72 protein-coding genes and 2 pseudogenes are annotated in these 96,923 nt (G+C 68.2%); 29 read left to right on the top strand and 45 right to left on the bottom strand.

Going from position 1 to position 96,923, the window contains the following annotated elements:
* The first annotated feature begins 54 nt into the window (after positions 1–54).
* The gene (locus ACWEV3_RS16265; protein ID WP_452614642.1) at positions 55–6,627 is read left to right on the top strand and encodes an amino acid adenylation domain-containing protein; all 6,573 of its coding nucleotides are present in this window, start codon (positions 55–57) and stop codon (positions 6,625–6,627) included.
* A gap of 9 nt (positions 6,628–6,636) precedes the next feature.
* On the opposite strand, the gene ACWEV3_RS16260 is transcribed toward ACWEV3_RS16265, so the two are convergent.
* Complete coding sequence (locus ACWEV3_RS16260; RefSeq protein ID WP_452614641.1) at positions 6,637–7,845, bottom strand: cytochrome P450; 1,209 nt, start codon at positions 7,843–7,845, stop codon at positions 6,637–6,639.
* Between the two features lie 731 nt (positions 7,846–8,576).
* Between ACWEV3_RS16260 and ACWEV3_RS16255 the strand changes: the two genes are divergently transcribed.
* Positions 8,577–8,756 (top strand): hypothetical protein, encoded by a 180-nt coding sequence (locus ACWEV3_RS16255; protein WP_452614640.1) that lies wholly within the window; start codon positions 8,577–8,579, stop codon positions 8,754–8,756.
* Positions 8,757–8,918: 162 nt separating this feature from the next.
* Positions 8,919–10,019: a carbon-nitrogen hydrolase family protein gene (locus tag ACWEV3_RS16250; protein ID WP_452614639.1), complete on the top strand. Its 1,101-nt coding sequence runs from the start codon at positions 8,919–8,921 to the stop codon at positions 10,017–10,019.
* A 128-nt stretch (positions 10,020–10,147) separates the two neighbouring features.
* Here ACWEV3_RS16250 and ACWEV3_RS16245 read toward each other — a convergent pair whose 3' ends face one another.
* The 3 genes and pseudogenes from ACWEV3_RS16245 to ACWEV3_RS16235 all read right to left on the bottom strand — a co-directional run.
* The gene (locus tag ACWEV3_RS16245) at positions 10,148–11,800 is read right to left on the bottom strand and encodes an APC family permease (RefSeq protein WP_452614638.1); all 1,653 of its coding nucleotides are present in this window, start codon (positions 11,798–11,800) and stop codon (positions 10,148–10,150) included.
* A 44-nt stretch (positions 11,801–11,844) separates the two neighbouring features.
* Complete coding sequence (locus ACWEV3_RS16240; protein ID WP_363897202.1) at positions 11,845–12,096, bottom strand: Lrp/AsnC ligand binding domain-containing protein; 252 nt, start codon at positions 12,094–12,096, stop codon at positions 11,845–11,847.
* A gap of 48 nt (positions 12,097–12,144) precedes the next feature.
* A pseudogene (locus ACWEV3_RS16235) lies at positions 12,145–12,276 on the bottom strand (AsnC family transcriptional regulator); the annotation flags it as partial.
* 112 nt (positions 12,277–12,388) lie between these two features.
* On the opposite strand from ACWEV3_RS16235, the gene ACWEV3_RS16230 reads away from it, so the two are divergent.
* A complete protein-coding gene (locus ACWEV3_RS16230; protein ID WP_452614637.1) occupies positions 12,389–15,304 on the top strand; it encodes an aminotransferase class III-fold pyridoxal phosphate-dependent enzyme in 2,916 nt (971 codons plus the stop codon).
* A gap of 283 nt (positions 15,305–15,587) precedes the next feature.
* Here ACWEV3_RS16230 and ACWEV3_RS16225 read toward each other — a convergent pair whose 3' ends face one another.
* The 15 genes from ACWEV3_RS16225 to ACWEV3_RS16155 all read right to left on the bottom strand — a co-directional run bounded on the left by ACWEV3_RS16225 (position 15,588) and on the right by ACWEV3_RS16155 (position 34,575).
* Complete coding sequence (locus ACWEV3_RS16225; RefSeq protein WP_452614636.1) at positions 15,588–17,774, bottom strand: MGH1-like glycoside hydrolase domain-containing protein; 2,187 nt, start codon at positions 17,772–17,774, stop codon at positions 15,588–15,590.
* Entirely contained in the window at positions 17,771–19,834 is a 2,064-nt protein-coding gene (locus tag ACWEV3_RS16220) for a beta-galactosidase (protein ID WP_452614635.1), read from the bottom strand. The genes ACWEV3_RS16225 and ACWEV3_RS16220 overlap by 4 nt, the downstream gene beginning before the upstream one ends.
* A gap of 2 nt (positions 19,835–19,836) precedes the next feature.
* On the bottom strand, positions 19,837–20,379 hold the full coding sequence (locus tag ACWEV3_RS16215; protein WP_452614634.1) for a carbohydrate ABC transporter permease: 543 nt from the start codon (positions 20,377–20,379) through the stop codon (positions 19,837–19,839).
* Positions 20,380–20,685: 306 nt separating this feature from the next.
* The gene (locus ACWEV3_RS16210; protein WP_452614633.1) at positions 20,686–21,615 is read right to left on the bottom strand and encodes a carbohydrate ABC transporter permease; all 930 of its coding nucleotides are present in this window, start codon (positions 21,613–21,615) and stop codon (positions 20,686–20,688) included.
* On the bottom strand, positions 21,608–22,963 hold the full coding sequence (locus ACWEV3_RS16205) for an ABC transporter substrate-binding protein (protein ID WP_452614632.1): 1,356 nt from the start codon (positions 22,961–22,963) through the stop codon (positions 21,608–21,610). Before ACWEV3_RS16205 ends, ACWEV3_RS16210 begins: the two co-directional genes overlap by 8 nt.
* A 155-nt stretch (positions 22,964–23,118) precedes the next feature.
* A complete protein-coding gene (locus ACWEV3_RS16200) occupies positions 23,119–23,313 on the bottom strand; it encodes an Lrp/AsnC ligand binding domain-containing protein (protein WP_452614649.1) in 195 nt (64 codons plus the stop codon).
* 502 nt (positions 23,314–23,815) lie between these two features.
* Complete coding sequence (locus tag ACWEV3_RS16195) at positions 23,816–26,002, bottom strand: SUKH-4 family immunity protein (RefSeq protein WP_452614631.1); 2,187 nt, start codon at positions 26,000–26,002, stop codon at positions 23,816–23,818.
* Positions 26,003–26,233: 231 nt separating this feature from the next.
* Positions 26,234–26,545: a hypothetical protein gene (locus ACWEV3_RS16190; RefSeq protein WP_452614630.1), complete on the bottom strand. Its 312-nt coding sequence runs from the start codon at positions 26,543–26,545 to the stop codon at positions 26,234–26,236.
* Between the two features lie 221 nt (positions 26,546–26,766).
* A complete protein-coding gene (locus ACWEV3_RS16185; RefSeq protein ID WP_452614629.1) occupies positions 26,767–28,866 on the bottom strand; it encodes an NACHT domain-containing protein in 2,100 nt (699 codons plus the stop codon).
* Between the two features lie 376 nt (positions 28,867–29,242).
* Positions 29,243–29,749 carry a Fur family transcriptional regulator gene (locus ACWEV3_RS16180; protein WP_452614628.1) on the bottom strand — a complete coding sequence of 169 codons (507 nt, stop codon included), beginning with the start codon at positions 29,747–29,749 and terminating at the stop codon, positions 29,243–29,245.
* Positions 29,750–29,880: 131 nt separating this feature from the next.
* Complete coding sequence (locus ACWEV3_RS16175; RefSeq protein ID WP_452614627.1) at positions 29,881–30,927, bottom strand: WD40 repeat domain-containing protein; 1,047 nt, start codon at positions 30,925–30,927, stop codon at positions 29,881–29,883.
* Complete coding sequence (locus ACWEV3_RS16170; protein WP_452614626.1) at positions 30,924–31,934, bottom strand: CobW family GTP-binding protein; 1,011 nt, start codon at positions 31,932–31,934, stop codon at positions 30,924–30,926. Before ACWEV3_RS16170 ends, ACWEV3_RS16175 begins: the two co-directional genes overlap by 4 nt.
* Positions 31,931–32,236: a hypothetical protein gene (locus ACWEV3_RS16165; protein ID WP_452614625.1), complete on the bottom strand. Its 306-nt coding sequence runs from the start codon at positions 32,234–32,236 to the stop codon at positions 31,931–31,933. The genes ACWEV3_RS16170 and ACWEV3_RS16165 overlap by 4 nt, the downstream gene beginning before the upstream one ends.
* Before the next feature lie 298 nt (positions 32,237–32,534).
* Positions 32,535–33,269: a class I SAM-dependent methyltransferase gene (locus ACWEV3_RS16160; protein WP_452614624.1), complete on the bottom strand. Its 735-nt coding sequence runs from the start codon at positions 33,267–33,269 to the stop codon at positions 32,535–32,537.
* Between the two features lie 211 nt (positions 33,270–33,480).
* A complete protein-coding gene (locus ACWEV3_RS16155) occupies positions 33,481–34,575 on the bottom strand; it encodes a saccharopine dehydrogenase NADP-binding domain-containing protein (protein ID WP_452614623.1) in 1,095 nt (364 codons plus the stop codon).
* A gap of 71 nt (positions 34,576–34,646) precedes the next feature.
* Between ACWEV3_RS16155 and ACWEV3_RS16150 the strand changes: the two genes are divergently transcribed.
* A complete protein-coding gene (locus ACWEV3_RS16150) occupies positions 34,647–35,567 on the top strand; it encodes an NAD(P)/FAD-dependent oxidoreductase (RefSeq protein ID WP_452614622.1) in 921 nt (306 codons plus the stop codon).
* Between the two features lie 57 nt (positions 35,568–35,624).
* Here ACWEV3_RS16150 and ACWEV3_RS16145 read toward each other — a convergent pair whose 3' ends face one another.
* From ACWEV3_RS16145 to ACWEV3_RS16105, 9 genes are all read right to left on the bottom strand, one after another.
* Positions 35,625–37,571 carry a condensation domain-containing protein gene (locus ACWEV3_RS16145; RefSeq protein ID WP_452614621.1) on the bottom strand — a complete coding sequence of 649 codons (1,947 nt, stop codon included), beginning with the start codon at positions 37,569–37,571 and terminating at the stop codon, positions 35,625–35,627.
* On the bottom strand, positions 37,568–38,710 hold the full coding sequence (locus ACWEV3_RS16140) for a class I SAM-dependent methyltransferase (RefSeq protein ID WP_452614620.1): 1,143 nt from the start codon (positions 38,708–38,710) through the stop codon (positions 37,568–37,570). The genes ACWEV3_RS16145 and ACWEV3_RS16140 overlap by 4 nt, the downstream gene beginning before the upstream one ends.
* Positions 38,700–40,040, bottom strand: a complete 1,341-nt coding sequence (locus ACWEV3_RS16135; RefSeq protein ID WP_452614619.1) for a class I SAM-dependent methyltransferase — start codon at positions 40,038–40,040, stop codon at positions 38,700–38,702. Before ACWEV3_RS16135 ends, ACWEV3_RS16140 begins: the two co-directional genes overlap by 11 nt.
* A complete protein-coding gene (locus ACWEV3_RS16130; protein ID WP_452614618.1) occupies positions 40,030–41,412 on the bottom strand; it encodes an ABC transporter ATP-binding protein in 1,383 nt (460 codons plus the stop codon). The genes ACWEV3_RS16135 and ACWEV3_RS16130 overlap by 11 nt, the downstream gene beginning before the upstream one ends.
* Positions 41,409–42,188 (bottom strand): ABC transporter permease, encoded by a 780-nt coding sequence (locus ACWEV3_RS16125; protein ID WP_452614617.1) that lies wholly within the window; start codon positions 42,186–42,188, stop codon positions 41,409–41,411. Before ACWEV3_RS16125 ends, ACWEV3_RS16130 begins: the two co-directional genes overlap by 4 nt.
* On the bottom strand, positions 42,185–43,102 hold the full coding sequence (locus ACWEV3_RS16120; RefSeq protein ID WP_452614616.1) for an ABC transporter permease: 918 nt from the start codon (positions 43,100–43,102) through the stop codon (positions 42,185–42,187). The genes ACWEV3_RS16125 and ACWEV3_RS16120 overlap by 4 nt, the downstream gene beginning before the upstream one ends.
* Positions 43,099–44,604 carry an ABC transporter substrate-binding protein gene (locus ACWEV3_RS16115; protein WP_452614615.1) on the bottom strand — a complete coding sequence of 502 codons (1,506 nt, stop codon included), beginning with the start codon at positions 44,602–44,604 and terminating at the stop codon, positions 43,099–43,101. Before ACWEV3_RS16115 ends, ACWEV3_RS16120 begins: the two co-directional genes overlap by 4 nt.
* 75 nt (positions 44,605–44,679) lie before the next feature.
* Positions 44,680–51,105 carry an SDR family NAD(P)-dependent oxidoreductase gene (locus ACWEV3_RS16110; protein ID WP_452614614.1) on the bottom strand — a complete coding sequence of 2,142 codons (6,426 nt, stop codon included), beginning with the start codon at positions 51,103–51,105 and terminating at the stop codon, positions 44,680–44,682.
* Positions 51,102–54,953, bottom strand: a complete 3,852-nt coding sequence (locus ACWEV3_RS16105; protein WP_452614613.1) for a non-ribosomal peptide synthetase — start codon at positions 54,951–54,953, stop codon at positions 51,102–51,104. Before ACWEV3_RS16105 ends, ACWEV3_RS16110 begins: the two co-directional genes overlap by 4 nt.
* A gap of 175 nt (positions 54,954–55,128) precedes the next feature.
* On the opposite strand from ACWEV3_RS16105, the gene ACWEV3_RS16100 reads away from it, so the two are divergent.
* From ACWEV3_RS16100 to ACWEV3_RS16085, 4 genes are all read left to right on the top strand, one after another.
* Positions 55,129–55,884 carry a thioesterase II family protein gene (locus tag ACWEV3_RS16100; protein WP_452614612.1) on the top strand — a complete coding sequence of 252 codons (756 nt, stop codon included), beginning with the start codon at positions 55,129–55,131 and terminating at the stop codon, positions 55,882–55,884.
* 131 nt (positions 55,885–56,015) lie between these two features.
* Positions 56,016–56,315, top strand: a complete 300-nt coding sequence (locus ACWEV3_RS16095; RefSeq protein WP_452614611.1) for a hypothetical protein — start codon at positions 56,016–56,018, stop codon at positions 56,313–56,315.
* Positions 56,316–56,592: 277 nt separating this feature from the next.
* Entirely contained in the window at positions 56,593–57,219 is a 627-nt protein-coding gene (locus ACWEV3_RS16090; protein WP_452614610.1) for an ISL3 family transposase, read from the top strand.
* A gap of 96 nt (positions 57,220–57,315) precedes the next feature.
* Positions 57,316–57,756 carry a hypothetical protein gene (locus ACWEV3_RS16085; protein ID WP_452614609.1) on the top strand — a complete coding sequence of 147 codons (441 nt, stop codon included), beginning with the start codon at positions 57,316–57,318 and terminating at the stop codon, positions 57,754–57,756.
* A gap of 342 nt (positions 57,757–58,098) precedes the next feature.
* Here ACWEV3_RS16085 and zwf read toward each other — a convergent pair whose 3' ends face one another.
* Positions 58,099–59,541, bottom strand: coding sequence for a glucose-6-phosphate dehydrogenase (zwf, locus tag ACWEV3_RS16080; RefSeq protein WP_452614608.1), 1,443 nt, complete (start codon positions 59,539–59,541; stop codon positions 58,099–58,101).
* A gap of 20 nt (positions 59,542–59,561) precedes the next feature.
* Between zwf and ACWEV3_RS16075 the strand changes: the two genes are divergently transcribed.
* Positions 59,562–59,948, top strand: coding sequence for a hypothetical protein (locus tag ACWEV3_RS16075; RefSeq protein WP_452614607.1), 387 nt, complete (start codon positions 59,562–59,564; stop codon positions 59,946–59,948).
* Here the strand turns inward: ACWEV3_RS16075 and tal are convergent.
* Positions 59,939–61,024, bottom strand: a complete 1,086-nt coding sequence (tal, locus tag ACWEV3_RS16070; RefSeq protein ID WP_452614606.1) for a transaldolase — start codon at positions 61,022–61,024, stop codon at positions 59,939–59,941. The genes ACWEV3_RS16075 and tal overlap by 10 nt on opposite strands.
* 11 nt (positions 61,025–61,035) lie before the next feature.
* On the bottom strand, positions 61,036–63,084 hold the full coding sequence (gene tkt, locus ACWEV3_RS16065) for a transketolase (protein ID WP_452614605.1): 2,049 nt from the start codon (positions 63,082–63,084) through the stop codon (positions 61,036–61,038).
* A gap of 366 nt (positions 63,085–63,450) precedes the next feature.
* On the opposite strand from tkt, the gene ACWEV3_RS16060 reads away from it, so the two are divergent.
* From ACWEV3_RS16060 to ACWEV3_RS16050, 3 genes are read left to right on the top strand one after another with little or no spacing between them, the layout of a single operon-like run.
* Complete coding sequence (locus ACWEV3_RS16060; RefSeq protein ID WP_452614604.1) at positions 63,451–63,669, top strand: ferredoxin; 219 nt, start codon at positions 63,451–63,453, stop codon at positions 63,667–63,669.
* Positions 63,670–63,671: 2 nt separating this feature from the next.
* A complete protein-coding gene (locus tag ACWEV3_RS16055; RefSeq protein WP_452614603.1) occupies positions 63,672–65,069 on the top strand; it encodes an NAD(P)/FAD-dependent oxidoreductase in 1,398 nt (465 codons plus the stop codon).
* A gap of 46 nt (positions 65,070–65,115) precedes the next feature.
* On the top strand, positions 65,116–66,378 hold the full coding sequence (locus tag ACWEV3_RS16050) for a cytochrome P450 (RefSeq protein WP_452614602.1): 1,263 nt from the start codon (positions 65,116–65,118) through the stop codon (positions 66,376–66,378).
* On the opposite strand, the gene ACWEV3_RS16045 is transcribed toward ACWEV3_RS16050, so the two are convergent.
* Both ACWEV3_RS16045 and ACWEV3_RS16040 read right to left on the bottom strand, forming a co-directional pair.
* Positions 66,368–66,715 carry a three-helix bundle dimerization domain-containing protein gene (locus tag ACWEV3_RS16045; protein ID WP_452614601.1) on the bottom strand — a complete coding sequence of 116 codons (348 nt, stop codon included), beginning with the start codon at positions 66,713–66,715 and terminating at the stop codon, positions 66,368–66,370. The two genes, ACWEV3_RS16050 and ACWEV3_RS16045, sit on opposite strands and share 11 nt — an antisense overlap.
* A gap of 281 nt (positions 66,716–66,996) precedes the next feature.
* Positions 66,997–67,299 carry an NAD(P)H-binding protein gene (locus tag ACWEV3_RS16040; protein WP_452614600.1) on the bottom strand — a complete coding sequence of 101 codons (303 nt, stop codon included), beginning with the start codon at positions 67,297–67,299 and terminating at the stop codon, positions 66,997–66,999.
* Positions 67,300–68,016: 717 nt separating this feature from the next.
* On the opposite strand from ACWEV3_RS16040, the gene ACWEV3_RS16035 reads away from it, so the two are divergent.
* A complete protein-coding gene (locus ACWEV3_RS16035; protein WP_452614599.1) occupies positions 68,017–69,075 on the top strand; it encodes a zinc-dependent alcohol dehydrogenase family protein in 1,059 nt (352 codons plus the stop codon).
* A gap of 252 nt (positions 69,076–69,327) precedes the next feature.
* Here ACWEV3_RS16035 and ACWEV3_RS16030 read toward each other — a convergent pair whose 3' ends face one another.
* The 7 genes from ACWEV3_RS16030 to ACWEV3_RS16000 form a co-directional block, all read right to left on the bottom strand.
* Positions 69,328–69,498, bottom strand: a complete 171-nt coding sequence (locus tag ACWEV3_RS16030; RefSeq protein WP_452614598.1) for a hypothetical protein — start codon at positions 69,496–69,498, stop codon at positions 69,328–69,330.
* A gap of 462 nt (positions 69,499–69,960) precedes the next feature.
* The gene (locus ACWEV3_RS16025; protein WP_452614597.1) at positions 69,961–70,953 is read right to left on the bottom strand and encodes an AI-2E family transporter; all 993 of its coding nucleotides are present in this window, start codon (positions 70,951–70,953) and stop codon (positions 69,961–69,963) included.
* A gap of 419 nt (positions 70,954–71,372) precedes the next feature.
* Positions 71,373–71,591, bottom strand: coding sequence for an alpha/beta fold hydrolase (locus ACWEV3_RS16020; RefSeq protein ID WP_452614596.1), 219 nt, complete (start codon positions 71,589–71,591; stop codon positions 71,373–71,375).
* Positions 71,592–71,858: 267 nt separating this feature from the next.
* Positions 71,859–72,089 (bottom strand): hypothetical protein, encoded by a 231-nt coding sequence (locus ACWEV3_RS16015; protein WP_452614595.1) that lies wholly within the window; start codon positions 72,087–72,089, stop codon positions 71,859–71,861.
* Between the two features lie 470 nt (positions 72,090–72,559).
* Positions 72,560–73,294, bottom strand: coding sequence for an SDR family oxidoreductase (locus tag ACWEV3_RS16010; protein WP_452614594.1), 735 nt, complete (start codon positions 73,292–73,294; stop codon positions 72,560–72,562).
* A 78-nt stretch (positions 73,295–73,372) separates the two neighbouring features.
* Complete coding sequence (locus ACWEV3_RS16005) at positions 73,373–73,810, bottom strand: cupin domain-containing protein (RefSeq protein WP_452614593.1); 438 nt, start codon at positions 73,808–73,810, stop codon at positions 73,373–73,375.
* Positions 73,811–74,025: 215 nt separating this feature from the next.
* Positions 74,026–74,850: an alpha/beta fold hydrolase gene (locus ACWEV3_RS16000; protein ID WP_452614592.1), complete on the bottom strand. Its 825-nt coding sequence runs from the start codon at positions 74,848–74,850 to the stop codon at positions 74,026–74,028.
* 367 nt (positions 74,851–75,217) lie between these two features.
* Here ACWEV3_RS16000 and ACWEV3_RS15995 point away from each other — a divergent pair, with 367 nt between their 5' ends.
* From ACWEV3_RS15995 to ACWEV3_RS15955, 9 genes are all read left to right on the top strand, one after another.
* Positions 75,218–76,093 (top strand): alpha/beta fold hydrolase, encoded by an 876-nt coding sequence (locus ACWEV3_RS15995; RefSeq protein ID WP_452614591.1) that lies wholly within the window; start codon positions 75,218–75,220, stop codon positions 76,091–76,093.
* 296 nt (positions 76,094–76,389) lie between these two features.
* Entirely contained in the window at positions 76,390–77,001 is a 612-nt protein-coding gene (locus ACWEV3_RS15990; protein ID WP_452614590.1) for a 2Fe-2S iron-sulfur cluster-binding protein, read from the top strand.
* Positions 76,998–77,981: an FAD binding domain-containing protein gene (locus ACWEV3_RS15985; protein ID WP_452614589.1), complete on the top strand. Its 984-nt coding sequence runs from the start codon at positions 76,998–77,000 to the stop codon at positions 77,979–77,981. The genes ACWEV3_RS15990 and ACWEV3_RS15985 overlap by 4 nt, the downstream gene beginning before the upstream one ends.
* A 10-nt stretch (positions 77,982–77,991) precedes the next feature.
* Positions 77,992–80,220 carry a molybdopterin cofactor-binding domain-containing protein gene (locus tag ACWEV3_RS15980; protein ID WP_452614588.1) on the top strand — a complete coding sequence of 743 codons (2,229 nt, stop codon included), beginning with the start codon at positions 77,992–77,994 and terminating at the stop codon, positions 80,218–80,220.
* Between the two features lie 131 nt (positions 80,221–80,351).
* Positions 80,352–81,437: a hypothetical protein gene (locus ACWEV3_RS15975; RefSeq protein ID WP_452614587.1), complete on the top strand. Its 1,086-nt coding sequence runs from the start codon at positions 80,352–80,354 to the stop codon at positions 81,435–81,437.
* A 139-nt stretch (positions 81,438–81,576) separates the two neighbouring features.
* Entirely contained in the window at positions 81,577–83,598 is a 2,022-nt protein-coding gene (locus ACWEV3_RS15970) for a LamG domain-containing protein (RefSeq protein ID WP_452614586.1), read from the top strand.
* Positions 83,490–83,816, top strand: a complete 327-nt coding sequence (locus ACWEV3_RS15965) for a LamG-like jellyroll fold domain-containing protein (protein ID WP_452614648.1) — start codon at positions 83,490–83,492, stop codon at positions 83,814–83,816. The genes ACWEV3_RS15970 and ACWEV3_RS15965 overlap by 109 nt, the downstream gene beginning before the upstream one ends.
* 143 nt (positions 83,817–83,959) lie before the next feature.
* Complete coding sequence (locus ACWEV3_RS15960) at positions 83,960–85,429, top strand: hypothetical protein (RefSeq protein ID WP_452614585.1); 1,470 nt, start codon at positions 83,960–83,962, stop codon at positions 85,427–85,429.
* A gap of 204 nt (positions 85,430–85,633) precedes the next feature.
* Entirely contained in the window at positions 85,634–85,936 is a 303-nt protein-coding gene (locus ACWEV3_RS15955; protein WP_452614584.1) for a hypothetical protein, read from the top strand.
* Between the two features lie 45 nt (positions 85,937–85,981).
* Here the strand turns inward: ACWEV3_RS15955 and ACWEV3_RS15950 are convergent, their stop codons facing one another.
* The 4 genes from ACWEV3_RS15950 to moaA form a co-directional block, all read right to left on the bottom strand.
* Positions 85,982–86,278, bottom strand: a complete 297-nt coding sequence (locus tag ACWEV3_RS15950; protein WP_452614583.1) for a DUF1330 domain-containing protein — start codon at positions 86,276–86,278, stop codon at positions 85,982–85,984.
* Positions 86,229–86,843: a hypothetical protein gene (locus tag ACWEV3_RS15945; RefSeq protein WP_452614582.1), complete on the bottom strand. Its 615-nt coding sequence runs from the start codon at positions 86,841–86,843 to the stop codon at positions 86,229–86,231. Before ACWEV3_RS15945 ends, ACWEV3_RS15950 begins: the two co-directional genes overlap by 50 nt.
* Before the next feature lie 81 nt (positions 86,844–86,924).
* Complete coding sequence (locus ACWEV3_RS15940) at positions 86,925–87,236, bottom strand: hypothetical protein (RefSeq protein ID WP_452614581.1); 312 nt, start codon at positions 87,234–87,236, stop codon at positions 86,925–86,927.
* Positions 87,237–87,882: 646 nt separating this feature from the next.
* Entirely contained in the window at positions 87,883–88,911 is a 1,029-nt protein-coding gene (gene moaA / locus ACWEV3_RS15935; protein WP_452614580.1) for a GTP 3',8-cyclase MoaA, read from the bottom strand.
* A gap of 133 nt (positions 88,912–89,044) precedes the next feature.
* On the opposite strand from moaA, the gene ACWEV3_RS15930 reads away from it, so the two are divergent.
* The 6 genes and pseudogenes from ACWEV3_RS15930 (at position 89,045) to ACWEV3_RS15905 (ending at position 94,534) form a co-directional block, all read left to right on the top strand.
* Positions 89,045–89,296: an Nramp family divalent metal transporter gene (locus ACWEV3_RS15930; protein ID WP_452614647.1), complete on the top strand. Its 252-nt coding sequence runs from the start codon at positions 89,045–89,047 to the stop codon at positions 89,294–89,296.
* Positions 89,188–90,306 (top strand): annotated as a pseudogene (locus ACWEV3_RS15925) (pyridoxal-phosphate dependent enzyme). Before ACWEV3_RS15930 ends, ACWEV3_RS15925 begins: the two are co-directional and overlap by 109 nt.
* Positions 90,296–91,705: an ABC transporter substrate-binding protein gene (locus tag ACWEV3_RS15920; protein WP_452614579.1), complete on the top strand. Its 1,410-nt coding sequence runs from the start codon at positions 90,296–90,298 to the stop codon at positions 91,703–91,705. Before ACWEV3_RS15925 ends, ACWEV3_RS15920 begins: the two are co-directional and overlap by 11 nt.
* Positions 91,706–91,708: 3 nt before the next feature.
* Positions 91,709–92,749, top strand: coding sequence for an ABC transporter ATP-binding protein (locus ACWEV3_RS15915; protein ID WP_452614578.1), 1,041 nt, complete (start codon positions 91,709–91,711; stop codon positions 92,747–92,749).
* Position 92,750: 1 nt separating this feature from the next.
* Positions 92,751–93,659 (top strand): carbohydrate ABC transporter permease, encoded by a 909-nt coding sequence (locus ACWEV3_RS15910; RefSeq protein WP_452614577.1) that lies wholly within the window; start codon positions 92,751–92,753, stop codon positions 93,657–93,659.
* Entirely contained in the window at positions 93,659–94,534 is an 876-nt protein-coding gene (locus ACWEV3_RS15905; protein ID WP_452614576.1) for a carbohydrate ABC transporter permease, read from the top strand. The genes ACWEV3_RS15910 and ACWEV3_RS15905 overlap by 1 nt, the downstream gene beginning before the upstream one ends.
* 528 nt (positions 94,535–95,062) lie before the next feature.
* Here ACWEV3_RS15905 and ACWEV3_RS15900 read toward each other — a convergent pair.
* On the bottom strand, positions 95,063–96,016 hold the full coding sequence (locus ACWEV3_RS15900) for a manganese catalase family protein (RefSeq protein WP_452614575.1): 954 nt from the start codon (positions 96,014–96,016) through the stop codon (positions 95,063–95,065).
* Between the last annotated feature and the right edge of the window lie 907 nt (positions 96,017–96,923).

Below are 96,923 nucleotides of genomic sequence, written 5' to 3'. Positions count from 1 at the left end.
TACACGTTGTGGCAGCGGGATCTTCTGGGGGATGAGGATGATCCGGAAAGCCTTGTGTCCCAGCAGCTCGGTTATTGGCGGCGGGAATTGGCCGGCGCTCCGGAACAACTCCAACTACCCACCGACCGACCGCATCCGACGGTTGCATCGCACCGTGGCGAGACATTGGTCGTCGAATGGTCAGCAGATCTCCACGCCCGATTGCTCCACGTGGCGAGGGCCTGCGACGCAAGCTTGTTCATGGTGCTGCACGCCGGATTGGCCGCACTGCTGACCAGGCTCAACGTCGGCGAGGACGTGGTGATCGGCTCCGTCGTCGCAGGCCGTACCGACGAGGCGTTGGACGATCTCGTCGGATTCTTCGTCAACACCCTCGTGCTCCGGGTGGACACCTCCGGCGATCCCACCTTCCGCGAACTCGTCCGCCGCGTCCGCGACACCGACCTGGCGGCGTACGAGAACCAGGACGTCCCCTTCGAGCATCTCGTCGACGTGCTCAAGCCGACCAGGACCTTGACCCACCACCCGCTGTTCCAGGTGATGCTCACGCAGCAGAACGCGCCGCGCACCGAGTTGAGCCTCCCCGGCGCGCGCGGTCGACTGATGCCGGTGAATGTCGGCGCGGCCCGGGTGGATTTGCTCATCAGCGTCGACGAAGGCGTGCACTTCGAAAGCAGCCGGACGGGTCTCGCGCTGACGGTCGAGTACAACACCGACATCTTCGACCGGTCCACTGTGGAGTCCCTGCTGTCCCGGTTCCGCAGGCAGCTGGAGACCGCGGTCGACGAGCTCGATCGGAGCATCGGCAGCTTCGACGTGGTGGATGCCGCCGAACGGCGCCGACTGTTGACCTCGTGGAACGACGCGGCGACCCCACTGCCGTCGTCGCTGGTGCTGCCGGACCTGTTCGAGCAGCAGGTGGCGCGAACGCCGGACGCGGTGGCGCTGGTGTTCGAAGGTGCGGAGTTGACCTATCGGGACCTGAATGCGCGCTCGAACCAGCTCGCCCGGCACCTGGTCGAGCTGGGCGTGGGACCTGAACAGGTGGTGGGGCTGGCCATACCCCGCTCGGTGGAGATGGTGGTCGCGGTCCTCGCCGTGTTGAAGGCCGGTGGCGCCTACCTGCCGATCGACCCGGCATATCCGGCCAGTCGGATCGAGTTCATGCTCGCCGACGCCCGGCCTGCGGTGGTGGTGACGTCCTCGGCGGTGCGCGCCGCGCTGCCGAGGACCGACGCGACTTGCCTGCTGGTCGACGACCTGGTGGGCCAGGGGTATTCGATGGAGAACGTCGCGGACTCCGAGCGGCTGGCGCCGCTGCTGCCGCTGCACCCCGCCTACGTGATCTACACGTCCGGTTCGACAGGCGTGCCGAAGGGAGTCGTCGGCCTGCACGCGGGTCTTGCGAACCGCTGGCAGTGGTTCAGCGAGCGGTATCCGCAGTGGCGGTCGTCAACGGTCCTCGCTCGGAGCTCGCTGAGTTTCCTGGACAGCGCCACCGAACTGCTCGGCACGATGTTGCACGGGGGCAAGGTCGTGCTGGCCGGGGACGACGTCCTGCGGGATCCCAGCGGCCTGGTGCGCCTGATCGCGGAGCACGAGGTCGAGCGGGTGACGGTGGTGCCGAGCTTGCTGCGGGTGCTGCTGGACGACGCCTACTCCAGGTCGTTGGCGTCCGTCCGATGCTGGGTGACCAGCGGTGAAGCCCTGCCCCGCGCTCTCGTCGAGCGCCATAGGGAAGTCCTGCCGGATTCGCTGCTGCTCAACCTGTACGGCTCCTCCGAGGCCAGCGCGGACAGCTTGTTCTGGGAAGCCGGGGGCGGCCCGGTCCGGGTCGGCCGCCCGGTCGCGAACACCCGGGTCTACGTGCTGGATGGCCGCATGCGGCTGGTGCCGCCGGGTGTGGTGGGGGAGTTGTACGTCGCGGGTGTGGGCTTGGCGCGGGGGTATGGGGGTCGTGCGGGGTTGACCGCTGGCCGGTTCGTGGCGGATCCGTTCGGCCCGGTCGGGTCTCGGATGTTCCGGACGGGGGACTTGGTTCGGTGGAACCGCGAGGGCGAGTTGGAGTATCTGGGGCGTGCAGACGATCAGGTGAAGGTGCGGGGCTTTCGGATCGAACTCGGCGAGATCGAGAACAGGCTCATCGAGCACGTGGGGATCGCCGAAGCCGCGGTGGTGGTGCGGGAGGACAAGCCGGGTGACAGGCGGCTGGTCGCGTACGTCGTGCCCAGTTCGGGCGATGGGCCGGACGTCGGCCAGGTTCGGGATTTCGTCCGCGCGAAGCTGCCGGAGTTCATGGTCCCGGCCGCTGTGGTCGCGTTGGTCCGGTTGCCGATGACGGCGAGCGGAAAGCTGGACCGGAAATCACTGCCGAAACCGGACTTCGCGAAATCCGCCGCGGGGCGCGGCCCGCGGACACCGCTCGAAGCGGAACTGTGCGGGCTGTTCGGCCAGGTGCTCGACGTCGCAACGGTCGGGGTGGACGACAACTTCTTCGACCTGGGCGGCGACAGCATCTCCTCCGTACAACTGGTCAGCCGGGCCAAGGCGGCCGGGATACCGATGACCGTGCAAGACGTGTTCCAGCACAAATCCGTGGCCGCGTTGGCTCGGGCAGCCGCGCCGCAGGATCCGTCGGTGCCCCCGGCAGCGGAACCGCAACCGCTCCTGGTCGACCTGACCGCGGACGAGATCGCCCGGGTGCAGGCCGAGTACTCGCAGCCCGGCGAGCGCGGGGCAGCCCAGATCCTGCCGGTCACACCGCTGCAGGAAGGGTTGCTCTTCCACGCGCTGTACGACGAGCACAACTCCGACGACTACGTGGTCCAGCTGTCCCTGGAACTGGCCGGGTCGTTGGATCCCGAGGCATTGCGCAATGCCGCGGCAGCACTGCTGCGGCGCCACCCGAATCTCCGCGCCGCCTTCTGGTGCGACGATGTCGAACGCCCGGTCCAGGTCGTGCCTGGTTCCGTGGCGTTGCCCTGGCAGGAAATCGACCTCCGGCACCTCGCTGCCGACGAGCGGCGGGCCGAGTCGGCGCGGCTCCTGGATGCGGAGCGGTCGCACCGGTTCGACCCGGCCGCGCCCCCGCTCCTGCGGTTCACGCTGATCCGCCTCGGCGAGCAGTCCCACCTCCTGGCGCTCACCAACCACCACCTCCTGCTGGACGGCTGGTCGATGCCCGTGCTGTTGCGCGATCTGTTCCACCTCTACGAGCACGGCGAAGAGGACGGGCTGCCGCCGGCCACCCCGTACCGGGATTTCCTGGCGTGGCAAGCCGCGCAGGACAGACCGGCGGCGGCGGCCGCGTGGCGGCAGATGCTGCGCGGACTGGAGGCGCCGACCCGCATCGCGCCGACCGCGGAGGTCGTCCGAGCGCAGCCGCGACGTCACCAGGTCACGTTCGAACTGCCGCCGGAGCTGACCGAATCGATGACGGTCCTCGCACGGCGCCGCGGCTGGACGCTCAACACGTTCGTCCGCGGCGCGTGGGCACTGCTGTTGGGGCAGTTGACCGGCAGCGACGACGTGGTCTTCGGTGCCACCGTCGCCGGACGGCCACCGGAGTTGCCGGGCATCGAGGGCATGGTCGGCCTGTTCGTCAACACCCTGCCGGTCCGCGTCCGCATCAACGCGGGCGAATCCGTTTCCGCGCTGCTCTCCAGGGTGCAGGAAGACCAGCTGCGGATGACGCAGCACGAGCACCTGGGACTCAGCGACATCCACCGGCTGACCGGACACAGTGGACTCTTCGACAGCCTGGTCCTGTTCGAGAACTTCCCGGTCGATCCGGCCATGCTCGACCCGGTGGGTGGGTTGCGGGTTGCTGACGCGCACAGCCACACCACCACGCACTACCCGCTCAGCCTCGTCGTGCAGGGGCGGCGGCGCTTGGAACTGCGCTTGGACTACCGGTCGGACGTCTTCGACCGGCCGGCGATCGAGGTCTTGCTGGACCGGCTCCACGCGCTGTTGCGGATGGTGGCCGACGACCCGGACCGGAACGTTGCGGACATCGATGCGGTCACCGCGGCCGAAAGGGAACGGTTGTTGGTCGAGTGCAACGCCACCGAGGCGGACCTGCAACCGGAGTCGTCGGTGTTCGCGTTGTTCGAGGCCCAGGCCGGCAAGTCCGCGAGCGCCGAGGCGGTCGTGTCCGGCATGGCGAGGCTGACCTACGCGGAGTTGAACTCGCGCGCGAATCGGCTCGCCCGCCACCTCATCGGCCTGGGCGCGGGCCCGGAGCGCGTGGTCGCCCTGGCGATGCCGCGCTCGGCGGAGATGGTGGTCGCCCTGCTGGCCGTGCTGAAGACCGGTGGCGCCTACCTGCCGATCGACCCGGCCCATCCTGGGGAACGCATCCGGCACGTGCTCGACAACGCCGACCCGGCGATCGTGTTGACCACCGCTGACACGGCCCGACGACTGCCCGGGGTGTCCCGACCGCTGGTCGTGCTGGATGACGGCGAGGTACGGGACTCGCTCTACCGGCTACCGGCAACGGACCTCACCGACGCGGACCGCCCGGCTGCCCCACATCCGCTGCACCCCGCGTACGTCATCTACACGTCCGGGTCCAGCGGGAAGCCCAAGGGCGTGGTCGTCCCCGAGCTGGCCCTGCGGAACCTGCTGCTCGGCATGGGCGAGGCGTTGCGGCTCGACGAGTCGGACCGCTGGCTCGCGGTCACAACGCTCGCGTTCGACATCGCCGCCCTGGAACTGCTCGGCCCGCTCCTGGCCGGCGCCACCGTCGTGGTCGCCGACGACGGGACGGTTCGCGATCCGGCGCTGCTGACCACCCTGATCGAGCAGGAAGAAGTGTCGATCGTGCAGGCCACGCCCTCGTTGTGGCAGGGACTGATCGGTTTCTGCGGCGCGAATTTCGAGAACCTCACGATGTTGTCCGGTGGCGAGCCACTGCCCGCCGAGCTCGTCGCCGAAATGCATGCGACCGGCGGTCGAGTCGTGAACGTCTACGGCCCGACGGAGACGACCATCTGGTCGACGTTGGCCTGGTGCGATGACACGCGACCGCCATCGATCGGTGGCCCGATCGCCAACACGCGGGTGTACGTGCTGGATCGCTGGTTGCGGCCGACCCCGCCGGGCGTGGTCGGGGAGCTTTACGTGGGCGGCACGGGATTGGCGCGCGGTTACTGGGCCCGCCCGGGACTCACCGCGGAACGGTTCGTGGCGAACCCCTTCGCCAAGCCGGGAGATCCGGTGGGCAGCCGGATGTACCGGACCGGGGACCTCGTGCGGTGGAACCATGACGGCGAACTGGAGTACATGGGGCGGGCTGACGACCAGGTGAAGGTGCGGGGTTTCCGCATCGAGCCCGGCGAGATCGAGAACACCCTTGCCGCGCATCCCGGAATCGCCCGGGCCGCAGTGGTCGTCCGCGAGGATCGGCCGGGCGACAAACGACTGGTGGCGTTCGTGGTGCCCGCCGCGGGGGCCCAGGTCGACGGTGACGAGGTCCGGCGGTTCGCGCGCGAGTTCTTGCCGGAGTACATGGTGCCGGCCGCAGTGGTGGCGTTGGAGGAGATGCCGGTCACGGCGAACGGCAAGTTGGACCGCAAAGCGCTGCCGGCACCCACGTTCACCGGCGGTGGCCGGTCGAGGCCGCCGCGCACCCGCACCGAAGTGCTCCTGTGCGACCTGTTCGCCCAAGTACTGGGCGTCGAGCGCGTCGGCGTCGACGACAATTTCTTCGACCTGGGCGGGCATTCCTTGCTCGCCACCCGGCTGGTCTCCCGCATCCGCAAGGACTTCGACGTGACTTTGGGAGTGGGGGCGCTCTTCGAGGCGCCGACAGCGGCGGACCTGAGCCGCCGCCTGGATTCGGGAGACATCGGTAGCGGCCTGGACGTTCTCCTGCCGCTGCGCACGACCGGCAGCCGCCGGCCGCTGTTCTGCGTCCACCCGGCCGGCGGGATCAGCTGGCCGTACGCCGGGCTGCTTCCGCACCTCGACCCCGAACAACCGGTGTACGGCCTGCAAGCCCGGGATCTGACCGAAGATCTTTCCGGTCCAATCGGCGTCGAGGAAATGGCGTCCGATTACCTGGCGCACATCCGAGCCGTGCAGCCGACTGGACCGTACCGGTTGCTCGGCTGGTCGTTCGGCGGCATCATCGCGCACGCCGTCGCCACGATGATCCAGGACGAAGGCGGCGAGGTCGAACTGCTCGTGTTGGTCGATTCGTTCCCGGCGCCGACCGACCAGCGAGAACTGCCGCCACCCGCGGCGGACCGCGATGTCCGCGACATGTTCATCGACGTCATCGGCGCGGACGCCGGCGAATCGGCCGCGTTCGTCCTCGACGAACAGATCCTCGACCGCCTTTGCCGGAGCCACGCGCGGCACGAGCGAGCCCTCGGGCAGTACCGTCCCGGCCGGTTCCACGGTGACCTGTTGTTGTTCACCGCCGTCGGCGAAGGGGCAGGCGGTGCGCCCGAGCCGTGGCGTGCTCGGCAAGCGTGGATCCCGTGCGTCAACGGTCAGATCGAGGTTCACGAGATCGGCAGCGAACACGACTATCTGATGAAACCCGAGGCGCTGTCCCAAATCGGGCCGGTCGTGGCGAGTCGACTCGATGGGTTGTCCGGCAAGAGGCCGACCTGATCGACCTGATCACCAAGTGATCGGCAGCTTGTTGATCCCCTGGATCGTGGTCGCAGCCCGCACCGGCAACTCCCGTACGTCGTCGACGGCGAGCGACAGCGTGGGCAGCCGCTCCAGCAGGACGGACAGCGCGATCTCCAGCTCCGCCCGCGCCAGGTTCTGGCCGAGGCACTGGTGCACGCCGAAGCCGAACGCGACGTGATGCCGCGCTTCCCGCCGGATGTCGAAGGCGTCCGGGTCGGCGAAGACGTGCGGATCCCGGTTGGCCAGCGCGTTCGGCACGATCACACCGTCGCCGGCCCTGATCAGCCGGCCGTCGACCTCGATGTCGGCGACGGCGACTCGCACACCGCCGAGGTCCGCGACCGAGAGGTAGCGCAGCAGCTCCTCCACCGCGGACGGCATCGCGCTCGGATCGGACCGCAGGATGGCGAGCTGCTCGGGGTGCTCCAGCAGTGTGAGGACGCTCAGCGAGATCATCGACGCCGTGGTCTCGTGTCCGGCGACCAGCAGGAACTCGGCCATCGTCACGACGGCTTCGCGGTCCAGCTCGCCCCTGGCGAGGCGCTCGGTGACCAGCCGGCTGATCAGGCCGGGGCCCGGGTCGCGTTGCTGTGCGGTGACCAGCCGGTCGAGGTACTCGACCATTTCGCCGCGCGCGGCGGCGATGTCCTCCGGGTCGGCGCTTTCCGCCATGCGCTGGCCGACGTCCCGGAAGAAGTCGTGGTCGTCGAACGGCACGCCGAGCACCTCGCAGATGACCATCGACGGCACTGGCAGGGCGAACGTCGGCACCAGGTCGGCCGGCGGTCCGGCGGCGACCAGGTCGTCGGCGAATCGACGCGCGATCCGCTCCAGGGCAGGGCGCAATTCGCGGACTCGCTTCACGGTGAATTCCTTGAGCACCATCCGGCGGTACACGCCGTGCTCCGGCGGGTCCATCGCCACGAGCGGCAGCCGAGGTTGTTGCTCGCGAACCGCTTCGAAGCGGGCGGATAGGAGCGGAAAGCCCGGATGGGTCCGGTCGGCGGAAAGGCGGTGGTCGGCCAGCAGCCGGCGGGCCGTGTCGTAACGCGTGACGACCCACGCCATCGCGCCGTCGTACTGCTCGACCCGGCACAGCGGGCCGCGCTGCTGAAATTCGCGGTACGTGCTCGGCGGCTGGTAGGGGCAGGTGCGCGCTTCGGGGAAGGTGGATGCGGAATCGGCTTCGGTCACTGTTTTCTCCAGCGATCTCCGGAATCGGAAATGGTCTGTCGAATGCGGGGACTTGGCACCTTTCCGGTGGTCGATGTGAATGGAAATGCGACGGGGTCGGGGCTTCGCACGGAGTTTCCGAAACCCGTGTCGGTTGCGGGAGGGGGTGAGCCACTCGGGTGAGGCAGGCTTGTCCCACGCCCGCCGCAGTCCGCGATCAGGGACCGGGCTGTCGGATTTGGTGCGGGTGGCGGACCAGCGGTCGGGACCATCCTCGGCAGCGTCTACTTAGGACTACCAAATCCGCGCGGATCTCTTTCCCGCGGCTGGGCGGGTGATGGCCAGTCAGCCGGGTCACTGTGCCTTCGGTGATCGGCAGCGGCCCGCAGTGGTCGCCTCGGGCCGCACGTCGGGTCAGCCGTGGGCCCGCGAGTGTCGTCGGCATCCGCCCGAGCTGTCGGACACTCGTAGGACCCTGGTGCAGAATGTAGGTAGATCGCGATCTTGGGCACAAGCCTTGGACAGCAAGTTGCCACCGCTACGAGTGTCGCCGAACGGCGCTCCGGAGGGGTGGCAGTAACCTGCCACTCCGTCACCCCCACTGTCGACCTGGTCTGCGATGAGGTGATCTCAGTGGAACGAGGGCTGAGGTCTTGAGGTGGTGTGCGCTGGGGGTTTGACGAGAGTGGGCGTGGGGTCCTGGTAGAAGAGGTCTCACCACAAGATCGTCTTCCGCAGATCCAGGACCCCACGTGATCACCTATCGTGCCACGCTCACCGACGAACTCGCCCACTGCCTCAGCCGCCTGCTGACCGAGGAGCGCCGACGTCGTGGAACCCCCGTGGCCGACGGGCTTCGACTGGAGACCGCTGAGGGGATCAAGATCGTCAAGAAGGGCTCGCGCAGTAGAAGGGTCCGCAACGTCGGCTGAGCAGCTAGGGGCGAGGAACCCACCACTCTGCATTCTGCCCCCAGCTCATACATATGTCCATAATGGACAGTGAATTGCGTTTAGGTCAGATATTGCGTATTCGGATAATAGGTGTTCGTATTAACTTGCTCGCAGTTCATCGCATATGCCGAGGAGGTTTCCGTGACGCGCTCTGAGGGCACCGCCCGCACGGTGGCGGCGGTGCACGCCGCGCCCGTGTTCATGAACACCGAAGCGACCATCGACAAGGTGATCGGTTTCGTTGAACAAGCGGGCCGAGACGGTGTCGAGTTGCTCGTCTTCCCGGAGACCTTTGTCCCTGGATACCCGTACTGGATCGAGTGTTACCCGCCGCTGCAGCAGGTCGCCGCCAACGTCCAGTACACCGATGCCTCTGTTGAGGTTCCAGGGCCTGAGATCGAGCGCGTTCAGGCGGCGTGCGCGAGGGCCGGTGTCGAGGTGGTTCTGGGCATCAGCGAGCGGCTCCGTGGTACCCGGACCTGCTTCAACTCGCAGGTCTTCATCGACGCGGACGGGAGCCTGCTGGGTGTCCATCGCAAGCTCCAGCCCACCTATGCCGAACGCATCGTGTGGGCTCAGGGCGGGGGCGCGACGCTATCGGTGTTCGACTCTCGCTCCGGCCGCATCGGCGGCCTGTCCTGCTGGGAGCACACGATGAATCTGGCCCGTCAGGCCTTGCTGGAACAGGAGCAGCAGATCCACGCCGCGGCGTGGCCGGCCCTATCGACGATGGCCGGGTTCGAAACCGTCGCGGATGCGCAGATCGAGGCCATGATGAAGACCCATGCGCTCACCGCGCAGGTATTCGTCGTCTGTGCAGCCAACCCGGTCGACGAGACCTGTCTCGCCTGGATGCGCGACAACCTCGGCGAGCAGACCTTCGTAACAGCCGGGGGCGGCTGGTCTGCGGTCATTCACCCCTTCAACTCCTTCCTCGGCGGACCGCATACGGGCTCGGACGAAAAGCTGGTCACCGCCACGATCGACTTCGCCGATGTCGGGGTTGTGAAGGCCTGGGTCGACGGGAAGGGGCACTACGCGCGGCCTGAGGTCCTGCGGCTGGGGGTCGACCGCAAACCGCTCTGGCACGACGAGCGTGAGGCCGAGCCGGATCGGGCGCGTGCCTACGTGCGCAACACTTCGTTGGCGATGCAGGAAGTCCCCGTGGCGCTGCCGCAGGGTGCGGCGCGCCCGGCGCCGCAGGAGCGGGATGCCTCTGCGGAGCGGGAGTTGAATCCGTAGGCGTCCTATTGGCGATGGTGTCCCGGCGCGGCGGTCGCTGGGCGAGCCACTCCAACGAACCGGAATGGTCGCCGAACCGAGCGTGCGCGACTGCGCGTTTCCTGGCGGTCGCGCACGCGCCGACTGCGTCAGGAGTCGTCGCCTGCGATGTTCGCGACGGTGTTCTCGAAGCTGGGGCGGGTGATCATCGCATAGCCGTAGATGGCTGCGCTGAACACCGCCATGATCACGGTGCCGGAGACCATGCCGATGGGACCGTTGCCGCCGGGCAGCAGGGCGTCCGGGTCGGCGCCGAACTCGCCGAAGTAGCTGATGATCGCCATGCCCGCGATCCACAGCATGCACCATGACCCGGCGCGCAGGTCCAGCGCCGGGAGTTTGCGCCGGGCGAACCGCCGGTAGCCGATCAGGAAGATGTAGCCGAGCGCGATCGCCAGGAAGAGCTTCTCGTTGATCTGCCACCCGGTCCAGAACACGATCAGGTTCGCCGACAGGAAGGCCAGGTAGGCGATGGTGTCGCCGCCGGGCAGCCGGAACGGTCGCGGCTGGTCCGGCAGGGTTCGCCGCAGCGCGCCGTAGACCACAGGGCCGAACGCGAAGGTGAGCACCGTCGCCGAGGTGATGAATCCGATGATCTTCTGCCAGCCGGGGAAGGGCAGGAAGAACACGCAGCCGAAGACGAAGGTGAACACCGCGGCCAACCACGGCACACCGCGCCGGTTGAGCTTGGTCAGCGCCAGCGGTGCGTTGCCGTTCTGGGCGTTGGCGTAGGCGATTCGGGTGGTCACCGCGGTGTAGATCAGCCCGGTGTCGCCGGGGGAGACGATCGCGTCCACGTAGAGGGTGATCGCCAGCCAGGTCGCGCCGAGCAGGGTTGCCAACCCGGCTAGCGGGCCTGCGACATCGGTGAAGGTGACCTCGGACCACCCGGCGCCGAGCAGTTCGCTGGGCAGTCCGGTGATGAACGCGATCTGCAGCAGCACGTATAGCAGGGCGGTGACCACGATGGAGCCGATCACCGCGAACGGCACGTTGCGCTGCGGGTTCGCGGACTCGCCGGCGAATTCGACGCCCTGCCGGAAGCCGAGGTAGGCGAACACGATGCCGCCCGCGGGCAGCGCGGTGAACACCGCGGCGCCGCCGTTGGGGAACATCCCGCCGTGCGCGACCAGGTTGTCCGGGTTGAACGACAGCGCGAAGAACGTGCCGATCACCACCACGATGACCAGCAGCTTCCACCAGACCAGCAGGTCGTTGAACCGCACGAAGGCCTTCACCCCGAGCACGTTGATGACGCTGAACACCGCCATCAGCGCGATCGCGACGAGCAGCCCGGACGGGGTCGCGACCAGTACGCCGTCCTCGGAGGTCATCAGCCACGGCAGGTAGGGCTTGGCGTACTGGATCACCGCGAGGACCTCGCTCGGCGCGGACGCCGCGCAGGCCACCCACATCACCCAGCCGGCGAAGAAGCCCGCGAAGGAACCGAATCCGTACTGCGGGAACCGGATGACCCCACCGGTCACCGGGAACATCACGGACAGTTCGGCGAAGGTGAGGCCGATCAGCGCCACCATGACCGCACCGATGATCCAGGAGAAGATCGCACCGGGACCGGCGATTTGCGCCGCGCTCAGCGCGCCGAACAGCCAACCCGAGCCGATGATCGATCCAACGCCGGTGAACAGCAGGCTCCGGCGCCCGATGTCCCGGCGCAGCCCGGTGTCCATCCTGACGGTGGTGCTGCGACCACCTGGTGTGGTCGGTGAAGGTGCTGCCATGCCGTGCCTCCCTGCAGGTTCGGTGGGACGCGCGGGACGCGGGGTCAGCCCCGGCTGACCAGTTCGGTGAGCAGGATCTGGGTCCTGGTGTGCACGACTGCCTTCGTCCGCTGCAGCCGCAGGATGATCTGTTCGAGGTGATCGGAGTCCCGTGCGTGGATCAGCGCCAGGGCGTCGGCACTGCCCGCCGTGGTCCACGCCCGCACGATCTCCTCCTGCTCGGTGAGCAGTGCGGTCAGCGCCTCGCGGGTGGTCCCGGCGGCGGCGAAGACGCCGATCAGGGCTTGCAGTCCCAATCCGAGCCTTCGCTGATCGAGTTGAACTGTGTACCCGCGGATCACACCCGACGCTTCGAGCCGCGCCATGCGACGTTTGACAGAGGATGCGGCGAGCCCGGAAACCTCGGCAAGACGTTCCAGCGAGGTTCGGGCATTTCGGCCGAGTTCGCGCAAGATTCTTCGATCTACGTCGTCCATGTCCGGGATTCTTGCATTTCCGGGGGAGGTTGCGGTCGTTTCATCGACATCGGTTCGGGCGCGGCTTAGCTTCCGGCGTATGGAGATTCGCCGGAGGACCTCATCGGCCGAGATGCTTTCCGCAGTTGCCGCGGACCTGTTCGGGGTGGCTGCGGAAGTCACGCCGCTGCCAGGAGAGCGCCACGCCAACGCGCGGCTGGACGTAGGCGGCAGACCGCGCTACCTGCTGAAGGTCTACTCGGCGGACACCGGGGAATCCGATCTCGCGCTGCAGAACGCTTTGCTGGTATGGCTTTCCGATGCTGGCACGACGACTCTGGCGGCGTCCGGCACCGCCGTGGTGGACGGGAAATCCCGGACCGCGCACCTGCTCGACTGGGTGGACGGCCGCGAGTGGTCCCAAGCCGGTCCGCCGGAACCGGCGCGGTTCGCGGCCTTGGGTGCGGCGGTCGCGCGGCTGGACCGGGCGCTGGTGGGCTTCGAACACTCCGAGCTGGATCGGGCTTACCGGTGGAACCCGTTGCAGGCGAAGGAACTCCTGGCGATGCTGTCGCTGGTCGACGAGACCGATCGGCCGTTCGTGGCCGCGGCGCTGCAGCGGTTCGGCGAACTCTTGCCGGATCTGCTGGAGCTCCCGCAGCAGGCGATCCACAACGATGCCAACGAGAACAACGTGATCGTCGCGGACGACGGGTCGATCGCTGGGATCATCGACTTGGGCGATGTCGTGCGCGCACCGCGTGTCTGCGGGCTGGCGGTCGCAGTGGCATACGCGCAGCTGGGAGTGCCGGACCCGGTATCCGCAGCGTGCCAGGTGGTTTCCGGCTACCACCAGGAATCGCCGCTGACCGCGGCCGAACTCCGGTTGCTGCCCGAGCTGGTCGACGCCCGGCTCGCGATGAGCATCACCAACGCCGCCGAACAGCGCGCCGCCGACCCGGACAACCGGTACCTGTCGATCAGCCAGCCCGCGATCCGCGCGCTGATCTCGGACCTGGCCGCGGAGCCCCGACCGCTGCTGGCCGCGCGATACCGCGATGCCTGCGGCTACCGCGCGGTCGCGGCCGAGCGAAACGTCGTGACCTGGTTGCGGTCCGCCGCCTGCGATCCGGCGCCGATGCTGCGCACGGATCTGAGCACGGCTGACGTGCACCGCATCGACTGGACGGCGCGGGGACCAGCGGAATTGCAGATGCAGCACGGTGCGGATCGGGTTGCAGCGGCCATCGACGCGCAGGTCCGGGCCACCGGCAGCGCCATCGCGCTCGGCCGGTACCGGGAGGACCGCCTCGTGTACCGCTCCGAGGCGTTCGCGGGGCAGCGCGGCCGGCGCAGCGTGCACATGGCGATCGATGTGTTCACCGCCGCCGACGAGCCGGTGTTCGCGCCGCTGGACGGCGTGGTCACCGCGGTGGACTACCGTCCGGCGGACTGCGACTACGGCGGCGTGCTGCTGCTCGAACACCGCTGCGGGGACGGTACGCCGTTCTGGCTGCTGGTGGGGCATCTCAGCGAGGCGAGCACGACCGAGCTACGGCCCGGGGACGCCGTCCGGCGGGGCGAGCGGATCGGCTGGACTGGTTCGGCGCCGGAGAACGGCGGCTGGCCACCGCACATCCACGTGCAGTTGTTCACGACCCTGCTGGGTCGCTCGACCGATCTGCCCGGCGCGGTGCGCCCGGACGAGGTCGACGTGTGGGAGAGCATCTCGCCGAACCCGAACCTGATCCTGCGCGCGCCGGAGCCCACCGCGGTCGATCCAGTCCGCTCCGCGGCGGACATCGCGGCTCGTCGTCGGACGAACCTGTCCACCGCGTTGTCGCTGAGCTACGCTGAGCCGCTGCACATCGTGGCCGGTGAAGGTGCCGAGCTGATCGATGCGGACGGGCGGCGCTACCTGGATCTGGTCAACAACGTTTGCCACGTGGGGCACTGCCACCCGCGGGTGGTCGAAGCGCTGTCCGCGCAGGCGGCGGTGCTCAACACCAACACCCGGTACCTGCACGCCGGGATCACCGAGTTCGCCCGGCGGCTGGCGGCCACCTTCCCGGATCCGCTGAACGTTGTGCTGCTCACCAACTCCGGCAGCGAGGCCAACGACCTGGCGCTGCGGCTGGCGCGCACCGCCACCAGGCGGGAGCACGCGTTGGTGCTGGACTGGGCCTACCACGGCAACCTGAGCTCGTTGATCGAGATCAGCCCGTACAAGTTCAACCGCGCCGGTGGCACCGGGCCGGGGGAGCGGGTGCGGATCTGCCCGGTTCCCGACCCGTACCGGGGCGAGTTCGGCGGAGATGGCCCGCGGTACGCGGCGGAGGTCGCGGCGCAGTGCGCGGAGCTGCCGCCCGCCGCGTTCATCCACGAGTCGATGCCCGGGTGCGCCGGGCAGCTGGAGCTCGCCGATGGTTACCTCGAAGCCGCCTACGCGGCCGTTCGGGAGGCAGGTGGTCTGTGCATCGCGGACGAGGTGCAGTGCGGGTTCGGCCGGGTCGGCACGCACATGTGGGCGTTCGAAGCGCACGGCGTGGTGCCGGACGTCGTCACGCTCGGCAAGCCGATCGGCAACGGCCATCCGATCGGCGCGGTCGTGACGACACCGCAGGTGGCGCGGCGATTCGTGACCGGCATGGAGTACTTCAACACGTTCGCGGGCAATCCCGTTTCCTGCGCGGTGGGCCTGGCGGTGCTGGATGCAGTGGAGGACGAGCGGTTAATGGCGAACGCGGCGACCGTCGGCGCGCACTTCAAGGACAGGCTGTCGGCCTTGGCGGCGCACCACGAGGTAATCGGGGACGTGCGCGGGCGCGGGCTGTTCCTCGGCGTCGATCTGGTTTCCGACCGACGGCGCAAGGAACCGGACGCCGCGGCGGCGCGGCGGGTCGTGGAGGAGGCCAAGCGGGAGGGCGTGCTGCTGTCCACCGACGGGCCCGCGGACAACGTCCTGAAGATCAAACCGCCTGTGGTGTTGACCGTGGACCAAGCAGATCGCGCGGTGGCTGTGCTCGACCGCGCGTTCCGGGAGCGGTGAAACCCCGGTGCCACTTGGGCTGATCAAGACGCGCCAACTCCCCAGTAATCCAACTTGGACACTTCCCGACCCGCCAGGAATCCGATTCGGACATCCCGTTGGCGCATCGGCGGCCTGCCCGTCGCGGCCGTTGCCCAACCCCGTGGTCGTCCCATTCAACACCTCCGTGATCGTGGTGTTGAATAGGACGACCAGTTGAATCCGCCTTTGGGTGCTGTGAACAACGGGATTCAGGTTGTCTATATTGGACAGTTGATAACAGGTGCGTTCCCGCTGGGGGCGGCTACCGCGGCGTCGACTTCGCCAGCACCAGCAGCACCGACGCCGACCAGCTGAAGTTGCTGGAGTTCAGCCGGGTGCCGTTGAGCGGGTCGTAGTTCTCCCCGATCGGCGCGTTGCCGAGGAGCCCGTCGGCCCGCCGGACCAGCGCGGTCGCGGCCCGCGTCGCGTCCGGTCGGTAGCCGTAGTCGGTCAGCCCGCTGATGGCGAAGTACGTCTGGTCCAGCCAGTTCGGTCCGCGCCAGTAGGCGGTCTGGTCGAACCCGGGTGCGGACACCGAGACCGTCGGGAACGGCAGGTAGGTGCCGAACGCGTGCGGGTCGACCAGCGCCCGCCGCACGCCGGCCGCCTGCGGCGGTGACGCCACGCCCGCCCACAGCGGTATCGCCCCCTCGATGCCCATGCCGCGCTCCGCCAGTGGCCGCTTCGTTGCGGCGTCCACGTCGTAGTAGTAGCCGCTGGCCGGGTCGAAGGCGTGCTCGCGCAGCCAGGCCGCGACGCGTTCGGACTGCGCGCCGAACCGCAGCGCGTCCGCCGGCCTGCCCAGCGCGGCCGCGATCCGGGCCAGGTACCGCTTGTCGGCGGCGAGGTAGGCGTTGAGGTCGACGGACTCCTGGTCCAACGAGTACCCGATCACCCGGCCGGCCGGATCGGTGTTGGCCAGCACCCCGGAGCGGTCGAACCGGGGCGCGTTGTCCATCCCGCTCTCCCACGCGGCGGCCTGCCGGATGTCGGCGGGCGTGGCGTTCTGCGGGTCCGGAGTGGCCCCGTACTCGGCGATGCCGTTGTGGTCGTGATCGCGGGTGCGGTACCACCAGTCGTGGAAGGCCACGAGCTTCGGGTACATGTCGGCCAGGAAGCGCAGGTCGCCGTTGCGCTGGAATACCTCCCAGACGGCCCACCCCGCCAGCGGCGGTTTGCTGTTGCGCTCGTTCCAGTTCCCGCCGCCCTGCGCGGGATCGTTGTAGAAGACGCAGTCCGGGACCATGCCGGCGTCCTGCGGGTGCGCCGAGTCCGCGGTGAGCTGGTGGTCGAAGGCCGATCGGATGGTGGACTCGGCCAGCGCCGGGTCGAACTGGGCGGCCCCGACCGCCGTCTTCCACGAGTCCCAGGCCCAGAAACCGCCGGCGAACCACTTGTAGGTCAGCGACGGCGTGATCCCGTCCGAGACCAGTTTCCCCGCCGGGCTGCGCCAGTTGGTGACGAGCGTTTGCACGCTCTTCACCGCCAGCCCGGCGTGCTCGGCAGGCATCCCGGACAGCGCCGAGCCGAGGTAGCGCTGCCAGCGCTGCCGGGTCTCATCGGCGGCCCGGTGCGGCTGGTGCAGCGCCCGGTCGATCATCGGTTCCTGGGCGGTCCGCTCCTCGGCGGTGAAGGTGTAGGTCTCGGTCCAGGCCAGGTCGCGGATGCCGCCGGCGGGCAGGGACAGCGGGGTGCGCAGCTCGGTCGTGTAGGAGCTGCCGGTGACGGTGGTGGTCACCGGCTCGGCGTGGCGCACCTCGAATCGTTCCTCGCCGCCGGTCAGGAAGTTCCAGGTGTCCCGGACCCGGGCGAAGTCGACCGCGACCCCGCTGCCGGTCGCGGCCAGCGCGAGCGCGTCGCGCACCGTGGCCCTGGCGGGGGTGAGCAGGCTGCCGTCCCAGCCGACCTCCAGCCGGCGCGGGCGGTCGCTCCCCATCCGGGCTTGCACCAGCGCGGTGCGGTTGCCGGTGAACTGCAGCCGGAGCGTCAGGTGCACGCCGTCGACGTCGTAGCTCTGCTCCAACGCGCCGGGGTAGGACACCAGCTGGGGGTGCGGGTCGGCGCCGAGGTCGATTGGCCGGCCGGTGTCCGCGTCGCGCAGCCGGATGCGGGTGAACTCGCTGCTCAGGTACCAGGGGTATTCCTGGGCGAGGTACAGCGGACCGGTGAACCCGCCGGCGAGTCGGCGGTCGCCCGGGGTGGGCAGGCCGTAGCCGTGCCAGGCACCGGCGTCGGAGAAGGCGTTCAGCGGGTTGAACTCGGGTGGTTCGGCGCTGGTGGGGGTGCCGTGCAGGTCCAGCACGTCCGGCCAGGCGCTCGGTTCGGCCGAGGGCGGAGACGGCGGCCCGCCCCGGGCGACCGCGGTAGACGTAGCGACGTCGACAGGCACCAGTCCGGTGCCGAGCAGCACCGCACCGGCCACGCAGGCCAATCTCCGGACGACGCTCATATCCGCCCCTCTCCCGTCCCGGTGCCTGGTCGGTCGACCGCACCATCCGTCCGCAGTGGACGGCGCAGCACCGCCGCGCCTCGGGCGGGCAGCTCGATCTCGGTTCCGGACGGCCGCCCGGTCAGCAGGTCCACCCCGGCCGGGAACAGCTGTCCGACCGCCACCGGCTCGACGTTGTGATTGAGCAGGAACAGGTATTCGGCGTCGGTGCCGATTCGGCGGACCGCCTCCACCCCGCTCGGCGTCTCCCCGTGGGTGACGCCGGCAGCGCCGAGGCAGTCAGCGAGAAGGGTGTCCAGCCCGCCGGAGTTCAGGCCGCAGCCGACGTACCAGGCGGTCCCGTCGCCCCGGTGGTTCCGGGTGATCGCGGGTACGCCGGCCAGCTCGCCGTCGGCGTACCGGGCGACCGGGACCGCAGTGCTCACTTCGACCCACTCCGCCCAGGTCGTGGCGTGCCGGTAGCGGTCCGGGTCGGCGTCGTCGTCGGCCGCCAGCCGGGCGACCGCCCTGTCGGCCAGCGGCCACCACTCGTCGACGGCCACCCCGAGCAGGTCGCCGAGCGGTCCGGGCGCCCCGCCGCGGTGCACCCGGTCGTCCCGGTCCACCACGCCGCTGAACGGCCCCACCACGAGGTGCCCGCCGCCGTCGACGTACCGGGCCAGCCAATGCGCGGTGTCCGGCTCGCACAGGTACAGGTTCGGCGCCAGCACCAGCCGCACCCCGGTCAGGTCCGCACCGGGCGGCACGAACCGCACCGGCAGGTTCCGCGCGTACAGCGGCTCGTACCAGGCGCGCACGATGTCCAGCCACCGCATCCGGCTGCTGGGGTGCTCGTCCAGTTCCAGCGCCCACCAGTTGTGCCAGTCCAGCACCACCGCCACCTCGGCCGGCACCCTGCTGTCGGCCACCTCGGCGAGCCGTCGCAGGTCCGCCCCGAGCCGAGTCGTGCGGGCCCAGCCCTGGCTCGCCGTCCCGCGGTGCGGCAGGAGGGCGCTGTGGAACTTCTCCGCGCCCGCGACGGACGCCCGCCACTGGAAGAACAGCACGCCGTCCGAGCCCCGGGCCACCGTTTGCAGGCTCCACAACCGCGACAGGTCGGCGGACTTCGGCACGTTGACCGGCCGCCAGCTGACCGCGGACGCCGCGTGCTCCATCAGCAGCCAGGGGGCGCCGTGCCGCAGCGAGCGCATCAGGTCGTAGTTCATCGCCGCGTGGACGTGCGCTTGCGGGTCGGCCGGATCGGGGTAGGCGTCGTCGGAGACCACGTCCTCCTCGGCGGCCATCGCCCAGTAGTCGAGGCTGCGGAACATGCTCATGAAGTTCGTCGTCACCGGAACCGCCCCGGAGTACCGGTCCAGCACGGACTTCTCCGCCCGGTAGCACTCCAGCAGCGCGTCCGAGCTGAACCGCTGCCAGTCCAGCTGCTGGGTCGGATTCCTCGGGCCGGGCGCGGTGCGCGGCGGCTCGATGTGCGACCAGTCGGAGTAGTGCTGGCTCCAGAAGGCCGTGCCCCACGCCGCGTTCAACGCGTCCACGGTGCGGTACCGGCGGCGCAGCCAGGACCGGAAGTCCGCGGCGGAGACCGGGCAGAAGCACTCGGTCACGTGGTCGCCGTACTCGTTGTGGATGTGCCACATCGCCACCGCGGGATGGTCGTGGTAGCGCTCCGCCAGCCGCTCGACGAGGCGTGCGGCGGCCTGGCGGAACACCGGTGAGCTCGGGCAGTAGTGCTGGCGGCTGCCGAACTCCAGGCGGACGCCGTCCGCGGTCACCGGCAGCACCTCCGGGTAGCGGCGGACCAGCCACGCCGGGGGAGACGCGGTCGCGGTCGCCAGGTCGACCGCGATGCCGTGCTCGTGCAGCACGTCCAGCAGCCGGTCCAGCCAGTCGAAGGCGTAGGACCCCTCGGCCGGTTCCAGCCGGGACCAGCCGAACACGCCGACGGTCACCAGGTTGACGCCGGCCTGGCGCATCAGCGCGGCGTCCTCCGCCCACATCTCCTCCGGCCATTGCTCGGCGTTGTAGTCGCCGCCGAACAGCAGCCCGGGAACCCTCGTCATGCTCACTGCTTCACCGCCCCACCGAGAAGTCCGGACACGAACTGCCGCTGGAACGCCACGAACACGACGACGAGCGGCAGCGTGGCCAGGAAGGAACCGAGCATCAGCCCGGCGTAGTCCACGCGGGTCAGCCCGATCATGGTGTTCAGCGCGACCGGGATCGTCCGCTTGTCCGGTGTCTGCAACACCAGCAGCGGCCAGATGAAGGCGTTCCACTGGGTCATGAAGGTGTAGATGGCCAGGGCGCCCAGCTGCGGTCGGGACACCGGCAGCACGATCCGGTAGAAGATGCGCAGGTCGCCGGCGCCGTCCAGGCGGGCGGACTCGATCAGCTCGTCCGGGAAGTCCACGAAGGACTGCCGCATCAGGAAGATGCCGAACGCGTTGGCCAGGAACGGCAGGATGGCCGCCTGGTAGCTGTTGATCCAGCCGACGCTGGCCATCATCTGGAACAGCGGGACGAGCAGCACCTGGGCCGGGATCATGATGGTGACCAGCAGGACGCCGAGCAGGATCCGACGCCCGCGGAAGCGGTACTTGGCCAAGGCCGTACCCGCACAGCGCGCTCACCGCGGAACTGCCGATGGTGTAGATCGTCGCTATCAGCACGCTGTTTACCAGGGCCTGCCCGAAATCGGCCTCGTCCTGCAACGCGCGCAGGTTGGCCATGATCTGGTCGCTGGGCAGGAACGGCGGCGGCGACTCGAACAGCTCCGCGGTGGTGTGCGTGGCGGCCACCGCCATCCAGTAGAACGGGAAGATGCTGACCACCGCACCCACCGCCAGCAGCGCGTAGAGCCCGGCCCTGACCAGCAGCCGACCCGGTGTCCGTCGTTCTGCCGTTCCGGTCACTACGACCTCCTCCCCAGCACGGCGAACTGGACCGCCGACAGCACGCCGATGAGCACCACTAGCAACCAGGCGATCGCGGCCGCGTAGCCGAAGTCGAGTTGCTGGAAGCCGACCCGGTAGAGGTAGAGCACCGGGGTCAGCGTCGCGTTGTCCGGGCCGCCCTTGGTGAGCACGAAGTTCTCGTCGAACAGCTGGAGCGTGCCGATGGTCGAGGTGACCGTGCAGAACAAGATCACCGGTTTTAGCTGGGGTAGCACCACGCGGAGGAAAGTGGTCGCGGCGCCGGCCCCGTCGATCGAGGCGGCCTCGTACTGCTCCCGGGGCACCGCCTGCAGGCCGGCGAGCAGGATCACCACGTTGTACCCGGTCCAGCGCCAGGTGACCGAACCGATCACGGCCACCTTCGCCCACACCGGATCGTTCAGCCAATCCACCGGTGGCAGGTGCAGCCAGCCGAGCAACTGGTTGACCACGCCGCCGTCGGTGGTCAGCAGGACGCGGAACACCACGGCGTAGGCGACCAGCGTGGTCACCGCGGGCAGGAAGAACACCACCCGCCACGAGGTGCGGAACCGCAGCCAGGACTGGTTGAGCACCTGCGCGAGCACCAGGGCCAGCCCGATCATCACCGGCACCTGCACCAGCAGGATCAACCCGGCGTTGGCCAGCGCGGTGCCCACCTGCGGATCGGAGAGCAGCCGCCGGTACTGGGCGAGTCCCACCCAGCTGGTCTGGCCGTCGCGCCGGCCCAGGAAGCTCTGCAGCAGGCTGGCCAGCAGCGGATAGGCGAAGAACAGGGCGAACAACGCCACCGCGGGGGCGGTGAACACCCAGCCGAACCCCGGCCGTCCCGCCCGGAACCGGCCGAGCGCGCGCCGGTGCTCCTCGGTCCTCGCGGGCTTGGTCGGCACCGCGACCTCGCTAGTCATTGGCGAGCTCCCTACCGGTCGCGTCGGCGATCTGCCGCGCGGTGTCGCGCAGGGCCTGCGCCGGGTCCTTCCCGTTCAGCAGGACGCCGGCGACCATGTTGTTCACCAGGTCGCTGGCCCGGCTGGAATCCGTGGTGTAGACGAACGGCGGCGCGTGCCCGACCATGTCGGCGAACAGCCGGTAGACCGGCTGGTCCCCGAAGTACGGTTGGGGTTCGTCGAAGAACGGGTCGGACAGCGCGGGCAGGTAGGACGGGAACAACCCCTGCTGCCGCATCATCTCGACCGCGTTGCTCCTGCTGGCCAGGGCGAAGTGGACGAACGCCCAGGCCGCGGTCGAGTTCGCGGCCTGGCTGGGGATCGCCAGCGTCGATCCGCCGCTGTTGGACGTGGTGGGGCCGCCGAGGTCGAAGGCCGGCAGCGGGAGGACGCCGAACTTCCCGGCCAGCTCGGGCATCTCGGAGGTGAGGGTGCCGGTCCACCAGACCGCGGTCGGCGCGGTGGCCGCCGTCCCGGACTTGGTCGCCGACACCAGTCCGTCCCAGCCCTTCTCGTTGTCGATCAGGTCGGCGTCCTGCATGTCCTTGAGCAGCCGCAGCGCCCGCAGCGCCTGCGGGCTGTCCAGCGCCACCCGGCCGTCCGGGGTGAAGTACGAGGCGCCCTGCTGTTGCAGCAGCAGCGGGAACATGCTGGATTCGTTGGTGATGTCATCGATGAGCAGCTTCTTGCCGGTGGTCGCCTTGATCTTCTTCCCAGCGTCGAGCAGCTGTTGCCAGGTGGTCAGCGAGGCCGGGTCGACACCTGCCGCGGCGAGGTGGTCCCGGCGGTAGAACAGCCCGACCGGCCCGGAGTCCCAGGGCAGGCTGTAGAGGTGGTCGTGGCCGTCGGTCGACGCCTGCCACTTGGTCGGGTCGAAGTCCTGCTGCTCGCCGTTCGCGGCCGGGGCCAGGTCGACGAACCCGTGCGGGAAGTTCCCGGTGTAGCCGGCCATGTGGTCGGTGCCGACGGTCACCACGTCCGGGAGCCCGGAGCCGGACTGCAACCCGACGGAGATCTTGTCGTAGGCGTTGTCGTATCCGATGTCCACAATGGTCACCGAGACCTTCGGGTACTTCTTCTGGAACTCCGGCACCAGCGCCTGCAACCCCTCGGCGGCGACGTCCCAGGACCACACGGTGACATTCCCGGAAACCGAGTCGGGGGCGTCGACGACGCCGACGAGCTGTTGTCCGTTGCTGGCCAGCGGGGCCGTGTCGGCACCGCCGATGGCACATCCGCCGACCAGGCTCAGGGCCGCTAGCAGTGCGACTGCCTGCCACGGTCGCGAGCGGCGTTTGGTTGTCCGCATGTCCCTCTCCTGTCCCGCGAGGACGGGCGTGCCTGGGCACGACAACCTCCGCTACCGGGTTCTGAGCGTGCCGAGGTTCGGCGCAGGGTGATCGAGCGCGGGGCCGGATGCGGCCCTGCACGTCGTGGGTGCCGGTCGGGGCGTACGCCGACGCGTTACCCGCTGCCGACCAGTTCGCTGAGCAGGATCTGGGGCGGGGTGTGCGCGATGGCCGGGATGCGTTGCAGCCGAAGGATGATCTCCTCCAGGTGGCCGGTGTCCCGCGCGTGGATCGGGGTGAGTGCATCGGCGCTGCCAGTGGTGGTCCATGCCCGCACGATTTCCTCCTGCGCAGTCGGCGAATCGGTCACCTCGTCACCGGAGGTGCCTGGCACCGCCAAGACTCCGGGCAGGGCCAGAGACCCGGCCCAACGCCCGTCGATCGATCTGTTGGGTGTGCCCACGGATCACTCCCGACACCTCGAGCCGCGCGATGCGACGTTTGACAGAGGATGCGGCGACACCGGAAACGTGCGCAAGGAGTTCGAACCAGGTCAGGGTGCAAGCACGCAATTCTTGCAAGATTCCGCGATCAATCGCTTCCACGTGCCGGAAACTTGCACGAGGCGCGTCGGCCGTACGCGATCTTCGATGTTTGCCGTACCGGCGACGGGGAAGGAGTGGGGACGGATGCTCCGCCATTCGATCGTCGCATCATGTCCGAAGGCGGGTAGCTACTCACCTGGTGTGAGCGTGGGTGGTAGCCATGCGCCGGTGGTGAAGAGTTGGTATCGGCGCCCGCGGGTGCGCAGGCCGGCGGTTGCAGCCTGCCTCTCCGGCTGATGCGCCGAAACCGGTGTGGCACTTGTTGTGTCAGTCGTTGTGGAGCACGTACGACCAGGCGGGCTGGTCACCGCCTGTCTCGTCGACTTCGACCAGTGCTCTCAGGACCCAATAGGTGATCTGCTCTCGCTCGGAGCTGGCCGGGGGCAGAATGCTCCGCGTACGCAGCCCGATGACGTACAGAGCGACCATGGTGAGGAAATCCACGAGGCTGTGCGCGGCGGGAAGGCCGGCGAGGCGATCCTGGCCCGGCTCCGCGGGAACGCGCAGGACATGTCCGGTGGGGCCGTCGATGACGAGCTTGCCGCCCATCCACTTGCCGATCTGGAAGAAGGGCCCGCTTTCGGCGACGGGCTCGATTCCCCCGGGCCAGGAGGGCAGCTCGTCGAGAATTCCGATCTCCCAGCTGCCGAAGGGGAAAAGCCCCATGGCCCCCTCCATCATGTACGGCAGACCGAAATCGAGGAGGAGTTCGCGCGTCGCCGCGTGGGTGAGCCGATCCGGAAGGTCCTCGACCTCGATGGGATAGAGCGCGTCCTCGCCGAACAGAGCGATGAGGTCCTCGTGGCCCGGCGCCGGCGAGTCGATCGGACTGCACGGGCCCGCGTCCGCGTAGTCCCAGCTCAGGGGTCGCTGCGAGGCGCCGAAGTCGGAGATGTTCACGCCGTCCGCGGGCTTGATGACGATCAGTCCCAAGTCTCCTGCGAAGACGACGACCTCCCCCACGGCCAGCGGCTCGCAGGGCAGCATGAAAGCGCGCTTGCTTCGTCGGGGCGACGACGAGGCGAACAGTTCTTGGACACGAGAAGGCGCGACGGAGCCGCTCCCGGGGGACGCGGGCCAGGTGAGGTCTGCACGATGCTCCGCCGGAATCTCGTCGTGTTCCCAAGGGTGGGTGACACGCTCTCCCGTCTCCACGTCCCAGATCGAGACGAACGGCTGCTGTGCACCGTCCACCGTCCGCTGCTGCAAACCGGCGATGGCGGGTCGCCCCTGCCAGCGCACCTCCGCCAGGGCGGCAAATCTCCCGGCCCGCAGGTAGCGCACGTGATAGCCACCCGGCGGCCGCCAATGGGCCCACTTGACCTGCCAGGGCAGTGCCACACCAGACGTGGCGACAGCGGACGCGAATTCGAGATCGTCGCGCGAAAGCGCCATCAAGTGCAGCCACGAAGCCCACTCTGCCTGATGCCGCGGTGTGACTCCCCACCCCCACAGATGAATCGCGTCGGCGGCAGCCGTGTTTCCGGAGATGATGAAGCTGATGCTTCGTGCCGCGTCCATGAGTGCCGTTTGCGGCAGATTGGCGATGACGCGTCCGTCCCGAAGAACTTCGTCGAACGTTCCTGCCTGTACGGCGTGCATGGCGAGCCCAGTGGCCGCGTACCGGCCGACGGCACCGCCTTCGGCCCACCCCTCGGGGTGGCGAAAATCCGAAGCCGAGCTCATCAGCCAACCAGCCAACTGCTCATGGACGCTGGAGAGTTCGGCAGATTCGAACTCCTGGCACAAGGTCTCGGCCAGGCCCTCGTCCACAAAGGAAACCCCGAGAGGTCCCAGCCGAAGAATTTCGGGCCTTTCCCTCGCGAATTCAGCGAGTTCGTCCTCGGATGCCGCTTCATCGGTCAGCGCGGTGACAAGTCGGGCCCAGACGGGGACGGGTGCGAAGCGGGGCTCGGCCAGTGCCAACGCCCGCACGGCAACGGACTCCTTTACCGCCGGCGGATGCTCGACGGCTGCCGCGGACAGCCGAAACACCGCTGTGGGATAAACGTGGGCCGGCAACAACTCGGGAACCACGTGGACCACCACGCCCAACTCGCCACGCGCCAGCCGCGGAAGGGTCGAGGTCGCCAACCGCTCGGCCTCGTACGACCGCCGTGTCGGCCCGGCGCGGTGGGCGTTGACGACCAGCAGCAACCGCTCCTCGGGCCACGAGCCGAGCGCGAAACGCCAGTCGTCCCGCTCGTCCGCGGACAGATCGACGCCGAGTGCCGCAAGGGCCTGCTGCATGACCTGCTCGGCGGTGAGGCCGGTGGCGTCGACGAGAACACTCCCCGGTACGTCCTCGTGCACCCGCTGCATGACGCCCCCGGCATCGACACCGACCGGGGCGACGACGTAGGCGGTGCTGCCGCCCCGTCCACCGGCACGCCACCATGCGCCCACGCGACCGGGCACTCCTTCCGCGGGAATGCCCACCGATGCCACTGTCACGTCGCTCCTCGTCGCCGCCGCTGCCGAACTCGATCACAGTAGTGGGCCAGCGCGCTCGGCCTGTGCGGGGAAGTTGGCAGGGGGTTCGGCCTACGCGGGGAGTTCGCCGACCCAGCCGCCGATGCTCAGCAGGCTGGGCGTTCTCGGCCCTTCTGATCTCTCAACTCTGTTGTTCCGCAGTGCTGTATCGGACATCCGGTCCAAAGCCTTCCAGCCCTCAGGTGGGCCGTCTCAGCCATTGGGCCGGCGCAGGCTGCGGTACAGCTCGATCGCGGAGTCCGGCGGAAAGTTGGGAACATGGGTGACGGCTCCGTCGCTTTTGGAGATCACCATGTGACTGCCACCCAACGGCACCTGAGTGCCGGGCGGCGGCGGGGGCATGACGGCGTGGACGAGGAAGCCGATGTCGAATTCAGCCACGTGCAACGGCGCCGGGTTTCCTTCCAGATCCAGCACTTCGAATCGGGTGCGAGCGGCAGCCAACGCCTCCTCAGCAGTGGCGGGGATGGGCTGCACCGGTTCCGGCGCGCCGGAATGCGACATGGACTCTCTCCTATCGGTGAAGGGACGAACAGTCCACCCTAGTGCCGTTGTCGTGGATGGGAAACGTCAACGCCCTGGTGCGGGAGACCAGGAGGCTTCCCGCAGGCCTGGTGCCGGTGCTGTTCAGCCTCGGCGACTGGAAACCCGACTCGACCGATCTCCACCAGCTCACCTCCCTGCCGTTGGTCGACCTGGATGAGTGGTGCTACGTGGCGGGGCGTCTATCTGTTGACGGGCTCGGCTCGGTAGCGGGTGGCGAGGTGGTCTCGGAGCCGGGCATGGCGGAATTGGTAGACGGCCCCCGCCCGGCGAAGGACGCCCCGTTGGTAGGCGTCTTCGAGGAAGCGCTTCGGGCGCCAGGGCAAGCGTCCGGTCAGCGGAAGCCAGAGGCACGCGAACAGCAGCCAGTTCCCCCACGCCGAGAACATCAGACGGGCCCCTCCGACGACAAGTCCGAGTGCGAGTCCAATCGTGAGACCAGCCGTGAGTTCCACCGACCCGCCAAAAATCCCGATCACGGAGGCAGTCCCGAACAAGATCCCGAACATGAGCACCGACGTAGTCGTTCGTACCAGCGTGACCGTTCGATCACGGGTCAAGAGCGTCCATGGATCGGTGGCATGCGGGTCGTGATCGTCTCCGAGGGCGAACACACCGACGCCCACGAGCCCGTACACCAGCCCGGTCACGAATCCGACCACGAGCACGTCCACGAGGTCGTGCGTGAATTCGGCTGTGAGCCCGGAGCTGAGCAAGTAGACCCCGGTAGGGAACCAAACCACGAGCGTGACCGCGAGCCCGAGCGCGAGTCCTTTGTTGAACTCGGACCATGATTTCTTGAGGTATGCCCGCGGAGGACGCCTTTCGTAGCTTCGCTTCCGCAAGGACAGGCGGAGACATTCGGGTGCTCGTCTGGTGTATCCGCGGGTGAATCCCACTTCTTTGATGAGCCCGATGGCGAGCCCGATCAGGAGCGTCCTCACAAACCCCACCAGGAACCCCATGAGGAGGTACGCGAACTCGCCCGGGTGCGCCCCGAAGGCCACGGCAGTGAAGCCGAATCCGCCCAGGATCCCGCAGGCGGCTGTGGTGATGAGGGTACGGGTGTGGCGGTGGAGGGTGGCGGGGAGTTGCCACCAGGTGAGTTCGTGGGTGCTGCGTCGTGTGAGGTGTGTGGCGAGGTAGCCCAGCCAGTGACGGGCATCCTCGGGTGCGTGGTTTGCGCGGCGTGTTCTGTGGTCGCGGCGGTCGTAGAGGGTCTTGAGGTAGATGTCCAGGAGGTGTTCTTCGAGGTCTTCGCTGGTGGGAAACCGGGAGGTGTCGAGAAGCTCGCGGGGATCGCGGTCCAGGGCGTCGTTGTAGGTGGTGCGGGCGAGCGTGACCATCAGCGGCGTGCGCAGCACCGGGGTGAGGTTCTGGCTCGCGGCCTCCTGGGGTGCGGTTTCGAGGTGCTTGAAGACCTCGTCCCATTGGTGGGCGCGGGTTTTGCTGGCGCTCTTGCGCAGGTAGTGGTGGGCTTGCGTGAGGGTGAGGTCGTCGAGTTCGATGGCCGCGGCGCGGCCGACGGCCTTGACCGTGCGGGCGGCTTGAGCGTATTGCTCGGGTCGGCTGGTGAGGACCAGTGGCCAGTCGACGTTGTTGATCTCGCGGATCGCGGCGCGGTGGTGCTGGTCGGGGATCTCATCGAATCCGTCCAGGACCGGCAGGAGCAACTCAGCGTCGACGAGGTCCTCGGCTCCGCTTCCGCCGGTGGTGGGGTTGCGGTCTTCGAGGAACGGGAAGTCGCGGAGGAGTTGCTGGACCAGCCAGGCCCGCAGTCGGGTCGAGGTGGGGTTCCAGTCGCTGAGGCTGAACAACACCGGCACCGGAGCGGTCACGCTGGTGTTGTCGGTCAGGTCGAGGATGAGGTGGTGCGCGAGCACGGTTTTGCCTGCGCCTGCGCGGCCCAGGATGACCAGTCGTTGTGAGCTGATGGCCTGGTAGGTGTCCCGGATGGCGGTGGAGTCCTCCAGTCGCACCGGTTTGTCGCGTCCCGGGGTGCCGTGGATGTTCTCCCAGTGGTCGAGCAGGTCGTCGTCGGCGGTGTGCCATTGCACCGACAGTGCGTCAGGACCGCGGATTCCCCAGCGCTCCACTTCCTCCGCGCTGAGCTTGCGCACCTGGGTGAGAAGATTCCGAACCAGCTTCGTCCGGGTCTCGTCCAAGCCCAGATGAGCATCGGATTTCGACAGCATCACGACATCGCCGTTCACATCGCCGCTGACCTGGAAAACGGTCCTGGCCGCGCCGTGATTCTCGTTGTGGATCTTCCCGCTCGGCACGCCGTGCAGTCTGCCGCACGCAGACCGCAACCAAGACCAAAACCACCAAGAACCACCGCGTGGACGATCAGCAACCTGGCCCGGTTCACTGACCGAACGCTGGCTACCTGACGATCAGGCGTCGGGATCAGAGAAAGCATCGCCATGCAGCCCTACGATCTGTCGATTACCGGTTCGGGTGCCGGCCGAAGGTGAAGGCAGCGTCCTGGTGCGTTCGTGCTCCCCGGCTCGTGTGGGATGCACTCGGAGTCCGGGAGCGATCGGAGATGTCGAAGCTCTGCGAACACGGGGCCATAACCAGTGGCACGCGTGTACGCGCGGTGGCTTCACCGTCACGACAGCGTTTCGTGAGTGATCGTGGAGCTCAGTCGGCGCGTCAGGCTGAGCTCGAAGTGGGGGTTGGTGGCCCATCGAGCTGAGCGGGGGTGCCTTGGAGGGGTGCAGCACTCTTGGTGGTGTTGGGATGGATTCCGGTGTGCTGGGGTGTCGAGCATGTCCCGCACCGTCCTGAAACTTCTAGGACGAGGAACGCATCGGTGAAGCCGTGTTCGTTTGCGACGGTGATGGCCCAGTCGTGGACGAACGTCACGGATACGGGGACTCGTCGCTGGCAGTCACGGCACACCAGGCGGTAGGTCTGGCCTTCGGCGGCTGTGCAGAAGAGTTGGGCGCCGTTCGCGCTGTGGACGACCTCGGCGTGACCGGAGGCAACCAACGCATGTAATGCCCTGTACACGGTCGCCAGCCCGATGTCCACTCCGTTCGTGCGCAAGCTGAAGTGGAGTTGCTGCGCGCTGACAGAGCTTCGAGACTCTGCCAGCGCGTGGAAGACGGCTCGCCGGTTGTGGGGCCAAAGGCTGGTCTCGTCCTGTGAGGTGGTCATGATTGCTGCTCCTCGCGTTCACCGGGCCCTATTGGGTGCGCCTGCTCCTTTTCGTCAAGTGGGTGATGGGGTGAGCGCAAATCTCGTGCGCTCACCCCATTGCCGTCTTCGGAGCTGAGGTCCGTCGCGGATCAGGTGATGGTCAGGGCATCGATGCGGCCGGATCGGCGGCCGATGTAGACGGCCGGGCCGGCGGCGCCGTGGCCGGTGGTGATCGCGGTGACAGGGTCGTCGTCGCGGACGCCGCCGGCTGGGCGGATTTCGTCTCCCGGCTTGGTGGTTCCGGTGATCCGCCAGACCAGGACGTTACCGTCTTGGTCGCCGCTGATCAGCGTTTCGCGGCGGCCGGGCACCCAGGCGAAGGCGGTCACGGCGGCTTGGTGGCCGGTGAGGACCACCCCGGCACGGCCGGTGGGGCCGCGCCCGGAGAAGTCCCAGCAGGTGAGGACCTCCGCGGATTCGCAGGCCATCCAGCGGCCGCCGTCCTCGAAGGCCAGGTGCGAGACGGTGGCGGGGAATCCGGACATCTGGAAGTCCGATGCGTCGTCGACCTTCCAGCCGTGCAGGGTCGCGTCCTGGCTGCCGCCGACGACCCAGCGGCCGTTCGGCGCCGCGGTCAAACCCGAAATGGCGCCCGGTGCGTCCAGGGTGTTGGTGATCCGGTCGGTGCCGGGTTCGAAGATCGTCACGCCCTGGTATGCCGATGCGGCGACGCGCAGGTTCCCGCGTGGCCACAGCACGTTGGTCACGGTGCTCGACAGCGGCGCTGAACTCCAGCGGGGCGCGCCGTCGCGGTCGAGCACCCGCACGTGTCTGCCGTCGGCGACCGCCAGGCGCTGGGATTTCTTGTCCCACGCGGCAGAGGCCGACCACCCGGCGCCGTCGCTGCGCAGCAGTTCGCCGTCGGTTGCGCTCCACAGCCGTCGGCTGCCGACTCCGAGCGCGGCGATCCGCGTTCCGTCCGGGCTCGCTGTGATGGCCAGCAACGCGTCGTCGAGATCCCGTTCGTGGCGTGTCGAGCCATCCGGGTCGATCACCCGGATGGCGCCTTCGGATCCGCCGGCGACCACGGCATCCGGGTTGCCGGTCCCGCCCGGCAGGACATCGAGGCCGACGACGGGTTCGCCCAGGCCGGTTTGCCAGCGGGGTTTCAGCGAGCTCTTCTGGAGGGGCGTCATGCCGTGGCCTCCGCGGTGGCCGGTTCCAGGCAGGCGTGGAACTCCCGTTCCAGCTGGGCGCGGTCGAGGTTGCGGCCGATGAACACCATCCGGTTGCGGCGCGCTTCGCCGTCGCGCCAGGGCGCGCCGAGGTCGCCGTCGTGGAGCATGTGCACGCCCTGGAAGACGTAGCGCTGGTCCGATCCGGCGAGGTTGAGGATTCCCTTGCTGCGGAACAGATCCGTGCCGCGCTCGCCGAGCAGGACGCCCAGCCACTCGTTGAGCTTCTCGACGTTGACCGCGCCGTCGGCCTCGATGCCCACGCTGGTCACCGTCAGGTCGTGCTGGTGGTCGGAGTCCTGGAGGAACTCGGGTTCGTCGGCGAGGATCTTGTCCAGGTCGAACGCGTGAACCCCCAGCACTTCGTCGAGGTCCACGTCGCCGTGCTCGGCGGGCAGGATGCGCACCCCGGCGTTGATGCGGTTGATGCGCCGCCGGACCTCCGCGATCTCGTCCTCGTCGACCAGGTCGGTCTTGTTCAGCACCACGCGGTCGGCGAAGGCGAGTTGTTCGACCGCCTCGTTCTCGGCGCCTTCGGGCTTCTCGTCGTCGAGGTGCTGGATGATGTGCTTGGCGTCGACGACGGTCACGATCGCGTCCAGGCGCAGCTGGGCGCGCAGGGTGTCGTCGACGAAGAAGGTCTGCGCGACCGGGGCGGGGTCGGCGAGTCCGGTCGTCTCGATGAGGATGGCGTCGAAGCGGTCCTTGCGTTTGAGCAGCGCGCCGAGGATGCGGATCAGGTCGCCGCGGACGGTGCAGCAGATGCAGCCGTTGTTCATCTCGAAGACTTCTTCTTCGGCGTCCAGCACCAGGCCGTCGTCGATGCCGATCTCACCGAACTCGTTCTCGATCACGGCGATCCGCATGCCGTGGTGCTCGGTGAGGATCCGGTTGAGCAGGGTGGTCTTGCCGGAGCCGAGGAAGCCGGTCAGCACGGTGACCGGCACCCGGTCATCGGTCTTGTTCATCGCGGCGTGTTCTCCCCGTCGGGGTTGCTGGTCAGCGTCTGACGGATGGTGGCGTCATCCACTTCGGACAGTGGTGCGTGGATCGTCCAGCGGTGGCTGTCGCCCTCGCTCAGAACGGCGATCTTGGTCTCGACGGGCGGGCAGCCGGGTTCGGCGCAGGCGAGTTCCTGGACCGTTACCGCCGCTTCCCGGTCGAGGCCGAGGGCGGTGCGCACCAGTTCTGCGATCTCGCCCGCGCGATCGGCGCGAGCGGGGTCGGGCCGGTTCGACCGGCCGAGTAGTCGGTTCAGCGCTTCGTTCATCGCACCTCGCAGGTCTCTTCTCGGCTTCGACTTAAATGATAACGACAATCATTTTCGTTAAGTTCCCGGGGTGCGCCACGGGGGTCGCGCTTTTGCGGAGGAGGAGTTCGACGGCGTTCAGGCGCGGTCATTCCACGACCACTCGGACAACGAGCACTTCTGGTACGACTTCCACGCCGTCGACTCCGTGGCCGATCAGGTTGCGGTCGGCTGCGGCCGGCGAAAGCCCAGGAATGCGCCGCCAACGCGGCGCGGTTCCACAACGGGGACCGGGGTGGGGTCCCATCTGCCCCGGTCATCAAGCCCGTACCCGGCCGATGGCGAACATGCCGAGCTCCGCCGGATCCAGGCGCTGCAGCCGCAGACCTTGTTGCGCGAGCTCGTCGCGCAGCAGCGGCTCGCTGACCAGATGCCAGGCGTAGCTCAGCTTGCGCTCGTCGACGACTTGCTCGTCCTGGTAGGTGCGATACGTCATGTGCCAGGTCAGCATCTCCTCCCCGGCGGGTTCTGCCCGCGCCCGGCACTCGTAGCGCCGGCGTCCGATGCGCCCGGATGCCGCCACCGCCTCCGGGACCTCGACCGGCTCGGTCGGGGGTTGGAGGTTGAGCACCGCCCGTCCGCCCGGTGCGAGGCGTTCGGCCAGCAGTCGCCAGATCTTCAGGCGTTCGGGTGGGGTGAAGTGGCCGATGACGTTCATCGCGACCACCAGGCTCAGCTGGCCGGGTAGGTCGGCGTCCAGGAAGCCCTCCGGCAACACCGTCACCCGCTCGCGCAGCGAGTCGTGCGCGTTCACCCTGGCCAACAGTGCCGAGCGCAGGCCGGAGGAGGGTTCCACGGCGAAGATCTCGGCGTCCGGCAGTGCTTCTGCGAGCACCAGGGTTCCGCTGCCGCTGCCTGCTCCGACGTCCACGACCGGGCCGGAGGTGGGATCGGTCGACCTGGCCGCTGCAGCCAGTGCGGGGCCGAGGGCATTCCAGAAGGGGCTGATCAGGATGTCGATGAACTCTGCCGACTCGGCGTACTGATCGATCATGGGACTCCTCAACTCACGTGTCGTGAGGCGGACGGGTTCCGGACCTTTGGTGTGTGGTCGGTTCTGGCGTGCTTGGCGCTGGAGACCGGGCGTCCAGCGCAGTCGGTCGCCAGCAGTGGTAGCTCGCTGTGGTTCGAGCAGTCGTCGCATGCGACGACGGTGAAGCCCGTTTGGGGCCGCTCTCGGTGCCGCCTCGCCCTTTCGCGTTCAATCATTCCTTCGGGGTTGCGGTCTGGCTGTCGGCGCTGCCATTCGGGTTCTGGATGGAAAGCGACTGGACGAGGGGGTCGAGGCGGAGCGCTTCGGCGATGTCGGCGGGATCCAGCACGCCGTCCGCGAAGTGCACTCCTGGGCTGATCTTCTCCCGGAGGACGGCGTCGGCGGTCAACGCCGCGACCACGCCGCTGAGCTGGTACGGGTCGCGAGTGCGCAACGTCAGCGACGGTGGCGCTCCGGTGTTGTTCGGGATGCGGGCGGTGAGCACGTAGTACGGGTCGCGCTCGTGCAGGTCCGATTTCGCCGCCTGAGTCAGCAGCTCGATGTAGTCGTCCCGGAACTCGGGGTCGTCTGCCCATGCCATCGCCAAGGTCATCGGAATGGCCTCGGAGGCGTAGGCCGTGTAGAAGCGCAGTTCGTCGAGGCTGAGATCCGCTGCTAGTCGGGCGCTTTCGGTTGGCAGGAACGGCATTGCGTCGACGGGCTCGGGGAAGCCGGTCGGCTGGACCGAGCGCTGCGGGGTCAGGCTTCGCGCGACTACGGCCCCATCTCGCCATCGGGCCAGCGATTCCCCGAAGTCGGGGCCCTGGGCGAGGAGGATGTCCGCGGCCGATGCCGGTGTCATGCGCACGGCGCCGCCGACATGGATGTCCAGTCGATCTCCAGCGCTGGCGATGAGTCGAGGGAGCAGTCCGGTCAGGCCTGGCATCACTCCTGCGGAGAAGACCGCTGCGTGGTCGCCGAACGTCGGGCCGAGCGCGCGGAGGGCGGGGATGTCTCCGGCGACGTCGACGTAGTGCGCGCTCGCGTTCAGTGCCGCCCGGGCCACGGTGTCGAGGATGCGGTACGACGGGCCGGCGCAGTTCAGGACGAGGTGCGTACCGGAGCAGAACCCCTGGAGGCTATCCGGTTCATCGATGTCTACATAGGACGTTTCGATTCCCGGTAGGTCGCCGAGCAGTGCCGTGCCTCGCGACGGATTGCGCCCGCCGACGCGGATCCGGTTGTAGCCGTGCGCGATGAGTCGGCGGACCGCTGTGGTGCCGACTTCGCCGTAGCCGCCGAGCACGGCGATGAGTCGATCGGCCATCGTGCCCCTTCCGTAGACTGCTCATTGCAACGATAATCGTTTCCATTAGTTTCGGGCTAGAGGGAGCAACCGTGTTCGATGTGATCGTGATCGGCGGTGGGCCGGCGGGGCTCAGCGCCGCGCTCGTGCTGGGGCGGCAGCGCCGCCGGGTGCTGATCGCCGATGGCGGCCAGGTGCGCAACGCGCCTGCGGACGAGATGCACATGTACCTGAGCAGGGACGGGTTCTCGCCGCACGAGCTGCTGTCGCTGGGGCGCGCCGAGCTGGCCGCCTACTCCGGTGTCGAGGTGCGGGCTGCGCAGGTCGCCTCGGTTTCCGGCGGCATCGACGACTTCACCGTCGAATTCGCCGACGGAAGCCGGGAACGTGCGCGGCGTCTGATCCTGGCGACCGGGCAGGTGGACGAGCCCTACGACATCCCGGGCGTGCCGGAGCGCTTCGGCCGCAGCATCTTCCACTGCCCCTTCTGCCACGGTTGGGAGGCCACCGGGAAAACCCTGGCGGTGCTCGGCCGCGACGTCCCGCAGGTGATGCTGGGCCTGTACTTGGCCGATCGCTACAGCGACGACGTGGTCGTGGTGACCCATGGAGCGCACGAGTTGCCGGACGAGGTGATCGCCAAGCTCGCGGCGCGCGGTGTCGAGGTGCGCACCGAGCCGCTGGCGAAGGTGACCGGTGAACTCGACGCGCTCCAGCTGCACTTCGCCGACGGATCGGTGCTGGAGCGGCAGGCCATGTTCCACCGTGCGCCGACCCGGCAGCGCGCACCGTTCGCCGCGGATCTCGGTTGCGCGATCCTGGAGGACGGCTGCGTTCAGGTCGATGAGCTGCAGGCGACCACGGTTCCAGGTGTGTTCGCGGCCGGAGATATGGCCCGCGTTCCTGCGGTTCCGGACGCGCTGACCCTGGTCAGCCAAGCCGCTGCGGACGGTGTTCGAGCGGCCGTTTGGCTGGAGCAGGGCCTTTTCCGCGCCATTCTGGCAGACTCCTGACGTCGTGAGTGCGCAAGCGGGCGGCACCCGCTTGCGCACTCACGACCGCCGGTCCCGTCAGCGTTCGGGTGAGGCCAGCGCGGCGAGCCCGGAGATCGTCGGGGCTTCGAGGAAGTCCCGGACCGCTACCGCGATTCCCTTGTCCCGGGCGAGTTTTCCGAGGACCCGGACCGCGAGCAGGGAATCGCCGCCGAGGGCGAAGAAGTCGGCCGCGCGGTCGACCTCGCTGATGGCCAGCATTTCCTCCCACACCTCGGCGATGGTGCGTTCCAGGTCGGTTCGCGGTGCACCACCTTCTTCGGTTCGGTCCTGGCGTGCATACCGGCCGACGCGCAGCTCCTCGGATTCCGGTGCGTCCGCCGCCGCGGGGAGCGCCACGGGGTCGTTCCAGCTGCCGGGCTCGGCGAGCGTGCGGGCGATGCCGGTCAGCTCGCGGAACATCGCGTCCACGGCGACGGCATCGAAGAGCTCGTCGACCAGGGAGAACACCAGGTACATCTCGTCGCGCAGCTCGAACATCCGCACTTCCAGCGCGACCTGCGGGGTGCGCAGCTGCTGGTGGTGGTCGGCCATGTCGATGCGGCCCAGCGGGCCGGCGGTGTCGGGCACGCGTTCGCCCATGGCCGCGTCCATCCCGAGCGTGCTCTGGAAGACGATGGGCGCGACGGGGCGGTGCGTGCCGCGGCGGCGCCCCAGTTCGCGGGATACCTCGACGCCGCTGATCAGGTTGTGCGCCGCCGATTCGCTGAACCGGCGCTGGTTGTCGGCGGCCAGTTCGGCGAAGGTGGCGTCTTCGGCCAGCTCCACCGGGATCAGCATCGTCGAGGCGAACGCGCCGACGATCCGGTGCACGTCGGGGTGCAGCGGCAAGCGGTTGAGCTGCAACGAGTTCAGCAGCATGCGGCGGTGGCCGGCCTGGCGGGCCAGCACGATCGCGTAGGCGGTGAACATCGCCGCCGACGGCGTCACCCCGTGCGCGGTGCACTGCTGGCGGAACGCCGCCCAGGTTTCGGCATCCACGGTGGTCTGGCGGGTGCCCATCAGCTCGGGCCGCACTTCGCGCGGATCGGAGACCAGCGGCAGGGCGGGCGGCAGTGGGAACTCGTCGAGGCGGTCGAACCACCAGTCGCGGTCGGCTTCCCAGGCGTCGGTGTCGGGCAGCGTGGCTACCGAGGTGACGTAGTCGCCGTAGTCGACTTCCAGCGGGGGCAGCATCGCGTTCCAGTCGGCCACCAGGGCGAACAGGTCGCGGTAGAAGACGTTCGACGACCAGCCGTCGATGATCAGCAGGCTGACCGCGTTGTGCAGGCGGGCGCGGTCGCCGGGCAGCAGCGTCAGCCGCATCGTCATACCGGGGCCGTGCGCGGGGTCGGGGCCGTTGGTGCTCATCTGCGATCGGATGGCGGCCACCGTGGTGTTGGCTTCGTCTTCGGATGCGTCGCGGAGATCGATCACGTCGACGGTGGGTACGGCGTCGGGGTCGTCGGCGGGCAGGATGCGCTGCCGGCCGTCGGGAAGGACGCGGGCGCGCAGCGTGGGTTGGTGCTGCACGAGTCGGCGCAGCGCGTCCTGGAGGGCTTCGGGAGCCTCGTCGGGGTCGACGTCGGTGAGGCCGATGTCGACGTAGTGGTGCGCCGATTCGTAGGACAGCTCCCAGCCGTCCTGCTGCCCGACGAAGTAGCCCTGCTGCAACGGCAGCAGCGGGAACGGCGCGCTCGGGTCGGGGCGCCGGGTCACCTCCACTGGCAGCGCCCGGCCGCTGGACGCTCCGGCGCTGCGGCGGGCCACCAGGTCGGCCAGTTCGGCGAGGGTGATCTCCACCCGGACGTCGGAGAGGGCGAGCGCCACGCCGAGCTTGCGGCGGACCAGGGCGGACATTCGCACGGCGAGCACCGAGTCGCCGCCGAGGTTGAGGAAGCTCGAATCCGCAGGGATCTCGTCCAGGCCGAGCAGTTCGGACCAGATCTCGGTCAGCACGGTGCTGGTGTCGGGTTCGATGGTCATGGTCGCTCCAGTTCGTCGGTTCGGGCGGCGAAGATGTGCTGGCCGAGGGCGGCGAGCGGATGGTTCGGGTAGGGCAGGTCGAGCAGCGGGGCGAAACCGGCAGCGGTCAGCTCGGCCAGCCACTCGTCGCGGGTCAGGAAGATGCGGTCGGTACCGGCCCGGATGTCGGTGGCGCCGGGGTGCGGCTCGCCCTCGCGCGGCGACATCAGGAACTGCATGGATGTCATGGCCTGGTAGTGCTCCCGGCACGACTCGATGATCACGAGCAGCCCACCGGGCACGAGCAGGTCCTGCAACCGTGCCAGCGCGTGTCCGATGTGGACCGAGTTGTGCAGGACGTTCGCGGCCAGCATGACATCGGCAGACCCCGGCTGTGCGGCGGCGGGGGCGTTGATGTCGAGGATGCCGTAGCGGAGCCGGTCGCCGAATCTCCGCCGCCCGGCGTCCAGGAAGAACTGGGATACGTCGGTGAACAGGTAGTCCACGGCGTGGCCCGTGAGCGCGGGCACCACGGCGGCGGTGGTCCCGCCGACTCCGGCTCCGAGCTCCAGCACGCGGAGCGGGTCGCGGGCGCGGCGGCATTCCGCGCGCAGCAGTTCGACCGCTGCCGCGTTGAGGTAGCGGTTGATGACGTTGTCCCGGTAGGCGCCTTCGGCTGTTGCGAGTTCCCCGTCGGGGAACAGGAGCGTCTGCACGGCAACCTCGTCCCGGAGCAGGCGGGGGAGTTGCTCCATCGCGGTCCGGAAGAACTGGGCCATCTCCGCGGGATACCCCAGGGAATTTGCGGCTTGGTCCGCGAGCGCGGCGGCGTCGGCGGCTTCGGAACGCGGCACGGTGCGCAGATCGTGCACGAACCCCGTGGTCTCGTCGCGTTGCAGCAGGCCCTCGTCGTGCAGAGCGGTGAGCCAGCGACGGAGGATCCAGCGATGTCGCGGTGCGACGCGCAGCCGGTCGGCGATCTGGTCCCAGCGGTGGCGGACACCGGGGCGGAACAGGCCGTTGCGGCCGAGGGTGCGGGCCATGCCGAGCAGGGCGGTGTGGTCGAGCTGCCGCATGAAGCCGGGCAGAGCGGCCGTGTCGACCTCGTGGATCGCGGCCGCGGCGGATCGTGCGACCTGGTCCGGAACTTCAGCGGCCATCTCGACCTCCCGGCTCGACCGAGATCGGCACCGGCGGGTGGCCTCCACGTCGCAGTTCGCGCCGGGCGACCTCGGTCAGCCGTCGGCGGACGAATCCGTTCAGCGGCTCGTGCGCCGCACCTGGGCCTGCGATTTCCCGCACCGGCCGGGTCGCCAACGCGGCGGGGACGATGACTTCCAGCAGCAGCGGGTCGGTGGGGTCCAAGCAGATGACGGCGTCCAGGTCGCCGATGGAGTGGTGCAGTTCGGCGGCGGTGGCACCCGAATCCGGGGTGAGCAGCCGGTTGGGGATCTCCGCGACTCGCACCGGCGAACCGTCGAGTCGGGCGCGCAGGGCGCCGATCCGATCGTGGGAGGGGAGGTCCGGCCAGCAGAGCACGGTGGGTGCCGCGGCCGGGGTGGTGGGCTCGACGTGGAGCACCGCGTCGAAGCGGTAGCGGGTCAGTTCGGTGTCGGCGTGCATGGTCTTGGCGAAGGTGGCGATTGTGACCTCGCGGCGCGTCTCGGCGGCAAGCGCCGCCAGCAGCGCCGGGTTGAAGAGCAGTTCCTCGTCGCGGTCCGCCCGCTCGCGCAGCTCCGCCTCGCTGGCTGCGGCGTCGAGCCAGCGGTGGTGTTCGCGCAGCAGGTCGGCGTGGCGGACATCGCCGATGATCACGGTCCCACCGGGTGCGACCACGTCGATCGCGTCGTGCACGACCGCACGGAGGTATTCCACGTTGGGGAAGCACTGCGTCACGGAGTTCAGCAGTACGCAGTCCGGCCGGGCACGGCGAAATGAGGCCGCGATGGCATCGCGTACCCGAGGGCTGCTTGCCTCGTGCGCCGCGGCCTGCAGGAACACGGCGTTGTCGGGCGCTGATGCGGACAGCTTGGCGATGGCGTCGGCGGCGACATCGGTGCCGAGGTAGGCGTCGATGTGCGGATGCAGGCGGTGCATGAGCATGCCTGTGCCGCAACCGAGCTCGAGCACCCGGCGGGGCTTGTTGCGCAGGACGAGTTCGACGGTGTGGCGCAGCCAGTCCTCCATGTGCTCCACGGAGAAGGGCTCGCCGGTGTCCGATGCCCGCCAGCCGGACAGGTCCAGGTCGTCGGCATGCCGGCCTGACGCCTGGGTGTAGGTCCAGTCGTAGACCTCGCTCCACTGGTCGAGGTGTTCGGTGAGCAGGGCACCTGGCGTCGGCCGGACGGCTAGCGCCGCACGGGCGGGCATGAGCCGCACCATCCCGCCGTCGACTTCGGCCGCGGCGATCCACGGGTGGGCGCTGAGGTGCTCGGCCGCCTGCCACAGCGAGGCTGCGTCGTCGGTGAGCCTGGGGTCATCACCGGGCACGGGATTCCTCCGATCTGTCGGTACTTTCGGGGAGCAGGTCGCGCCGGTGCAGCCGGAGTGTGCGGTCGGCCCGGTCGGCGATCGTCCGGTCGTGCGTGACCAGCAGGACGGCGAGGCCACCGGAACGCAGCCGGTCGAGGAGATCGAGCACGTCGTGGGCCGTAGCTTCGTCGAGTGCGGAGGTGATCTCGTCGGCCAGCAGCACGTCGGGCTCGGCGGCGAGCGCTCGCGCGAGGGAGACGCGTTGGCGTTGCCCTCCGGAAAGCTCACGGGGAAGCCGTTTCGCGGCGCCGTCGAGTCCCACCATGCGCAGGAGTTCGTCGGCGCGCTCCCGCGCCGCAGCGGGAGGAACACCGAGCAGCACCTGTGTGGTGCGGGCGATTGCGTTGCCGACGCGGTGCGCGGGGTTGAGGGTGCTCGCGGGGTCTTGGGCGACGAACTGCACGGCGCGCAGTTGCGAGTGAGTCCGGTGCTCGACCTTGGCCGGGAGAGAGCCGCTCCGCCACCGCAGTTCACCCGCATCGGCTTCGTGCAAACCGGCGAACGTCCGCAGCATCGAGCTCTTCCCACAACCGGACGGACCCAGTACGGCGACCAGTTCGTGCTCGCGGAGTTCGACGGAGCCGTCCTGGAGCAACGGCGTGCCGCCCTGCGAGATCGCTAGGCCCGATGCCGAGAACACCGCAGCGGCCGGTGTCAGGTTCGTCCGCTTCGGGGCGGTAGTCCTCGCGTGCCCGAGTGACACGACGCGATCGCTCACCGTCGCCACGAAGTCCCGGTCGTGGGAGACGAGCAGCGTCACCGAACGCCCGTCGCCGCGCCGTTTCGAGATCGCCCGCACGACCAGTTCGAGGGCTTCGGGATCCAGCCCGGTAGTCGGTTCGTCGAGCACCAACAAGGCCGGATCGCCCGCCAGCGCGCGGGCGAGCGCGACGCGTTGCGCCTGGCCGCCGGAGAGCTGGCGCGGGCGCCGCCGCCACAGCTCGGCGCTGTCGAGCCCGAGGTCGTCGAGCGTGCGCCGGGCCACCTGCACGTCGGGTGCGCCTTCGGCGACCAGTGAATGCACGCGCTGCAAGGGGTTCAGCGCCGCAGCAGGATCTTGACCGACGATCCGCGCAGTCCGGTGGCGCCAGCGCCGGGCGGCCCGCCCAGGCGGAATCGTCCCCCCGGCCCAGCGCACCGCGCCGTCGATCCGGCGCAACTGGGGCGGCAGAGCATCCAGCAATGCGCGCAGGAAGGTGGATTTCCCACTGCCCGACGGCCCGGTCACTGCGACGACCTCCCCGGCGGCAGCACGCAGCGAGATGTTCGAGATCACGGCGCGTCCCCGCCGGTCGAGCACGGTCATGCCGTCGATTTCCAGACCGCTCACGTCGGCCTCCTGCCGAGCATCGACGCCGCGCCCGCGACGCCCGCCGTGAGCACGGCCAGGGCGACGGCAGGGGCGATCACGCCCGCCGGGTTGAGGCCGGAGCCTGGCAGGTTCTCGCGGATCATCGAGGCCCAGTCGGCGGCCGGTGGCTGGGCACCGAAGCCGAGCAGGTTCAACGCGGCCGCGATCTGCACCGCGACCACGAACCGCATGCCCACATCGGCCCCGATCAGGCCGGCCATCGAGGGCAGGACCTCGCGGACCAGCAGCACCGCGCCGCGTTCTCCGCGGCAGCGAGCCGTCTCGACGTATCCGGAGTTGCGGGCCAGCCGGGTGGCGTCCTGGACCACTCGCAGGGTCAGCGGAGCGCCGCCGCAGATGGTCGCGGCCACCACCGCAGCGTCGCCGGGCAGCGAAACGGCCAGCACCAGGGCGACGAGCAGCAGCGGCATCGCCAGCAGCACGTCGGCGAGCGCGGTCAGCAGCCGGGACCGCAGGCCATCGGTCCAGCCGGCGAGCAGACCTCCGGCCGTACCGAGCGATGTGGCCATCAGCGCGGCGAGCAGGGAGGTCAGGACGAGGTGGCGGCCTCCCGCCAACACCCGGGACAGCACGTCCCGGCCGAGTCCGTCGGTGCCCAGCAAGGCCGTTCCGTCCGGGGAGGTGTGCGGAGAGCCGATGATCTCGGTCGGGAGGTGGGGCGCGAACAGCCCGCCCAGGACGGCCGCGCCCACGGCGGCGACGGCAAGGCTGCAGGCCGTGGTCGTGCGCTTCATGCGGTGCCACCCCGCACCACGTCGGCTAGCCACAGTCCGGCGAGCACGACCGCCGCGCTGAGCAACGCCACGGCCTGCACCGTCGGCACGTCCCGGTTGGCGACCGAGCTGACGAGCAGCTCGCCGAGGCCGTTGTAGCCGAACACCGTCTCGACCACCGTGGTGGCCGCGATCAAACCGCCGCAGATGACGGCGAGCACGCGCAGCAGCGGTGCGATCAAGAGCGGGAGGACGTGCCGGACCGCGACGCGCCAGCGCGGCACCCCGCGCAGGACGGCGTCCTCGACGTGCGGGAGCCGCCGCACGTCGGCCACGGCTCCGGCGAGCAGGCCTGCGCCGAAGGCCGCTGCGGGGAGAGCCAGCGACAGCGTTGGTAGCACGAGCAGTTCGGGGCGCTGCCACGGCGACTGCCCGATGGGGAGCAGTGACACTCTCGGAAGCCAGTGCAGGAGACCGGAGAGCAGGGCGACCAGTGCCCCGGCGACCACGACCTGCGGGACAGCGGCGGCAGCGGCGATCACGCTGCTGGCCGGAGAACCCAGGCGGGCCGAGCCGGCCACCCATGCCGCCAGCAGCATCAGCGGTACGGCGATGAGCAGGGCGGCGGCGGTGAGCGCGAGTGTCGCGGGCAGTCGTTCCGCGACCAGGACAGAGACCGGCCGGTCGTTGATCAGCGACCGGCCGGCATCACCGTGCAGGAAACCGCTGAGCCAGCGGCCGAAGCGCTGCCAGGCCGGGTCGTCGAGCCCGGCCTGCTCGCGCAGCAGGTTCAGCTCGGCCTCGCCGGCCCGGCCGCGGGTCCTGGCCTGCACCGCGTCGCCGGGCAGAAGCTCGGTCGCGGCGAAGACCAGCACCGCGACCGTGAACAGCACCAGCGCGCTGCGCGCGGTCGAGCGGATCAACACCGGGATCACGCGGCGTTGACCCAGACCTGGTCGATGAACAACCGCTGGAACCCCGGCCCGGTGGGCAATCCCGCCACCTGCGGCCGTGCCAGGTCGAGCCCGTCACCGGCGCCCCACACCAGGTAGCCGCCTTCGTCGCGGACCTGCTGCTGCAACCGGCCGAGTTGGGCGCTGCGCGCGGCCTCGTCCGCGGTCGCCAGCGCCGCATCGAAGCCGAGGTCCCAGTCGGGCCGGTGCCATGCGGTCTCGTTCGTGGGCGCGGTCGACAGCAGTGCCACGCGCGCGACGTCGAGGAACGGGATCCCGCCGAGGTAGCTGACGTAGAAGTCGGCCTGCGAGTAGACCTGGGTCCAGTACGTGTCCTGCGGTTCCACCTGCACGCGGATCCGGATGCCGACGGCCTGGAGCTGGTCGGCGAGCAGCGTCGCGGTGGTGTCCATGCCCGGGTAGGCGGTGGTGGTGCGCAGCGTGAGATCCAGGCCGCCTGCGTGTCCCGCTTCGGCGAGCAGCTGTCGCGCTCGGTCGAGGTCGCGCTGGCGCTGCGGTGGTGCCGGTGCGGTCGGGTCGGCGGGGGTGAGCAGGTCGTTGCCGACCACGCCTTGGCCGAGGAAGACGGTGTCCACCAGTTGCTTTCGATCCACTGCGAGCTTGATCGCTTCGCGGACTCGGGGATCGTCGAACGGTGCCCGGTCCATCCGCATCACCACCGGATACACCGTGACCGCGGGCCGGTGCACGACCTGAAGACCGTCCTGTTCGAACTGCCTCGCGGCCGCCGGGTTCACGCTGCCGGCGACGTCGGCCTGCCCGGCGGCGACCGCGTCGGCCCTTGCCTGCGGATCGGCAATCGCGCGGATCTCGATGCGCCGCAACGGCGGGCGCGGCCCCCACCACCGGTCGTTGCGTTCCAGCACGGCGCTGGCGGCATCGCCGCCGACCATCCGGAACGGGCCGGACCCCACCACCGGGTTGCTGAAGTCGGTGCTGCCCTCGGGCACGACGAAGGTCGCCGACTCCAGCGCCCTGCCGACCTCGGCGAAAGGCTTGCGCGTCACCAGATTCAGGGTGTGGTCATCGACCGCGGTGGACGCCGCGAGGTCGAACATGGCCATCCGGCCGTAGTTCTCGGCGGCCTTGTCCTGCATCCGACGCAGCGAGAACAGCACGTCCGCCGCCCGCACGGGTCGCCCGTCGGCGAAGGACGCATCCGGCCGCAGCGCGAGCGTCCAGCGGGTCTGCGTCGGGTCCGGCGTCCAGGAGGTGGCCAGTCGGGGCTGGGTGTCGCCGTCGGTACCAGGCACGGTGAGCACGTCGTAGAGCAGCGCGAAGCGCATGGCGTCGGACTCGTTGCCGAGGCCGCCGTGCGGGTCGTTGCTGGCGGCGGCGGGAGCGCCGACTGCCGCGTAGCGGAGTGTGTCGGTGCTCGTGCCTGGCGTGCTGCTGGCGGCGCAGCCGGTGGCTACCAGGGCGGCTGCCAGGGCTGCGCTGAGGACGAACTGTCGTCGTTGCATCGAGGTCCTTCGTCGGTTCAGGCCCGTGCGCTTCCCAGGCGGTCATGGCCGCCCGGGAAGCGCACGGGTGGTGGATCAGTGATCCAGCGCCGTTTTCAGCGCTTCGTTGATGGCCGCGGCGACCTGCGTGATCGCGGGTGGTTGCAGCAGCGAGTAGTGGTGGGCGTCGACGCCGACCACGTCCAGCGGTCCGGCCAGGTGACGGCCCCAACCCAGGTCCGCCAGACCGGGTGGGGTGTCATCGACACCCATGCCCACACCGGAGTTGCGCGGTGCCGGGCGATCGGCGCGGACCAGCAATGTTCTGGTGTTCTCGTCGTCGAGCGGACCGGGTTCGTGGTCGGCCAGCGCCCGCAGGTGCCGGGCGAAGACCGCGATCCGCCGCCGGGATCTGTCGCGGCGGCCGAGCAGCCGTGCGGATCGCAGCCTTTGGTCGATCTCGTCCCAGCGCCGGTCGGGCGGGAGCTGTCGGACCGCCTCGATGACTGCCGAGGTGTTCAGGTCGGGTCCTGCGTCGAGGTCGGTGCCGACGAACCCCTCCAGCGCACCGAGGAAACGCCAGACGATGGCCAGTTCCACCTCGTCCGGATCGCCGTCGATGTGCGTGATGTAGCTCGGATCGTTGGAGTCGAGCAGCACCAGCAACTCGGTCCGCTCACCGAGAGCGCGGAGCTGGCGGGCCATTTCCTGCGCGAGGTCACCGCCCATGGACCAGCCGCCGAGCAGGTACGGGCCGTGTTCCTGCGATCGGCGGACCACGTCGAGGAAGCGCGCGGCCATCCCAGGGATGTCGGTGGCGCCGCGGCCGTCGACCAGTTCCGGATCGGTCAGCGCGACGACGTCCACACGGTCGTCGAGCTGCCGGGCCAGCTCGGCGTAGCAGACGACGTCACCGCCTGATGGATGCATCAGGTACAACGTGTGCTGCCCACCGCTTGGCCGGACCGGCAACGCGATGTCCTCGTCGGCGACGTCTGAGCTGTCCCATGTGGACGGATCGGTGGCGAGGCGTTTGACACGTTGGACGTAGTCGGCGAATGCCCGGTCGAGCTGATCCGGCGGCAGGACAGGTTCCAGGGCATCCCACTGCAGCAACAGTCGCCCGCCCTGCTCCAGCGCTTGGTGGTCCAGCAGCGTCTGCGGGGTCTGGCTTAGCGCGGCGACCTGCGTGCCGACCCATTCGGGATCGTGTTCCGCGCCGATGACGTCTTCGAGGCCCAGCGCGCTGGTGAACACCACTGGCACCGAGACCCGGTGGCCGCGCCGCGACGACTGCTCGGCCAGCACTTCGAGACCGGAGAAGTCCCGGTGGTCCAGGTCCGCGAACAGCACGCCCTGCGCGGCCCGGGCCCGTTCCAGGAACGAGGCGGGCGGGGAGTGGTCCACCGCGTGCAGCACGAGTGAGGTGAAGTCACCGACCACATCGGACACCTGAGGGTGGATGTCAGGGCGGTCGAACAGCGTCAACATGATCGCGAACCGATCGCTGCCCGACCAGGCCGCGAGCGTCTCGGCGTAGGCGGCGAGCAGCACGGCCGTGGGCGTCACCCGCCGTCGAGCAGCTGTGGCCTGCAATGCGGCCCAGGCGTCGGGATCCAGTGCCGCGGCCCGCCGGACGAATCGCGTCGGCGCGTCGGGTTCGCGCACGGGCAGCGCGGGCCCGCCCGGCAGCGAGTCGAGCTTGTCGCGCCAGTAGGCGGCTGCCTGCTCACCGCGCTCGGTGCGGCGGCGTTGCTCCAGCGCCGCCACACACGCGGCGAAGTCGATCCCGATGTCCGGCAACGGCTGGCCCGGTGCCAGGTAGAAGTGCCGCAGCTCGCGGTCGATGATCCACCAGCTCGCCGCGTCGCAGATCAGCACGTCAACGCCGATGAACAACCGAACTCGACCACCGGGCAGCCGCGCGGCCTGGATCTGCACCAGCGGCCACCGATCAGTCGGCCCAGGTTGCCGGCTGATGCGCTCCCGCAGCCGCTCCAGCCGCTCCGCACGCCGCTCCTCCGGCAACGACGTCAGGTCGTGCACCCGGATGCGGTAGGCGGGCACGTCGTCGAGCACCTTCGCCCGCCCCTGCGGGGTGATGATGGTCCGCAGCATGGGGTGGCGGGCCAACACCTGGTGCCACGCCCGTTCGTACCTGTCGATGGCGAGGTTTTCGCAGTCGTACTCCAGGTAGAAGTGGCAGGGCACGTCGCCCCACTCGTAGCCGCCATCGCGGCCGACCCAGTAGGCGTGCTGCACCCGCGTCAGCGGGAACGTCCCGTCCGAAGCCACGGCCGAAGCTGCCGGGGCGCGTTCGGGCGGTGCGGGTTCGGCTGCGGTAATGCGGGCCGCGAGCGCGGCGACGGTCGGCTGGGCCAGCAAGTCGCGCAGCCGCAGATCGACGCCGAAGCGCTCCCGCACCGCGGCCAGCATCCGCGTCGCGAGCAAGGAATGCCCGCCGAGCAGGAAGAAGTCCGCGTCGGCCGAGGTCACGGGCGAGCCGAACAACTCGCTCCACAGCTCGGCGACGACCCGTTCGGCGGGATCCGCCAAGCTCCCCGGCGCCTCGGCGCGATCGAGGAAAGCGGCCTGCGCCATGCGGTCGGCCAGCCCGGTGGCAGCGATCGCGACTACCGGTGGCGTGGTGCCGTGGAGGATCCGGTCCAGCGCCGCCATTCCGGTCTCGGCGTCCAACGCGTGGTCCAGCACGACGGTGCGGTCGCTGCCCAGCGGGCCGACCCGCCACCCATCCCACACCGCGCTGACCCAACGGGTCGAGTCGTCGCGGGCGGACATCGCCAGGGCGTTGAGGAAGCCGTTGGCCGCTGCGTACGCGCCCATGCCGATGCCGCCGACCAACGTGGTCACCGACGACATCAACAACACCGTGCGGGGCCGCAGCCGGGGCGGGAGCTCGTCGATCGCCGAGCGCAGCGCGAGCGCGCCGCCCGCCTTGGCGGTGATGTGCGCGGCGACGAGTTCGGCGGTGGTCTCCCGCAGCGGGGTCGCGTCGGTGGTCGAGGCGACGCCCGCTGCATGGATCACGACATCGAGGCGCCCCTGCTGAGACAGCTCGCGCAGAAGTGCTGTCGTGCCGGCGACATCTGCCGCATCGAGCTCGCGAACCTCCACTTCGGCGCCGGTTTCGGTGAGCCGTCGGATGGCTTGGAGCCGTTGTTCGGCCGTGCTGCCGGGCTCGGGGTGGGCCGGCAGGCCGGTGCGTGAGGTGATGACGACGCGGTACCCGTTACGGGCGAGGTGCTGGGCGATGGTCAGCCCGACATCACCCAGCCCGCCGGTGATCAGCGCGAGACCGCCGGATGGTGGTGTGCTCCCGGCCTTGGGGCGCCACGGAACGATCGTCCGCTGCCACCGGGAGTCGCCGCGCACCGCGATTTCCCAGCCCGAAGACCGTTCCGCCGTGCTGAGGTCGGCGATCTCCGCCACGACGGCTGCGGCATCATCCGAGCCGGCCGGGAGATCGATCGTCCGCCACCGCAAGCCGCGCAGCTCCTGCCCCAGGATTCGGGGGAGCACTCGCAGCGCACTGTGGGCGGTGCCGGGTAGGTCTCGGCTGTGCTCGCCACCTCTGGTGATCTGGAGCAGCAGTGGTGGGGACGGTTCCAGGTCGGCGAGAGTGCGGGACAGTTCGGCGTGGCGGAGGATTCCGGTCGTGATGTCCTCGCTGTCGCTGGCGAACAGGAGCACACCGGCGACCGGTTCGGAGCCGGTCGGCTCGCCGGGGGAAACGCAGCGCGCACCGTGCGCCGTCAACTCCCGCTGGACGGCAGCGGCTAAAGCGTCGTCGGGGTGGGCGGCAACAATCCAGCGCCCAGGCAACGAGGTTGGTCGATCCAGCGGCAGGAGTTGTTGCCAGCGCGGGATTTGCAGCGGCTCGGCGGCATCGGGCTCGTCTTCGGCGCGGACCTGCCGGGGCTGCGGAGGCTCGATCCACAACCGCCGCCGCTGGAAGGCGTAACCCGGCGCGGCGATGCGGCGACGCGGTTGGACGTGCTGAGCGGCGAAGTCGATGTCGCGCCCGTGCGCCCACAGTTGGCCGACGGCATCGCGGACGGAGACCGCTTCGTCGGGTTCCTCCGCGGTGAACGTCGTCAACACGGTGTGCAGTGCGGGAAGTCCGTTGCTCCGGGCGAGGCCGACGAGCGCGCTGCCCGGTCCGACCTGCACCACGACGGCCGGGGCGTCGCCGTCGACGGCAGTGCGCAACGCATCGGAGAACCGCACGGTGTCCCGAAGCTGACGCACCCAATGCTCGGCCGTGCTCAACTCCGCGTCCACGTGAGTGCCGGTGACGGTCGTGACCATCGGCACCGACAGCGACCGCGGTTGCAAGGCATTCGCAGCCGCCCGGAGCGCGGGAATCGCGGGCTCGACCAGCCGTGAGTGCAACGCGGCATCGACCCGGAGCAACGCGGACCGCTTGTCGTCGCCCAGGCTGGCGGCGAGTGCTTCGACGGCGCGTCGTGGTCCGGAAACAACGCATGAATCGGGTGCGTTGACCGCCGCGAGGTCGACGTCGGGGTGGTTCGCGAGCAGCCTGGCCACATCGGTTTCCGGGAGCTGAATGGCGAGCATGCTCCCGCCGCCGGCGGCACGGGATGCCCCGGTGCACCGGACCGCGACGAGCCGCGCAGCATCCGGCAGCGAGAGCCCACCGGCCACCACAGCGGCGGTGTACTCACCGAGGCTGTGACCGAGCACGACGTCCGGGCGCACGTTCCAGGAGTCCAGCAGCCGAGCGGCCGCCAACGACACCGCGAACAACGCGGGAAGGCCGTAGGCGGCGTCGCGGACGCGTTGCTCCGCGGCCTCGCCGATCACGGCCTCGCGAATGTCGGTTCCCAGCAAGGGGCGCAGCAGTTCAGCGCATTCGTCGACGCAGTCCCGGAACACCGGCTCCTCCGCGTAGAGCCGCGAACCCATGCCCGGGTACTGGTTTCCGGCGCCGGGGAAGGAGAACACCACGCGCGGTGGCGTGGAAAGGGCCTGGACGGCGGTTCCGCTCGGCGAAGCGGCCGCGATGTGCCCAGCGCGCACGGCGGTGGCCACGCGGTAGGGGAGTGCCGGCCGCCCGGATTGCAGGGTGTGGGCGAGGTCCGCCACATCCGCGAGCTCGGCTTCGGCGATGGCCGTTGCGGTCTGCTCGGCCGCTACGCGGCTGTGTGCGGACGCAGTCAGGATCTGCGGCCGGGAATCCGATTGCGCCGCGGGGCGGCTCGGCGCAGGGCCCAGCACGACGTGGCAGTTCGTGCCGCCGATGCCGAACGAGCTGACCCCGGCCAATCCCGGCCCCTGCCACTGCTTGGTCTCGGTGACGACCTCGAACGGCGAACCATCCAACCGCAGCAGGTCGTTGAGCGGTTCGGCGTGCAGCGACGCGGGCAGAACCCCGTGCTGGACCGCCAACGTCGTCTTGATGAACGAGGCGATTCCCGCAGCGGTGTTGGCGTGCCCGATGTTGCTCTTCACCGACCCCAGCCCGCACCAGGCCGGGCCTGAGTCGCCGAAGATCCGCCGCAACGCGGCGGTTTCGACCGGATCGCCCAGCCGCGTGGCGGTTCCGTGAGCCTCGACGTAGCCCACCTGCCGGGGATCGATACCGGCGATCGCCTGCGCCTCGGCGATCACCCGCGCCTGCCCGCGCAACGACGGCGCGGTGAATCCGGCCTTGTCGGCACCGTCGTTGTTGACCGCGGAGCCGTGCAGAACCGCCAGCAGCGGATCACCGTCGGCCAGTGCGTCTTCCAGCCGTCGCAGCACGACAGCCCCGACCCCTTGCGAGTAGACGATGCCGCTGCCTTCGGCGGAGAAGGGACGCACTGTGCCATCAGCGGAATAGATCCCCTCGGCCACGTGCAGATACCCGTGCCCTTGCGGGACGATCAGCGACACGCCGCCCGCGACGGCGGTATCGCATTCCTCGTTGAGCAGCGACTGCGCGGCGGTGTGCACCGCGACCAGCGACGTCGAGCACGTCGTGTTCACCGCGATGGCCGGACCGGTCAAGTTCAGCCGGTAGGCCACCTGCAGCGGCAGGTAGTCGGCGTGTGTGGCCATCGCGGTTTGCAGGCTGCCCACCGGATCCGCGCCGCCACCGGTCGGGCTCCACCGGTCGGCGAGGTTGCTGGCCAGGTAGGAACTGTGCGCGGCCCCGGCGAAAACCCCGACCGAGCCGGCACCCAGCCCGCAGCCGTGCCCGGCCTGCTCCAGCGCCTGCCAGGCCGTTTCCAGGAAGAGCCGCTGCTGGGGGTCGAGCAGGGCGGCCTCGGCATCGGTGAGGCCGAACGGCTCGGGGTCGAACAGGTCCTGCCCGTCGATCAGCCCGCCGACGGGCACGTAGTCCGGGCGGTTGCGCAGTCGCGACGGAACTCCTCGGGCCGCCAGCTCCGCTTCGGTGAAGCGGGTGAGCCCTTCGCGGCCGGCGACGAGCATGTCCCAGAACGCTGCGGCATCCGGTGCTCCGGGGAAGCGGCAGGCCAGGCCCGTGACGGCGATCATCGGGCCAACTCCGCGGCGTGCGCGCGGGCGGCGCGGCGGCCCGCAGCAGGCGAGGCGGACCGAGCGGGGGCCGGTTCCGTTCGCTGTGCGATCACCGCGGCCAGGTCGCGGACCGTGGGATTGGCCAGGAAGTCGACCACCGTGAGGTCCGGGTCGAGTTCCGCGCTGAGCCGGCGTTGGGCTTGCACCAGGGTGAGCGACGTGGCACCCAGCTGGAAGAACTGCGTTGTGGTGTCCACTTCGGACTTCAAGAGGTCGCCGAACACCTTCTGGATGGCCGCCTCGATCTCCGCCACCTGCTTCGACGGTGGTGCCGGAGGTGGCGGTGTGGCGGCCGTGGCAGTCGGCGACGGGTTCACCGCCGGGGGTGCGGCGGAACCCGCGTCGCGGCTGAAGGTGAGCTCGATGAGGGCCCCGTCCCGCAACCGCTCGGTCGTGCGCAGGCCGGCGGCCGCGGCGGCCGACAGCAGCTGCTTGCCGCCTTCCCCTGCCGCGGACAGCGCCTCCGCCAGTGACAACGTGCCTGGGGAGAAGGTGATCGCGACATCGAGGCCGCGGGCGGTAGCGTCGTTGAGCGCCGCGTCGAACCCGAACGCGACACCCCGTTCGACGGGCCGGTCGGCTTCGAGCTCGGGCCGCGGATCGGCCACAGCAGGAGCCTCGGCGGGCGCATCAGCGGCATCGTTCGCGGCGGCTCGTCGGTACGGGTTCTCCAACGCCTTGTAATCGATCTTCCCATTGGCCGTGACCGGGAATTCATCCATCGTGACGAAACGGGTGGGCACCATGTACTCCGGAACGTTCTCGCGCAAGCGCCGGCGCATGTCCTCGTCGGTCATCTCGGCGTCGGCGTGCCGGACGACGTAAGCCACCAGACGGGGCCGGTCGTCGGGGCCCGGCACCGACAGCGCCACCGATTTGCGGATCCCGGGCAGCCGGTCCAGCACGGATTCGACTTCGCCGAGTTCGATGCGATGTCCCCGGATCTTGACCTGCCGGTCCAGCCGTCCGAGGAACTCGATCGTCCCGTCGTGACGCCAGCGCCCCATGTCCCCGGTGCGGTAGAGCCGCAGGCCCAGCTGAGGGTGGGTGATGAACCGCTCCGCGGTCTGCTTCGGATCCCCGACGTAGCCGCGCGCAAGGCCACCGCCGCCGATGTGCAGTTCACCGGGCTCGCCGACCGGCTGCGGGCGGCCGTGCTCGTCGAGGATGTGGAACAGCTGCCCCCGCAGCGCGCGGCCGTAGGGAATGCTGCGCCACCCGGGCTCCACGTCGCCGATGGGATGGCAGATCGACCAGATCGACGCCTCTGTCGCGCCACCGAGGCTGACGATCTGCGCGTTCGGGGCGAGCGCGCGCACCCGGTCCGGCAGCGTGACCGGGATCCAGTCCGCGGACAGGAACACCAACCGCAGCGGCGCGAACGCTTCCCGGGCCAGCTCGGGGTCGACCTCGGCGTACTCCACCAGCATTTCCATCAACGCCGGAGCGGTGTTCCACAACGTCACCCGGTGCTGGCGCATCAGCTCCAGCCAATGGCCCGGGTCGCGCTGCCGCTCGGCGTCGGGAACCACCAGAGCCCCGCCGACCCCGAGCACGGCGAAGATGTCGTGCACGGACAGGTCGAAGCTGAACGCCGACAGCGCCAGCATCCGGTCCTCAGCGCCGATCGGGAAGCGGTCGACGAGGTCGTCGATCGTGGTGCGAGCGGCCCGGTGCTCGATCGCGACGCCCTTGGGGCGTCCGGTCGAACCGGACGTGAAGATGACGTATGCCAGGTCGTCTGGTTCCGGCCGCCGCAGCGCCGGCGCTTTCGCTGCTTCATCGAGGAGCGCGCCGTTTTCCGGTAAGCGATGCACCGTGACGTCTTCGGGCCATTCCACCAGTGCGTCGGGGCCTACCACGGCGTGCCGGATGCCGGCCTGGGCGCAGGCGGAGGCGATGCGGTTCGCCGGCCACGACGGCTCGACCGGCACATAGCCCGCACCGGTGGCGCATACCCCGAGGATCGTGGTGATCTGCGCCGCGCTTTTCTCGACCGCGACCGCGACGAGATCGCCCGGACCGACACCGGCTGCCGCTAGAACAGCAGCCGTCTGCGCGGCGTTCGACGAAATTTCCTTGTGGCTGAACGAATTCTCGGCATCCAGGAGAGCCGGCTCGTCCGGACATCGTTCGGCGGCCGCTCGCAGCGGATCGTCGAGCAGCGAGCCGACCGGGCCGAACGGTGCGCACTCCAGCTTTTCGGGCGGCAGGAACGACGGGTCCCAGCCGAGAGTGGTGTCGGTCCAGACAGCGGGACCCTGGGCGAGCCGGCGCAGCAGGCGGGTGTGGGCGTCGAGCATGCCGCTGACGAAGCCTTCGGGGAAGGCACCGTCGACGGAGTCCCAACACAGTTTCAGGGCGCCGCTTTCGGCGTAGACGATGTGGTCCAGCAACACCTGCGGGGTCTGCGAAATGCCGAAGACCTCTGCGCCGAGCCACCCGGCCGGGTCTCCTTCCCCATCGGACAGTCCCAGCCCGCTGGTGAAGACCACAGGGTACTTCGGTGTCGTCGTGGGCTCCCCGGCGGAGTGCTGCGCCTCCATACCGGACACCGACCGGTGGTCCAGGTCGGCCCAGAACTGCCGGTTCGCGCGCGTCGCGTAATCGGCGAAACCCCTCCACTGCGCGGGATCCAGCTGGGGCATCGTGACGAGCACGGTCGAGGTGAAGTCGCCGACCAGCGACTTCAGTTCGGGGTCGTCGGGCCGGTCGAACAGCGTGGTGTTCAGGCAGAACGGCTCGGTGGCGCCCCAGCGAGCCAGGGTGAGCCCGAATGCCGCGAGCAGCACCCCGGTCGGGCTGAGACCGTGATCGGCCGCACTCGCGCGCAGCGCCTCCCATTCCGCCGGCGCCAACGTCGTCGACGCCCTGCTGAACCGGTGGTTGCGCACCTGGTCGACGTCGCACGTCAACGGCAAGACCGGGCCGGGCGGAAGTGACGGGACACGCTCGGCCCAGTAAGCGCGATCGCGCTCCCGGCGCCGCTGCTCGTCAGGGTCGGACTCCCGCTTGCGGACCACATCGGCGAAAGTCGTGCGCGGTGTGGGCAGCTCTGCCGACGGATCCTCGACCAACGTGCCCCACTCGGCCAGCAGCTGCATCCACCCGGCCAGGTCCAGCGCGAGCACGTCGATCCCCATGCACAGCCGCGTCCGGCCATCGGGCAGCAGGATCGCCTGGATGTCGAACAACGGCCAGCGGTCGGCCGGGCGCACTTGGTGCGACCAGGCGTGCCGCAACTCGGCGGCGGTGCGTTCGGCGGCCGCAGGGTCGACGCCCCGCAGATCGGTGATCGGAATCTCGTAGCGCGGCACCGAGTCCAGCACGCGCTGCCGGGCGTCTTCGCCCACGACCATGCGCAGCATCGGATGCCGCCGAACCAGCACGTTCCACGCCGAGCTCAGGCGGTCCAGATCGGATTCCGGGTCTGCGGCCGGAATCCGGTCGTACTCCCGGTAGAAGAACGTCGCCACCCCGCCCAGCGGGAACGCCGAGTCGCGGCCGACCCAGTAGGCCGACTGAATCGGGGTGAGCGGGAACGACCCGGTGGCCTCGCCGGGCTCGACCACGCCGTCGGCGATCGAGCGAACCGTTGCCGTGCCGAGGAAAGCGGTGAGCGGGAGATCGAGATCGAGCTCCTCGCGAAGGCGGCGGCGCAGCCGCACCGCGGTGAACGACTCCAGGCCCAGCTCGACGAGGGGCGTGTCGGTCTCGATCGTGCTGGTTGGCACGTCCATCACCTCGGCGAGGGCCGCGGCAACGGCATCGAGGTCGACCGACTGTCCCGTCGGGGTCGCGCTCATGGTCCTCCTTCGGAGATCAGGCGAGGTCGGTTTCTGATCACAGAGCGTCAGCGCACTAGACAAGAAAACGACAATCGTTTTCAATTATGCTCCGAACGATCGCGACCGTGTCAAGGGAGAACACGTACGGTGACAGTCGGTGACGCCAAGTCGATCAACCAAGAGAGGATGACCTGTGCTGCAGCATTCGGATTCGGCGCTGCGCTGCTACGACCCGAGACCTGAAGCGCGGGTAAGGCTGTTCTGCATGCCGCACGCCGGCGGCACGGCGAGCTTCTTCCGGTCGTGGTCGTCATCGCTGCCGCCGGAGGTCGAGGTCTGCGCGATCCAGTACCCGGGGAGGGAGGACCGCTGGAACGTGCCGGCCTGCGGTGCGATGCCAGAGCTGGTCGAGGACGTCGTCGCCGGTATCCGCGACCGGCTCGACCGCCCGTTCGTCCTATTCGGACACAGCTTGGGAGCCGCCGTCGCCTACGAGACGGCGCAGGCTTTGCGTTGCGAGCTAGGGCGGGAAGCAAGCCATCTCGTGGTCTCGGCGAAAGAGCCCCCGCACCACCACCGCGCCGACGACTTCCACCAGCGCTCGGACGACGAGCTGTGCACCGAGCTCGCCAGGCTCATGCCCGATCGCGCAGACGTCCTGGCGTCCCCAGAGGTGCGAAGCCTCCTCCTGCCGGCGGTCCGCGCGGACTACCAGGTGAACGAGACCTACCGGCCGGTGGACTCGCCTCCCCTGCTCGACTGCCCGATCACAGCGCTGTGCGCCGCCGACGACACCGAGACCACCGTGGCGGAGGTGCAGGGCTGGCGTCAGCTCACCCAGGGGCGGTGCAACGTCGTGGTCCTCCCAGGTGATCACTTCTACCTCGTGCCGCATCGCAACGCAGTCCTGGCGACGATCCACCACGCTGTCTCAGCTCTCCTGAGCTAGGCCTGCTGTGCCTCCCAGTTGATCGTGCTCGGTCGCCAGGGCGCGGTGCCGGTCGCATGCCCGTATGCGCATTGCCAGATCCGAGATTAGGCTTTTCGGGTCATGAGAAGCCTGAAGCGAGCGAGAGGTCGATGGTGACGATGGCGCATCAAGAGCACCCCACGCACGAGCACGCTCACGGCGAGGGCTGCGGGCACGTGGTGGTTCCCCACGGTGACCACGTCGATTACGTGCACGATGGGCACCTGCACCGGGTGCACGACGATCACTATGACGAATGCGAGCCGGGCGAGCACGTCGTGCACGATGGTCACGAGCACGCCCACGGTGAAGGCTGCGGCCACGTCGCCGTTCCCCACGGTGACCACGTCGACTACATCCATGACGGACACCGCCACGCCGTCCACGACGACCACTACGACGAGCACTGAGCCCGCCGGGAAGTCGGTCGACTCCATGTCGGGCGGGACGCCAGCGCCGGTGTAGAACTTGTCGTCCGGCCTGCTGCAGGACCAGGTGGATGGCGATCCGCGGCGAGCTGGACGTCGGGCGCAACAAGGCTTCATGCATCTCGAGCTGCGGAGCAACCACGCGACACCCGTTTTCCCGGGTAGATCGCGAGGGTTTCGCAGGCATCGTTCAGGCCCGCCTGCTCGGCGACGTTGCCCGTCGCGGTTGACTCAGCGCCTGGCGGCCGCGGTCAGCCGGATGACGTTGTTGCGCATGGTTCGTGCCTTGCCCGACCCGGAACGAGGGACTCCCCGGGTGCTGGGTGTGGACGACTTCGCCCTGCGTCGTGGGCACCACTACGGGACGATCCTGATCGACGTCGAGTCCCGTCGCCCGGTCGAGGTGCTGAGCGATCGGACTGCCGAGACGCTGACCGCGTGGTTACAACCCCATCCGGGTGTGGAGATCGTCTGCCGGGACCGCGCTGGCGCCTATGCCGAGGGCGCCAGCGAAGGCGCACCGGACGCGCTGCAGGTGGCCGATCGCTGGCACGTGTGGAACAACCTTGCCGGCGCGGTGGAGCGCACGGTCGCCCGACACCAGGAATGCTTGAGTGCAGCGGTGGACACTGGCCCCGATGCCGATGCCGATGCCGATGCCGATGCCGATGCCGATGCCGATGCCGATGCCGATGCCGATGCCGATGCCGATGCCGATGCCGATACCGATGCCGATGCCGAGCACGACGATCACGTCCCGGCTCCGGTAACGGCTGTCCAGCCACAAGACAGGCCGGATCGGATCGCGAATCGAACGCGGGAACGCTACGCCGCAATCTATGCCTTGCTCGCCGAAGGCGTAGGCATCAGGGCAATCTGTGCCTGACTCGGGCTTGCGCGGGGGACCGTTCGCCGTTTCGCCCGCGCTGATGCGGTGGAGGAGTTGCTGACTCGCAACGGAACTGGGCGACGACCGAGTCTGTTGGAGGAGTTCAAGCCCTACCTGCACCAGCGCTTCAACGACGGGTGCACCAATGCCGCTGCCCTGTTCGCTGAGATCAAGGCACTCGGCTACCGCGGTGGTCAGAAGATCGTGCGTGAGTACCTGCGTCCGTTCCGCGCTGCCGGCCGCGTTCCCGAACCGTCCCCTCGGCCGCCCTCGGTGCGGCGGGTTGTGGGTTGGATCATGAGCGATCCGGAGAACATGGAATCCGAAGACCAAGGCCGGCTCGACGCGATTCTCGCCGCCAGCCCACCACTTTCCGCGCTGGCTGGTCATGGCCGGGCTTTCGCCGCCATGATGTGCGGCCTCCGCGGCCACGAGCTGGAGGGATGGCCGCCGTTGACGTCGACGATCAACCCGGCTTGCACTCCTTCGTCGTGGGTCTGCGACGCGACCAGGACGCCGTCACCGCGGGGCTGATCCTGCCCTACAACAGCGGCCCGGTGGAAGGGCACGTCAACCGGATAATATCGGACCGCGTCCATGCTGGCGGTCCCCACGGCGCCTGCCAGGAGACCGCCCACGACTGCCGTGAACGGTGTAACCGGATGCTTTCGCATGTACGTACCCGGATCCAGTCTCTGTGCTTCTGGGGCTCATCAATGATCGATTGCTTGATGGCTTTCACTGTGCTGTCAAGTTCGGCTTGGCCGTACCTCGCCAGCCCGCCGGGCGCGCCCCGGCCCGCCGCCCGTTTCCTGTGTATGGCCAGGCGTTGGGGCCCACCGGTCTGGTCCCCGAGCAGTGAGCGCCGGGCCGAATCTATTGCCGCACGGCGTCGCCGGCGTCCTCTAGGTACCACTGGTTCGGTGCGATCAGTTCGCTGATGGCCGGTTCGGGACCCCATGAACCGGGGTCGTACCCCTGTAGCGGCGGCGGATTCTCGAGCAACGGAGTCGACGCCTCCCAGATGTGCTCGATGCCATCTGCCCGGGTGAACAGCGACTGGTCGCTCAGCATGGCATCCAGAATCAACCGCTCGTAGCCTTCGAGCCCGTGTTCCTGGCAGAAGGAGTCGGCGTAGCGGAAGGTCATTGCTTCTGGTGCGAGTCGCATGGTGGGGCCGGGCTCTTTCGCCAGGAAGCAGGCGGCAATCCACCCGGGATCCCCGAAGTCGATCACAATCTTGTTGCCTCGGCTCCTGTCCTCTTGAGGGAGATCGATGGGGAACATCCGCAGGGGCGGCTCGCGCAGACCGAGGGTGATCACCTGGCGGTGCTGGGCGAGATTCTTGCCGGAGCGCAAGTAGAACGGCACACCGGCCCAGCGCCAGTTGTCCACCTCCAGCCGCAACGCGGTGAAGGTCTCGGTCTGCGAATCGGGGGCGACCCCCAGTTCGTCGTGGTAGCCGTTGTACTGGCCGCGCACGACGTGCCTGGGTTCGATGGGGCGCAGCGCTGCGAAGACCTTGTCCTTCTCGTCGCGCAACGGCTGGGCGGCGAGTGAGACAGGCGGTTCCATCGCCACGATGCCCAGCACCTGGATCAGGTGCGTGACGATCATGTCCCGGAAAGCTCCAGTGCTCTCGTAGAAGTGGGCGCGGCCCTCGAGACCGAGCGTTTCGGGCACATCGATCTGCACATGGCTCATGTGGTCCCGGTTCCAGACGGGTTCGAACATGCCGTTGGCGAAGCGGAGGGCGAGGATGTTGTCCACCGACTCCTTGCCGAGGAAGTGATCAATGCGGAAGACCTGGGATTCGTCGAAGACGGCGTTGATCGTCTCGTTGAGTGCTCTTGCCGAGGCGAGATCCGTGCCGAAGGGCTTCTCCACGATCACTTTTGAGTTCTCCGCCAGGCCAGTGTCGCCGAGCATCCCGATGACGGATCCGAACGCGGCGGGCGGAATGGCCAGATGGAAGAGTCTGCCTGGCTGCCCGCCGAGGGAGTCCTCGGCTTCCCGCACGGCCGCGAGCAGTTGGCCGGCATCCGGGTCGTATGCGGCGAAGGACAGCGAGTCCGCGAAGGATTCCCACGCTGGCCCGGACGGCTCGCAGCGTCCGAAGGTGGCGACCGCATCGTGCGCGTGTTCGCGGAACGCTTCGTCGGTCAGCGCGGAGTGCGCCCGACCCGCGCCCACAATGCGGTAGCCGTCCGGCAGGAGGCCGGCCCAGGCGAGGTGGAACAGCCCGGGGAGCAGTTTGCGCTTGGCGAGGTCGCCGGTGGCGCCGAAGAGCACGATCACGTGGTTGTCCGGGCGTTTCACGGCTGGCTCCCCTTCTCGGCGTGTCCGCCGAACTCACTTCGCATGGCGGACAGCAACTTGTCGGCGAACTCGCTCCGGCCGCGGGACTGGAACCGCTCGTTGAGCGCCGCGGTGATTACGGCGGCCGGTACGCCTTCATCGATCGCCGCCAGTACGGTCCACCGCCCTTCGCCGGAGTCCGAGACGCGCCCGGGGGCAGGGCATCGGTCGAGACCGCGACGCGCTGGGAGGTCCGCCGAGACGTTGATGTGCTCGCCTCGGGCCGGATCTTGAGCGAACAGCTCACGCAGATGGACGGTTCCGATCTCGGCGTGGTGTTGTTCGAGTGCCTTCCACGACGGCTGTTGCCGGAGGGGCGTGATGGACATCTGTCGGCCCTCGGATCGGTCGGTTCGGATCAAGGGTAGGGGCGGACAAGGGCGTCCCGCTGTGCGGAGATGCAGGCCAGGAGGTCGTTCCAGGACGCGACGAAGGACGCCGCGCCGTCGCTCTGGAGCTTCGCGGCGAGCGCTGCGACATCCACGCCTGCTTCGGCGAACCGCGCCAGCATCGCGTCGCAGCCGTTGCCGTCGACGGGCATGGGCTCGCCCACCTCGCCGTGATCGTAGAAGGCCTTGAGCGTCTCGTCGGGCATCGTGTTGACCGTGAACGGGGCGGCGAGTCCGTGGACGTACAGCGTGTCCGACGCGTCGGGGTCCTTGGTCCGGGTACTCGCCCACAGCAGTCGCTGCATGCGTGCACCGGCGTTCTCCAGGCGTTGTACCCGGTCCGAGTCCATCAGGGCGCGGTACGTCCGGTACGTGTCCTGTCCGACCGCGAGGCCGAGCCGGTCCCGCAGCTCTTCCGGTACTTCGCTGCTGACAGCCGCATCCCAGCGGGACATGAAGACGGAAGCCACCGAGCCCACGGCGGGATCGAGTCCCCGTTCCGCCCGTCGCTCGACGCCGGTCAGGTACGCGTCGGCGGCAGCCCGGTAGTGGTCGGCGGAGAACAGCAAGGTGACGTTCACCGGTATGCCCGAGGCGATGCACTCGGTGATGGCCGGGAGACCTTGGGTGGTACCGGGAATCTTGATGAACAGGTTGCTCCGGCCGGCTCGCGCGTGCAGCGCCTTCACCGCTTCGATGGTCCGTGCCGTGTCGTACGCCAGGAGGGGCGAGACCTCCAGGGACACCCAGCCGTCGACACCGTCCGTTCTCTCGTGAACGGACAGGAAGAGATCCGCGGCTCGCCTGAGGTCCTCGATGGCCAGCTCGAAGAAGAGCTCTTCATCCGGCTGTCCCGACGCCGATTTGGCGCGGATGGCCGCGTTGTACGAGCCGGAGGAGATGGCCTTGTCGAAGATCGAGGGGTTCGACGTCAGACCGGTGACCGCGTAGTCGTCGATGTAGTGCTGGAGCCGGCCGGAGTCGAGCATGTCGCGGGTGATGTTGTCGAGCCACAGGCTCTGCCCGAGCTCGTGCAGGGTCTGAGTCGCTTTCACGTCATCGCCTCCTAGGTCCGAGCCACCAGTTCGCGTGCCACCTGCGAAACGCGCTCGGGGGTGAATCCGAACTTCGTGAGCAGCTGTTTGAGGGGTGCGGAGGCGCCGAAGGTGTGCATGCCGATGATGGCCCCGCCGGCGCCGACGTACCGGTCCCAGCCGAGCGTCGAGGCCCCTTCCACCGCGACCCTCGCCGTCACCGTGGGCGGCAGCACCTGAGCGCGGTATTCCCGCGGCTGGCGGTCGAACAACTCCCAGCACGGCATGCTCACCACCCGGGATGCGATGCCCTCGTCGGTGAGCTCGTCGTGCGCTGCCAAGGCGAGCGGCACTTCGGAGCCGGTGGCGAGCAGGATCACCTCTGGTTCGCCCGAGGGCGCGTCCGCCAGCACGTAGGCACCCCGCGCGACACCGCTGGCCGCCCCGAGCCGACTGCGATCGAGGGTGGGAAGGGCCTGCCGGGAGAGGATCAGCGCTGCGGGCTCCCGGCGGAGCGCGGCGACCACTCGCCAGGTTTCGACGACCTCGTTCGCGTCGGCGGGGCGGAAGACGAGTAGCCCGGGTGTTGCGCGCAGCCCGGCGAGCTGCTCGACGGGCTGGTGAGTGGGGCCGTCCTCGCCGACGCCGATGGAGTCGTGGGTGAAGATGTGGACGGTGGGGATCTCCATCAACGCGGAGAGGCGGATGGCGGCCTTGGCGTAGTCGGAGAAGATCAGGAATCCGGACCAGTACGGGCGGAGCTTCGCCAGCGCCATTCCATTGGCGACGGCCGCGGCCCCGTGCTCCCGGACGCCGAGGTGCAGGTTGCGGCCGAACCGGTCGTCGGGCTGGAAATCGCCCGCTCCGCCGAACGTGAGCCGGGTCTTGGTCGACGGTGCCAGGTCGGCGGACCCGCCGAGGACCCAGGGGATCGCCTCGGCCACGGCGTTCAGCACCTGGCCGGACGAATCGCGCGTCGCCAAGCCCTTCGGGTCGGCCGGGAAGGTGGGCAGCGCGGCGTCCCAGCCGTCCGGGAGTTCCCGGCGCTGGATCCGTTCCAGCTCCTCGGCGAGGTCGGGATGTGCTCTGTGGTACGCGTCGAACGTCTTCTTCCAGGCCGTGCGCAACTTGGCGCCCCGCGCCCCGATGCCCTGGGCGAACCAGTCGGGCACACCGTCGGGGATGTGGAAGTCCGCGTCCGGTGGAATTCCGAGGACGTGCTTGGTGGCTCTGACGCCCTCCGGCCCGAACGGCGCTCCGTGTGCTTCCGGTGAGTCCTCGACCGGCGAGCCGTAGCCGATGTGACTGTGCACCAGGACCAGGGTCGGACGCCCGGTCTCGGCCCGGAAGGTGTGGAAGGCGCGGCCGATCTGACCGAGGTCGTTGGCATCGGCCACGGTGGTCACGTTCCAGCCGTGGGCAAGGAAGCGGGCGGCGACGTCCTCGGTGAAGGTGATGTCGGTGTGGCCCTCGATGGTGACCCTGTTGGAGTCGTAGATCCAGCACAGGTTGGACAGCTGCAGGTGCCCGGCCAGCGAAGCCGCCTCGGAGGAGATGCCCTCCATCATGCAGCCGTCGCCGGCGAGCGCGTAGACGTCGAAGTCGAAGAGCGTGAAGTCCTCGCGGTTGTACCTCGCCGCCAGCCACTGCCCGGCGATCGCCATCCCGACGGAGGTGGCCACTCCCTGGCCGAGCGGGCCGGTGGTCGCCTCGACGCCGCTCGTCCACCGGTATTCGGGGTGACCGGGGCAGTGCGAATCGAGCTGCCGGAACGACTTCAGGTCGTCGAGGGCCACCGCAGGGCGGCCCAGCACCTCGTAGTCGGGATCGACCGCGCGCACACCCGTCAGGTGCAGCAACGACCAGAGCAGGGCGGAGGCGTGGCCCTCGGAGAGCACGAAGCGGTCGCGGTTGGGCCAGATGGGATCGGCGGGATCGAAGCGCAAGAACCGCTGCCACAGCGCGTACGCGACAGGCGCCATGCCCATGGGAGTTCCGGGGTGACCGGAATCCGCCTGCTGGATCGCATCCATGCACAGACCGCGAATCGTGTTCACCGACAGCGTGTCCAGATCGGTCATCGCTAAGCCACCTTCGCGCTGCGGCCGTTCGGCGATCCCGGCCGAGAAGGAGCGGAGCCGCCGCCAGGTCACCGGTTCGGAAGGAACCGCCTCGGCAAGCCAGATTCCCGGATGTCAGGCCGAGCGCGGGCCACCTCTCGAACGAGCGTAGGACTGCCCGCACCCCGCGCTCAACTTTTCAGCTATACGTCCGAATTGTTGGACGGGTTGTGGCTTTAGGCCCTTTCGATCAATTGCCGAACCATCAATCTTGGCATGGAACCGAGTTCCCGCCGGAACGAATCAGCGCGGGCGCCGAGTGCAGCCTCGGGCGGGCGGTGGTGGGCTATCAAGCTGGAGGCCCGCGCGGACGGAAGGAGCCTGCCTATGCGAATCGTCGTGGACCTGAACCGGTGCCAGGCGTACGCGCAGTGCGTGTTCCTCGCTCACGAGACCTTCAGGTTGGCCGGTGAGGAGGCGCTCACCTACGAGCCGAACCCCGATGACGCCCGACGCCTGCAGGTGCAGCGAGCCGCGGCAGCCTGCCCGGTGCAAGCGATCGTGCTGGACCACTCGGACGGTGCGGAGCGGGGCGTGAGGTCATGACCATGGCGGCACCGATCGCGGAGTTGGTGCGCGACTACAAGGCCAACGCCCGGATCGTCATCGTCGGCGCCTCGCTGGCGGGCCTGCGGGCCGCTGAAACCCTCCGTGCGGAAGGCTTCACCGGGCGGTTGACGATCATCGGGGACGAGCCGCACGAGCCCTACGACCGTCCCCCGTTGTCCAAGCAGGTGCTCAAAGGCTGGGTGCCGGCCGACCACACCGCGCTGCCCCGCCTGCGGCACCTGGACGCGGACTGGCGGCTCGGAGTGGCCGCCACCGCGTTGGACCGGACTACCAAGCACGTGCGCCTGGCCAACGGCGACCAGGTCGCGTACGACCGGGTGCTGATCGCCACGGGCACTCGCGCGCGGCAGTGGCCCAACCCGACCGAGGCCGCCCTGGAGGACGTGTTCGCGCTGCGCACACGCGATGACGCCGCGCAGCTGCAGCAGGCGCTGGCCGCGCGGCCGTCGCGGGTCTTGGTCATCGGCGCCGGGTTCATCGGCTCGGAGGTGGCCTCCGTCTGCCGGGAACTCGATCTTCCGGTGACCGTCGCCGAGCGCGGCCCGGCGCCGCTGGTCGGTCCGCTCGGCGGAGTGATCGGCGAGATCGCCGCGGAGCTGCAGCGCGACCACGGCGTGGACCTGCGCTGCGGTGTGGGCGTGTCGTCGCTGGAAGGCGACACGAGTGGACACGTGCGACGCGCTCAGCTCTCCGACGGCGCCACCGTCGAGGCCGACGTGGTGCTGGCCGCGCTGGGGTCGATCCGCAACGTGGAGTGGCTGGAGGGCTCTGGGCTGGCGGCCGGCTTCTGGGGCGTCGGCTGCGACGCCGGCGGTCGCGCCTTCGACATCAACGGCGTGGTGACCGACAGCGTCTTCGTGGCCGGGGACGTGGCACGCGCACCCCACGTGCTCTACGAGTACGAGTTCCTCGCCATGGAGCACTGGGACAACGCCGTCCTGGGCGCCGAGGTCACGGCCCACAACATGGTGAACCTCGAACCCCACTACTACCCGCACCTGCTGCTGCCCGGCTTCTGGTCCGGTCAGTTCGGCGTCAACATCAAGTCCGTTGGCGTCCCGCCCTTCGGCGACGAGATCGCCTTCGTCCAGGGTTCGGTCAAGGAACGCCGCTTCGCCGCCGCCTACGGTCACCGGGGACGCATCGTCGCCGCTGTCGCCTTCAACCAGGGCAAATGGCTGCCGTACTACGCGGGACTGATCGAGCGGTCGGCTCCGTTCCCGCCCCCGCCACCGGGCTGGGATCAACCCGACGACCTCAAGCCGATTCCCGCTGAATTCCCGGAACACGGCGTCCCGACGGCGATACCCGACGTCGTCCTGACCGGACACGACCCGAGCGAGCGCAGAGCCGAGTTCCGCCCGCGGCGCCGCTGACGCGCTCTCGGGACCACGCGGGCGAAAGAAGAAAGAGAACAGCACCATGAGCGAGGAAACCCCTTGGCAGCAGGTCCTCCGCTACGAAAACCGCGCCGATCCGTACCCGTTCTACGCCGAGCTCCGCAAGACCCCGGTAGCGCGGCAGCCGAACGGCACCTACGTCGTCAGCACCTACCGGGAGGTCGTCTCGCTGCTGCACGACAACCGGGTCAGCTCGGATCCCGCGAAGCGTCCCGGGACGGCTCCGGGAGCGGACCCGGGGGAGCCGGGAACCGAAACGATCACCGCGGCCGATCTGGAGCCGAGCATCATCACCTCCGACCCGCCCGAGCACGATCGAAACCGCTGCACGATGCTGCGACACTTCTACGGCCCGCCCGATTCGCCGCACCAGATCTCCGACCTGGACCCCGAGATCCGCCGCATCGTCGCCGGCCTCCTGGACGGCATGGAGGGCAAGACCCGGATCGACGTCGTCGAAGATTTCGCCTACCCGCTGCCGGTGACCGTGATCTGCGAGGTCCTGGGCGTGCCGCTGGAAGACGAACCGCGCTTCCACGCCTGGATCCGCACTGCCCTGGAGAGCTTCGACCTCGGTCCGGAACCCACCGCCGAAGAGATCCAGCACGAGGCAGCGGATGGTCGCCGGGCCGTGCAGGAGTTCGGGGAGTACATCACCGAACTGCTCGACCGGTACGCCGAACAGCCCGGCCCGGGCATGCTCTCGGCGATGGTGCGCGACGACGGCGCGGAGCATCGCATGTCCAAGGGCACGCTCGTCGCCAATGCCGTGCTGCTGCTCTTCGCCGGGCATGAGACCACGGTCAACCTGATCGCTCACAGCGTGCTTACCCTGCTGCGGCACCCCGACGCGCTCGAGGAACTGCGCCGCCGGCCCGAGCTGATCGTGCCCGGGGTCGAGGAACTGCTGCGCTTCGAGTCCTCGGTCCAGTTCTGGCACACCCGCTCCGCACTCGACGACATCGAGATCGCGGGCACCACGATCCCGAAGGGCGCGCCGATCTTCCTGGTGTACGGCTCGGCGAACCGCGACCCGCAACGGTTCACCGATCCCGACGAGCTCGACCTCGAACGCCCCGACAACCAGCACCTCGGTTACAGCCAGGGCATCCACTTCTGCTTCGGCGCACCGCTCGCGCGACTGGAGGTCCAAGCCGCGGTTGGGGAGTTCGTCCGCCGCGTGCAGAACCCGCGGCTCGTCGAGGACCCACCGCCATACCGACGCAACCAGATCTTCCGCGGCCCGCGACACGTCCTGGTCGACATCGACGGAATCACCGACTGACCCAGCTCGCGTAGAAGCATCGCTGTGCGGGCCATCTCGCGGGGGTAAACTTGGCGGGCGGCTGGATGGAGTGGCTGGCTGTTCGACCACGTTCATCTGGCGAGCGCCGAGGGCCGGGACCGCCTGATGCGACAGCTCCCGACAAGAGGCGTTGTGCACGTCGTCGAATGAGGATCGGCAGGCAGGTCGCCACCCTCGCCGAGGGCACGAACTCTGCCGCAGCGGTATCCACTGCCGCCGACACGCGTGTTCTCGGCGTAGTCGGGAACATGCGGGAGAGTTCGCCGTTCACCAGTTCCAGCTCCCGCTCGAGCCGTTCGTGATCAATGGTCTCCATGCGGCTCCTCCTCTCCTCGAGGACGTGATCAACGGATGAGTACGGGCTTCCCAGTGCAGAAGCCCCTCAAGGGCAGGAGCGAGGTCGCGGCTTGTCTTCTCGGTCGTTGAACGAGTCGTGCCGTTCTCTACGTATTGCTCCACTGTTCGGGCGGGTTGGCCGGTGAGCTGCTCGACGTCGGTGGTGGCGCGGTCGTAGCGGCCGTCGCAGTGCAGTTTCGCCATCGTGGCGATGTGCTGCTGCACATGGGGATTCAGGTCGGCGCTCGTCAGCTGGTCGAACTACTCGTCGTAGGATAGGTGCGCGGCGGCGATGGGTCGGCCCAGCGCGCGTGAGTACTCGCGGGCGAGTTCGTCGATGTCCAGGGCTGCGGGGCTGGCTGCGGCGACGTGCACGGGGTTGGTGAGGTCGCCGACGATGACATCGGCGCCGAGGTCGCGCAGAGCTTCGGCTCGGGTGTCGTCGTGGTGGACCATGGCCCGAACTGCCAGTTGGTGGGCGAGGAGGTGTTCCACGACGAGCCTGCTGATCCCGCCGACTCCGCCGCCGGCACCGGTGATCAGGTAGGAGGGTGCGGTGGTCATCGAAATGCCTTGCGTGTCAACGGTTCTTCGTGATCTCGTCGCGCCAGTCGCGGGAGTATCCGACTTTGACTGGAGCTACACGGCGATGCGCCCGAGCAACACTGCGGTGTTTGACAGCTCTGGGCCTATGGTCCACTTCCTCCGCGTGGCGGCTGTTCCTTCGCCTGTGCCAGAGGCCACTGAGACGCAATCACGGGACGGCGGGGGACCGGCGCTGGTGGCCGGATGCCGCAGCTCGCTGGAGCCGACTCGTGCCGAGCGGGGTGCCGCCGTCGCCGTCGACGACCGACCACTCGGCTAACCGCGCCTTGGGCAACCGTTCGCGGCGCGGCTCGTGGGCATTGTCGGCGACTGGAAACACCGGCTCGGCTTCCACCAGGGGCCCTGCCAGTCTCCGCTCCCGAATTGGCAGTGCAATAGGTTCGTTGGTCCTGCGTATCCCGGGGCGCTCCAAGGCGGGCCCGATCGGCGATGAATACCACTGACCGCACTCGGCGCGGTGCATCGTTGCAGGTATGGACGTTCGGTGCAGTCGGCCGAACGAGGCAGAGGGGGCGCGACGCGGATGACACTCTGCGCACGGGCCGGTTTCATTGAGAAGGAAGGGCCCAGAGCCTGGTCGCCGACGAGGATGCCGTCACCGGCGTTGTTCTTGTCCAGAACGCCCGCCGTGTTCGTCGGGTGCGGAGAGACGAAAGGCCACTCATGCCACAATCCATGCGCGCGCTCGTAGCCGGAGAGGTTGGCGAGCCGGCCGATGTGCTGAGGCTGGAATCCCGGCCTATCCCCACGCCAGAAGCGGGGCAGGCGTTGATCCGGGTGAAGGCGACTCCGATCCACGCCAGTGATCTGCACGTGCTGCGAGGCCGCTACGGTTTCTCGCCCGAGTTTCCCGCTGTCGGGGGTCATATGGAATGCGTGGGCCGTGTTGAGGCCCTGGGCCCGGATACCGAGGGACTGAAGATCGGTGAGCGCGTGGTGGCCGTTGCTGTCCCGGCGATACCCGGACCGCATGTGGTCGGCACTTGGCAGGAATACCTCGTTGCCGATACGCGAAGGCTCTTGCCGGTCCCCGATCAGCTGAGCGACTCCAGCGCCTGTCAACTCGCCGTCAACCCATTGACCGCGCTGCTCCTCGTGACTCGCGAACTCGCGGTGCAGCCAGGTGAATGGCTGTTGCAGACCGCTGCGGGCTCCACCGTCGGCCGCCTCGTCATTCAGCTGGCCAGACATCTGGGTATTCGCACGATCAACGTCGTGCGACGGCGCGATGCCGTTGAGGAGATCAAGGCGTTTGGAGGCGAGGAGGTCATCTGCACTGCGGACGAGGACCTGTTGCAGCGTGTGGCCGACAGCGCAGGATCGGCTGGCGTGGGCAAGGCCATCGACTGCGTCGCGGGCCATGTGGGTGCCCAGGTATCCCAGGCATTGGCTCCGGGAGGAGAGGTCGTGGTCTACGGCGCTCTCTCTACCCATCGGCAGACTGACCCGGCTGCGCTGACGATCCCGCTGCTGGCACGCTCGGTCATCTACGAGACCAAAGTAGTCCGCGGCTTCTGGCTGAACCGCTGGTTCGGCACTGTCTCGTCTGCGGACGCGCTGCGCGCGCTGTCCGAGGTTCGCAGTCTCGTCGTTGATGAAGCTCTGAGCATCCCTCAAGGCGAGCCGTTCCCGCTCGAACGCTTCACCGAAGCCATCTCGTTCGCCGAAGCACCCGCACATGGCGCCAAACCGCTGTTCGTCTTCGAAGACGGTCGGGACCAAGACGACAGGTAGGAAGCGACCCTGCCGACCTCTGTCCGGCCGTATGTGCTCTTGCGGACACGTTGACCAAGGCCGGCCGCGTCGGGGTGACCAAGGTGGCGCTTCGGCAAATTCGGACCAGTCGATGCCTGTGGCCCTTCCAGGGCCCTTCAGCGATGGGAAAAGCTCCCGCCTGCGTACAGGCGGGAGCTACGCGTTGGGTGGACAGTTATCGGCTAGATGCCGCGGTGAGTTGGGTGAGGTTTCGTGGAATGCCAGGGGCAATCAGCAGCCCCAGCCACCCCAACCCCAACCACCCCAGCGGCCCCAGCCGCCGCCCCAGCCCCAGCCGCCCCAACCGCCGCCACGGCCGCCCCAACCCCAGCCGCCGCCGCCCCAGCCGCCGCCACGGCCACCCCAGCCGCCGCGGTTGCTGAAGATTGTGCTGATCTTCATCGTGATCCCTCATCGTTCCAGTGGGTTCAGCAACTTTATTTCGGATCTTCGGTTCAATCGTGTTGCGCGAGAGACAACACCCGCATCTTCCGAGAGCACACGATCTTTCGGTCCGAATCGGGTGACCAGAGCCCCGACCGCTCTGCGAGTTGATGCAATTGCAACCGTATGACTCAAAATTGTTCCCAGCAGAGGACTTTTGCCCCTAACACGGTATGCAACCGAACCGGTCGCTCTGAGTAGTCAATGAGGTGTGTCAGTAGAGCAGCTGAACCTCGTCTGTCACGGAGGTCCGCCGACAAACTGCTCCACGACAGTCGGCACTGCGCCGAGGTCTTCGTTCCACCTGCCGCTTGGATCCACGGCGTGACTCGCTGGCGCGTACCGGCGTGGCGACCACGGGAGTTTGGTCGTTCCTCTGGCGTCCGACCCGGAGTGGTGGCTGTGTTGTGGGCTGGACTGTCACGCGCTGTCCAGGCGTGGCTGTACGAACTCGCGCAGGAGAAGCCTGATTACTGCGGCTATGGGAATGGCGATCAATGCCCCGATGAATCCCAGTAGAGCGGCCCCGAGCAGGACGGCGACGACGGTGGCGGCTGCAGGCACTTGCACGGCCCGGCCGATGATCTTCGGCACGAGGAGGTAGTCCTCGATGACTCGGTAGACGATGAGGAAGCCCACGGTGGCCAATGCGACCGGCAACGACACGGTCAGGGAGACCAACGAGACGATCGCACCGGCGGTGATGGGGCCGACTACTGGCAGCAGGTCCAGGAGCGCGACGAGCACCGTCAGTAACAGCGGGAACGGCACGCCGAAGATCACGAGCCAGATGAAGGCCGTCGTCCCGGCTATCAGCGAGGTGATCAGGTTGCCGAGCAGATACCCGCCGGTCTGGTCGAAGATTTCGTTGCCGATCCGGGTGGCGCGGGGCCGCCGCTGTGCCGGCACCAGTTGGTACAGCGTCCGCTGGATGCGCGGCATCGCCGCCAGGAAGTACACCACGAGAACCGTGACCACGACCGATCCGGAGATCGCGTCGACCAGCAGCTGTCCGGCCCCGAGCAGTCCTTGCGCCAGCGTTGCGCTTTGTCCGCTGAGCAACTGCTGCACGCGCTGTTGGACCTCGAACTGGGCATTGAGTCGCCCGAGCGTGGACCGCGGGTCTTGCAGGCTGCTCAGATATCCCGGCACCTGCACGGCGAATTGGCCTGCTTGAGTGGTCAGGGGCGGGATAGCCGCCGCGAGGAATCCGGCGACGGCGCCCAGAGCAACGACCAGCACGCCTAGCACCGCGGTCCATCTCGGCAGCCTGTGTCGTACCAACCACGACACGGTTGATTCCAGGCTCGTCGCTAGGAAGAAGGCTAGGCCGATGAGGATCAGCACTTGCCGCGCAGTAATGATCAGTTGGACGACGCCGAAGGTGACTGCCACGCCAGCGGCCGCTTTCATGCCTGTGATGAAGGGCGAGCGTGGGTCAAGCGGGCGTCCCGGCTGTCCCGCTGGCTGCTTGTCGCCCTTTGCAGGCTCGGCAGTGGGATCCCTCGTCACCGTGTCCTCCCACCGGTCGCCCTGCGTCAGTGGCCTTGCCAGCGAGGGCGGCGTTATCCGCGAAGGCGCGGGCCCCTTCCTGTGCGTCTTGGGACTTCATGACCGGTTCTGCGATTTGGCCTTGCTCGCGGAAGGCGTCGCGGTCGCTTAACGAGGTCCGCGTGTTGATCGCTCATTTGATCGCCGCGATGGACAGCGGAGCGTCGCCAACGATGTGGATGGCGAGCCCCCTGTTCCACGGCCGACAGCAGCTTCGCGGAATCGAGGTCCGCAGGCATGAGACGACCGTACTGCGGCCACGCCGCATCTGCGATCCCGAGTCACGCGCGATAGTCGACCCGATCGCCCGGCCAACCGTGCAGCAGCATGACCCTCGGCCCTTGGCCGGTTCGGTCGTAGCAAAGCTCGACTCCGTCAACAGCGGCACTTCTCATCAGCGCGTCCCTACGCCTCATCGATCGGCAACCCATCTGATCGGCGTTGCTGCGGTTCGGCTTAACCACGGTCACCACGGCGATCTTGCCGTCCAGTTGTCCCATAAATACCCAGGGTGTTCGCGGGTTCGCCGCACGCGCGGCGCCCGCCCCGGGCGTTGCGCCGTCGGCTCACCCGTGACCCGATGTGTTCGGAGAGTTGCTTGATCTCCGAGGCGATCGACTCGTCCAGGGGGGCGGTGTCCCTACCAGTCGATGATCCGGTTCCAGGTGGCGGCGGTTCCTACCCTGACGACGAGGTCATCAAACCTCATCCGCGAAACGGGCGCCTGATCCCACCTTCCGCCGGCCCGCGATGAGGGCTGGCGGATTTCAGCGCAGATAGCCTGTGTTGATCCAGCTCTCGAATAGCTGAACATGTTCGGCAGGCCAGGCTTCGTCGCAGGGCATACTGCCGTTCGAGAGTTTTTCGTAGATTTTATCGGCGTTGGAGCGTACGTCCGGGTAGGAAGATAGGTCGAACAGCCCCGACATCGCCTCGATGTCCTCTGACCGAAACAGGGGACGGATGTCGTGTTCGAAACTCGGTTCCTGCTGGCTCATTGATTTACCCGCCTTCTTCCGATGCTTCTGCTGATGCGCCTTCCCTCTCACCGAGGCTGGAACCTGCCGACCAGTTTCCGGTCAGACCACATGCTCCACCAGCGCAACTCCCGCTCGGTGCTTCAGACACCACGGCGCCCGCTGACACGGCGCGCGGGCGGCCAGCGCCCGCTCTGCACGAAAGATCACGGCGCAGGTCTACCGCGCGATCAGTGCCTGAGAGCTCCCGGATACTCATCAGCCACACGTCCGGGAGACCAAGATCGCTCATGCGGCCGAGGCCAGAACCGACCTCCAGATAACGAAAGGTATCAGGGGAAAATTTAGCGTTTTCGCTGTTCAGTGACGCGCAATGGGATGAGGCACGTTTGGCAATGGTCGGCTCCGTTCCGGCGGGTCTAGGCCGAGGCCACGCTTGCCTGGAGTGCTTCCGCGAGCGTGCGCAGCATCTGTGTCGTCACTGAGCCGAGTCAGCGTGCGAGCCAGTCTCGATAGGCGGTTTTGGTGATGATGGTGTCGTCCTTGGCGATGAGGGCGTCGCCTGAGGCGGCGGCGAATAGGCCGGCGCTGTTGTCGGTGATGACGGTGCGGTGGTCGCCGCGGGCGGCGAGGGTGATCTTGCCCAGTTCGTCGAGCGTGAAGACTTCGGGTCCGGCGATGTTGCGGGTGCCCTGCAGTGGCGTGCTCACGGCGACGTCGGCCACGGCCTGCGCGACTTCGGCTGCGGCCATGGGCTGGATGCGGGTGGCGGGCAGGCGGACGGTTTTCTCGTCGGCGGTCCAGGCCAGTGTTGCGTCGATGAACTCGAAGAACTGCGTGGCGCGGACGATCGAGTACGGCACGGGGCCGGCCTTGAGGATGTCCTCCTGCAGCACCTTGGCGCGGTAGTAGGCCAGGTCCGGCACCTGGTCGGCGCCCACGATCGAGAGGATGACCGCGTGGCCGACACCGGCGGCCTTGGCTGCCGCCAGCAGGTTGTCCATGGTTTTCTGGAAGAACTCGAGCGAGGCTTCGTCGAAGGTCGGCGAGTTCGTCAGGTTGACGACGACGTCGGACTCGGCCAGCGCTTCGGGCAGGTTTTGCCCGGTGAGCAGGTCCAGACCGGTGGACGGCGAGTGCGGCACCGCCTGGTGCCCGCTCGCGTTCAGGATCTTGACCACCTGCGATCCGATGAGCCCGGTCCCACCGAGGACAGCGATCTTCATACTCCTTGACCTTCCTTGTTCTCGGAGGTGACATGTCCGAGCTTGAGTACGACGGGTGCGGTGCGGCTGAGCTCGCGGTCAGTCTGCGCGCGGGGCCCGGCGATTCTCACGCCGGACTAGCTCTTCCTCGTCCACAAGGGTGAGCATGGGTTTGCCCGGTTCGCAGAGCATGGTGACGGTGTAGCGCACCGGGATGTCGTCGCGGTTGTTGCCGTCCTGGTAGTGGATGACGTCGCCGCCCGGCTCCCAGAACGCCTCGCGGGCCTGGAGGACACGGGGCGGCTGACCTTCGAGCTCGAACACCATCTCGCCGTCCAGCACGTAGCCGAAGGCCGGTCCGGGGTGCCGATGCGGAGGCGTGCCGGGGTCGCCTGGTGGGAACTCGACGACGACGGTCATCGCGTGCGCACCCGCCGGGATGAAGGGAGGCTCCGCCTCCTGCACCACTGTGATCGCCGACTGCCACGCGTTCGATCGTGGCGTCTGCCCGGCGGTCGTCGACTCGATGTCCGACATGAAAAGGCCTCCCTGAGGAACTAGGTGCGGAGGGTCCGCTCGCCCCCAAGACCGCTCATGCGGCTAAGGCCAGAACGGACCTCCAGATGGCGAAGCTGATACAGGCTCCAGCTCACGAGCGTGCCCCCATGTCGCGCTCAGCTTGTTCGACAACCTGCGCATCCGGTTCCGTGAGTCCCAGGGTTGGGACGATGAAGGATGAGCGGCTTTCGTGGTCATGCGTTGAGGAATTCCAGGAGGTCGGCGTTGATCGTCTCCGCTTGTGTGGTGGGCATGCCGTGCGGGAAGCCCGGGTAGGTCTGCAGCGTCGCGTTCTTCAGCAGCTTCGCGGACCGGGGTGCGGAGTCCGAGTAGGGCACGATCTGGTCGTCGTCGCCGTGCATCACCAGGACCTGCAAGGTGATCTTCTTCAGGTCTTCGGTGAAGTCGGTCTGCGAGAAGGCGACGATGCCGTCGTAGTGCGCCTTCGCGTCGCCCATCATCCCTTGGCGCCACCAGTTCTGGATGATCGCCTCGGAGGATTCGGCGCCTGGCCGGTTGAAGCCGTAGAAGGGCCCCTCGGCCAGCTCGCGGTAGAAGCGGGCGCGATTGGCCGCGAGTTGCGCCTGGAACCCGTCGAAGACTTCCTTGGGGAGGCCGCCCGGATTGCTCTCGGTCTGGACCATCAGCGGCGGTACCGCGCTGATGATCGCGGCCTTGGCCACCCGGCTTTCGCCGTGCCGGGCCAGGTAGCGGACCACTTCGCCGCCGCCGGTGGAGTGCCCGACGTGAATGGCGCCCGTGAGATTCAGCTGCGCGGTCAGCGCCGCCAAGTCGTCGGCGTAGTGGTCCATGTCGTGGCCGTCGCCCGGCTGGCTGGATCGGCCGTGGCCACGCCGGTCGTGGGCGATGACCCGAAAGCCGTGTTGGAGGAAGAAGAACATCTGACCGTCCCAGTCGTCAGCCGAGAGCGGCCAGCCGTGGCTGAAGACGATCGGCTGCCCCGATCCCCAGTCCTTGTAGTAGATCTCCACGCCGTCGGAGGTGGTGATGGCGCCCATCCGGTGTCTTCCTTCAACGTTTGTGGGACGGCGCGGAGGCAGCGCTGCCAGCTCCAACTCGTCGCTTCCCGCGCACGTCCGGAGGTCTCGACACCACTCCACGCTCCACCAGGCTGGCCCGGCTCTCCAGGGTATTGGGTCACCCATCGCGGCCCGTTCGAACATCGGGCAGTTGGTAACAAGAGCGGGATTCTCGGGTCTCCGTTGCTGAACCCGCGCACGAGCAACGGTTGCGCTGGCTTCGTGCCGTGCGGTGACCAGCAAAGAACGAAAGACCCGGGTGTCGGTCGGGGCGGGGTGGGAGTCTGGCTCTACGACCGTTCGCGGCCACGGGCCGCATCGCGGCTCAGCTGCGGGGGTGTTCGTGATGACCCAGGCCGGTGCGCCGATCGGTTTCACATCGGAATTCGCCACGATCCGTGGGCTGCGGTTGCACTACGTGCGTGGGGGTTCGGGCCCGGTGGTGATGCTGCTGCACGGCTACCCGCAGAACTGGTACGAGTGGCGCGCTATCGCACCTGGGCTGGCCGAGCACTTCACGGTCGTCGCGCTGGATCTACGTGGGGCGGGCCAGTCCCAGGCCCCCGCGCAGGGCTATGACAAGACCACTCTGGCGGCCGATGTACACGGCGTTCTGGAGCATCTCGGTTTAGCCGAGGACGTCCGCCTGGTCGGCCACGACATCGGCACCATGGTGGCCTACGCCTACGCCGCCCAGTATCCGCAGAGCGTCTCCCGGCTGGTGCTCAGTGAAGCGCCGCTGCCGATGGCGGATTTCATGTACGGCTCGCCCGCACTCACCGCACAGGGGCCGGGGTTGTGGAACTTCGGGTTCTTCTCGGTAACCAACGGATTACCCGAGTCGGTGATCAGTGGAAAGGAAACCCCCTGGGTCCGCAACTTCATGGACCTGATCGCCCACCACCCCGAATCGATCTCCTCCCAAGACGTCGAGGTCTACGCCCAGCCACTACGTGACCCGGCACGGTTGCGCGCCAGTTTCGAATACTTCCGAGCCTTCCCCACCGACATCGCCGACGTCGACCGCTACCGCCAGCACGGTCCCTTGCAGATGCCAGTGCTCGCCCTGGGCGGGCAGTACCTGCTCGGCGAACTGGTCGGAGAACACGCACACCGCGTCGCCTCCGACGTCACCAGCGCGGTCATCGCCGATTCCGGCCACTGGATCGCCGAGGAACAACCCAGCGACGTGCTGAACCGGCTACTCGCCTTCCTGAAATGACCAGACCGCCTCCCACCGACTTCCCGGGGCGTCATGGTGAGTTGGCCGCAATGCGGGGGCGAGGTAGTTGCGGACCCGTAAACCTGTGGCAGGGCTGACGATCACGAACGCCGGCCCCAACGGACTCTAGTCCCTGTCTCGGCCGCTGACACCGCCTCCAGCCTGTGTGCTGCAGGCGAAGAGCCCAGCGCCGGCCCGTCGTCCGGCCGCTGCGGACAAGTTCAGGCGATTCTGGCGACGGGTAGCCCGAGTGAGCATGTCCTCGAAGACGTTCAGGCGCGAGAGGGAGGGCTGTGATGGGTGAGTCAGGTACCGACGTCCACCGGTCGTCGTCCGGCTCGGTCGGCGTTACATCGACCGCTGTGGAGCGAGGACAACACGAGGCATCCCCGCTCTCGACGATCACGTTGGACGTCAACGGCCGTGCGCAGCGCCTTGAGGTGGATCCGCGTACGTCGCTGCTCGACGCGCTGCGCGAACATCTGCGCTTGGCCGGGACGAAGAAGGGTTGTGACCACGGGCAGTGCGGGGCTTGTACGGTGCTGGTCAACGGTCTGCGCATCAACTCCTGCCTGACACTCGCCGTCATGCACGAAGGCGACGAGATCGTGACGATCGAAGGTCTGGGCTCGCCCGAAGCCCTGCACCCCGTGCAAGCCGCCTTCGTCGAGCGCGACGGCTTCCAATGCGGCTATTGCACGCCGGGCCAGATCTGTTCGGCTGTCGGCATGCTCACCGAGGTGAGGGCGGGTTGGCCCAGCCACGTCACCGATGACGTGACGTCCCCGCAGATCGCGTTGACTGACGAGGAGATCCGCGAGCGGATGAGCGGCAACATCTGCCGGTGCGCCGCCTATCCGAACATCGTGGCCGCTATCCGCGATGTCGCTGAAGGAGGCCTGGAATGAGGCCTTTCACCTACGAGCGAGCGACGGACGCGCGGGCCGCGGTCGCCGCAGCGTCCCGGCCCGGCGCGAAGTTCATCAGCGGCGGCACGAACCTGCTCGATCTGATGAAGCTCGACGTCGAACACCCGAGCCACCTGGTGGACATCAGCCGTCTGCCCTTGAAGGACATCGAGGAGTTGCCTGACGGCGGATTGCGCATCGGCGCCCAGGCGTCGAATTCCGACGTCGCCGCCGACACCCGGGTGCGCGACCGGTACCCGGTCCTGTGCCAGGCACTGGTCGCTGGTGCTTCGGGGCAGTTGCGCAACAAGGCGTCCGTCGGCGGCAACATCCTGCAGCGCACTCGATGCCCGTACTTCTACGACACGGCGGCAGGGTGCAACAAGCGGGATCCCGGTTCCGGCTGCTCGGCGATCGGCGGGTACAACCGCATACATGCGATCCTCGGCGCCAGCGACGCCTGCATCGCTACTCACCCTTCCGATATGGCCGTCGCGATGGCGGCGTTGGAGGCGCGGATCGAGCTGTTCGGCGCCGAGGGGTCTGCACGCCGCGTCACCACCACCGACTTCCACCTCCTACCGGGCGATACGCCGCACATCGAGACCGTCCTGCGGCCGGGCGAGATGATCACCGCAGTGGTCCTGCCCCCGCCCCCGCAGGGCCGGCAGCTCTATCGCAAGGTGCGCGACCGCGCCTCCTATGAGTTCGCACTGGTCTCCGTGGCGGTCATCGTCTCGACTGAAGGGGGAACGATCAGTGCAGCTCGGGTCGTGTTCGGCGCCGTAGCGCACAAGCCCTGGCGCTCCGTCGAGGCGGAGGCCGCGCTGCTGGGCAAACCCGCCACCATGTCCACGTATCGCGTCGCCGCCGAGGCGGCCATGCGGGGAGCCGCGGGGCAGGGCGACAACGACTTCAAGATCGAGCTTGCCAAACGCACGCTCTGCAGCACGCTGGCGCGAGCTGCTGAGCCGAGTTGAGGAGGCCGTGATGATCGGGCGATCCCCCAACCGCGTCGACGGTCCGTTGAAGGTAGGGGGCCGAGCCCCCTACGCGTACGAGCAGTGGGACGCCGGCCAACCGCTCTACGGGTTCATCGTCGGCGCGACGATCGGCAAGGGCCGCGTCACGCGGATCGACACCTCCCGGGCTGAGCGCGCGCCCGGAGTGCACAGGGTGATGACCCATCTCGATGCCCCGCCGCAAGGTGCCCGCGATGAATCCATTCCCTTCGAGTACTGGCGCGCTCTCCCGACGCTGAGCAGTCCCGACATCCACCACTACGGCGAGCCCGTGGCACTCGTCGTCGCCACAACCTTCGAGCAGGCACGCGCGGCGGCCCACCTCGTCGACGTTGAATACGCAGCGGAGCCGGGACATTACGACTTCACCGCTCACCAGGATCAGGAATACGCTCCGGAACAGCTCATCGCGGGTCTGCGTCCCGATACCGCGATAGGCGACTTCGAGGCCGGGTTCGACGCCGCCGCGATCAAAGTCGACCAGCGTTACACGACACCGTACGAGCTCTCGCAGGCGATGGAACCGCCCGCATGCCTCGCGGTACCGGATGGCGACGATCTGACCGTCTACGTCGCCACTCAGATCGTCGATGCGGCTCGTGCCTCGATCGCCGCCACGCTCCAGGCCGCCAGAGAACGGATCCACATCGTCACCCCGTACGTCGGCGGCGGTTTCGGCTCCAAGCTGCGCGTTCATGCCGAAGCGATGCTCGCGGCCTTCGCCGCCCGCGCGTTGCGTCAGCCGGTCAAGGTCGCGCAGACCCGGCAGCAGACCTTCCACCTCACCGGCTTGCGCCCCACATCGAGCCAGCGGGTTCGCCTTGGCGCTGATCCGGACGGGCGGCTGGTCGCGCTCGGCCACGAAGTCACGATGCACACAAACCGGCAAATCGAGTACGCCGAGCCGACCGCCACCACGACTCGCAGCCTCTACGCCGCGCCCCACCGGTTGACACGCACCCGGCTGGTGCCGCTGGATCTGCCGCGGGGAGAAGACGTCCGCGCACCGGGCGAGGCGCCAGGCCTGCTGGCGGTCGAGTCGGCGATGGACGAGCTGGCCGACGCGGTCGGGATGGATCCGGTCGAGCTGCGGATCCGCAACGAGCCCGAGCGCGACCCGGAGCGTGGCGTGCCGTTCAGCGACCGGCACCTGGTCGACTGCCTGCGCGACGGGGCCCGCAGGTTCGGCTGGGAGCGCCGACCGGAAAAGCCGGCAAGCCTGCAGGAGGGGCGATGGCTGGTCGGCTACGGCGTGTCCGCCGCAATTCGCGGGCATTTCCAGGGACCGGCTACGGCACGCGTCCGACTGAACGTGGATGGGACCGCGGTCGTTCAGTCGGACATGACCGACATCGGCACCGGTACCTACACGATCCTCAGCCAGGTCGCGGCCGACGAGCTCGGGCTGCCACTCGAGCGCGTACGCGTGGAGCTCGGGCGTTCCGAGTTCCCGGCGAGCGTGGGTTCCGGCGGCTCGTGGGGCGCCGCCAATTCGAGCACCGCCGTGCACCGCGCGGTCGAGGCCCTTCGCGAGAAGCTGCTGATCGCGGCTACCAGCGACGCGAGCTCCCCGCTGCACGGCCTGGATCCGGCAGGCGCGCAGTTCTCCGGTGGCGACGTGCACATCGGTCACCGGTCCGAGGCGCTGAGCGAGCTTGTCGCGCGCATCCAGCCCGACGGTGTGGAAGCGGAAGGCTCGACCGTTTGGATGATGGAGGATCCGAACTACGCCAGCTACTCGATCCACACATGTGGGGCGCACTTCGCTGAAGTCCGCGTCGACGTCGACACCGCCGAAATCCGTCTCCGGCGGATGCTGGGCGTGTTCTCCGTGGGGCGTGTCCTCAACGCCAAGACAGCGCGCTCACAGCTGGTTGGCGGCATGATCTGGGGAGTGGGAGCAGCTTTGGAGGAACTGGGCGTCGTCGACCCGGGGTCCGGCGCCTTCGTCACCCGGGATCTCGCGCACTACCTGGTGCCCGTCCACGCCGACGTCCCCGAGATCGACGCCGTCGTGCTCGACGGGTTCGACGACAAGGCCAACGTCCTCGGCGCAAAGGGCCTCGGGGAGCTGGGGATCTGCGGAGCCGGTGCAGCGGTGGCAAACGCGGTGTTCAACGCCACCGGGGCACGCGTGCGCGATTTCCCCATCACCCTCGACAAGCTGTTGCCCATTCTGCCGCCGACGGACATCTGAATCTTCTGCGACCTGGCCGCAAAAGCACGCTGAAAGCGCGGCTCTGGTCTAGATGGCTCTCGAGACGGAATGCCCTGGGGCACAGGCTGTTGAGGGTGCCGAGGACGTTTTCGGCCGTAGGGGTGTGGCGCGTGGAGGTTGTCGTCGCTGTGCTCGTGGCTCTGGCGGGCGCCGTCTGTGTGGTCGTGACTCTGTTGTCGGCGGTGAAGACGGTAGTGGTGCCGCGCGCCGCGCCGGTTCGGATCACGCGCTGGGTGTTCCTGGGCGCGGGCGCGGTGGTTTCCGTGCTCGCCGGCGGCGGCGATTACCGCAGGCAGGACCGGGTGCGGGCGCTGTATGCGCCGTTGGCGCTGATGGCGCTGCCCGCGGTGTGGCTGGTTCTTGTCCTCGTCGGGTACACCGCGATGTTCTGGGCGGTGGGTGTTCGGGGCTGGCGGGCCGCGTTCTTCGAGAGCGGATCGGCGCTGTTGACGCTGGGCTTCAGCGCGCCGGTGGATGCGCCGGCTGCAGTGCTGGTGTTCTCCGAAGCTGCGTTGGGACTGGGACTGCTGGCACTGCTCATCTCGTACCTGCCGTCGATCTACAACTCGTTCTCGCGGCGTGAAGTGATGGTGACCAGCTTGGAGACCCAGGCGGGCACGCCGGGCTGGGCCGCCACGCTATTGGAGCGGTTGGCCCGCATCGGCGACTTGGAGGATCTCGAATGGTTCTGGCGGGACTGGGCTCGCTGGTTCGCCGACATCGAGGAGACGCATACCTCGTCCCCGAGTCTGGTGTACTTCCGTTCGCCCCAGCCGGATCGTTCGTGGGTCACCGCGGCCGGTGCGGTCCTGGACGCCGCGGCGCTCTTCGTGTCCACGGTAGACGTTCCACGTCAGCCGACCGCTGAACTGTGCATACGTTCCGGATACTTGGCGTTGCGACGCATCGGGGACTTCTTCGACATGTCCTACGACCCCGATCCCAGCCCGGACGACCCGATTTCCATCGACCGGGCGGAATATGACGCGGTGTGCCGGCGGCTGATCGACGCCGGCGCGCCGTTGCGGCCCGACCGGGACCAGACCTGGCGCGATTTCGCCGGTTGGCGTGTCAACTACGACGCCGTGCTGCTGCGACTGGCATGGCTGTGCCGAGCCCCGTCCACCCCGTGGTCGGCCGACCGTGCCATCCCGTTCCGCCCCACGCTGATGCTTCGCCGCAGGAAGAGGTCCTGACCGCATCCTCCGAGGAAAGTGATGCGGGAGTAAGTCGGACGTCCGGTAGCTGCATCACCGGTTGCCGTGCGCATGGGGGGCGGAAGCCGTGACCCCGACAGCGACCAGGCAAGCAATCTCGACCTGTTCTGCTTGGACTTTGGACGGGCCGACCGCCAACGGACCTGGATTCGTTGTTGACCGCGTCGCTCCGGAGGCCGCGCCGGCCGTCGCGTCGGCGCTGTACCCGGCGGACGAAGGATGGCACGGAGGGAGCGACGTGCCAGGAAGGTTCACCTTCAGCGCTGCCGGTGCGGCGGACGTGGACCACTATGTCTACGGATTCCAGGATCCACCGACAACGGGAGTCGACGCCGACAAGCTCGGTGGCGGTGCTGCGGTCACCTTGACGCCGCCGCGCGACGGGCCGGTCGATCTGTACGTGCAGAGCGTCGACCGTGCCGGTAACCGCAGTCCGATGACGGTGCACCACTTCTACGTTCGCGCGGGCAACGGGGCGCTGGCGCACTGGGAGCTGGAAGGCGACGCGACGGACACCGCCTACCTCGGAGACCGACACGGCACAACGCATGGCGGAGTTACCTGGACACCGGGTGCTGTGGGTTCTGCTGGTCAGTTCGACGGGATCGATGACCATGTGACCGCGCGGAACGCGCTGGCCACGGACGCGAGTTTCTCGGTGTCGGCGTGGGTGCGCCCAGATTCCATCGGGGCAGTTCCGCGGACGGCGGTTTCCCAGGATGCCTCCGTGGTGAGCGGTTTCATGCTGCAGATGCGATCGGACGGGCGATGGTATTTCGTACTGGCCGGTGCTGACGAGATCGATAGCGGTACCTACAAAGCCTTCGCCACGTCGCAGACTGCAACCCAACCAGGGCAATGGACGCACCTGGCCGGGGTCTATGACATGGCCGCTGGCGAGATCCGGTTGTACGTGGACGGTGTGTTGGCGGCGTCCACGAAGTACTGGGGCCTGGTGCGCACGCCTGGTGACGTGGTGATCGGGCGCGCGAAGTGGAACGGGGTGTTGACCGACTACTGGACGGGCGCATTGGACGAGGCCCGGGTCTACGACCGGGTGCTGTCGGCTTCGGACATCCAGTCGCTGGTCAGTCTGGACAACGTCCGCACGGGCCAGTGGAAGTTCGATACGCCCGGGGACGGCTTGACGGTCGCCAACACCGTGCCCGGTGGTCAGCCGCTGACTTTGCACGGTGGTACCTACACCGGGGAGGGCGCGATCGGACATGCGATGGAGTTCGACGGTGTCGATGACTACGCGACGACCGCGGAGCCGGTGGTGCGTAGCGATGGAGCGATTTCAGTTGCCGCGTGGGTGAGGTTGTCGGCCAAGACCCCTGACGTTGCAGCGGTGGCCAGCCAGAACAGCGTGCAGCACGCTGCGTTCGCGCTCGGCTACCTCGGGAGTGCCCAAGACCGGTGGGGCTGGGTGATGCGCGGCCCGGACGGTCAGGATCCGCTGGAGGCGATCTTGGTGCCGTCGTCGGCTGTCCCACAGATGGGTGTGTGGACACACTTGGTCGGGGTGTACGACGTGCGGGTTGGAGAGATTCGCCTGTACGTCAATGGTGAGCTGGAGGCGCGTGAGCGGTTCACCTCGCCGTGGCACACCACCGACGGCCAGTTCGCCCTCGGCCGCGCGAAGAGCAACGACGGCATCTGGGGCTATCACTGGCCTGGCGCGATTGATGAGGTGCGCACCTACAGCCGCGCGCTGTCGGACCAGGAGATCCGCGGCATCGTCAGCCAGGACGACGTCACCGTTGGCGAGTGGAAGCTCGATGGCGACGCGCTCGATTCCTCCGGACGAGGCCTGGATGGCACGGTGCACGGGACTCCGATGTGGATCGGCGGTCAGTCGGAACTGCCGAACCCTTCGGACAAAGCAGTTCAGCTCGACGGCGCGGACGACCACATCGGCACGCCGAATGCAGTGGACACCGCCTGGGTCTATCTGTCCAGAAAGGACGATGGCCAGGTCACGGCGGTTAGCATGGACGGCATGCAGACCATGGGAAATGGGTCTTCGAGCTGCCGGAGTCGGACACCGGCACAGGGCCCGTCACCCATGCCGCGCTTTCCACTCTTGATTCCGAGCTGGATGCGTGGACGCATCTGGTGGGGGTTTACGACGCGGTGACCGGAAAAGTGTGGTTGTACGTCAACGGTGAACGCGTTGCCGACGGGAGCCTGAAGAACCCGTGGCATGCCGCCGGAGACACACAGATCGGCCGTGGAATGCAAGCGGGCACGTCTGGGGAGTTCTGGTCCGGCAAGGTCGATGACGTCCATCTGTACACCGGTCGGCTGAGCAGTGACCGGATCCGGTCTCTCTACGACTCCTACGGCCCGAGCTGACCGCTTTTCGTCTTCGTTCTCGCTGGTTTTTCTGCATGAGCTTTTCTCTGGAGGACAGCGTGCGTTCATCCCGGATCCGACGTACTGCCCGAACGCGGGCGGCGCGGGCCGTTCGCAGACCGTTCACGACAGGTGCGGTACTGGTGTTCATCACCAGTTTGCTGGTCAGTACGGGCGTGCCTGTGCAGGTCGTGGAGGCGGCCGGTGGCCCATCGGTGCCGTTGCCGAAAACCTCGTCGGTTCCGGTGACGGAGCAGACAATGCAACCGCGTCCGCAGGACGAGGCGGCCAGGGACGCGCTGAAAGGCGATCAGCCCGCGGGAGCGGGTGAGGGTAAGCCAGGGGTGGGAAAGTACGAGGCGACGTCTCTGCGACCTTCAGCCACTTGGGATGTCTCGGCGCATACCGGGGATTTCACCTGGGACTACCCGTTGCGCGTGCCGCCGGTACCGGGGTCGTTGCAGCCGGAGTTGGCGCTGTCGTTTTCCCCGGGGTCGTTGGACGGGTTGACCAGTGCCACCAACACCCAGGCATCGTGGGTGGGGGATGGGTGGAGTTTGTGGCCGGGTTTCATCGAGCGCAGCTACGGCAGCTGCCGCGATGATCTGCCTGGTGACGGGGCGGAAGAGCCCGCTGACCTGTGCTGGCGTAGCGACAACGCGACCCTCTCCTACGGTGGGTCCGGGTCGGCGCTGATCAAGGACGACAGGACCGGGGTCTGGCGCCCGGAAAGCGATGACGGCTCGCGGATCGAGCGGCTGACCGGCGCCGCCAACGGTGACGACAACGGTGAGCACTGGAAAGTCACCGATGTCGACGGCGGGCAGTACTTCTACGGCTCGCGACCGGAATCCAAGTCCACCTGGACGGTCCCGGTATTCGGCGACGACGCAGGCGAGCCCTGCCACGCCGGCGATTTCGCCGCCTCGTCATGCACCCAGGGTTACCGCTGGAACCTGGACAAGGTGGTGGATCCGCACGGCAACGTCATCCACTACGCCTACGACACGGTGACCAACCGCTACGGGTCGAACAACAACAGCAGAGCCGTCGACTACGTCCGCGACGGGTGGCTGTCCCGCGTCGACTACGGCCTGGCCTGCACACCCAGCACGCGGCCGAACCCGCGGCACGGGTCCTCTTCGACGTCGCGGACCGGTGCGTCCCGGGCTCAACCTGCACCCGTGACAAACCGGAGAACTGGCCGGACGTGCCATGGGGCATGGAGTGCGCCGGCACGGCGTGCCGAGAGGAGCAGAACGCTCCGACGTTCTGGTCCACCAAGCGGCTGGCCAAGGTCACCACCCAGGTGTGGCGCGGTACCGGGTTCACCGATATCGACTCCTGGACCCTGCGGCACGAGTTCCCCTCGCCAGGCGATGGGGAGAAGCCAGCGATGTGGCTGGCCGGGATCAGCAGATGCGCGCCGCGATTACAGAAGCCGCCGCTCGCTCCACGCCGCCGACCGACTGAGCCGGTTAAGCAACCGAGGAGGGGGCCGGTCCGCCAGCAAGGTCGGCAGCTCCGCCTCTTCACTGGTTGAGCGTGCGGCATCCGGTACTGGGGGTGCATCGCTGCCAGTCGGCTCGGAAGGTCACGGTTGCGGGCCATGACCTGCCTGGTGCGGCCGATTCCGGCGGTGAGCGCCTGCGATGTCCCGAGGCCAGCCTCGTACTAGGGGGGACCCGGCCGGTCCCGGCCAGGCTTGGTGTGATGTGTGCTCCCGGCAGTGGTCGTGCCGGCGGTGGCCGTGGTCACGCGACTGCTGTCGGTTCCAGCGGAGCGAGCCGGCTGAACGGCACCCGGTGCTGTTGCGGGTGCATCTGGGGACGGAGGGGCGAGAAGAACGCTTCGCCCGAGCCCTGATCCGCACCACCCTGTCCCGCCTGTGCCGCCCCGGAGGCGCGTTCTACTTCTCCAACATCGCGACCCCGAACCCCTACGCCGCCCTGATGACCCACATCGGCCGCTGGAACCTCGTCGAACGCACCCCCGCCGACATCGAGGCCGACGTCCGTGCCGCCGCGCCGCCGGGAACCGTCGCCGGACTGGACATCACTGCCGATGCCACTGGCCTGGCGCTGTTCGCGACGGTGCGGCGCGCGGACGAGCCGGGGTGATCCCCGCAGCCGGCATCGTGTTCGTCGCCGACGCAGCCTCGATCGTCAGTCGAGGCCTTCGATGATGCGGAAGTCGCGCTCGAAGCCGTCGGGGAGTTCGGCCAGCGCCTGCTGGTAGGCCGCACTCTCGTATGCGGTGACCGCCTGTTCGAAGCTGTCGAACTCGATCAGGACAACGCGCTCGGCGATTCCGGCTTCGTGTGCGACGACCCGGCTGCCGATGCTGGCGAGCACCCGCCCGCCTGCGGCCTTGACGGCCAGACCGGCCAGTTCGTTGTAGACATCAAGCCCCTCAGGGTCTGTGATGGTGGGGTAGACGCTGACCCAGTAGCCCTTGGCCACGGTTCCTCCTGTGTTCGGAATTGATCATCAGAAACATACTCAGATCCATCACCGGCGCGCTGTGGGTCAGCGAGCCGACGGGGACGACGTCGATCAACCGGATGGGGCTGTGATCGGATTGGTCTCGGGTGAGCGTCGGTGGGCGAGGGCGAGGCTGGTCATCGTCAATGAGGACCAGCCCCGCCACGAAGGTGGTCAGTCCGAAGCCGTAGCCGGCGCCGTGCGGCGTCTGCGCGTAGCGGGTGACGAGCGTGAGCAGGAGGTACATGCCGCTCCCGCCGACGAACATGGCGAGGTTCGCCCCGGCGACCGCCGGGCGCCGTACCGCCCGGACGTCGACCAGGGGCGTCTTGGTTCGCAGTTCGGAAACGGTCCAGACGCAGAGCAGGAGTACGGCGGCGACAGCAAGGGTCACCGCCACGGCGAGGTGTCGGCTCCACAGGCTCCTCTCGCCGGCCAGGAACAGGACGAGGAACAGTCCACCCGCCAGGACGAGCGCACCGGCCACGTTCACGTGGGCGGAGCGGCCTTCGGGAGCTGCGGGCATGGAGCGCCACGCGGTCACGAAGGCGATGGCGGTGACGAGCAGGCCGAGGCCGTAGGCGGCCCGCAGTCCGCCGAACTCGGCGAGCAGCGCGGCCAGCGGCTAGCCGACGCCGGCTCCGATGATGGAGACCACTGAGATCAGGGCGATCGTGGCCGCGCTGCGCTCCTCGGGAAGATGGTCGCGGGCCACGCCCATCATCAGCGCCGTGAGACCGAGTCCGACGCCTTGGGCTGCTCTGCCCACGAGCAGCCAGGCGAACGGCAGCGGCAGCACGGTGAGCGCGCTGCCGACGACGACGATCGCCAGCGTGGCGAGAATCGTGGCCCGCCGGTGCGGACCGGCTCCGAGCCGGCCCAGGACGGGTGTGGCGAGCCCTTCCGCCCCGGGCAAGCCAGCGCCGGTTGCCGGCACGGCTGATCCTGAAACACCCTTCGCCTGCGTGGCAGGGCACAACGTCACGAGCCCCGGCGGTCGCGGGCCGATCACCAACGACGAACACGCCTCCGCCCCGGTCACCGGGACGCGTCATCATCAATGCGAGGGAGGGGGATTGCAGCCTCGGTGGATTGCGCCGGTTCAAATTGACGCGAAGCAGCGCGCTTCTCCAGGTCGATCGAGCGCCGTAGGGCTCCTACGGTGTGTGCCCGGCGGCGGGAGACCCAGACAGGGGTGCTTCGCCTCGCTGATCCGTGGCAACTCTGGTCTTCTTGGTGCACGCAAGCCCCCTTGCGTAATGGGGCGGGTGACCCCCGACGGTCACCCGCGTCCCTTCCCCGAATCCCGGCAAGACCCCCGACGTCTCACCAGGCCCACACACCGCCCCTGTTACAGCAGGTCAGCGGGCATGCACGGAGAGTTTCGCGAGCGACCGAAGGTGACGTCAAGGGAGTGGGCGTTAAACCCAGGTAACCAGACCACCCGCATCGTGCAGCAGGCCCAGGCGCCGAACAGAAAACGCCCCCGCACCCGACCGGCGAAACCGGAAGGATGCGCTCAGCCGGGAGCAGGTCTTCACTGCGACTGCCAACCGCCGCACGCTGGTGCAGAGTAAGGGAAATCAGCCGCCGATGTAGGACATCTCGACCTTGCGGGCGCGGGTGCTTTCGGTCGTGCGAAGTTCGGAGTACCTGTCGGTGCGTCGTCCCCAGAGCGTCTGAATGTGGCTTTCCAGTTCGGCGTCGTCGGTCCCGCCGCGCAGCAACGCGCGCAGATCGTGGCCGCTGGACGCGAAGAGGCAGGTGAACAGCTCGCCCTGCGCGGACAGGCGGGCCCGGGTGCAGGTGCGGCAGAACGGCTCGGTCACCGAGGCGATGATGCCGACCTCGCCGCCGTCGAGGTAGCGGTAGCGCCGGGCCACTTCGCCGGTGTAGTCGGGGTCCGCGGGCTCGAGGGGCCACGCGACGTGTAGACGGTCGACGATCTCGCGGGCGGGTACGACGTCGGTCATCCGCCAGCCGTTGGTGGTGCCCACATCCATGTATTCGATGAACCGCACGAAGTAACCGTGCTCGCGGCCGAACCCAGCCAACTCGAGGACGTCAGAGCCGTCGTTCATACCGCGCTTGACCACGGTGTTGATCTTGATCGGGGCCAGACCCGCCTCCTCGGCGGCGGCGATGCCGCGCAGTACCTGGGAAAGCGGCACCCGGGTGTCGCTGATCCGCGCGAACCGCTCCGCGTCCAGCGAATCTAGGCTTACCGTCACCCTGGACAGGCCCGCATCGCGCAGGCCTCGTGCCTGCGCCGCCAGCAACGAACCGTTCGTGGTCAGCGCGATGTCGTCGATGCCGTCGACCTCCGCCAACATTCCGACGAGCTGGTCGAGTTGCCGACGCAGCAGCGGTTCCCCGCCGGTCAGCCGGATCTTGTGCACGCCCTGGCGGGCGAAGACGCGCGCCAGCCTGGTGATCTCCTCGAAGGTGAGCAGCTCCGAACGGTCCAGGAACAGGTGGTCCGCCCCGAAGACCTCCCGGGGCATGCAGTACCGGCAGCGGAAGTTGCACCGATCTGTGACAGAGATCCGCAAGTCCCGCAACCACCGGCCGAACCGGTCCGGCACCTGGCTGTTGGCGTCCCCGTTGCGCATCGCGCCTCCCACGTGGCGGCTCCGCCTTCGATGGTGCAACCGCTGCGGAGCTGGCGGCAACCGGCTCCCGTCCGGAAACGCGAGGGGACGGCGGTGAGAAGATCCAGTTCTTTCTGGTCGGCTTGATCGTGCTATTCCTGATCTACGCCGCGCTGGTGCTGCTCGGGCCGGACGGCTGGCTGGCGATCGGCAAGGGCTTGCGATCCCGGCGGCGACGCTGCTCGGCGCGATCGCGTTCGCCGGGGCGGGCGGCGCGCTCAACCTGGTCCAGTCGAACTGGATCAGGGACAAGGGGCTGGGCATGGGGAGTCGGCTGCCGAAGGTGGTGTCGCCGTTCACCGTGGAGGAACAGACCGTTGCGACCACGGGTTACTTCGGCTGCTGATCAATCGCCGCTCAGTTCCTGTCATCGAGGGCATCGCCGTCGACCGGGGTCCGCTGCGGCTGCATCGGCGGCTCCCGGGTTACGCTCGCACGCCGCTGTTGGAGGTCCCGTCGCTCGCCGAGCGTCTCGGAGTTGGCTGGCTGTGGGTGAAGGACGAAAGCTCGCGGCTGGGTTTGCAGTCGTTCAAGATCCTCGGCGCCTCCTACGCGGTCTACTGCGCGCTGTGCGACCGGCTGGGTGCCGAGCCGTCGTGGAGCGACATCGACGAGCTCCGTCGCTGGGTGAGCACGCTGGCGCCGATGACGCTGGCGGCGGCCACCGACGGTAACCACGGGCTCGCCGTCGCCCGTATGGCCCGCCTTCTCGGCCTGACGGCGCGCGTGTACGTGCTGGCTACGATGATCGCCGCGCGAATCGAGGCCATCGAATCGGAGGACGCGGCGGTCACCGTGGTCGACGGCGATTACGACGATGCAGTCCGGCGCTCGGCGGAGGACGCCCCGGACGGCTGCATCGTGGTGTCCGACACCTCGTGGCCGGGCTACCAGCGCATTCCGTGGTGGGTGATCGAGGGATAGTCGACGATCTTCTGGGAGGTCGACGATGCGCTCCACGAACGTGGCGCGGGCCCACCTGACGTCGTCGTGGTGCCGATGGGCGTGGGCGCGCTCGCGGCGGCGACCGTTCGCCACTACCGCCGCCCCGAGGCGAGCGCCAAGCCGCGGCTGGTCGGCGTCGAACCACTCTCGGCCGACCGTGTCCTCGCGTCGCTGCGCGCCGGCCGCCCGGTGACCATACCTGGGCCGTACGACTCGATGCACCGCGAGCACCTCGCGCCGCTTCAGCAGGCGGCCACAGCCGCCGTCGTGCGCGCCTCTGTCGGTGTCTCAGTCGATCGGCCCGGGGAATATGACGGTGAGTACTCGGGTGGCATCGGTAGTGGGATCCGTCGCGCGGGAGTTTACTGTGCGTGGGACTCCTTGAGGGGAGGAGTCAACTATGGCCGCTGAGTCATCTGGATTTTCCTCCGGAACATACGGGCGGCGCGACGTGCTCCGGGTCGCCGCGGTCCTGGCGTTGGCGGGCGCGTGCGCACGCGAAGAGGCGCCGGGACCGACGGACACACGCGCGGCTCCGCAGGAGACGTTCACCGAGCCCTCCCGCCGGTTGTCCGGTGATCTCCGGGTCCTGCTGTGGAGCCACTTCATCCCCAGCCATGACCAATGGTTCGACACCTTTGCCCGGAACTGGGGTGGCAAGGTCGGCGTCAACGTCACCGTCGACCACATCGACCAGGCGCAGATTCCGACGCGCATCGCAGCAGAGGTGCAGGCCCGGCAGGGCCACGACCTCATCCAGTACATCGCACCACTGTCCCAGTTCGAACCGAGCATGCTCGATCTCCGGGACCTCACCGACGAGGCGGTGCGGCGCTGGGGCCCGCAGCTGGAGCTGTGCCGCAAGTCGACGTTCAACCCGACTACTGGGCGGTTCTTCGCCTACTCGCCGGGATGGGCACCCGACCCCGGGAACTACCGCCGGTCGCTGTGGCAGCAGGTCGGCATGCCGCAGGGCCCCTCGACCTGGGACGACTTGCTCACGGGCGCCGCTGAGATCAAACGGCGGGCCGGGATACAACTCGGTCTCGGTCTTTCCCAGGAGATCGACTCCAACATGGTCCTGCGGGCTCTGATGTGGTCCTATGGCGCTTCGGAGCAGGACGCGCAGCAGCGGGTCGTGCTCAACAGCCCTGAGGCCGTCGCGGCCGTGGAGTACATGAGCCGCCTCTATCAGCAGGCGATGACGCCCGAGGTGTTCTCCTGGAACGCGGCGAGCAACAACCAGGGGCTGGTCGCGGGGAAGCTGTCTTACATCGTCAACTCGATTTCGGCTTGGCGCACCGCCCAGGGAGCGAACCCAGCGGTGTTCGACGACACCTTCTTCGTGCCTGCGCTTCGGGGCCCGAGGACTGCGCTCGCGGCGCAACACGTCATGTACAACTGGGTGATTCCGCAGTACGGCCCTGGCGCGGACGCGGCGAAGGAATTCCTCCTGCACTACACCGCGAACTTCGCGTCGGCGACGTACCACTCCCAGATGTACGACCTGTGCGCGTGGCCGCGGCTGACCCCGAACCTGGACGGTTGGCTTGCAGCCGACCCGTTCGGCGCCCGGCCGCCGGACAAGCTGAAGTTCTTGTCCCACGCCACCGATTGGAGCACCAACATCGGCCACCCCGGCCCGTCGAGCACAGCTGTCGGGGAGACGTTCAGCACCTTCGTGATCCCGAACATGTTCGCGCGCGCAGCGCGCGGCGACGTAAGCCCCCAGCAGTCAGTGACGGAGGCGGACACCCAGGTCAGGGCGATCTTCGAGAAGTGGCGGCGTGCAGGCCTGGTCGGAGGTTGAGCCGTGGCCGTCGTGGAGGTTCGGAAACTGGTCAAGCACTTCGACGCCGGCCGGGTGCACGCCATCGACGGCGTCGACCTGGCGGCCACCGACGGCGAGTACCTGGTGCTGCTTGGCCCGTCGGGGTGCGGAAAGACAACGCTGCTGCGCATGATCGCGGGGTTGGAGCAGCCCACCAGCGGTGACGTGCTGATCGAGAATGAGGTCGTCACCGGCTTTCCGCCGCGCTTCCGGAGGATCGCCATGGTGTTTCAGAGCTACGCGCTCTACCCGCACAAGACCGTGCTCGCCAACATCGTCTTCCCGCTCAAGGCGGTCGGGATGGGCAGAGCGGAACGGGAGGCCAAGGCCCGGTGGGCGGCCGAACTGCTCGGCATCCAGGGGCTGCTCGGCCGCAAACCCCGCCAGCTCTCCGGTGGTGAGCGACAACGCGTCGCACTCGCTCGAGCGCTGGTGCGGGAACCGTACGTGTTCCTGCTCGACGAGCCGCTGTCGAACTTGGACGCCAAGCTGCGCGCCAGTGCACGCGACGAGCTCCGGCGGTTCCAGCGGGAGATCGGCACTACCACGATCTACGTCACCCACGACCAAGCCGAGGCGATGGGACTTGGCGACCGCATCGTCGTGCTGGACAACGGCACGGTTTGCCAGGTCGGCCCGCCGGTGGAGGTGTACGACGATCCTGCGTCGACTTTCGTGGCCACGTTCATCGGCTCGCCGCCGATGAACCTCGTGCCACGCGACGGAGTGCTGCTCGGTTTCCGCCCGGAACACCTACTGCCGGCGGGGGAGGTCCGAGCGGTCGACCGGATGAACGTCCCGCTGACCGTCGAGCGGATCGAGCACCTCTCCGGCGATCGGCACGTCTACGGCACCGTGGCGCGAATCGGTGAGCCGACCCGCGTGGTCGCCCGTCTACCCGCCACTGTGGACACCGAACTGGTGCCCGGCCGGACCCACGATTTCGCCGTGGACACCGCTCGAGTGCGGTTCTTCGACGCGGACAGCGGCCTGCGGCGGTCGCCGCTGCGACTGGGAGGTTGAGGTGGTCGCCGCACGCTCCGCACGTCGCCTCGCAGACCGGGAAGGGCTGCTGGCGTGGCTGTTCCTGCTGCCCAGCGTCGTCTACATCGTCGCCCTCATCGGCCTTCCGTTCGTCCTGGCCATCGCGCTCGCCGTATCCGATGTGACTACCGGCGACACGTCGTTCGACTTCGCCGGCGCCCGCAACTTCGAACACACCTTCGCCGATCCGGTTTTCTGGCGCTCGTTGAGCAACACCGTGGTGTTCACCGCAGTGTCGATGGTCCTCATCGTCGTGCTCGGCAAGGTGCTGGCCAACATCCTCGTGGCCGACTTCCGCGGCAAGTGGCTGGTGCGTCTGCTGGTCCTGCTGCCCTGGACGACACCGGTGGCACTGTCGTCGATCTCCTGGCTGTGGTTGCTCGACTCCATCTACTCGCCGATCGACTGGGTGCTGCGGCAGTTCGGTGCTCTCGGCCCCGCGCAGAACATGTACTGGCTGGGCCAGCCTGGGCTGGCCATGCTGTCAGTGATCGCGGTTCACGTTTGGCGGCTCACACCGTTGGCCGCCGTCATCACTATGGTCGGCCTGCTGGCGATCCCGAGGGAAATTGAGGAGGCCGCGCGCGTCGACGGAGCGGGCTTCTGGCGGCGGATGTTCGAGGTCACAGTTCCGCTGGTGCTGCCGATCGTCGCGGTGGCGGCGCTGTTCGGCGCCATTTTCACCTTCACGGACATGGCGGTGGTCCGGGTGCTCACCCGCGGCGGACCGAACGACTCCACCCAGGTGCTGGCCAGCTGGGCGTTCTACCGGGGCATCGAGGGCGGCGACGTTGCACAGGGTGCGGCGATCGCGCTGTTCCTCTTCCCGCTGCTGTTGGCTGCGGCGATCGCGATTTTGCGGGCGGTGCGCAGGTTGGAGGTGCTGTGATGACCGCCGGAGCAGCCGGGCTGCGCCGGCGCTATGCGCGTCGGCGCCTCGCGTCCCGGATCGGCGTCTACGCCGCAGCGATCCTCGGCGCATTGGTGTGTGCCGGGCCCTTCCTATGGAGCGTGGTGACCGCGTTCAAGCAGAACCGCGACCTCTACAACCCGCAGAACAACCCGTTCGTGTTCAACCGTCCGCCCACGCCCGACCACGTTGGATACCTGTTCACTGACACCGCCTTCGTCACTTTTGCCTGGAACACGCTGTGGTCCGGCCTTCTCGTGGTGGCGATCACGCTGGCGTTGAGCCTGCCCGCGGCGTATGCGCTGGCCCGTTTCGGCCTGCGCTGGGCGACTCCGATGGCAATCGGAATTTTCCTCGTTTACCTGGTTCCGCCGAGCTTGCTCTTCCTGTCGCTGGGGCGGGTCGTGGTGGCCTTCGGCCTGCAGGACTCCACTTGGTCGCTGGTCCTTGTTTACCCGACGATCACGATCCCCGTGTCGGTGTGGCTGCTGATGGGATTCCTCAAGGCGATCCCGAAGGACATCGAGGAGCAGGCGATGGTCGATGGCTACAGCCGGGTGGGTGGATTCGTGCGGGCGGTGCTGCCACTGCTGTTCCCCGGCGTCGTGGCGGTGGTGGTGTTCGCCTTTACCCTCGCCGCAAGCGAGTTCATCTACGCCCTGGCGTTCGTGGCGCCGACCGACCAGATGCCGGTGAGCACCGGCGTGCCGACCCAGCTGGTCCGGGGTGACGTGTTCTTTTGGCAGTCACTGCAGGCGGCCACCGTGCTGGTTGCGGTGCCGATAGCGCTCGTGTTCAACCTCTTCCTGGACAAGTTCGTCGCGGGGTTCACCATGGGCGCGGTGAAGGGCTGAGCTGTTCCTCGCTACCGCCGTCGTGTCAACGCATGCAGGCGACGCAGGCGCGTTGAAGCATCCGCCTGGTGCTGGTGCGGCAGAAACGTTGTATTCGTGGGCGGGGTGGAGCAGGAGCAGGCCTCCCGGCCCTCGACAACAGCAGCTGCGGGAGGCGATGCGCGACGCGAGAGGAACTACCGAGGTATCGGGTCACCTGATGGCAGGAAATTCACCGAGAGGTCCGGCGTCGTGGTGTTTCGCGGCGCGAGGTGTGGCCCTCATGCGCAACCTTGCCATGACCCACTGAACACCAGCCGCCCCGGCAAGGGCCCCATTCCTTACCCACCACCAAACCTTGATCATTACGGGACAGGCTTTACTTAGACTGCTGCGGGACACCGTGCCGGTGGCGAAGTCCCGCACCCTGCTGGAGTTCGGGGTCGCTGGCTGACCAGGTGGTCGTCTGGATGGGGCAGGGGAGACGCACGCCCTCGGGAGCAGATCGGTCGCCCACAGGCGATGCCCGCGCGTCTTCGGATCACTCCCTCACGCCGGTCCGTAGCGGACTGGCTCGTCGGCGGCTGCGACTTCCATCTCGGCGGTGGCCTGGATGAGTTCGACGAGTTCCGGATCGAGTCCGGGGCTGAACTCCTCCGGTCGCTCCGGGGCTATGTCCATGGCGACGCCTTCGGGAGCTTGTGCCATTCGTAGGACTTCGCCGTCCCGTGCGGAGGGGGAGCTGCCTTGAAACACCTTCGCCGCCTCGGAAAGGTTGTCGAGGTTGAAGGTGTATTGCTTGTTGTGCAGGCCACGTTCCAGCAGCGTTGCGACTTCTGGGTAGCGTTCGGCGCTGGTCTTCGGGATCGGCAGCGTCTTGCCCCAGTTGACCCCGAGGCTTTCCAGCGCCTTGGCATAGGCGTTCTCGTGCGCCTGGTCGCGCACGATCAGGTACGCCACCGTCGAACGCAGGGTTCTGTTGGAACTCATCTCATAGATGCGGCACTTCTGCAGCCGCCCAGTGGACTCGAGCATCAGGTTGTACAGCAGATCGAGCACCAGGTTACCGCTGTTGTAGATGTAGGACCCGGACCAGGGGTTTCCGACCGCGTCGACCGGCAGCGCGCCCTGGGCACCGACGAGAAAGTGGTGGATGTTCCCCTCGGACAACGCGTTGGACAGCGGCGTACCACCACCGGCAGCTGGTTGATCCAGCGGATCCGTTTTCGCGCCGTTGTAGCGCGGTGAACCGTCGGTCAGCCGAGCGATCGTGGTCGCGATCAGTTCCACGTGGCTGATCTCTTCGGTACCGATTCCGTACAAGAGGTCCCGGTAAGGCTTGGCGTCCGCGCCACGGAAGTTGAAGCTCTGGAACAGGTACTGCATCATCGTTCGCATTTCACCGAACTGACCTCCCAAGCCCTCCTGGAGGGCGTTGGCTGCGGCCGGGTCCGGTTCGTCGGGCACGATCTCGTTGATCATTCGCTGGACGTGGAAGAACATTCCTACTCCTCAGGTGATCTACAGCTCTCCGTGCGCTCGTGCCTCAAATCGGTGCCGATCAATGCCTTTCGAGTTCTTCGGTGATTCCGTCCGCACATGGCGACTACGGTGTGATCGTCACCTTGAGTGACAGTCGAAGCAGACGCAGGGACCCGACTTTAAGACTTGGAGAAGCACGTAGCCAGACGACCTTGGGCAGTCCCCGCCCACCTGGATGAGCCTGGCGAGCATGCGGACTGTTCCCGTCCGAAAACCTCGTCAGAAACCGGAAAGGTACCATCGCCTGCAGAAGCAGCGATCAGGCCGAGTCCGACCACTCAGTCGATGACGACTTGTCGGCATCCGATCGACGAGCTCGTTTCGATTACTGCACAACGGGTAGTGGTCGGGCGATGGATGACCCGACTTCTCCGAGGGAACCTGTGTCTGTTATCGAACGGTGGCGAGGGTGAAATTCATGTCTGAAACGACTCTGCTGGCCATGATGACGTGACAGTCAGGTACAGCTGCGAGTTCTGGATATTTCCACCGCTGGCCTGGGGTTTCTCGGTTTACTCTGGTCACTGTCTCTTATGGACAGTTCGGAGTCAAGGGTCGCAGGTTCAACTCCTGTCAGTCCGACAGTCAAAAGGGTCTTCGCAGGTCGCAGCCAGTGAAGACCCTTTTTTTCGTGATCTAAGTTCGTTCTTCGGGGTCAAGCGCGCCGCTCGGCGGCCCCAAGGCGCGTCGTCACCTCATCTTCGAGCACCGGTACTCGAATGCGGAAGCGGGATCTGCTTGCTGTACGCCTTCACTTGCCTTCTCCGTGGAGAGCACCTCGGATGTGACCCCAGCGCGGGCGCAGTCGGTGGACCACTTCCACCTGCGGCGGTGGATCTTCGCAATGCTGGACCTCTCCGGCGCCTCG

It is taken from the genome of Saccharopolyspora sp. NPDC003752 (assembly GCF_053605825.1).
Note: the sequence above shows the minus strand (reverse complement) of the source record. Positions and strands in the feature narration are given on the sequence as shown.

Bases quoted from the DNA above. Each gene is read 5' to 3' on its own strand.
- ACWEV3_RS16245 (WP_452614638.1), bottom strand. From the start codon at position 11,800: ATGGCAGCACCTTCACCGACCACACCAGGTGGTCGCAGCACCACCGTC.
- ACWEV3_RS16230 (WP_452614637.1), top strand. From the start codon at position 12,389: ATGCTTTCCGCAGTTGCCGCGGACCTGTTCGGGGTGGCTGCGGAAGTC.
- ACWEV3_RS16225 (WP_452614636.1), bottom strand. From the start codon at position 17,774: ATGAGCGTCGTCCGGAGATTGGCCTGCGTGGCCGGTGCGGTGCTGCTC.
- ACWEV3_RS16220 (WP_452614635.1), bottom strand. From the start codon at position 19,834: ATGACGAGGGTTCCCGGGCTGCTGTTCGGCGGCGACTACAACGCCGAG.
- ACWEV3_RS16210 (WP_452614633.1), bottom strand. From the start codon at position 21,615: ATGACTAGCGAGGTCGCGGTGCCGACCAAGCCCGCGAGGACCGAGGAG.
- ACWEV3_RS16205 (WP_452614632.1), bottom strand. From the start codon at position 22,963: ATGCGGACAACCAAACGCCGCTCGCGACCGTGGCAGGCAGTCGCACTG.
- ACWEV3_RS16190 (WP_452614630.1), bottom strand. From the start codon at position 26,545: ATGTCGCATTCCGGCGCGCCGGAACCGGTGCAGCCCATCCCCGCCACT.
- ACWEV3_RS16180 (WP_452614628.1), bottom strand. From the start codon at position 29,749: ATGACCACCTCACAGGACGAGACCAGCCTTTGGCCCCACAACCGGCGA.
- ACWEV3_RS16175 (WP_452614627.1), bottom strand. From the start codon at position 30,927: ATGACGCCCCTCCAGAAGAGCTCGCTGAAACCCCGCTGGCAAACCGGC.
- ACWEV3_RS16170 (WP_452614626.1), bottom strand. From the start codon at position 31,934: ATGAACAAGACCGATGACCGGGTGCCGGTCACCGTGCTGACCGGCTTC.
- ACWEV3_RS16165 (WP_452614625.1), bottom strand. From the start codon at position 32,236: ATGAACGAAGCGCTGAACCGACTACTCGGCCGGTCGAACCGGCCCGAC.
- ACWEV3_RS16160 (WP_452614624.1), bottom strand. From the start codon at position 33,269: ATGATCGATCAGTACGCCGAGTCGGCAGAGTTCATCGACATCCTGATC.
- ACWEV3_RS16155 (WP_452614623.1), bottom strand. From the start codon at position 34,575: ATGGCCGATCGACTCATCGCCGTGCTCGGCGGCTACGGCGAAGTCGGC.
- ACWEV3_RS16145 (WP_452614621.1), bottom strand. From the start codon at position 37,571: ATGACCATCGAACCCGACACCAGCACCGTGCTGACCGAGATCTGGTCC.
- ACWEV3_RS16140 (WP_452614620.1), bottom strand. From the start codon at position 38,710: ATGGCCGCTGAAGTTCCGGACCAGGTCGCACGATCCGCCGCGGCCGCG.
- ACWEV3_RS16125 (WP_452614617.1), bottom strand. From the start codon at position 42,188: ATGAAGCGCACGACCACGGCCTGCAGCCTTGCCGTCGCCGCCGTGGGC.
- ACWEV3_RS16115 (WP_452614615.1), bottom strand. From the start codon at position 44,604: ATGCAACGACGACAGTTCGTCCTCAGCGCAGCCCTGGCAGCCGCCCTG.
- ACWEV3_RS16110 (WP_452614614.1), bottom strand. From the start codon at position 51,105: ATGATCGCCGTCACGGGCCTGGCCTGCCGCTTCCCCGGAGCACCGGAT.
- ACWEV3_RS16105 (WP_452614613.1), bottom strand. From the start codon at position 54,953: ATGAGCGCGACCCCGACGGGACAGTCGGTCGACCTCGATGCCGTTGCC.
- ACWEV3_RS16095 (WP_452614611.1), top strand. From the start codon at position 56,016: ATGGTGACGATGGCGCATCAAGAGCACCCCACGCACGAGCACGCTCAC.
- ACWEV3_RS16090 (WP_452614610.1), top strand. From the start codon at position 56,593: ATGACGTTGTTGCGCATGGTTCGTGCCTTGCCCGACCCGGAACGAGGG.
- tkt (WP_452614605.1), bottom strand. From the start codon at position 63,084: ATGACCGATCTGGACACGCTGTCGGTGAACACGATTCGCGGTCTGTGC.
- ACWEV3_RS16060 (WP_452614604.1), top strand. From the start codon at position 63,451: ATGCGAATCGTCGTGGACCTGAACCGGTGCCAGGCGTACGCGCAGTGC.
- ACWEV3_RS16055 (WP_452614603.1), top strand. From the start codon at position 63,672: ATGGCGGCACCGATCGCGGAGTTGGTGCGCGACTACAAGGCCAACGCC.
- ACWEV3_RS16050 (WP_452614602.1), top strand. From the start codon at position 65,116: ATGAGCGAGGAAACCCCTTGGCAGCAGGTCCTCCGCTACGAAAACCGC.
- ACWEV3_RS16045 (WP_452614601.1), bottom strand. From the start codon at position 66,715: ATGGAGACCATTGATCACGAACGGCTCGAGCGGGAGCTGGAACTGGTG.
- ACWEV3_RS16040 (WP_452614600.1), bottom strand. From the start codon at position 67,299: ATGACCACCGCACCCTCCTACCTGATCACCGGTGCCGGCGGCGGAGTC.
- ACWEV3_RS16035 (WP_452614599.1), top strand. From the start codon at position 68,017: ATGCGCGCGCTCGTAGCCGGAGAGGTTGGCGAGCCGGCCGATGTGCTG.
- ACWEV3_RS16030 (WP_452614598.1), bottom strand. From the start codon at position 69,498: ATGAAGATCAGCACAATCTTCAGCAACCGCGGCGGCTGGGGTGGCCGT.
- ACWEV3_RS16025 (WP_452614597.1), bottom strand. From the start codon at position 70,953: ATGAAAGCGGCCGCTGGCGTGGCAGTCACCTTCGGCGTCGTCCAACTG.
- ACWEV3_RS16020 (WP_452614596.1), bottom strand. From the start codon at position 71,591: ATGGGACAACTGGACGGCAAGATCGCCGTGGTGACCGTGGTTAAGCCG.
- ACWEV3_RS16015 (WP_452614595.1), bottom strand. From the start codon at position 72,089: ATGAGCCAGCAGGAACCGAGTTTCGAACACGACATCCGTCCCCTGTTT.
- ACWEV3_RS16010 (WP_452614594.1), bottom strand. From the start codon at position 73,294: ATGAAGATCGCTGTCCTCGGTGGGACCGGGCTCATCGGATCGCAGGTG.
- ACWEV3_RS16005 (WP_452614593.1), bottom strand. From the start codon at position 73,810: ATGTCGGACATCGAGTCGACGACCGCCGGGCAGACGCCACGATCGAAC.
- ACWEV3_RS16000 (WP_452614592.1), bottom strand. From the start codon at position 74,850: ATGGGCGCCATCACCACCTCCGACGGCGTGGAGATCTACTACAAGGAC.
- ACWEV3_RS15995 (WP_452614591.1), top strand. From the start codon at position 75,218: ATGACCCAGGCCGGTGCGCCGATCGGTTTCACATCGGAATTCGCCACG.
- ACWEV3_RS15990 (WP_452614590.1), top strand. From the start codon at position 76,390: ATGGGTGAGTCAGGTACCGACGTCCACCGGTCGTCGTCCGGCTCGGTC.
- ACWEV3_RS15985 (WP_452614589.1), top strand. From the start codon at position 76,998: ATGAGGCCTTTCACCTACGAGCGAGCGACGGACGCGCGGGCCGCGGTC.
- ACWEV3_RS15980 (WP_452614588.1), top strand. From the start codon at position 77,992: ATGATCGGGCGATCCCCCAACCGCGTCGACGGTCCGTTGAAGGTAGGG.
- moaA (WP_452614580.1), bottom strand. From the start codon at position 88,911: ATGCGCAACGGGGACGCCAACAGCCAGGTGCCGGACCGGTTCGGCCGG.
- ACWEV3_RS15920 (WP_452614579.1), top strand. From the start codon at position 90,296: ATGGCCGCTGAGTCATCTGGATTTTCCTCCGGAACATACGGGCGGCGC.
- ACWEV3_RS15905 (WP_452614576.1), top strand. From the start codon at position 93,659: ATGACCGCCGGAGCAGCCGGGCTGCGCCGGCGCTATGCGCGTCGGCGC.
- ACWEV3_RS15900 (WP_452614575.1), bottom strand. From the start codon at position 96,016: ATGTTCTTCCACGTCCAGCGAATGATCAACGAGATCGTGCCCGACGAA.